This window comes from Streptomyces sp. WG5 (assembly GCF_049974565.1).
Lineage (GTDB): Bacteria > Actinomycetota > Actinomycetes > Streptomycetales > Streptomycetaceae > Streptomyces.
Map to the genome: position 1 here is coordinate 1 of NZ_JBNGGC010000010.1, position 112,110 is coordinate 112,110.

102 protein-coding genes (1 of these 102 only partly in view) are annotated in these 112,110 nt (G+C 72.2%); 48 read left to right on the top strand and 54 right to left on the bottom strand.

Annotated elements, in window-relative coordinates; genetic code table 11:
* Window positions 1-77 precede the first annotated feature (77 nt).
* On the top strand, window positions 78-281 hold the full coding sequence (locus tag ACP4IX_RS12220) for a hypothetical protein (protein ID WP_426555489.1): 204 nt from the start codon (window positions 78-80) through the stop codon (window positions 279-281).
* Entirely contained in the window at window positions 281-583 is a 303-nt protein-coding gene (locus ACP4IX_RS12225) for an ATP-binding protein (RefSeq protein WP_426555490.1), read from the top strand. The genes ACP4IX_RS12220 and ACP4IX_RS12225 overlap by 1 nt, the downstream gene beginning before the upstream one ends.
* A 76-nt stretch (window positions 584-659) precedes the next feature.
* Here the strand turns inward: ACP4IX_RS12225 and ACP4IX_RS12230 are convergent, their stop codons facing one another.
* Entirely contained in the window at window positions 660-833 is a 174-nt protein-coding gene (locus ACP4IX_RS12230; protein WP_426555491.1) for a hypothetical protein, read from the bottom strand.
* A gap of 78 nt (window positions 834-911) precedes the next feature.
* Window positions 912-1,784, bottom strand: coding sequence for an oxidoreductase (locus ACP4IX_RS12235; protein WP_426555492.1), 873 nt, complete (start codon window positions 1,782-1,784; stop codon window positions 912-914).
* Between the two features lie 61 nt (window positions 1,785-1,845).
* Here ACP4IX_RS12235 and ACP4IX_RS12240 point away from each other — a divergent pair, with 61 nt between their 5' ends.
* The 5 genes from ACP4IX_RS12240 to ACP4IX_RS12260 all read left to right on the top strand — a co-directional run bounded on the left by ACP4IX_RS12240 (window position 1,846) and on the right by ACP4IX_RS12260 (window position 7,190).
* On the top strand, window positions 1,846-2,439 hold the full coding sequence (locus ACP4IX_RS12240; RefSeq protein WP_426555493.1) for a TetR/AcrR family transcriptional regulator: 594 nt from the start codon (window positions 1,846-1,848) through the stop codon (window positions 2,437-2,439).
* A gap of 349 nt (window positions 2,440-2,788) precedes the next feature.
* Window positions 2,789-3,865: a hypothetical protein gene (locus ACP4IX_RS12245; protein WP_426555494.1), complete on the top strand. Its 1,077-nt coding sequence runs from the start codon at window positions 2,789-2,791 to the stop codon at window positions 3,863-3,865.
* 16 nt (window positions 3,866-3,881) lie between these two features.
* Complete coding sequence (locus ACP4IX_RS12250) at window positions 3,882-5,060, top strand: toxic anion resistance protein (RefSeq protein WP_426555495.1); 1,179 nt, start codon at window positions 3,882-3,884, stop codon at window positions 5,058-5,060.
* Entirely contained in the window at window positions 5,057-6,601 is a 1,545-nt protein-coding gene (locus ACP4IX_RS12255) for a substrate-binding domain-containing protein (RefSeq protein ID WP_426555496.1), read from the top strand. The genes ACP4IX_RS12250 and ACP4IX_RS12255 overlap by 4 nt, the downstream gene beginning before the upstream one ends.
* Window positions 6,588-7,190 carry a hypothetical protein gene (locus ACP4IX_RS12260; RefSeq protein WP_426555497.1) on the top strand — a complete coding sequence of 201 codons (603 nt, stop codon included), beginning with the start codon at window positions 6,588-6,590 and terminating at the stop codon, window positions 7,188-7,190. Before ACP4IX_RS12255 ends, ACP4IX_RS12260 begins: the two co-directional genes overlap by 14 nt.
* 348 nt (window positions 7,191-7,538) lie before the next feature.
* Here the strand turns inward: ACP4IX_RS12260 and ACP4IX_RS12265 are convergent, their stop codons facing one another.
* Window positions 7,539-9,368 (bottom strand): phosphoenolpyruvate carboxykinase (GTP), encoded by a 1,830-nt coding sequence (locus ACP4IX_RS12265; RefSeq protein ID WP_426555498.1) that lies wholly within the window; start codon window positions 9,366-9,368, stop codon window positions 7,539-7,541.
* A gap of 295 nt (window positions 9,369-9,663) precedes the next feature.
* On the opposite strand from ACP4IX_RS12265, the gene trhA reads away from it, so the two are divergent.
* The 3 genes from trhA (at window position 9,664) to ACP4IX_RS12280 (ending at window position 11,728) form a co-directional block, all read left to right on the top strand.
* The gene (trhA, locus tag ACP4IX_RS12270) at window positions 9,664-10,368 is read left to right on the top strand and encodes a PAQR family membrane homeostasis protein TrhA (RefSeq protein ID WP_426526282.1); all 705 of its coding nucleotides are present in this window, start codon (window positions 9,664-9,666) and stop codon (window positions 10,366-10,368) included.
* Window positions 10,369-10,599: 231 nt separating this feature from the next.
* Window positions 10,600-11,331, top strand: coding sequence for a Mut7-C RNAse domain-containing protein (locus tag ACP4IX_RS12275; RefSeq protein WP_426555499.1), 732 nt, complete (start codon window positions 10,600-10,602; stop codon window positions 11,329-11,331).
* Between the two features lie 61 nt (window positions 11,332-11,392).
* Window positions 11,393-11,728: a hypothetical protein gene (locus ACP4IX_RS12280; protein ID WP_426555500.1), complete on the top strand. Its 336-nt coding sequence runs from the start codon at window positions 11,393-11,395 to the stop codon at window positions 11,726-11,728.
* Here ACP4IX_RS12280 and ACP4IX_RS12285 read toward each other — a convergent pair.
* From ACP4IX_RS12285 to ACP4IX_RS12305, 5 genes are all read right to left on the bottom strand, one after another.
* Window positions 11,715-14,126, bottom strand: coding sequence for a galactose oxidase-like domain-containing protein (locus ACP4IX_RS12285; RefSeq protein WP_426555501.1), 2,412 nt, complete (start codon window positions 14,124-14,126; stop codon window positions 11,715-11,717). The genes ACP4IX_RS12280 and ACP4IX_RS12285 overlap by 14 nt on opposite strands.
* On the bottom strand, window positions 14,123-15,310 hold the full coding sequence (locus tag ACP4IX_RS12290) for a glycosyltransferase (protein WP_426555502.1): 1,188 nt from the start codon (window positions 15,308-15,310) through the stop codon (window positions 14,123-14,125). The genes ACP4IX_RS12285 and ACP4IX_RS12290 overlap by 4 nt, the downstream gene beginning before the upstream one ends.
* Window positions 15,307-16,956 carry an ArnT family glycosyltransferase gene (locus tag ACP4IX_RS12295; RefSeq protein WP_426526292.1) on the bottom strand — a complete coding sequence of 550 codons (1,650 nt, stop codon included), beginning with the start codon at window positions 16,954-16,956 and terminating at the stop codon, window positions 15,307-15,309. Before ACP4IX_RS12295 ends, ACP4IX_RS12290 begins: the two co-directional genes overlap by 4 nt.
* The gene (locus ACP4IX_RS12300) at window positions 16,953-18,215 is read right to left on the bottom strand and encodes a glycosyltransferase (RefSeq protein WP_426526294.1); all 1,263 of its coding nucleotides are present in this window, start codon (window positions 18,213-18,215) and stop codon (window positions 16,953-16,955) included. The genes ACP4IX_RS12295 and ACP4IX_RS12300 overlap by 4 nt, the downstream gene beginning before the upstream one ends.
* A 216-nt stretch (window positions 18,216-18,431) precedes the next feature.
* Entirely contained in the window at window positions 18,432-20,465 is a 2,034-nt protein-coding gene (locus ACP4IX_RS12305) for a thioredoxin domain-containing protein (protein WP_426555503.1), read from the bottom strand.
* Between the two features lie 199 nt (window positions 20,466-20,664).
* On the opposite strand from ACP4IX_RS12305, the gene ACP4IX_RS12310 reads away from it, so the two are divergent.
* Window positions 20,665-23,919, top strand: a complete 3,255-nt coding sequence (locus ACP4IX_RS12310; protein ID WP_426526298.1) for a tetratricopeptide repeat protein — start codon at window positions 20,665-20,667, stop codon at window positions 23,917-23,919.
* 138 nt (window positions 23,920-24,057) lie between these two features.
* Here the strand turns inward: ACP4IX_RS12310 and ACP4IX_RS12315 are convergent, their stop codons facing one another.
* The gene (locus ACP4IX_RS12315) at window positions 24,058-24,294 is read right to left on the bottom strand and encodes a hypothetical protein (RefSeq protein WP_398134934.1); all 237 of its coding nucleotides are present in this window, start codon (window positions 24,292-24,294) and stop codon (window positions 24,058-24,060) included.
* Entirely contained in the window at window positions 24,287-25,147 is an 861-nt protein-coding gene (mca, locus tag ACP4IX_RS12320; RefSeq protein WP_426526317.1) for a mycothiol conjugate amidase Mca, read from the bottom strand. Before mca ends, ACP4IX_RS12315 begins: the two co-directional genes overlap by 8 nt.
* A 203-nt stretch (window positions 25,148-25,350) precedes the next feature.
* Between mca and ACP4IX_RS12325 the strand changes: the two genes are divergently transcribed.
* Window positions 25,351-25,749: a DUF4307 domain-containing protein gene (locus ACP4IX_RS12325; protein ID WP_426526300.1), complete on the top strand. Its 399-nt coding sequence runs from the start codon at window positions 25,351-25,353 to the stop codon at window positions 25,747-25,749.
* Between the two features lie 181 nt (window positions 25,750-25,930).
* Window positions 25,931-26,428 carry a transcription elongation factor GreA gene (greA, locus tag ACP4IX_RS12330; RefSeq protein WP_055418146.1) on the top strand — a complete coding sequence of 166 codons (498 nt, stop codon included), beginning with the start codon at window positions 25,931-25,933 and terminating at the stop codon, window positions 26,426-26,428.
* 97 nt (window positions 26,429-26,525) lie between these two features.
* On the opposite strand, the gene ACP4IX_RS12335 is transcribed toward greA, so the two are convergent.
* The 3 genes from ACP4IX_RS12335 to ilvA form a co-directional block, all read right to left on the bottom strand.
* Window positions 26,526-27,386, bottom strand: a complete 861-nt coding sequence (locus tag ACP4IX_RS12335; protein WP_426526303.1) for an ABC transporter permease — start codon at window positions 27,384-27,386, stop codon at window positions 26,526-26,528.
* Window positions 27,383-28,390, bottom strand: coding sequence for an ATP-binding cassette domain-containing protein (locus ACP4IX_RS12340; RefSeq protein WP_426526305.1), 1,008 nt, complete (start codon window positions 28,388-28,390; stop codon window positions 27,383-27,385). Before ACP4IX_RS12340 ends, ACP4IX_RS12335 begins: the two co-directional genes overlap by 4 nt.
* A gap of 334 nt (window positions 28,391-28,724) precedes the next feature.
* Complete coding sequence (gene ilvA, locus ACP4IX_RS12345; RefSeq protein ID WP_426526307.1) at window positions 28,725-29,954, bottom strand: threonine ammonia-lyase; 1,230 nt, start codon at window positions 29,952-29,954, stop codon at window positions 28,725-28,727.
* A gap of 166 nt (window positions 29,955-30,120) precedes the next feature.
* Here ilvA and ACP4IX_RS12350 point away from each other — a divergent pair, with 166 nt between their 5' ends.
* The 3 genes from ACP4IX_RS12350 to ACP4IX_RS12360 all read left to right on the top strand — a co-directional run bounded on the left by ACP4IX_RS12350 (window position 30,121) and on the right by ACP4IX_RS12360 (window position 31,605).
* A complete protein-coding gene (locus ACP4IX_RS12350) occupies window positions 30,121-30,627 on the top strand; it encodes a MarR family winged helix-turn-helix transcriptional regulator (protein ID WP_426526319.1) in 507 nt (168 codons plus the stop codon).
* A 110-nt stretch (window positions 30,628-30,737) separates the two neighbouring features.
* Window positions 30,738-31,265: a sigma factor-like helix-turn-helix DNA-binding protein gene (locus tag ACP4IX_RS12355; RefSeq protein WP_426526309.1), complete on the top strand. Its 528-nt coding sequence runs from the start codon at window positions 30,738-30,740 to the stop codon at window positions 31,263-31,265.
* Window positions 31,266-31,347: 82 nt separating this feature from the next.
* A complete protein-coding gene (locus ACP4IX_RS12360) occupies window positions 31,348-31,605 on the top strand; it encodes a hypothetical protein (protein ID WP_426526311.1) in 258 nt (85 codons plus the stop codon).
* Between the two features lie 10 nt (window positions 31,606-31,615).
* On the opposite strand, the gene ACP4IX_RS12365 is transcribed toward ACP4IX_RS12360, so the two are convergent.
* Complete coding sequence (locus ACP4IX_RS12365) at window positions 31,616-32,770, bottom strand: cystathionine gamma-synthase (protein ID WP_426555504.1); 1,155 nt, start codon at window positions 32,768-32,770, stop codon at window positions 31,616-31,618.
* Window positions 32,771-32,867: 97 nt separating this feature from the next.
* Here ACP4IX_RS12365 and ACP4IX_RS12370 point away from each other — a divergent pair, with 97 nt between their 5' ends.
* Window positions 32,868-33,986, top strand: coding sequence for a hypothetical protein (locus ACP4IX_RS12370; protein ID WP_426526315.1), 1,119 nt, complete (start codon window positions 32,868-32,870; stop codon window positions 33,984-33,986).
* Window positions 33,987-34,035: 49 nt separating this feature from the next.
* Here ACP4IX_RS12370 and msrA read toward each other — a convergent pair whose 3' ends face one another.
* The 5 genes from msrA to ACP4IX_RS12395 form a co-directional block, all read right to left on the bottom strand.
* A complete protein-coding gene (msrA, locus tag ACP4IX_RS12375) occupies window positions 34,036-34,548 on the bottom strand; it encodes a peptide-methionine (S)-S-oxide reductase MsrA (RefSeq protein ID WP_426526515.1) in 513 nt (170 codons plus the stop codon).
* Window positions 34,549-34,972: 424 nt separating this feature from the next.
* Window positions 34,973-35,881 (bottom strand): NAD-dependent epimerase/dehydratase family protein, encoded by a 909-nt coding sequence (locus ACP4IX_RS12380; protein WP_426555505.1) that lies wholly within the window; start codon window positions 35,879-35,881, stop codon window positions 34,973-34,975.
* Between the two features lie 34 nt (window positions 35,882-35,915).
* Complete coding sequence (locus tag ACP4IX_RS12385) at window positions 35,916-36,413, bottom strand: hypothetical protein (RefSeq protein ID WP_426526512.1); 498 nt, start codon at window positions 36,411-36,413, stop codon at window positions 35,916-35,918.
* Window positions 36,414-36,754: 341 nt separating this feature from the next.
* Complete coding sequence (locus ACP4IX_RS12390; protein ID WP_426526510.1) at window positions 36,755-37,417, bottom strand: hypothetical protein; 663 nt, start codon at window positions 37,415-37,417, stop codon at window positions 36,755-36,757.
* Between the two features lie 209 nt (window positions 37,418-37,626).
* Window positions 37,627-38,226 (bottom strand): TetR/AcrR family transcriptional regulator, encoded by a 600-nt coding sequence (locus ACP4IX_RS12395; protein ID WP_426526508.1) that lies wholly within the window; start codon window positions 38,224-38,226, stop codon window positions 37,627-37,629.
* Window positions 38,227-38,453: 227 nt separating this feature from the next.
* Here ACP4IX_RS12395 and ACP4IX_RS12400 point away from each other — a divergent pair, with 227 nt between their 5' ends.
* Window positions 38,454-39,473: an aldo/keto reductase gene (locus ACP4IX_RS12400; protein WP_426555506.1), complete on the top strand. Its 1,020-nt coding sequence runs from the start codon at window positions 38,454-38,456 to the stop codon at window positions 39,471-39,473.
* Between the two features lie 250 nt (window positions 39,474-39,723).
* Here ACP4IX_RS12400 and ACP4IX_RS12405 read toward each other — a convergent pair whose 3' ends face one another.
* Window positions 39,724-40,764 (bottom strand): NAD(P)-dependent alcohol dehydrogenase, encoded by a 1,041-nt coding sequence (locus tag ACP4IX_RS12405; protein WP_426526505.1) that lies wholly within the window; start codon window positions 40,762-40,764, stop codon window positions 39,724-39,726.
* 170 nt (window positions 40,765-40,934) lie between these two features.
* Here ACP4IX_RS12405 and ACP4IX_RS12410 point away from each other — a divergent pair, with 170 nt between their 5' ends.
* Window positions 40,935-41,810 carry a helix-turn-helix domain-containing protein gene (locus tag ACP4IX_RS12410; RefSeq protein ID WP_426526504.1) on the top strand — a complete coding sequence of 292 codons (876 nt, stop codon included), beginning with the start codon at window positions 40,935-40,937 and terminating at the stop codon, window positions 41,808-41,810.
* A gap of 228 nt (window positions 41,811-42,038) precedes the next feature.
* On the opposite strand, the gene ACP4IX_RS12415 is transcribed toward ACP4IX_RS12410, so the two are convergent.
* The 3 genes from ACP4IX_RS12415 to ACP4IX_RS12425 form a co-directional block, all read right to left on the bottom strand.
* Window positions 42,039-45,344: a S8 family peptidase gene (locus ACP4IX_RS12415; protein ID WP_426555584.1), complete on the bottom strand. Its 3,306-nt coding sequence runs from the start codon at window positions 45,342-45,344 to the stop codon at window positions 42,039-42,041.
* 370 nt (window positions 45,345-45,714) lie between these two features.
* Complete coding sequence (locus ACP4IX_RS12420) at window positions 45,715-46,962, bottom strand: L,D-transpeptidase (RefSeq protein WP_426526503.1); 1,248 nt, start codon at window positions 46,960-46,962, stop codon at window positions 45,715-45,717.
* Window positions 46,963-47,185: 223 nt separating this feature from the next.
* On the bottom strand, window positions 47,186-47,539 hold the full coding sequence (locus ACP4IX_RS12425; RefSeq protein WP_426526501.1) for a hypothetical protein: 354 nt from the start codon (window positions 47,537-47,539) through the stop codon (window positions 47,186-47,188).
* A 109-nt stretch (window positions 47,540-47,648) separates the two neighbouring features.
* Between ACP4IX_RS12425 and ACP4IX_RS12430 the strand changes: the two genes are divergently transcribed.
* On the top strand, window positions 47,649-47,966 hold the full coding sequence (locus ACP4IX_RS12430; protein WP_426526500.1) for a hypothetical protein: 318 nt from the start codon (window positions 47,649-47,651) through the stop codon (window positions 47,964-47,966).
* A gap of 263 nt (window positions 47,967-48,229) precedes the next feature.
* On the opposite strand, the gene hutH is transcribed toward ACP4IX_RS12430, so the two are convergent.
* From hutH to ACP4IX_RS12445, 3 genes are all read right to left on the bottom strand, one after another.
* Window positions 48,230-49,798 carry a histidine ammonia-lyase gene (gene hutH, locus ACP4IX_RS12435; RefSeq protein WP_426526517.1) on the bottom strand — a complete coding sequence of 523 codons (1,569 nt, stop codon included), beginning with the start codon at window positions 49,796-49,798 and terminating at the stop codon, window positions 48,230-48,232.
* A 146-nt stretch (window positions 49,799-49,944) separates the two neighbouring features.
* Entirely contained in the window at window positions 49,945-51,093 is a 1,149-nt protein-coding gene (locus ACP4IX_RS12440) for a diguanylate cyclase domain-containing protein (RefSeq protein ID WP_426555507.1), read from the bottom strand.
* A gap of 164 nt (window positions 51,094-51,257) precedes the next feature.
* Window positions 51,258-52,058 (bottom strand): enoyl-CoA hydratase/isomerase family protein, encoded by an 801-nt coding sequence (locus ACP4IX_RS12445; protein WP_426555508.1) that lies wholly within the window; start codon window positions 52,056-52,058, stop codon window positions 51,258-51,260.
* Window positions 52,059-52,282: 224 nt separating this feature from the next.
* On the opposite strand from ACP4IX_RS12445, the gene ACP4IX_RS12450 reads away from it, so the two are divergent.
* A complete protein-coding gene (locus ACP4IX_RS12450; RefSeq protein WP_426555509.1) occupies window positions 52,283-52,954 on the top strand; it encodes a hypothetical protein in 672 nt (223 codons plus the stop codon).
* 139 nt (window positions 52,955-53,093) lie between these two features.
* Here ACP4IX_RS12450 and ACP4IX_RS12455 read toward each other — a convergent pair whose 3' ends face one another.
* Entirely contained in the window at window positions 53,094-54,245 is a 1,152-nt protein-coding gene (locus ACP4IX_RS12455) for an adenylate/guanylate cyclase domain-containing protein (RefSeq protein ID WP_426526492.1), read from the bottom strand.
* 140 nt (window positions 54,246-54,385) lie between these two features.
* Complete coding sequence (locus ACP4IX_RS12460; RefSeq protein WP_426526490.1) at window positions 54,386-55,252, bottom strand: biotin--[acetyl-CoA-carboxylase] ligase; 867 nt, start codon at window positions 55,250-55,252, stop codon at window positions 54,386-54,388.
* A 112-nt stretch (window positions 55,253-55,364) separates the two neighbouring features.
* Between ACP4IX_RS12460 and ACP4IX_RS12465 the strand changes: the two genes are divergently transcribed.
* From ACP4IX_RS12465 to ACP4IX_RS12480, 4 genes are all read left to right on the top strand, one after another.
* Window positions 55,365-56,954: an acyl-CoA carboxylase subunit beta gene (locus ACP4IX_RS12465; protein WP_426526488.1), complete on the top strand. Its 1,590-nt coding sequence runs from the start codon at window positions 55,365-55,367 to the stop codon at window positions 56,952-56,954.
* A 10-nt stretch (window positions 56,955-56,964) separates the two neighbouring features.
* Window positions 56,965-57,171 (top strand): acyl-CoA carboxylase subunit epsilon, encoded by a 207-nt coding sequence (locus ACP4IX_RS12470; RefSeq protein WP_426526486.1) that lies wholly within the window; start codon window positions 56,965-56,967, stop codon window positions 57,169-57,171.
* Window positions 57,172-57,307: 136 nt separating this feature from the next.
* The gene (gene mmpB, locus ACP4IX_RS12475) at window positions 57,308-57,436 is read left to right on the top strand and encodes a morphogenic membrane protein MmpB (RefSeq protein WP_426526485.1); all 129 of its coding nucleotides are present in this window, start codon (window positions 57,308-57,310) and stop codon (window positions 57,434-57,436) included.
* Window positions 57,437-57,483: 47 nt separating this feature from the next.
* Complete coding sequence (locus ACP4IX_RS12480; RefSeq protein ID WP_426526483.1) at window positions 57,484-58,107, top strand: Maf family protein; 624 nt, start codon at window positions 57,484-57,486, stop codon at window positions 58,105-58,107.
* Here the strand turns inward: ACP4IX_RS12480 and ACP4IX_RS12485 are convergent.
* On the bottom strand, window positions 58,076-58,555 hold the full coding sequence (locus tag ACP4IX_RS12485) for a hypothetical protein (protein ID WP_426555510.1): 480 nt from the start codon (window positions 58,553-58,555) through the stop codon (window positions 58,076-58,078). The two genes, ACP4IX_RS12480 and ACP4IX_RS12485, sit on opposite strands and share 32 nt — an antisense overlap.
* Window positions 58,556-58,986: 431 nt before the next feature.
* On the opposite strand from ACP4IX_RS12485, the gene ACP4IX_RS12490 reads away from it, so the two are divergent.
* Window positions 58,987-60,759 carry an acetyl/propionyl/methylcrotonyl-CoA carboxylase subunit alpha gene (locus tag ACP4IX_RS12490; protein ID WP_426555511.1) on the top strand — a complete coding sequence of 591 codons (1,773 nt, stop codon included), beginning with the start codon at window positions 58,987-58,989 and terminating at the stop codon, window positions 60,757-60,759.
* Between the two features lie 255 nt (window positions 60,760-61,014).
* On the opposite strand, the gene ACP4IX_RS12495 is transcribed toward ACP4IX_RS12490, so the two are convergent.
* Entirely contained in the window at window positions 61,015-62,019 is a 1,005-nt protein-coding gene (locus tag ACP4IX_RS12495) for a DeoR/GlpR family DNA-binding transcription regulator (RefSeq protein ID WP_426526477.1), read from the bottom strand.
* 179 nt (window positions 62,020-62,198) lie between these two features.
* On the bottom strand, window positions 62,199-63,647 hold the full coding sequence (locus tag ACP4IX_RS12500) for an NAD(P)H-quinone dehydrogenase (protein ID WP_426526475.1): 1,449 nt from the start codon (window positions 63,645-63,647) through the stop codon (window positions 62,199-62,201).
* An 85-nt stretch (window positions 63,648-63,732) separates the two neighbouring features.
* Between ACP4IX_RS12500 and ACP4IX_RS12505 the strand changes: the two genes are divergently transcribed.
* From ACP4IX_RS12505 to ACP4IX_RS12515, 3 genes are all read left to right on the top strand, one after another.
* The gene (locus tag ACP4IX_RS12505; RefSeq protein ID WP_426526473.1) at window positions 63,733-64,170 is read left to right on the top strand and encodes a gamma-glutamylcyclotransferase; all 438 of its coding nucleotides are present in this window, start codon (window positions 63,733-63,735) and stop codon (window positions 64,168-64,170) included.
* 141 nt (window positions 64,171-64,311) lie between these two features.
* The gene (locus tag ACP4IX_RS12510; RefSeq protein ID WP_426526471.1) at window positions 64,312-65,148 is read left to right on the top strand and encodes a purine-nucleoside phosphorylase; all 837 of its coding nucleotides are present in this window, start codon (window positions 64,312-64,314) and stop codon (window positions 65,146-65,148) included.
* A 512-nt stretch (window positions 65,149-65,660) separates the two neighbouring features.
* Complete coding sequence (locus ACP4IX_RS12515) at window positions 65,661-67,319, top strand: phospho-sugar mutase (RefSeq protein ID WP_426555585.1); 1,659 nt, start codon at window positions 65,661-65,663, stop codon at window positions 67,317-67,319.
* Between the two features lie 147 nt (window positions 67,320-67,466).
* On the opposite strand, the gene ACP4IX_RS12520 is transcribed toward ACP4IX_RS12515, so the two are convergent.
* Window positions 67,467-68,156 (bottom strand): PH domain-containing protein, encoded by a 690-nt coding sequence (locus ACP4IX_RS12520; protein ID WP_426525615.1) that lies wholly within the window; start codon window positions 68,154-68,156, stop codon window positions 67,467-67,469.
* Between the two features lie 113 nt (window positions 68,157-68,269).
* Here ACP4IX_RS12520 and deoC point away from each other — a divergent pair, with 113 nt between their 5' ends.
* From deoC to ACP4IX_RS12535, 3 genes are read left to right on the top strand one after another with little or no spacing between them, the layout of a single operon-like run.
* Window positions 68,270-69,235 (top strand): deoxyribose-phosphate aldolase, encoded by a 966-nt coding sequence (gene deoC / locus ACP4IX_RS12525; RefSeq protein ID WP_426555512.1) that lies wholly within the window; start codon window positions 68,270-68,272, stop codon window positions 69,233-69,235.
* 5 nt (window positions 69,236-69,240) lie between these two features.
* A complete protein-coding gene (locus tag ACP4IX_RS12530) occupies window positions 69,241-70,677 on the top strand; it encodes an aldehyde dehydrogenase family protein (RefSeq protein WP_426555513.1) in 1,437 nt (478 codons plus the stop codon).
* Entirely contained in the window at window positions 70,670-71,590 is a 921-nt protein-coding gene (locus tag ACP4IX_RS12535; protein WP_426555514.1) for an aldehyde dehydrogenase family protein, read from the top strand. Before ACP4IX_RS12530 ends, ACP4IX_RS12535 begins: the two co-directional genes overlap by 8 nt.
* 234 nt (window positions 71,591-71,824) lie before the next feature.
* Here the strand turns inward: ACP4IX_RS12535 and ACP4IX_RS12540 are convergent, their stop codons facing one another.
* A complete protein-coding gene (locus ACP4IX_RS12540; protein WP_426555515.1) occupies window positions 71,825-72,142 on the bottom strand; it encodes a hypothetical protein in 318 nt (105 codons plus the stop codon).
* Window positions 72,143-72,323: 181 nt separating this feature from the next.
* Between ACP4IX_RS12540 and ACP4IX_RS12545 the strand changes: the two genes are divergently transcribed.
* Complete coding sequence (locus ACP4IX_RS12545) at window positions 72,324-72,926, top strand: uridine kinase (protein WP_426555586.1); 603 nt, start codon at window positions 72,324-72,326, stop codon at window positions 72,924-72,926.
* Between the two features lie 213 nt (window positions 72,927-73,139).
* On the opposite strand, the gene ACP4IX_RS12550 is transcribed toward ACP4IX_RS12545, so the two are convergent.
* Entirely contained in the window at window positions 73,140-73,919 is a 780-nt protein-coding gene (locus tag ACP4IX_RS12550; protein ID WP_426555516.1) for a SigE family RNA polymerase sigma factor, read from the bottom strand.
* A 224-nt stretch (window positions 73,920-74,143) separates the two neighbouring features.
* Between ACP4IX_RS12550 and afsQ1 the strand changes: the two genes are divergently transcribed.
* The 5 genes from afsQ1 (at window position 74,144) to ACP4IX_RS12575 (ending at window position 78,021) form a co-directional block, all read left to right on the top strand.
* Complete coding sequence (gene afsQ1 / locus ACP4IX_RS12555; protein WP_426525625.1) at window positions 74,144-74,821, top strand: two-component system response regulator AfsQ1; 678 nt, start codon at window positions 74,144-74,146, stop codon at window positions 74,819-74,821.
* A complete protein-coding gene (locus ACP4IX_RS12560) occupies window positions 74,818-76,443 on the top strand; it encodes an ATP-binding protein (protein ID WP_426555517.1) in 1,626 nt (541 codons plus the stop codon). The genes afsQ1 and ACP4IX_RS12560 overlap by 4 nt, the downstream gene beginning before the upstream one ends.
* Complete coding sequence (locus ACP4IX_RS12565; protein WP_426525629.1) at window positions 76,443-77,063, top strand: hypothetical protein; 621 nt, start codon at window positions 76,443-76,445, stop codon at window positions 77,061-77,063. The genes ACP4IX_RS12560 and ACP4IX_RS12565 overlap by 1 nt, the downstream gene beginning before the upstream one ends.
* 107 nt (window positions 77,064-77,170) lie before the next feature.
* Window positions 77,171-77,722, top strand: coding sequence for a VanZ family protein (locus tag ACP4IX_RS12570; protein ID WP_426555518.1), 552 nt, complete (start codon window positions 77,171-77,173; stop codon window positions 77,720-77,722).
* Window positions 77,723-77,817: 95 nt separating this feature from the next.
* Entirely contained in the window at window positions 77,818-78,021 is a 204-nt protein-coding gene (locus ACP4IX_RS12575) for a PspC domain-containing protein (protein WP_426525633.1), read from the top strand.
* A gap of 187 nt (window positions 78,022-78,208) precedes the next feature.
* Here the strand turns inward: ACP4IX_RS12575 and ACP4IX_RS12580 are convergent, their stop codons facing one another.
* Both ACP4IX_RS12580 and ACP4IX_RS12585 read right to left on the bottom strand, forming a co-directional pair.
* Entirely contained in the window at window positions 78,209-78,535 is a 327-nt protein-coding gene (locus ACP4IX_RS12580; RefSeq protein ID WP_426525635.1) for an ATP-binding protein, read from the bottom strand.
* A gap of 178 nt (window positions 78,536-78,713) precedes the next feature.
* Window positions 78,714-79,880 (bottom strand): adenosine deaminase, encoded by a 1,167-nt coding sequence (locus ACP4IX_RS12585; RefSeq protein WP_426555519.1) that lies wholly within the window; start codon window positions 79,878-79,880, stop codon window positions 78,714-78,716.
* Between the two features lie 145 nt (window positions 79,881-80,025).
* Between ACP4IX_RS12585 and ACP4IX_RS12590 the strand changes: the two genes are divergently transcribed.
* Window positions 80,026-80,787: an alpha/beta hydrolase gene (locus ACP4IX_RS12590; protein WP_426555520.1), complete on the top strand. Its 762-nt coding sequence runs from the start codon at window positions 80,026-80,028 to the stop codon at window positions 80,785-80,787.
* A gap of 26 nt (window positions 80,788-80,813) precedes the next feature.
* Here ACP4IX_RS12590 and ACP4IX_RS12595 read toward each other — a convergent pair whose 3' ends face one another.
* A complete protein-coding gene (locus ACP4IX_RS12595) occupies window positions 80,814-81,767 on the bottom strand; it encodes a LysR family transcriptional regulator (RefSeq protein WP_426525641.1) in 954 nt (317 codons plus the stop codon).
* Window positions 81,768-81,830: 63 nt separating this feature from the next.
* On the opposite strand from ACP4IX_RS12595, the gene ACP4IX_RS12600 reads away from it, so the two are divergent.
* Both ACP4IX_RS12600 and ACP4IX_RS12605 read left to right on the top strand, forming a co-directional pair.
* A complete protein-coding gene (locus ACP4IX_RS12600) occupies window positions 81,831-83,132 on the top strand; it encodes an MFS transporter (RefSeq protein WP_426555521.1) in 1,302 nt (433 codons plus the stop codon).
* Window positions 83,133-83,239: 107 nt separating this feature from the next.
* Window positions 83,240-84,244, top strand: coding sequence for a sigma-70 family RNA polymerase sigma factor (locus tag ACP4IX_RS12605; protein WP_426555522.1), 1,005 nt, complete (start codon window positions 83,240-83,242; stop codon window positions 84,242-84,244).
* On the opposite strand, the gene ACP4IX_RS12610 is transcribed toward ACP4IX_RS12605, so the two are convergent.
* A complete protein-coding gene (locus ACP4IX_RS12610; protein WP_426555523.1) occupies window positions 84,137-84,523 on the bottom strand; it encodes an STAS domain-containing protein in 387 nt (128 codons plus the stop codon). The genes ACP4IX_RS12605 and ACP4IX_RS12610 overlap by 108 nt on opposite strands.
* 126 nt (window positions 84,524-84,649) lie before the next feature.
* Here ACP4IX_RS12610 and ACP4IX_RS12615 point away from each other — a divergent pair, with 126 nt between their 5' ends.
* Complete coding sequence (locus ACP4IX_RS12615; RefSeq protein ID WP_426555524.1) at window positions 84,650-85,570, top strand: AEC family transporter; 921 nt, start codon at window positions 84,650-84,652, stop codon at window positions 85,568-85,570.
* A gap of 1 nt (window position 85,571) precedes the next feature.
* On the opposite strand, the gene ACP4IX_RS12620 is transcribed toward ACP4IX_RS12615, so the two are convergent.
* From ACP4IX_RS12620 to ACP4IX_RS12660, 9 genes are all read right to left on the bottom strand, one after another.
* Complete coding sequence (locus ACP4IX_RS12620) at window positions 85,572-86,156, bottom strand: Uma2 family endonuclease (RefSeq protein WP_426555525.1); 585 nt, start codon at window positions 86,154-86,156, stop codon at window positions 85,572-85,574.
* A gap of 96 nt (window positions 86,157-86,252) precedes the next feature.
* Entirely contained in the window at window positions 86,253-87,530 is a 1,278-nt protein-coding gene (locus ACP4IX_RS12625) for a thymidine phosphorylase (RefSeq protein WP_426525703.1), read from the bottom strand.
* Window positions 87,531-87,566: 36 nt separating this feature from the next.
* Window positions 87,567-87,959, bottom strand: coding sequence for a cytidine deaminase (locus ACP4IX_RS12630; RefSeq protein WP_019330083.1), 393 nt, complete (start codon window positions 87,957-87,959; stop codon window positions 87,567-87,569).
* The gene (locus ACP4IX_RS12635) at window positions 87,956-89,221 is read right to left on the bottom strand and encodes an ABC transporter permease (RefSeq protein ID WP_426555526.1); all 1,266 of its coding nucleotides are present in this window, start codon (window positions 89,219-89,221) and stop codon (window positions 87,956-87,958) included. Before ACP4IX_RS12635 ends, ACP4IX_RS12630 begins: the two co-directional genes overlap by 4 nt.
* Window positions 89,218-90,342 carry an ABC transporter permease gene (locus tag ACP4IX_RS12640; protein ID WP_426525656.1) on the bottom strand — a complete coding sequence of 375 codons (1,125 nt, stop codon included), beginning with the start codon at window positions 90,340-90,342 and terminating at the stop codon, window positions 89,218-89,220. Before ACP4IX_RS12640 ends, ACP4IX_RS12635 begins: the two co-directional genes overlap by 4 nt.
* Entirely contained in the window at window positions 90,342-91,901 is a 1,560-nt protein-coding gene (locus tag ACP4IX_RS12645; RefSeq protein ID WP_426525659.1) for an ABC transporter ATP-binding protein, read from the bottom strand. Before ACP4IX_RS12645 ends, ACP4IX_RS12640 begins: the two co-directional genes overlap by 1 nt.
* 219 nt (window positions 91,902-92,120) lie before the next feature.
* The gene (locus ACP4IX_RS12650; RefSeq protein ID WP_426525661.1) at window positions 92,121-93,167 is read right to left on the bottom strand and encodes a BMP family lipoprotein; all 1,047 of its coding nucleotides are present in this window, start codon (window positions 93,165-93,167) and stop codon (window positions 92,121-92,123) included.
* A gap of 521 nt (window positions 93,168-93,688) precedes the next feature.
* Entirely contained in the window at window positions 93,689-94,732 is a 1,044-nt protein-coding gene (locus ACP4IX_RS12655) for a BMP family lipoprotein (protein ID WP_426555527.1), read from the bottom strand.
* 322 nt (window positions 94,733-95,054) lie between these two features.
* Window positions 95,055-96,293 carry a M20 family metallopeptidase gene (locus tag ACP4IX_RS12660; RefSeq protein ID WP_426525665.1) on the bottom strand — a complete coding sequence of 413 codons (1,239 nt, stop codon included), beginning with the start codon at window positions 96,291-96,293 and terminating at the stop codon, window positions 95,055-95,057.
* Window positions 96,294-96,808: 515 nt separating this feature from the next.
* On the opposite strand from ACP4IX_RS12660, the gene ACP4IX_RS12665 reads away from it, so the two are divergent.
* Window positions 96,809-97,549, top strand: coding sequence for an ALF repeat-containing protein (locus ACP4IX_RS12665; protein WP_426555528.1), 741 nt, complete (start codon window positions 96,809-96,811; stop codon window positions 97,547-97,549).
* Between the two features lie 82 nt (window positions 97,550-97,631).
* Here ACP4IX_RS12665 and ACP4IX_RS12670 read toward each other — a convergent pair whose 3' ends face one another.
* Genes ACP4IX_RS12670 through ACP4IX_RS12685 form a run of 4 tightly spaced genes read right to left on the bottom strand, consistent with a single transcriptional unit; the run spans window position 97,632 to window position 102,355 of the window.
* Window positions 97,632-98,699 (bottom strand): hypothetical protein, encoded by a 1,068-nt coding sequence (locus ACP4IX_RS12670; protein WP_426525671.1) that lies wholly within the window; start codon window positions 98,697-98,699, stop codon window positions 97,632-97,634.
* Between the two features lie 52 nt (window positions 98,700-98,751).
* Window positions 98,752-99,690 carry an N-acetylneuraminate synthase family protein gene (locus ACP4IX_RS12675; protein WP_426525673.1) on the bottom strand — a complete coding sequence of 313 codons (939 nt, stop codon included), beginning with the start codon at window positions 99,688-99,690 and terminating at the stop codon, window positions 98,752-98,754.
* Between the two features lie 14 nt (window positions 99,691-99,704).
* The gene (locus tag ACP4IX_RS12680; RefSeq protein ID WP_426555529.1) at window positions 99,705-100,976 is read right to left on the bottom strand and encodes a cytidylyltransferase domain-containing protein; all 1,272 of its coding nucleotides are present in this window, start codon (window positions 100,974-100,976) and stop codon (window positions 99,705-99,707) included.
* Window positions 100,977-101,008: 32 nt separating this feature from the next.
* The gene (locus tag ACP4IX_RS12685; RefSeq protein ID WP_426525678.1) at window positions 101,009-102,355 is read right to left on the bottom strand and encodes a DUF6716 putative glycosyltransferase; all 1,347 of its coding nucleotides are present in this window, start codon (window positions 102,353-102,355) and stop codon (window positions 101,009-101,011) included.
* Between the two features lie 198 nt (window positions 102,356-102,553).
* Here ACP4IX_RS12685 and ACP4IX_RS12690 point away from each other — a divergent pair, with 198 nt between their 5' ends.
* The 3 genes from ACP4IX_RS12690 to ACP4IX_RS12700 all read left to right on the top strand — a co-directional run bounded on the left by ACP4IX_RS12690 (window position 102,554) and on the right by ACP4IX_RS12700 (window position 106,523).
* Complete coding sequence (locus tag ACP4IX_RS12690; RefSeq protein ID WP_426525679.1) at window positions 102,554-103,534, top strand: glycosyltransferase family 2 protein; 981 nt, start codon at window positions 102,554-102,556, stop codon at window positions 103,532-103,534.
* Window positions 103,531-104,865, top strand: a complete 1,335-nt coding sequence (locus ACP4IX_RS12695) for a polysialyltransferase family glycosyltransferase (protein WP_426525681.1) — start codon at window positions 103,531-103,533, stop codon at window positions 104,863-104,865. Before ACP4IX_RS12690 ends, ACP4IX_RS12695 begins: the two co-directional genes overlap by 4 nt.
* Before the next feature lie 506 nt (window positions 104,866-105,371).
* Window positions 105,372-106,523: an acyltransferase family protein gene (locus ACP4IX_RS12700; RefSeq protein ID WP_426525683.1), complete on the top strand. Its 1,152-nt coding sequence runs from the start codon at window positions 105,372-105,374 to the stop codon at window positions 106,521-106,523.
* An 88-nt stretch (window positions 106,524-106,611) separates the two neighbouring features.
* On the opposite strand, the gene ACP4IX_RS12705 is transcribed toward ACP4IX_RS12700, so the two are convergent.
* Window positions 106,612-107,844, bottom strand: coding sequence for a trypsin-like serine protease (locus ACP4IX_RS12705; RefSeq protein ID WP_426555530.1), 1,233 nt, complete (start codon window positions 107,842-107,844; stop codon window positions 106,612-106,614).
* A 253-nt stretch (window positions 107,845-108,097) separates the two neighbouring features.
* On the opposite strand from ACP4IX_RS12705, the gene ACP4IX_RS12710 reads away from it, so the two are divergent.
* Entirely contained in the window at window positions 108,098-109,147 is a 1,050-nt protein-coding gene (locus ACP4IX_RS12710; protein ID WP_426555531.1) for a class I SAM-dependent methyltransferase, read from the top strand.
* On the opposite strand, the gene ACP4IX_RS12715 is transcribed toward ACP4IX_RS12710, so the two are convergent.
* Complete coding sequence (locus tag ACP4IX_RS12715) at window positions 109,132-109,782, bottom strand: TetR/AcrR family transcriptional regulator C-terminal domain-containing protein (protein WP_426525689.1); 651 nt, start codon at window positions 109,780-109,782, stop codon at window positions 109,132-109,134. The two genes, ACP4IX_RS12710 and ACP4IX_RS12715, sit on opposite strands and share 16 nt — an antisense overlap.
* A gap of 72 nt (window positions 109,783-109,854) precedes the next feature.
* Here ACP4IX_RS12715 and ACP4IX_RS12720 point away from each other — a divergent pair, with 72 nt between their 5' ends.
* Complete coding sequence (locus tag ACP4IX_RS12720; protein WP_426555532.1) at window positions 109,855-111,273, top strand: FAD-dependent oxidoreductase; 1,419 nt, start codon at window positions 109,855-109,857, stop codon at window positions 111,271-111,273.
* 207 nt (window positions 111,274-111,480) lie between these two features.
* On the opposite strand, the gene ACP4IX_RS12725 is transcribed toward ACP4IX_RS12720, so the two are convergent.
* Window positions 111,481-112,110 carry the 3' end of an acyl-CoA mutase large subunit family protein gene (locus ACP4IX_RS12725; protein ID WP_426525693.1) on the bottom strand. It continues 951 nt past the right edge of the window, so 630 of the gene's 1,581 nt are visible here — the last part of the coding sequence; the start codon falls outside the window, past its right edge — the gene reads right to left on this strand; it ends in the stop codon at window positions 111,481-111,483.

Consider the following 112,110-nt stretch of genomic DNA (forward strand, 5'->3'; position numbering starts at 1 on the left):
CCCACGGACCACACCCACTCACTCACACACGCCAGAACACACTCATACGCACTCAGAGACGAGCAGTTCCACCCCCCATGCACAGCCCCACCGAAGCCGACGCCTGCGCCGAGGAGTTGCGGGCGGCGCTCGCCTCGCACGGCATCACCCTGCCGTCCCTCGGCGTCAACCTGCCGACCTTCGCGGCCCGCTGCCCCACCCGGCCGCTGATCGCGCTCGGCAACTGCAACCTCCTCACCGCCCAGGCCCTGACCGCCGCCCTCCGCAAGGGGGCCGTGTGATGCGACCGGTCACCACCCTGGAGCTGCTCGCGGCACCGGCCGAGCTGTCCGCCGTACGCCGTGCCCTGCGCGACTACGGCGCCGACGTCCAGCTCTGCGCCAGCGAGCTGGTCACGAACGTGATCCAGCACCTCGGCGAGGGCATTCCCGTCACCGTCCGGGTGTGGTGCGACGGCGGCGGGCCTACGCGCCTGGAGGTCACCGATCCCGACCCGCGTGCGCTGCCCGTCCTGGGACGGCGGCGTTGTCCCCGGCCGGGGCGCGGTGTCAGTGGCGTCCGTTTCCACCGGGCGCCGCCCTGAGCCGGAGAGCGTTGCAGGGACGACTACCGCGGGCCGCGGCCCGCGGTAGTCGTCCCTCAGTCCGCGTCGCGGGGCGTCAGCCGCCCAGGACCGAGCCGAACTCGGTGTTCGGGTGGGTGAGGCCGAACTCCTGCACGCTGAACGAGGTCGCGCCGGTCGTCGTCAGCCCGGCCGCCGAGCCGCGCAGCACCCCGTCGGCGCCGTCGCGCACCGACCCGGCCGGTGAGGTCCGGATCTCCAGGACGGACACGGAGCCGGGTGCACGCGGTGCGCCCGCGACACCGCTACGGCCTCGTCGAGCCGCACGACCCGTCGGGGCGGTGAGACCTCAGTCGCGCACCGACACCTTGGTGAGCTGCTCGGAGACCTCCCAGAGACGGCGCGCCAGCTCGGGGTCGCGGGCCGCTTTCGGGGCCTGCACCGGTTTGGGCGCGCCGTACATCTGCAGGACACCGGGCCCCACATAGGTACCGCCGGGGATGTCGGCCGTGGCGGCGTACAGGGTCGGCCGCGCGCCGGCCGCCGCCGACGACGCGAACAGGGGAGTGCTCAGCCGCATCAGCGTATGCGCGAAGCCGCGCGCGTCCGACAGGGCGCCGGTCGCCGCCCAGCCCGGGTGCGCGGCGGTGGCGAGGACCTCCGAGCCCGCCGCCGTGAGCCGTCGCTGCAGTTCGAAGGTGAACAGCATGACGGCGAGCTTCGACTCGTTGTAGGCGCGGGAAGCGTGGTAGCTCCTGCGCTCCCAGTTCGGGTCGTCGAGGTCGAGACGGGCCGCCTGGGCGACGGACGAGATCGAGACGACGCGGCCGGTGAGGTGCTCACGCAGAAGCTGCGTCAGGGCGAAGTGACCGAGGTGGTTGACGCCGAACTGCGCCTCGAACCCGTCCTTGGTGCGGGTCAGCTCAGGCGGGTAGATGGTGGCGGCGTTGTTGACCAGCAAGGAGATTTCGCCCTGCCAGTCATCGGCGAAGCGCCGGATGGAAGCGAGGTCGGCGAGATCGAGCGCGCGGACCTCGGTCCGTCCGGACAGCTCCGCGGCGACGGCTCGCCCTTTGTCGACATGGCGCACCGCGAGCACGACGCGGGCCCCGGCGGCGGCGAACGCTCGCGCGGTCTCGCGCCCGAGGCCGCCGCTCGCACCGGTGACGATCACCGTTCCGCCGGAGAAATCAGGAAGGTGAGTGGCGTGGGATTCGCTCATGGCGCCAATCTAGACACTGTCAAGAAACTTGGCAACGACAAGATGCGGGTAATATCTGCCTGTGCCCAACGAAGCCCGCCCGTACCACCACGGCAACCTGCGCGCCGCGCTGCTCGACGCGGCCGAGCGCAACGTCGAGAGGTCCGGGACGGAGCAGCTGTCGCTGCGGGAGCTGGCGCGGGTCGTCGGGGTCAGTCACGCGGCGCCGCGCGCCCACTTCGCCGACCGTCAGGCGTTGCTGGCCGCGTTGGCGGAGCGGGGTTTCGGCCGCCTGGGCGCGCAGTTGAAGGCTGCACGCGACGGTGCCGGTCCGGATTTCGGTGAGCGGCTGCGGGCGGTGATAGCCGGGTTCATCACCTTCGCGAACAGCAGGCCCGTGCTGCTGGACCTGATGTTCTCCGCGAAGCCGTACGGGGACAAGGCGCGGCTGCCGGCGGCGGCCGAAGCCCTGGCGGTGGTGTACGACCTGATCGGCGACGGCGTGGCCGAGGGCGCGCTCGCCCCGGGTGACCCCGAGCGTTACGGGCTGCTGCTGTACTCGTGGGCCCAGGGCCTCGCGAACCTGATCGCCGGCGGCGGCCTCGAACCCGAGGTGACGGACTCACTCGTGTCCGACGCGGTGTCGACGTTCATCCGCGGCAACGCCGCCGGCTGAACGCGCCCGGCCGGCACCCCGATGCGAGGCGTGTACCGCTTGCCCCGCGCGCTTGCGCTCCGGCGACCGGCCGCCCCCGGAGCGGTACCGGCAGAGGGACGTCGCAGGACGCCCCGTGAACCAGCACGGCGGAACCACGACTACTCGATCAACGGGATCGTCGGGGACGGCGCCGAGGACGCCTTCAAGAGGTTCGCCGACCGGGCGTGGAGCGCCTGCTGATCCGAGCCGCGGAGCCGCTGGCCGGAGGGCGGAGTGGCTGGCTCCTGTTGCATACCGGTATGACCCGGACACCGTCCGTTCACCCGGGCCGCCGGGGAACGTTGGGTTCCGCGGGGATGCTCCGGGGGTGAGACGAATTATGGGAATCGTCCTCGCGGTGCTGCTGATCGGTGGCGTGGTGGCCGCCGTCGTCGCGGGCCGGGACAGCGAGGAGACGGGCACGGCAACGAAGACCGTGCGCATGGTGATCGGATCGGAGAAGGCCGAGTTCTTCGCCGATCCGGACGTGGTGGAGGCCCTCGCCGCCAAGGGCTACACCGTCGAGGCCGAGACCTCCGGGTCCTGGGCCATGGAAGGGCTGGACCTCGAGGGGTACGACCTCGCCTTCCCGTCCAGCCGGGCGCCCGCCGTCGAACTGGCCGAGAAGTACAAGGTCCGGGGGATGCTCCCGCGCCCGTTCTACTCGCCCCTCGTCGTCGTGTCCCGCCGCGGGGCCGCCGAGGTGCTGGCCGCGAACGGGCTGGCCGAGCTCGACGAGGAGAACCCGGGCACGCTGAAGATGGAGGCCTACCTCGACGCGGCCGAGCGCGACCGCACCTGGCAGCAGCTCGAGGGGGCCGGGAAGTACGGGGAGCTGACCGGCACCCTCTACATCTCCAGCACCGACCCGGAGAGCTCGAACTCCGGCGCGCTGTACCTCGCCGCCGCCTCCTACGTCGCAGGCGGCGGCAAGGTGGTCGCGAGCGACGCCGACGTCGAGCGCACCGCTCCCCTGCTGCGCAAGCTGGTCAGCGTCCAGGGTGCCCAGCAGACCGGCACGGACGCCGCGTTCCGGGACTTCGTCAGCGGCGCCGGCAACCCGCTCGTCCTCGTCTACGAGTCCCAGGTGGCCACGCTCCTCGACGAGCAGCAGAACGCGGACGACCTCGTCGTCCTCTACCCGGACACCACGGTCAACAGCGACCACACCGTCGTCCCGCTCACCGAGAACGGCCGGGGGCTCGCCGAGCTCCTCGGCGACGACCCGACGTTGCGCAAGCTGGCCGTCCGGCACGGCTTCCGCCCGCAGGGCGACGTGGCCGAGTTCGCGGCGGCCGCCGTGGGCCGCACCGCCTACCTCAAGCAGCGACTGACCGGCGTCCGCCAGGCGCCCGTGCCCACCTCCGCGGTGCTGCGCGAACTGGCGCGACGGGCGCGCGGATAAGGGGGAACAGCAACCGATGAACAGCAGCGCAGACGGCGACTTCGTCCTCACACCGCCCGAGGCCGTCACGCCCGTGCCGCGGGAGAAGGCCGGCGGGCTCGTGCCCGTCGACGACGGCGTGCGCGCCGGCATGGCGGCCAAGGCCGCCGCGTACGTCGAGGGGCTGGCCGCCCTGGACGCCCGCTCCCCCGAGTTCGCGGGCAAGGTCGGTGAGATCACCGCACTGGGCGCCGGCGAGATGCGTACCGCCACCGCGCAGTCCAACCGCATGCTGGAACGCACGGTCCGCAGCCTGCCCGACAAGGGCGGCGACGCCCAGTCCAAGGTCGCCGGGTCGCTCGTGGAACTGCGGCGCGTGGTCGAGGACCTGGACCCGCGGGACCTGCCCGCGGGCAAGGGCCGCAAGTTCCTCTCCCGGCTGCCGGGCGGCAACAAGCTGCGCGACCACGTCGCCACGTACGCCTCCGCGCAGGGCACCCTGAACCAGATCGTGGGCTCCCTGCGGGGCGGACAGGACGAACTGCGCCGCGACAACGCAGCGTTGCAGACGGAGCGGGTCCGGCTGTGGGAGACCATGGGCAAGCTCCAGGAGTACGTCGTCCTGACGGAGGCCCTGGACACGGCCGTCGGGCAGCACATCGCCGGCGTCGAGACGGCCGACCCCGCGCAGGCCGACTCGCTCCGCGCCGACGTCCTCTTCCCCGTCCGGCAGAAGCACCAGGACCTGCTCACCCAGCTCGCGGTGTGCGCGCAGGGCTACCTCGCCATGGACGTCGTACGCCGCAACAACGACGAGCTGATCAAGGGCGTGGACCGGGCGGCCACCACCACGGTGTCGGCGCTGCGGATCTCCGTGATGCTGGCGTCCGCGCTGGACCACCAGAAGAAGGTGGTCGAGCAGGTCAACGCGCTGCGCGGCACCACCGAGGAGCTGATCCGGGGCAACGCGGAGATGCTGGCGACGCAGAGCGGGGAGATCCAGCGCATCGCCGCCGACCCGGCGGTCGGGGCGGAGACCCTGCGGACCGCGTTCCAGCAGATCTACCGCACCCTCGACACCATCGACACCTACAAGGTGCGGGCGACCGAGGCGATGGCGGTGACGGTGGAGAACCTGACCTCCGAACTCCAGCACGCAAGCAGCTACTTGGAGCGCAGCCGGTCGCAGGGCGCGCTGGAAGGGGGGCTCGGATGAGACGACGGTCCCTGGCCGCGCTGCTCGCCGCCACCGCGGCCCTGCTGGGCGCGTGCACCGCCGCACCGGAGAAGGAGAAGGAGAAGGACCCGCACTCCGCCGAGCCGGGCACCCTGCGGGTCCTGGCCTCCAGCGAGCTCAGCGACATGACGGCGGTGCTGGAGCAGGTCGAGAAGGACACGGGCGTCACCGTCCGGCCGACCTGGATCGGCACCCTCGACGCCGTGGACATGCTGGCCACGGGGAAGGCGGACGGCAGGTACGACGCGGTGTGGCTGTCCTCCAACGACTATCTGCGGCTGCGCCCGGAGGCGGCGGAGAAGGTCGTCTCGGAGACACCCGTGATGTCCAGCCCGGTCGCCATCGGCGTCAAGCCGGCCACCGTGCGGCGGCTGGGCTGGAAGCCGGAGGACGTCACCTGGTCCCAGGTCGACCGGGCCGTGCGGGAGGGGGAGCTCACCTACGGCATGACCGACCCGGCCCGTTCCAACTCCGGTTTCGCCACGCTGGTCTCGGTCGCCTCGGCGCTCTCCGGAGCCCAGTCCGCGCTCACCGACGCCGACGTGACGAAGGCGCGCCCGCGGCTGAAGGAGTTCTTCCAGGGGCAGAAGCTGACCTCGGGCTCGTCGGGCTGGCTGGCCGGCGCCTACTCCCGCCGCGGTGACATCGACGCGCTCCTCAACTACGAGTCCGTCCTGAAGGGGTTCAAGGACCTGACGGTGATCCGCCCGAAGGACGGTGTCGTCACCGCCGACTACCCCCTGTCGTCGCTCGCCGCCACGGACCAGGAGACCCGCGACGACGTGCGCCGGGTGGCCGAGGCGCTGCGCACGGACGGCGTGCAGCGGCTGATCACCGACCGTACGTTCCGCCGGCCGGTCGTCGCCTCCGTGCCGCCGGCGGCCGGCCTCGACACGAGCAGGCGGCGCGAGCTGCCCTTCCCCGGCGACCTCTCGGTCGCCGACGGCCTGCTCGACGCCTACGAGAACGAACTGCGCCGCCCCTCGCGGACCGTGTACGTCCTCGACACCTCCGGCTCGATGGAGGGCGAGCGCCTCAGCCGGCTGAAGCAGGCGCTGACCCGGCTCACCGGGGACTTCCGCGACCGGGAGGAGGTCACCCTGATGCCGTTCGGGTCGGCGGTGAAGAGCGTGCGCACCCATGTCGTCGAGCCGGACGCCCCGGAGCAGGGGCTGGAGGCGATCCGCCGGGACACCGCGGCACTGCGGGCCGAGGGCGACACGGCGATCTACACGTCCCTGGAGAAGGCCTACGACCACCTCGGCACCGGTGAGGACACGTTCACCTCGATCGTGCTGATGACGGACGGCGAGAACACGGCCGGCGCCGAGGCGGGCGACTTCGACTCCTTCTACCGGGGGCTGTCCGGCGACCGCCGGAACACCCCCGTCTTCCCCATCCTGTTCGGCGACTCCGACCGCGCGGAGCTGGAGCACATCGCCGAGCTGACCGGCGGCCGGCTGTTCGACGGGCAGGGCTCGCTCGACGGGGCGTTCGAGGAGATCCGTGGCTACCAGTAGGGCGATGGCGTATCTGGAGTCCCGCAAGAACCTGGCCGGGGGCGCGGGCGGGCTGGCGGGGCTGGTGCTGACGTTCACGGGCGTGGCGGGCCCGTACTGGCCGGCCGTGGTGGTGGGGCTGTACGGGGCCGGGGCGCTGATCGCCCCGCCCGAGCGGCCCGCGCCGCCCGAGTTCCCCGACCCGTCCGCGCAGCTGGACGAGGTGCGGGCGGACTTCGAACGGCTGCGGGACTATCTCGCGGACGTCGATCTGCCGCCCACCGCGCGGGGTCGGCTCACCGAACTGACGGAGCTACTGGCCGCGTTGCTGGATCCCGGGTGGGCGACCGAGATCCTCGCCCAGGACCCGGAGGCCGTCCACATGCTGTCGCGAGCCGTGCGGCAGGACGTGCCGGAAGCCGTCGACGCCTACGTCCGCACCCGCTGGTGGACGCGGCTGACGCCGGGGCAGATGCCTCCGGAGCCGCACCTGGTGCGTCAGCTGGAGCTGCTGCACGCGGAGGCGGAGCGGCTGGCGCAGGGCCTGCGGGAGACGGAGGCGCGGCGGCAGGAGTCCCACACGCGGTACCTGGAGGACCGCTCGGGCTGACCGGCGCCGGGCGAGTCCGGACACGCCGAGGGCCGGGCACGCCGAAGTCCGGACCCGCCGAAGGCCGGACACACCGAAAGTCCGGACCCGCCGAAGGCCGGACACACCGAGGGCCCGGACCCGCCGAAGGCAGGCACACCGAGGGCCCGGGCACGCCGAAGTCCGGGCACGTCGAAGGGCCGGGTCCTCCGCACGCCGTTGTGCGGCGACCCGGCCCGAGCGGGACCTCCCCCGCGCTCCGGGGTACTACGAGCTACTGGAGCGGAGGGAGACCCCCTCGCGGCCGGCCTTCGTGACGACTTCGCGGGTCAGGGCTAGTCGGACCGGCCGCGGAGACTGCGGGGGACGTCAGCCCAGGCGCTGCACCAGGGCCCGGTACTGGTCCCACAGCTCGGCGGGGGTGTGGTCGCCGAAGGTGTTCAGGTGCTCGGGGACGAGCGCCGCCTCCTCCCGCCACACCTCCTTGTCGACGCTGAGCAGGAAGTCCAGGTCGGTGTCGGCGAGGTCGAGGCCGTCGGTGTCCAGGGACTCCTTGGTCGGCAGGACACCGATCGGGGTCTCGACGCCGTCGGCCTTGCCCTCCAGGCGCTCCACGATCCACTTCAGGACGCGGCCGTTCTCACCGAAGCCGGGCCAGACGAACCTGCCCTCGTCGTCCTTGCGGAACCAGTTGACGTAGTAGATCTTGGGCAGCTTGGACTGGTCCTTGTCCTTGGCCACGTCGATCCAGTGCCCCATGTAGTCGCCCATGTTGTAGCCGCAGAACGGCAGCATGGCGAACGGGTCGCGGCGCAGCTCGCCGACCTTGCCCTCGGCGGCGGCGGTCTTCTCGGAGGCCACGTTGGCGCCGAGGAAGACGCCGTGGTTCCAGTCGAAGGACTCGGTGACCAGCGGTACGGCGGTGGCGCGGCGCCCGCCGAAGAGGATCGCCGAGATCGGCACGCCCTTGGGGTCCTCCCACTCCGGCGCGATGATCGGGCACTGCGCGGCGGGGGTGGTGAAGCGGGCGTTGGGGTGGGCGGCGGGGGTGCCCGACTCGGGCGTCCAGTCGTTGCCCTTCCAGTCCGTGAGGTGGGCCGGGGTCTCCTCGGTCATGCCCTCCCACCACACGTCGCCGTCGTCGGTGAGGGCGACGTTGGTGAAGACGGAGTTGCCCCACAGGGTCTTCATCGCGTTGGCGTTGGTGTGCTCGCCGGTGCCGGGCGCGACGCCGAAGAAGCCGGCCTCGGGGTTGATCGCGTACAGGCGGCCGTCCTCGCCGAAGCGCATCCAGGCGATGTCGTCGCCGATGGTCTCCACGGTCCAGCCGGAGATGGTGGGCTCCAGCATGGCGAGGTTGGTCTTGCCGCAGGCCGACGGGAAGGCGGCGGCGACGTACTGGGGTTCGCCGGTGGGCGGGGTCAGCTTCAGCACGAGCATGTGCTCGGCGAGCCAGCCCTCGTCGCGGGCCATGACGGAGGCGATGCGCAGGGCGTAGCACTTCTTGCCGAGCAGGGCGTTGCCGCCGTAGCCGGAGCCGTAGGACCAGATCTCGCGGTCCTCGGGGAAGTGCGAGATGTACTTGGTGCTGTTGCAGGGCCACGGAACGTCCTCCTGGCCCTCCTCCAGCGGGGCGCCGAGGGTGTGCACGGCCTTGACGAAGAAGCCCTCGTCGCCCAGCTCGTCCAGGACCGGCTGTCCCATGCGGGTCATGGTGCGCATGGAGACGGCGACGTACGCGGAGTCGGTGATCTCGACGCCCAGCGCGGACAGCGGGGAGCCGAGGGGGCCCATGCAGAAGGGCACGACGTACATGGTCCGGCCGCGCATGGAGCCGCGGAACAGGCCGCCCTCGCCCTTCTCACCGGTGAAGATCTCCCGCATCTCGGCGGGGTCCTTCCAGTGGTTGGTCGGGCCGGCGTCCTCCTCCTTCGCGGAGCAGATGAAGGTCCGGTCCTCGACGCGCGCGACGTCGGAGGGGTCGGAGGCCGCGTAGTACGAGTTGGGGCGCTTGATCGGGTCGAGCTTGCGGAAGGTGCCCTTCTCGACGAGCTCCCCGCACAGGCGCTCGTACTCGGCCTCGGATCCGTCACACCAGACCACTTCGTCCGGCTGGGTCAGTTCGGCGATCTCGTTCACCCACGAGATCAGCTCCTGGTGGTCGGTGGGGACGGGGGGAGCAGCGATGTCGCGCGCCACGATTGCTCCTAAATGAGGGTGTTTGGTTGGGAGGCCCCGTGGGGGCTGCGACCCGGATGCGTGACGATGACCTCTTGGGCGCTCATCCGGTGTCGACCGCACTCATTTGATCATCCGACGAGAGCGCCCATCTGTCCAGAGGGCGTCACACCTGAGCGGAGTGAGGATCGCCACGTGCCCGCGCCGGAGATTTTCGGGGGTGCACGGCCGGGTACCCCATGAGACGATGACCACTCAGCGACCACGAATGTCCGTACTGATGCGTAACTTACGGTCCCGTAGGTACGATGCGCCCATGACTGCGTCCGCTCCCGACGCGCCCAGGGACACGCCGGCCGCCGGCCGCGGTCCCGTAGCGCTCTCCCTGCCGCATCCGGTCAAGCCGAAGCTGCGCGGCTGGCTGCATCTCGGCATGTTTCCGGCCGTCCTCGTCGCGGGTCTGGTCCTCACCGCCCTCGCCGAGTCGACCGAAGCACGCATCGCCTGCGGGATCTACGTCCTCACGGCCTGTCTGCTCTTCGGCGTCAGCGCGCTCTACCACCGGGGCGACTGGAGCCCGCGGATGGACGGCGTACTGCGCCGCCTCGACCACGCCAACATCTTCCTGATCATCGCGGGCACCTACACCCCCCTCACGATGCTCCTGCTGCCCGACGCCAAGGGCCAGTGGCTGCTGTGGGGCATCTGGGCCGCCGCCGCCGCGGGCATCGTCTTCCGCGTCTTCTGGGTCGGGGCCCCGCGCTGGCTGTACACCCCGTGCTACCTCGCCATGGGCTGGGCGGCCGTCTTCTACCTCCCCGAGTTCATGCGGGCCGGCGGCATCGCCGTCCTCGTCCTGGTGATCGTGGGCGGACTGCTCTACAGCGCGGGCGGCGTGATCTACGGCCTCAAGCGGCCCAATCCGTCACCGCGCTGGTTCGGCTTCCACGAGGTCTTCCACTCCTTCACGCTGGCGGCCTTCATCGCGCACTACGTGGGAATCTCGCTGGTCGCCTACTAGACGCGCCGCCGCAGGCCCGGTGCGCCCCGTGCGGGCGCGTCGTGGCCGGCCGCGCCCGCACGGGCCGAGCCGCGGACGGCAGAGCCCGCGGCCCGGTGGTGCCGGGCCGAGCACCGCCACGAGGAGGACCGGGCCGACCCGGCCGCACGCGCCCCGGACGTCCTGGAGCACGGGCCCCCGACTCCCCGAAAAGGCCGAGGCCGTCCCCCTGCCCCATGGCATCCTGACCCGGTGAACGGTCCCGAGATCCGCGTCGAATTCGCCCCCGAACTGCACCTGTTCGTCCCGCGGGCCCGCCCCACCGGCGCCGCCCGCGCCACCACCGACGGCGTCTCCACGCTCGGCCACGTCGTCGAGTCCCTCGGCGTCCCGCTGACCGAGGTGGGCACGCTCCTCGTGGACGGCCGCGAAGTGCCACGCGGACACGTTCCCAGCGGCGGCGAGTCGGTCAGCGTCCGGGCCGTCGAACGCCCGCAGCGGGTCCCGGGCGCGCCCCTGCGCTTCCTGCTCGACGTGCATCTCGGCACCCTCGCCCGCCGGCTGCGGCTCCTCGGCGTGGACACGGCGTACGAGTCGACGGACCTCGGCGACCCGGCGCTCGCCGCGCTGTCGGCCGCCGAGAAACGGGTCATGCTCAGCCGCGACCGCGGCCTGCTGCGCCGCCGCGAACTGTGGGCCGGCGCCTACGTCTACAGCAACCGCCCCGACGACCAGCTCCGCGAGGTCCTGGACCGGTTCCGGCCCGAACTGCACCCCTGGACCAGGTGCACCGCCTGCAACGGGCTGCTGAAGCAGGCCACCAAGGAGGAGGTGGCGGACCAGCTCAAGGGCGGGACCGAACGGTCGTACGACGTGTTCGCGCAGTGCCGCGCGTGCGGGCGCGCGTACTGGAAGGGCGCGCACCACGAGCAGCTGGAGGCCATCGTGGAGGCGGCGGTGCGCGGGAGTACTCAGGGCGGCTGAGCACGCGGATCGAGTACGCGGACCGATCACACGGGGCGGCCGGCGCGGTGTGATGGGCGGCATGACCCCTCCGCCCGCGCCCGTCCCGCCGCTGCCCACCGCCCGCATCGTGACCGGGTGCTCCGTGGCCGGGCTCGTCCTGCTGCTGCCGACCGTCGTCCTCGCGTGGCTGGCCGTGTTCGCCTCCGAACGCGGCGGCCGGTGTCCGACGTACGGCGAGCGGTGCTCGACCGTGCCGGGCGAGGCGCTGTGGGCCTGCTTCTGGGCGGCGGCCCTCCTGGGCGTGCTGGCGCTCGCGTGGCCCCGTACCCGGTGGAGGCCGGTCAGGTACGGGGCCGTCGCCCTGCAGTGGGGTGCTCAGCTCACGCTGGGCGGGCTGATCCTCAGCGGCGCCTGACGTCCCCCTTCCCGCAGGCGGTGCCGTCCCCGTTGGCGTCCAGGCGCAGCGGGTCGTCCTTGCCGTTGACCTTCAGAGGGCCGTAGTCGTGCTCCTTCAGCCAGGTGCAGCGCTCCGCCGTCGTCGCCTTCACCTCGGCGGGGAAGGCGGTCGGCACGCAGACGTTGGCGGAGCCGTAGTGCCGGTCGCAGCCGGAGACGGTGGGGCCGACCGGCTGCGCGGCCCGCTTCCTGCCCGCCTCGGTCACCTTGCCCCGCGGGGCGTCGGCGAAGGAGTGGACGTGCGCGGAGGCGTCCTTGGTGCTGAGCGCCTGCGGGCCGTCGAGGTGCACCCACTTCGCCACCGACGGCACGCCGCCCGCGTCGACCGCGAAGAGCATGTACCAGCCGGGCGGGGCCAGGTTGGGGTTGCTGGTGACGTTGAGGTCGACGTTGTTCCCGTCGACGGACAGCGGCAGGTCGACGAACCGCTGGTTCGGGTCGGAGGAGTGGGTGACGGCGGCCGGGCGGATCAGCTCGGCCCTGGCGATGGGCCGGTCGACGGTGATCCGCTGGGTGTCGCCGTAGTTCCACTCGGTGTCGATGACCGAGGTGATCGCCGGCCGCTCGCCCTTCAGCAGGTAGGGCGGGGTGTAGACCGACACGTCGTGGTTCCAGGAGCCGTTGCCCGGGTTGTCGCCGGTCGTCATCACCCGGCCGTCGGGCAGCAGGAACGCCGAGGAGTGGTAGCCGCGGGCCTCCGGGTCGGTGGCGACCGGGTCGAAGGTCTCCGTCTCCGGGTCGAAGATCGACGTCTCGAACACCGGGTCGGCCCGGTTGTGCAGCGCGCCACCGGTCTCCAGCACCGTGCCGTCGGGCAGCAGGACGGTGGAGACGTACATCTTGCCCTGGTCGCCGGTCTGCGGGACCGGTCCGTCGCCCAGGTCGACGGTGCCCTGCGGGAGCGGCGGCCCGGCGACGTACGCGGGGTCGGGCTGCTTGAGGTCGATGATGTCGGTGAGGCGGTTGGCGTCCGGGTTGGAGTCGATGTTGCCTCCGCCGACGGTCAGCACCTTCTGGTCCTGCGCCGGGGGCAGCAGGACGCTCATCGACTGGTCCCGCTCGTCCTTGCGCTGGAGGCCGGGCACCTCGGTGATCGTGTTGGCCCCGTAGTCGTAGATCGCCGAGCCGGTGCCGGGGATGTTGTTGCCGAAGACGTGGCTGCCGGAGTAGAAGAGGCGGCCGTCCTGCATGAGGATCATCGACGGGTACAGGCCCCAGTACGACCAGGTCTGGTTGACCTGCCAGGTCGGCAGCCACTTCTGCTGCTCGTCGGACCACAGCTCGGCCGTCACCGAACCGGTGGAGTCCTCGCGCAGGCCGCCGAAGGAGATCACGTCTCCGTTGCCGAGGACCGTCGCCGACGGGTACCAGTGGCCGTCGTTCATGTCGTTGGTCTTGGTGTAGGTCTCGGTCTCCGGGTCGAAGACGTACGAGTCCTTGTAGCCCTGGTAGCCGATGGTGCCGTCCGCCGACGGGTAGCCCAGGTTGCCGCTCATGACGAGGACGCGGCCGTCCTTGAGCTGCACGTGCCCGGCGCAGAACATGTCCTTGGGCGTCGGGATCGTCTTGTAGTCGCCGGTCTGCGGGTCGTACACGGCCGAGGTGAAGGTGCCCGCCTCGAACATCTCCGGGTCGTTGCCGGAGCCCGCGATCAGCAGCACCTTGCCGTTGTGGAGCACGACGGAGTGCATGGAGCGGACCGGGTTCTGGGTGGGCAGCACGTCCCAGCGGCCGTTGGCGCACTCCTCGGCGGTGCCCGTGCAGTCCGGGTCCGGGACCGGGACGGCGACCTGCTCCATCGTGTAGTCGTCGGTGGTCACCGAGCCGGTGCCGTAGACGGAGACGCCCCAGCTGATGCGGTCGGTGCCCGCCGGGACCTCGGGGGTGCGGACGCTCGCCTCGGTCCAGCCGGCCGCCAGGTCCAGCGTCTTCAGGTCGGTCCAGTACTGCCAGCCCGCGGTGGCGTCGTGCCGGAAGAGCGTGAGGGAGGCGTCCGGGGTCGTCGACTTGTACCAGAGGGACAGGTCGTACTGCCTGCCCTCCGTCACCACCGGCGCGCACTCGGCGGACTCGGTGATCAGGGCCTTGCGGTCGCCGTCGGTCCGGCGGGTCAGCTCGACCTTCATCGCCCTGTCGCCGGAGTGGGCGTCGGCGACCGTCTCGAAGCTGAAGTCGTTGTCGCCCCAGCCGGACTTCTCCCAGCAGTACGGCATGTCGCCGGTGCCGGCGGTCTCGAAGCCGGGGTTCGTGATGAGGTTGGCGGCCGACGCGGGCTGCGGTGCGGTGAGGAGGAGCCCGCCGGTGAGGGCGGACACCGCCAGGAGGGCGGAGGTTCTCCTTCGGGGTCTTCTTCTCATGCCTCACTCCTTGCTGTGCCGGCCTTGCGGCGGCGCGGGAGGTACACGAGCGCTTCGGTCCCGGCGAAGCGCAGGACGAAGGTGATGACGAGGGCCAGGGCGGTGGCCGGCAGCACGGCCAGCCCGAACTCCCCGACGAGCAGGGCGATCAGCGGGATGCGCAGCACCAGGTCGGCGTTGGCGATCAGCGCGAACCGCAGCGTCCGGTCGGCCCAGTGCCGGTGCCTGCGCCGGTCGCGGAAGAGCAGCCGCTCCAGCAGCAGGAAGTTCCAGGCCACGCCGAACTGGTTGGCGGCGATCTCGGCGGGCAGGTAGTGCACGCCCGCCTCGGTGAGCGCCCACAGCGCGGCCAGGTTCGGCACGAAGCCGCTCAGCCCGATCAGCCCGAAGACGACCATGCGGGCCAGCGGCGAGGCGGTGCGCAGCCCGGCCAGGTGCCGCAGGAAGCGCAGCCCCTCCCGCGCCGTGGACTTGGACTCCCCCGCGAACCGCTCCTCGAAGACGAACGGCACCTCGGTGACCGTCTGCGGGCGGCTGCGGACGGCGAGTTCGAGGAGGATCTTGTAGCCGAGGGGCCTCAGCACGTCGGCGGTGACCTCGCTGCGGCGGATGGCGAAGAAGCCGCTCATCGGGTCGCTGACGCCGTGCAGGCGGCGCGGGAAGAGCGCCTTGGTCAGCCAGGTCGCCGCGCGCGAGACGGCGATCCGGTAGCTGTCCGCGAGCCCGGCACGGCTGCCGCCCTTGACGTAGCGGGAGGCGACGACGAGTCCGGCGTTCGCCCGCTCGCCGGTGGCGACCAGCTCCGGCACCAGGGACGGCGGGTGCTGGCAGTCGCCGTCCATGACGACGATCCAGTCCGAGCCGGCCGCCTTCATGCCCTCGACGACCGCGCCTCCGAGCCCGCCGGCCGGCTCCTCGCGGTGCAGGACGGTGACCGGGAAGGGGCAGTCCCGGGCCACCGCGCGGATGACGTCCGGGGTGTCGTCGGTGGAGTCGTCCACGAAGACGACCTCGCAGGGCAGCCGGGCCGGCACGGACTCGGTGATCAGCCGCAGCAGCCGCCGTACGTTCGCCGACTCGTTGAAGGTCGGTACGACGATGGTGACGGCGCCCGGCTCGGGCACCTCCGAGGCGTGTACGGCCGGATGTCCCAGCTCGTCGGGGACGGTCGACTCGTGGCTCATCGGGCGGCTCCGGAGGGCTGGACACGGCGGATCTCGATACGGTCCGCACCGGTGCCGAAGACGGCTACCGGAGCCGAGTGGTTCATGGCCGCCTTGACGTTGGGCAGGTCGACCGCGTCGCGCCGCACCGTCGGAGAGGCGACCACGTAGTCGATGTCGCGCCAGCCGCCCGGCATGGTCTTCGTCACCGCCGGGTCGAGATCCGCCTTGTAGAACCAGATGACGCCGAGCCCGGGCTCGTACCCGGCGTGCACCAGGTCCAGCCAGAGCGCGTCGTCGACGAGGACGCGGGTGTCCTCCGGGTCGGGCACCTCGCTCGCCAGCCAGTCGGCGGCGGCCTCGTAGGGGGCGTTGGCGTCGGCGGTGACGGCGGTGCGGTCGCCGTCGTACCAGCGGGGCACGACGTAGGCGCCGGCGGCGAGCACCAGGACGCCGGCGAGCGCGTACCGGCCGAGGGTGACCCCCCGTTTCTCGGCCTCCGTGCGCCACCTGCGCAGCACGGCGTGGGCGACGCTCGCGGCGCCGCCGGCCAGCACCAGGGCGAGGAAGGGCAGGGCCTGGATGACGTACATCGCGGGCAGGTAGCCGCTCGGACGCAGGGCGAGGACGGCGAGGATCCCCACCGTCAGGGCCGGTCCGGCCAGCGCCCGCGCGGTGACCGACCAGCGCCAGGTGGCCAGCAGGAGCAGCGCCCCGGCGAGGCCGCCGAGCGGCAGGACCCGGTCGTAGTACAGCCAGGACTGGAGGACGCCCCACGAGCCGGAGCCCTCGTCGAGGATGAAGCCGGAGCCGGGCCGGGTCAGCTGGTACTCGACGCCCTCCCACAGCGAGACGTGCCCGCCGCCCGGCAGCAGCTCGCCCTTGAGCAGGGCGAACAGGGGATAGGAGAAGCCGATCAGCGCGCAGGCCGTGACGGCGCCGGTCACCGCGAACTTGCGGGTGTCCCGGTGGCTGTGCCGCCACATGGTGACCAGCACGGCGGGCAGGACGAGGAGCATCGTCTCCTTGGTGAGCACGGCCGTGGCGGCGGCGATGCCCGCGCCGAAGTGGTGCCACAGGTGACGGCTCGGGGAGGCGGCGAGCGCGAACGCCAGCAGGGTCCACATCACCGCCAGGTTGTCGAGGAAGATCTCCCGCTGGAGCACCACCGACAGCGGGGAGAGCCCGAAGAGGGCCATGGCGAGTCCGGCCGCCCAGCGCGGCAGGGACAGCCGGCGGGCGATGACGTAGACGAGGACGGCGGAGACGGCGGAGACGATCAGCATCACGCCGCGCATGGCGCCGACGGTCATCGACTCGGGGCTGACCAGCGCGGGTATCCAGGTCAGCACGGCTATCTGGATCCAGCCGAGCGGCGGGTGGTCGTACCAGTAGGTGTAGTGGGCGAGGCCCTCGCCCTGCTGGACGGCCCAGGCCTGGGCGAGGTAGGTGCCCTCGTCGTCGCTGAGGGTCGGGTAGTCGGAGATGTTCCAGCCCTGCACGAGCATGATCGCCACGAGCAGCGTGCCGCACAGCAGCAGGTCGGGGCGCGAGGAGCGCAGGCGGCCCGGTGGTGCCTGCGGGCCGGTGGCCGGGCCGGTGTCGTGGGCAGGCTGCCGCTGCGCGGGGACCGTGGTGCCGGCCGCCGCGGGAAGGGTGGAGGTCACGCGGGAACGTCCTCTCGGTCCGCGGGTGCGAGGTGGGCGCCCACGTGGCTGGTCAGCTCCCAGTCGTTGCGGCCGCGCTGCTCACGCCATACGGCGCGGACGGCGGCCCCGGCGAGGAGGACCTGGTAGAAGGGGCCGCCGGCGATCAGCTTCAGGTAGTGCGTGAAGCGGATCCGCAGGCCGTACTGCTTGCCGAAGTCGTGCAGGCCGACGACCTCGAAGACGAAGGTGACCAGCGCGGTGACGGCCGGCAGGAAGGTGACGAAGGCGATGCCGACGGGCACGTCGAGGAAGAGCGCGACGGCCGCGTTGAGCGGGATGATCACGCCGGTGAAGGCCTGCAGGAAGGGCGTCATCAGGGTGTAGCGGGCCAGCAGCCGCTGGCTGAAGGTGGGCAGCTGGGTCCAGTCCCTCTTCCGGTACACCTGGAGGAAGCCCTGGTTCCAGCGGGTGCGCTGCTTCAGCAGGGACACCAGCGTGCCCGGCGTCTCCTCCCGGGTGACCATGTCGGAGTCGTAGGCGACGACGACCTTCTTGCCGGTGCTGGAGAGCCGGACGCCGAGGTCGCAGTCCTCCGCCAGGCAGTCCGGGTCCCAGCCGCCGGCCGCCCGCAGCACGTCGGTGCGCACGAAGACGGTGTTGCCGCCGAGCGGGATGAACCCCTTCTGCGCGTGCAGGTGCAGCCGGGAGCGGAACCAGAAGAAGTACTCCAGGCAGTTGCGCAGGCTGTACCAGCTGGAGTGGAAGTTGATCAGCTGGACGCCGCCCTGCACGACGTCGGCGCCGGTGGTGCGGAAGGCGTGGTCGACGTGGGCAAGCAGTTCGGGATGGACCTGGTCCTCGGCGTCGAAGACCCCGACGACGTCACCGCGGCAGTGCGGCAGCGCCGTGTTCATCGCCCTCGGCTTGTTCTTCTTCTCGTGGGTGTCGACGACGACCCGCACCCGCGGATCGCGGCCGGCGGCCCGTTCGGCGACCGCGGTGGTCTCCGGATCGTCGTGTCCGACGATCACGATGATCTCGAAGTCGGTGTGCGAGGAGGTCAGCAGCCGCTGGATGGTGTGGTCGAGCACGGCCTGCTCGTGCCGCGCGGGCACGAGCAGCGAGAACGAGACGTGCTCGTCGCCGTCGGGCCGGCTGAACCGGGTCGAGGCGAGTACCTCCGGCGTACGCCAGGCGTGCATCTGCCACCACAGCGTGAACGCCGCCATCCAGAAGAGCGCCAGTGAAACGGCAGCGATGAAGACGGACGTAAGCAAGAAAGATCCCCCCAGATCTCCGAACTCCCCCTGACGCGGCGGAGCGCCCGCACGGGGCGCCCGCTCCGCCGAGTCACGGTGAAGAGACTAGGGGTAACCTGTGAAACCCATAAGGTGTTTGAGTGAAGAGCATGTTTCCTCACGACGAGGACCGGGTCTGAGCGGTTCGCCCGCCGATCACCTTCCGAATACGTGCGGTTCTGCCGTTCCAGCTGTTCAGGCGGTACGCAGCGCGGTCCGCAGACGTTCCGGGTCGGTGGCCGGCGCGTCGCAGGTGAAGTTCCGGCAGACGTACGCGGCCGGTGCCCCGTCCACCAGCGGCCGGCCGGCGAGCAGGGGGAACTCGTCGCTCCCCTCGGCGCCGACGGCGACGACCGCACCGGGCGCCGTCCCGAGGAGCGCCGTACGGTGCAGGCCCTGCGTGGCGCTGTCACCCGGCGCGGGCCCGACGACGGCGACTTCGCGCGGCCCGTCGAGCAGCGCCTCGGCGGCGGCCAGCCCCCAGCCGACGAAACGCGGAACCCGCGGGCCGAGCGCCTTCACCACGCCGAGCGCGTGCTCGGCGGCGGTGCGGTGCGGCGCGGAGCCGGTGTGGGCGGCGTAGGACAGCAGGGCGCTCGCGGCGGCGGTCCAGCCGGACGGGGTGGCGTTGTCGGTGGGGTCCTGCGGGCGGCGGATCAGCCGCTCGGCGTCGGCCGCGGTGTCGTAGAGGGAGCCGGAGTCGTCGGTGAAGCGGGTGAGGACGTGGTCGAGGAGCAGCCCGGCGAAGTCCAGCCAGACACCCTCCCCGGTGACCGACGCGAGCGCGAGGAAGCCCTCCGCCACGTCGGCGTAGTCCTCCAGCACCCCGGCGTGGGCGCCCGCCCGGCCGTCCTTGCTGGTGCGGAAGAGCCGGGCCTGCTCGTCGAGGTGCAGCCGCACGAGCAGGTCGGCGGCGGCGACGGCGGCCTCCACCAGGTCGGGGCGCTCGAAGTAGGCTCCCGTCTCGGCGAGCGCGGCGATCGCGAGCCCGTTCCAGGCGGCGACCACCTTGTCGTCCCGGCCCGGGGCGGGACGCCCGTCGCGGGCGGCCAGCAGCCGTTCCCTGACCGAGGCGATCCGCTCGGCGTCCCACACGCCTTCCTGCTGCGGGAGCTGCAGCACGGAGGAACCGTGCTCGAAGGTGCCCTCCTCGGTCACCCCGAAGTACTGGGCGGCGAGTGCCGCGTCGTCGGCCCCGAGGACCTCGGTGAGCTGCGCGGGCGTCCACACGTAGTACGCGCCCTCGACGTGCTTCCCCATGCCGTCGTCACTGTCCGCGTCCAGCGCGGAGGCGAAGCCGCCCTCCGCGGTGCGCAGTTCGCGCACCATGAAGTCCGCCGTCTCCAGCGCGACCCGGCGGGCGAGGTCCGAGCCGGTGGAACGCCACAGGTGGGCGTAGACGCGGCACAGCAGGGCGTTGTCGTAGAGCATCTTCTCGAAGTGCGGCACGACCCACTCGCGGTCGACGGAGTAGCGGGCGAAGCCGCCGCCCAGCTGGTCGTAGATGCCGCCGCGGGCCATCCGCTCGCAGGTGTCGCGCGCCATCTCCAGCGCGCCGTCGGCGCCGGTGCGGGCGTGGTGGCGCAGCAGGAACTCGATCACCATCGACGGCGGGAACTTCGGCGCCCCGCCGAACCCGCCGCGCTGCGGGTCGTACTCCCGGGTGAGCCCGAGCAGCGCCTGTCCGAGCTCCGCCTCCCCGGGCGGCCGCGCGTCCCCGTAGGAGATCTCCCGCCCGGCGAGGTCCCGCACGATCTTCCCCGCGACCTCGGTGACCTCGTCCCGCCGCTCCGCCCACGCCTGGTGGACGCCCTGGAGCACCTGGCGGAAGGACGGCATGCCGTGCCGGGGCTCGGGCGGGTAGTAGGTGCCGAAGTAGAAGGGCTCCGCGTCCGGCGTCAGGAACACGGTCATGGGCCAGCCGCCCTGCCCGGTCGCCGCCTGCACGGCCTCCATGTAGACGGCGTCGACGTCGGGGCGCTCCTCGCGGTCGACCTTGACGCTCACGAAGTGCGAGTTCAGGAACTCGGCCGTGGGCCCGTCCTCGAACGACTCGTGCGCCATCACGTGGCACCAGTGGCAGCTGCTGTAGCCGACGCTGAGCAGCACCGGCACGTCCCGCCGCCGTGCCTCCTCGAAGGCCTCGTCCGACCAGGGCCACCAGTCGACGGGGTTGTCGGCGTGCTGAAGGAGATAGGGGGACGTCTCGTGCGCCAGTCGGTTCGGCATGGTGTCCATCCTGCCCCAGTACCCGCGCGTCCCCGGACGGCACACCGTCTCAGCGCTCGCCGACCCCTCCCCAGGGTCTCCCCGCCGCAGGACACTTGACCGGCGGACAACCGGGGAAGGACCCGGGGAGGGCCGGGGGAGTCCCAGCGAGGTCGGGGGGACACCCGGGCGACACCGATGCCGCCGGAGGGGGCGCGACATGCGGGACAGTCATCGGTCGGAGGCCGAGCGGTTACTGAGGCGGGCCGTGGAGGAGGAGGTACGGCGTTCGGGCGGGCGCACGGACGGGAACGTGCTGCTGTCCCGGGCGCGCGGGTCGCTGGACGCGATGGCCGGGACGGCCGCCGAGGAGTACGAGGCCTACACCCGCGCCCTCGACGAGGCGGCGGCCGGACAGCTCACCTTCCGGCAGCGCTACGCCCGGGAGGGCGCCGGCACTCCCCTGCTGGTGGCGGTCGTGGCGGCGGTCGCCGCGGTGGTGGCCGACATGGCGCTCGGCACCGGCGCGGGTACGGCCGTGCAGGCGGGAGTGACCGTCGGGGTCGTCGGCGCCGCGGCGACCGTGGTGAAGGTGGCCGGCTCCCATGTGCCGGCCGCCCATCACCGGGCCGGGGCGGTGAGCCAGCCCGGCGGGCCCGAGCAGCTGCGGTTGCAGTGGCTGACGGCGCTGGAGGTGCGCGGCATCCGGCCGTTCCTGGACCAGCAGCGGATGCTCGCCGCGTCCACCGGGCCGAAGAAGGCGGCGACCGGGCCGAAGCTGCGGGGCGCCGACAAGAGCGCCGCGGCCCGGGGGCGCAGCGCCCTGGAGCAGTCGTTCGCGCAGCTCCCCGAGCCGGCGGGCACCTTCACGGGCCGGCGGCAGGAGATGGCACGGCTGCGGCAGTGGGTGCAGGCGGCCCGCGCGAGCACGGAGACGAAGCCGACGGTGGTGGTGCTGCACGGGGCGCCCGGCAGCGGCCGTACGACGCTCGCGGTCCGGGCCGCCCACGAGCTGCGGGACTACTTCCGCGGGGCGTGCGTGGTCGACCTGCGCGGGGACGGTGCCGGTGCGCACGGGGACGGTACCGGTGCGCGCGAGGGCGGCCCCGCGTCGGGCGGCGAGGCTCCGCTGAGTACCCGGGAAGCCCTGCTGCATCTGCTGAACCGGCTCGGGGCGCCCCGCGAGCAGTTGCTGTTCCGCGAGCGGTCCTCGGCGGACCAGCAGGTCAAGCGGCTCAGCGAGCTGTACCGCCAGCATCTGGCGGACGTGCCCGTCACCGTCGTACTGGACGACGCCGCGGACGCCGACCAGGTGCGCGCGCTGCTGCCGGAGCGGTCGGACAGCCTGGTGCTGATCACCGCGCGGAAACCGCTGGAACTGCCGGCCGACCTGCCCGCGCGGGTGTACGACCTGCCGGTCGAGGCGCTGGACGCGGCGGGCGCGGAGGAGCTGCTCGGCGCCGCCGCGCAGGACGCGTCGGGGCCGTACGACGCCGAGTCCGCCGACCGGATCCGGCAGCTGTGCGGCGGGCTGCCGCTGGCGCTGCGCATCGCGGGGTCGTCGCTGGGCCCGCGCTCGCCGCGCACCCTGGCGACCGACCTGGCCGCGTACGGGCCGGTGGACCCCGTCGAACGGGCGCTGTGGCTGCGCTACACCGACCAGCCGGAGCCGGCCCGGCGGCTGCTGCGCCGGCTGGCGCTCGCGGGCCGCACCTCGCTGGGCGCCCCGGCCGCGGCCGCGCTGCTGGCCACGGACGAGACCGAGGCGGCGCGGCAGTTGGCGGCCCTGTCGCGGGCGGGTCTGCTCGACCACGTCCGGGGCAGCCGCTACCGGCTGCACGACGTGGTGCGTGCCTTCGCCCGGTCCCGGCTCGCCGACGAGGAGGATCCGGGCGAGCGGACGGCGGCGCAGGAACGGCTGATCGCGAACTACGCCGAGCTGGCCGACTCGGTGCTGCGCCTGGTCGACGGCAACATGTCGACCCGCTCGGACCGCTTCGGGCAGTACGGCTTCACCTCCCTGGACGAGGCGCTGCGCTGGCTGGACGACGAGTCGAGCTTCATCACGGCGACGCTCAGACACGCGGAGGGCGTCGACCAGGGCGCGGTGCTGAACCTGCTGGGCGCGCTGTGCGACTACTGCCTGCTGCGCGGCGACCTGTACCGGCTGGGTGAGATCAGCGAGCTGGCGCAGTCCGTGGACCAGGGGCTGCTGGCGCGCTCCGTGCAGTGGCGTACCGGTATCGCGGCCCGGCAGCTGGGCGAGCTGGACAAGGCGCGGACGACGCTCACCTCCGTCGTCGACCTGTACAGGGAGGCCCACCACGACGCGGGGGCGGCCCGTGCCCTGTGCTCGCTGGGCATCACACTGCACCACCAGGGCAATCTGACGGAGGCGGCGTCGAAGCTGCGGGAGGCGCTGGACCTCCAGGCCCCGCCGGAGCTGGCCACGGACCGGGCGTGGACGCTGCACGCGCTGGCGGCGGTGCAGCGGGACCGGGCCCGGCTGGCGGAGGCCCTGGAGCTGCTCACCGAGTCACTGGTGCTGCACCGCGCGGGCGAGTCCGTGCACGGCCAGGCGTGGGCTCACTTCCAGCTCGGCCAGCTGCACCTGCGCATGGGCGACGTACCGCGTGCGGAGACGGACCTGCGCACCGCCCTGGAGCTGTACGGCCGTACCCAGGACGCCCGTGGCGAGGCCTGGGCGCTGACCCAGCTGGCGCGGGCCCGGCTGGTGGACGGGGACGTGGCCGTGGCGGTGGAGGAGCTGCGGCGGGCGGCGGCCCGGCACCGGGAGAACGAGGACGCGCGCGGCAAGGCGTGGAGCTTCTACTACCTGGGCCAGGCGCTGGAGGAGACGGGGGCCCTGGACCAGTCGGTGCGTGCGCTGGAACGCTCCCGCACGATGTTCTCGCGGATGCGGGACGCGTACGGCCTGGCCTGCGCCCGGCACCATTCGGCGCGCGTGACCCGCGACCAGCGTGCCGCCCAGACGGGCTCGCTGCGGAACTCCGGCTTCGCCCGGCAGCTCCTGGTCGACGCCCGCGCCGACTTCCAGCGGATCGGCGTCGGCCACGGCGAGGCGTGGACCTGCCTGGAACTGGCGGTCGTCGACGCGGGCAACGCCCGTACGCCGCAGGCGCTGGCGCTGTGCGACGAGGCGGCGGCGCTGTTCGCGGCGTACGGCGACCGGCGGGGCGAGGACTGGGCCCGCTTCCTGCGCTGCACGCTGCTGCCGTACGCGGCCCCCGGGGGCGTGGAGGTCGGTACGGCGGTGGCCCAGGAGGAACTGACCCAGCTGTCCCGCGCCCGCCATCCGGCACGGGACGCCAAGCTGGACGACTACGTGCGGGCCTACCGGCTGCTCCTGGAACGGGGCGTCCAGCTGGAGTCCGGCTGGCAGGCCTGGCGCCTGGGCATGGTCCCGGACCGTCAGGCCCGGGAGGTCATGGGGGTGGCGGTGACTACGGCGTAGGACACCGCGGGGCGGCACGGGCCGGCGGTGGGGGTCCCGCGGGTCCGCCCCCGAGCACGGCGGAGAGTGGGGGCGTGCGACCGCACCGGGGTCGCACACCCCCGTACCCGGGCCACTGCCGGCGCCGAGGGCCCGGCGTCACCCCTTCTGCGGCTCCACCCGGCCGGAGGCCTCCGCCTCCGGCTCCGGGGCCTCCTTGAAGTCGACCTTGCCCATGTGCCGGCTCATGGACCGCATCAGGCCCCACACCGCCAGGGCCATCACCGCGAAGACGATGAACCCGAGGACACCGGGGGTGACCTTGTCCTCGTCGAGCTCGGCGAGAGTGACGAGGTGCGTCATTGCCAGGCTTGCGCTTGCACTCATGTCAGGCATTGTCCCGGATGCCCGCGAAGAGGTCGTCCTCGGGGAGGGAGGTGTCCACGAGGGACTTGGCGAGCTCGTACTCCTCGGTGGGCCAGACCTCCTTCTGGACGTCCATCGGAACGCGGAACCAGCCGCCGTCGGGGTCGATCTGCGTGGCGTGGGCGATCAGCGCCTTGTCGCGGATCTCGAAGAAGTCGGCGCAGGGCACGTGCGTGGTGAGGACGCGCTCCTTGCGCTCGAACTCCGACCAGCGCTTGAGCCAGTCCTCGTAGGGCGACTCCAGGCCGCGCTCCAGCAGCGCGTTGTGCAGCGCCTCGGTGCGGGGGCGGTTGAAGCCCTGGTTGTAGTACACCTTCAGCGGCTGGTACGCCGCTCCGTACTCGGCCTCCGGGTACTTCTCGGTGTCGGCCGCGCCCTCGAAGGCCACCATCGTGATCTTGTGGGTCATGATGTGGTCGGGGTGCGGGTACCCGCCGTTCTCGTCGTAGGTGGTGATCACCTGGGGGCGGAAGGAGCGGATCTTCCGCACCAGCTCGCCGGCCGCCTTGTCGACGTCCTCCAGGGCGAAGCAGCCCTCGGGCAGCGGGGGCAGCGGGTCGCCCTCGGGCAGGCCGGAGTCGACGAAGCCGAGCCACTCCTGCCCGACGCCCAGGATCTCCCGGGCCTCGTCCATCTCCTTCTTGCGCACCTCGTGGATGTTCTCCTCGATGTACGCGTCGCCCTGGAGCTTCGGGTTGAGGATGGAACCGCGTTCCCCGCCCGTGCAGGTCACCACCAGCACGTCCACCCCCTCGGACACGTACTTCGCCATGGTGGCCGCGCCCTTGCTCGACTCGTCGTCGGGGTGGGCGTGGACGGCCATCAGTCGCAACTGGTCAGTCAAGACTCAATCCTCAAGTCGGTCGGCGCCCTGTGTGCATCGGCGCAATCCAATAGGTGCCGCCCCGCAGGGGCGTCGTCGAGGGGCGGCGGTCGGGTGACGGGTGGGAGGCTTCTATAGTGACCGAATCGGGGGGCGAATAATTCCGGAGCCCGGGAAGACCGGCTCCTGCCGGGAGGACGATCATGAGTACGGCGAGCACGCAGACGCCCGAGAGCCGGTACGGCCGCTCGTCGGACGAACGGGCCGACCGCACGCTCAAGATCGTCGGCGCGGTGCTCGGCGCCGTCCTGCTCGCGGTGATCGGCTGGTTCGGCTACCACTACGTCGGCCAGAACAAGATCAGCGGCGAGTTGATCGGGTTCGAACTCGCCGAGGACTCGGTGCAGGTGCACCTGGAGGTCCGCAAGGACGCCGGTGCCGTCGGCTACTGCACGGTGCGCTCCCAGGCGGAGGACGGCGACGAGGTGGGCCGGGCGGACTTCCGCTTCGACGGCGACTCCACGCGCATCGACGAGGTCGTCACCCTGCGCACGAAGGCCGCGGGGACGACGGCCGAGCTGCTCGGCTGCCACGCCGACTGACGTCGCGGAGCCCCGCCGGCGCGAAAACGTCCGTGCTGACCTGCGGGGACAGGAATCTGGTGGCTTATGTCCTCCCCCTTTGGCCACTGAATTGTTAGGCTCGTGGTTTCGCCCTTCCGTGAAGGAACATCCTTCTGGGTAGGGCGTTGATTTGTATTCCCAGTACCAACGAGGAGCACCCGTGACCCAGACCAGCGAGAACGTCACCTGGCTGACCCAGGAGGCGTACAACAAGCTCAAGGAGGAGCTTGAATACCTTACTGGTCCTGCGCGCACCGAGATCTCTGCCAAGATCGCCGCGGCCCGTGAGGAGGGGGACCTGCGCGAGAACGGCGGGTACCACGCGGCGAAGGAGGAGCAGGGCAAGCAGGAGCTTCGCGTGCGCCAGCTGACCCAGCTGCTCGAGAGTGCCAAGGTCGGTGAGGCTCCGGCCGCGGACGGCGCGGTGGCGCCCGGCATGGTGGTCACGATCGCCTTCGACGGTGACGAGGACGACACGCTGACCTTCCTGCTCGCCTCGCGCGAGTACGCGAGCTCGGACATCGAGACGTACTCTCCGCAGTCCCCGCTGGGCTCGGGCGTCATGGGCCACAAGGTCGGCGAGGACGCGCAGTACGAGCTGCCCAACGGCAAGCCGGCTTCCGTGAAGATCCTCAAGGCCGAGCCCTACAACGGCTGATCAGGTTCCCTCCCCCGGCCGGTGGTGCACCCGGCCGTCTGCTGCCGACGAGCCCCCGGCGTCCCGGTGAATTCCGGTGACGCCGGGGGCCGCGTCGTCATGTGGCGGCCGAGCGGTACTTGCGCACCGCCAGGGTCCGGAAGACCACGATGATCAGGACGGACCAGATCAGCGAGGCCCAGACGGGATGCTGCATGGGCCAGGCGTCGGACTGCACGACTCCCGGGTTGCCGAACAGCTCGCGACAGGCCTGCACCGTGGCGCTGAACGGGTTCCACTCGGCGATGTGCCGGAGCCACGGGGTCATCTGGCTGGAGTCCACGAAGGCGTTCGAGACGAACGTCACCGGGAACAGCCAGATGATCCCGCCGGAGGTCGCCGCCTCCGGGGTGCGTACGGAAAGGCCGATCAGCGCACCGATCCAGGTGAAGGCGTATCCCAGGAGGAGGAGCAGGGCGAAGCCGGCCAGGATCTTCCCGGTGCCGGTCGGTTCCGCGGAGCCGGTGCGCCAGCCCACGATCAGCGCGACGATCGCGAGGACGAGCAGCGTGACGGCCGTCTGCGCGAGATCGGCGACGGTACGGCCGGTCAGCACCGCACCGCGGGCCATCGGCAGGGAACGGAACCGGTCGACGAGTCCCTTCTGCATGTCGTCGGCGATACCGGCCGCCGATCCCGCGGTGGCGAACGTGACGGTCTGCGCGAAGATGCCCGCCATCAGGAAGTCCTTGTAGACGTCCGGATCCGTGGTGTTCCCGATCTTCATCGAGCCACCGAAGACGTAGGTGAAGAGGACCACGAACATCACCGGCTGAATGACCCCGAACAGGACCATCTCGGGGATCCTGGTCATCCGGATCAGGTTCCTGCGGGCGATGACCAGGGAATCGCGGAGGGACTGGCCCACGGGGTTGGCGGGCGCCGCCGCGACCCGCGTGGCATCGGTGCCTGCGCTCACTTGGCCTCCTCCTTCTCCTGCTGGTGACCGGCGCCCGCCGCCCGGCCGTCCGCCTCCACCTCGGCCTCGGCCATGCGGCCGGTGAGGGAGAGGAAGACGTCGTCGAGAGTGGGGCGGCGCAGGCCGATGTCGTCGATCTCGATGCCGCGGGTGTCGAGTTCGCGGATGACCTCGGCGAGCAGCTTCGCGCCGCCGGTGACGGGGACGATGAGCTTGCGGGTGTGTTCCTCCACGGCGGTCGGGCCCTTGCCGAACCCGGCGAGCACCTCGGCGGCCTCCGTCATGTGGTCGCGTTCGTGGACCACGACCTCGACGCGTTCTCCACCGGTGCGGGCCTTGAGCTGGTCGGAGCTGCCTCGGGCGATGACGCGGCCGTGGTCGACGACGGCGATGTCGTGCGCGAGGTGGTCGGCCTCCTCCAGGTACTGCGTGGTCAGCAGCAGGGTGGTGCCGCCGGCGACCAGCTGTTTGATGACCCCCCACAGCTCCTGCCGGTTGCGTGGGTCGAGGCCGGTCGTCGGTTCGTCCATGAACATGACGGGCGGGGAGACGACCAGGGCGGCCGCCAGGTCGAGCCGGCGGCGCATGCCTCCCGAGTAGGTCTTCGTCGGGCGGTCGGCGGCGTCCGCGAGGTGGAACTGTTCGAGCAGCTCGCCGGCCCGGGCCTTCGCGGCCCTGGCCCTCATCTGGTAGAGCTGGCCGACCATCTGGAGGTTCTCCCGGCCGGTCAGGTATTCGTCGACGGCGGCGAACTGGCCGGAGAGGCCGATCGACCGCCGCACCTCGTTGGGCTGCCTGAGCACGTCGATGCCCGCGACGACCGCTCTGCCGCTGTCGGGGCGCAGCAGGGTCGTGAGGCAGCGGACGGCGGTCGTCTTGCCCGCGCCGTTCGGCCCGAGCAGGCCCAGGACCGTGCCCTCGGGAACGTCGAGGTCGACGCCGTCCAGAGCCCTTACGTCACCGAAGGTTTTCACCAGGCCTTCGGCATAGATGGCGCCTGGCATATGAGTCTCCACGTCTTCGGGGATACTTCGGAAAGCCTAGGTTTGTACGTTTCACTCCGCTCAGCGAGCGATTCGAGACACACAGTAACGCGATGTATCGCGTTGCACAATGCGGTGACACGGACGAGTGACCCCGACGATGACGGGCCAGCACCTGACCCGGGCGATGGCGGGCCAGGTGCCGACAGCCGGCCGGCAACGGTCAGGTGATGCCGGTCAGACGGCAACGGTCAGCTGGTGCCGGTCAGACGGCGGCGGTGAGCCGGACGGCGGTCGACCGGACGGCGGTCGACCAGCGGCGGCCAGCGGGACGGCGGTCCGCGCGGGACGCCGCTCAGCCGATGACGGGGTACCCCGCCTCCCGCAGCGCCCGGCCGACCTCGGCACAGTGCTCCGGACCCTTCGTCTCCAGGTGCAGCTCGACCTCGGCCTCCGTGAGCCCGAGCCGTGGATCGGTCCGGACGTGGCTCACGTCGAGGACGTTGGCGTCCACCACCGACAGCACCCCGAGCAGTGTGGCGAGGGCGCCGGGCCGGTCCGTCAGACGCAGCCGGACCGCCAGGTAGCGGCCCTGCGCGGCCATGCCGTGCCGCAGCACGCCCTGCATCAGCACCGGGTCCACGTTGCCGCCGGACAGCACCGCCACCACCGGCCCCGCGAAGGCGCCCGGCTCGCTCAGCAGCGCCGCCACCGGACTCGCCCCGGCCGGCTCGACGACCAGCTTGGCCCGCTCCAGGCACAGCAGCAGCGCGGTGGACAGCTCGTCCTCGGAGACCGTGCGGACCTCGTCCACCAGGTCGCCGACGATCCCGAACGGCACGTCACCGGGCCGTCCCACCTTGATGCCGTCGGCCATCGTCGACGGATTCTCCACGGCCACCGGGCGGCCGGCGGCCAGCGAGGGCGGGTACGCCGCCGCGCCCTCGGCCTGCACGCCCACGATGCGCACGTCCGGCCGCAGCGCCTTCACCGCGACCGCGATCCCCGCCACCAGCCCTCCCCCGCCGATGCCGACCACGACGGTCCGCACCTCGGGGCACTGCTCCAGGATCTCCAGCCCGACCGTGCCCTGCCCCGCGATGATGTCGGGGTGGTCGAAGGGGTGGATGAACACCGCGCCCGTCCGCTCCGCGTACTCCTGCGCAGCGGCCAGCGTCTCGTCGACCACCTGGCCGTGCAGCCGCACCTCCGCGCCGTAGTCGCGGGTCGCGCTGATCTTGGGCAGCGGGGCGCCCTTGGGCATGAACACCGTCGAACGCACCCCGAGCAGCGACGACGCCAGCGCCACGCCCTGGGCGTGGTTGCCCGCGCTGGCCGCGACCACACCGGCGGCCCGCTGCTCGGGCAGCAGCCCGGCGATACGGACGTAGGCGCCGCGCAGCTTGAACGAACCCGTCCGCTGGAGATTCTCGCACTTGAGGTGCACCGGCGCGCCGACCAGCTGGGACAGGTGCCTGCTGCCCTCCATCGCCGTCACCCGCGCCACACCCGAGAGCATCTTCTGGGCTCCGCGCACGTCGTCGAGAGTGACGGGTCCGACAAGGGCGGCCGTGCTGTAGCTCATGTCTCCAGCATCGCAGTTCGCGGGCGCCGGGGGCCGTTGTGACCAGCCTCCGAGACCCGCCCGCTTTGCGCAGCGCCGGCACGCCCCGCCGCCCGGCCGCGTACCCTGTCCCCCAATCAGCAGCCCTCCACGAAGTGAGCCCCCGGCCATGCCCACAGCACCTGAAATGTCGATGGACATGACGACTGCCGGTGACACCGGTCTTCTCGAGACGCTCCAGCACGAGGTGGCGCTCTTCGCCCGTCGTGCCGAACAGACCCGGCTCGGAGGTGTCGGGCAGGTGCGCAACTCCATGGACCGCGCCGCCTACCTGCTCCTCAACCGCCTCGACAAAGAGGGCCCGATGGGCGTGAAGGCGCTCGCCGCGAGCATGGGCATCGATTCCTCGACGGTCACCCGGCAGGTGGCCCCGCTCGTCGACACCGGACTCGTCAAGCGGACCTCGCACCCCGAGGACGGCCGCGCGGTCGTGCTCCAGCTCTCCCCGCGCGGCGAGTCTCGGCTGGAGGAGGTCCGGTCCTCCCGGCGTCAGCTCATGGCCGAACTGACCCACGACTGGGCACCGGAGGAGCGCGAGGCGTTCTGCACGCTCCTCACGCGCTTCAACGGGGCCCTGTCCGCCCGTATGGCCCCGCCGGGCGCGGCGGGGCCGGAGTCGCCGTCGGCCTCCTGAGCCGCCTTCCACCGGCTTTCCCGGGCGGTTCGCACCGCACTCTTGACCGGCGGGCCGCCCCTGGCCTGATATGAGACCTCAGGGTCGTCGCCGTCCGGTCGGGAGGCGCGGTGCGAGAACGGCAAGCGTCCCAGAGTGCCCGCCGGGACCGGGAGTTCGAGGCGTTCGTCGCGGGCGCGGCAGGCCGGCTGCTGCATGCCGCCACCCTGCTCACCGCCGAACCGGCGGGCGACAACCCGCGCGCGCGGCGCCTGCTGGGCCTGTCCCTCGCCCACACGTACGCGTACTGGGACCGGCTGCGCGGGGAGGACCCGTACGACCGTGCCCGGCAGTACCTGGCCACCCGCTTCGCCCGTGAGGCCTGGCACCGGTACGGCGGCGGCCTCGGCCGGGCCCGCCGGCGCCCCGTCGGCACCCTGGGCGGGCTCGCCCCGCAGGAACGCCTGATCCTGGTGCTCAGGCTGTACGAGGGGGTCGCCGAGGAACAGGCCGCCGCCCTGCTGGGCCTGCCCGTGGAACGCGTACGGACGATCTGCGACCGGGCGGCGGCCACCCTCCTGCACCCGCCCTCGGGGTCGGCCGGCCCGGCGGCGGCTGCGAAGGCAAAGGCGGCGAAGACGAAGGCGGCGACGCCATGACGGGCGCGACGGCCGGCGCGACGACCCGCGCGGCGGCCGGCGCGGCGGCCGGCGCGCGCGCGTGGCGCACCGGAGGACGCCGGTGAACCGCCCCCAGCGGGAGGCCGCCGTACGGCGGATCATGGAGCAGTCGGCGCCCCGGGTGCCGCCCGGGATGTACGCGGACGCGGTGCGCCGCGGCGGTCGCATGCTGCGGCGCAGGACCGCCGCCCGCCGCCTGATGTGGCTGGTGCTGTGCGCCGCGGCCGTGGCGTTCACGGTGTGGGCGGTGACCGTCCAGCCCTGGGTGGAGCCGCCGTCGGAGACGACCCCACCCGTGACGGGCTGGGAGGGCTGGTGAGCCCGTCGGACTAGCCGAGGGCCTGCTGGAGGTCCGCGAGCAGGTCGTCGACGTTCTCGATGCCGACCGACAGACGCACCAGGTCGGCGGGCACCTCCAGGGCCGAACCGGCGGCGGAGGCGTGCGTCATCCGGCCGGGGTGCTCGATCAGCGACTCGACGCCGCCCAGGGACTCACCGAGCGTGAACACCTTCGCGCGGTTGCAGACCTCGACGGCGGCCTCCTCGCCGCCCGCGACGCGGAACGACACCATGCCGCCGAAGGCCTTCATCTGCTTGGCGGCGACCTCGTGCCCCGGGTGCTCCGGCAGGCCCGGGTACAGCACGCCCGTCACGCGCGCGTGCCGGGAGAGCATCTCGGCGACCTTGCCGGCGTTCTCGCTGTGCCGGTCCATGCGCACGGCGAGCGTCTTGGTGCCGCGCAGCACCAGCCAGGAGTCGAAGGGCCCGGCGACCGCGCCCATCGCGTTCTGGTGGAACGCCAGCTCCTCCCCCAGCTCCTGGTCGTTCACGATCAGCGCGCCGCCGACGACGTCCGAGTGACCGCCCATGTACTTGGTCAGGGAGTGCACGACGACGTCGGCGCCGAGCGCCAGCGGCTGCTGGAGGTACGGCGTGGCGAAGGTGTTGTCGACGACGAGCCGGGCGCCGGCGTCCCGGGCGACCTGGGCGACGGCGGCGATGTCGGTGATGCCGAGCAGCGGGTTGGAGGGCGTCTCCACCCACACGGCCTTGGTCTTCGGCGTCAGCGCGGCCCGCACGGCGGCGGGGTCGCTGGTGTCGGCCACGGACCACTCCACGCCCCACCGGGTGGCGACCCTGGCGAAGAGCCGGAAGGTGCCGCCGTACGCGTCGTTGGGGATCACCACGTGATCGCCGGGGCTCAGCAGCGTACGCAACAGGCAGTCCTCGGCCGCCAGTCCGGACGCGAACGCGAGGCCGCGACGGCCGCCCTCCAGGGCGGCGAGGTTCTCCTCCAGGGCGGTACGGGTCGGGTTGGCGCTGCGGCTGTACTCGTAGCCGCCGCGCAGTCCGCCGACGCCGTCCTGCTTGTACGTCGACACCTGGTAGATCGGCGGGACCACCGCGCCCGTCAGGGGGTCGGCGGTGTTGCCCGCGTGAATCGCGAGCGTCTCGAAGTGCTGACTGATGTGCCTGTCGCTCATGAGCACCGAGGGTAGCGGCGCGGACGACTCCGCGCGTTTTCCACAGGACCACGGCACAGGTTGGCCAATTGTCGGCGCCGTCTGGTTCGCTTGAGACATGGAGATTCTCTGGGTCCTGATAGCACTGGTCATGCTGGCCTTCGTGCTGCTCCCCGTTCTGCGGCGCCGACGGAGCGCGGTCGGCCTGGTACCCGCCGGCCACCCGGACGCGGCGGACCCCGCGCACTACGGCTTCGCCCGTGAGGAGGAGCTGGACATCCGCATGCCCGGCCCCGACCAGGACCTGCTGGACGTCCTCGACCTGGTGCAGCGCACGCAGGACTACCGGGGGGCCCAGCAGCTCCTGGCCGGCACGGAGGCGGCGGGCGAGCGGCGCTGGCAGCGCGTGCAGGCCTTCGCGGGCGCCGCGTCGCTGGAGCTGGCGCAGCGGCCCGGCGGTGTCGGGGAAGCGCCGGGCGGGCAGTGGCTGCGGGTGTGGCGGGCGGAGGCGCCCAAGGACGCGGGCGGCGCGGCCGTGCACGCGGAGTTCCTGGTGCAGCAGGCGTGGCGGACGGCGACGCCGGGCACGGACGACTTCCGGATCATCATGGAGGAGGCGAAGGCGGCCTGCGCGGAGGCGGCGCTGCTCGCCCCCGGTGACCCGGTCCCGTACATCGTCGAGCTCTCGGTCGCCCGCGGTCTCGGCTACCCGCGTGAGGACTTCGAACAGCTCTGGCTGAAGATCCTCGACCGCGCCCCGAACCACATGGGCGCGCACCTGGCGGCCCTGCACTACTGGTGCGAGAAGTGGCACGGCTCCCGCGACCTGGCGTACTCCTTCGCGGAGGCGGCGGCGGCCCGCGCCCCGCAGGGTTCCCTCCTCGCGGCGATGCCGCTCTTCGCGGTCTTCGAGCACCTGCCCGAGGTCAACCTGGTCAGCGGTTTCTACCAGAGCGAGGTCGTCACCAAGGCGGTGCACGGCGCCCTGCACGCGGTCCACTCGGCCCGCCCCGACGACCCGATGCAGGCGCACGTCCGCCACCTGCTGGTCTTCTTCCTGGTCCGCGGCGAGCGCTGGGCCGAGGCCATGAACCAGCTGATACTCATCGACGGCCACGTCGGCGCCCTGCCCTGGACCCTGTCCACCGACCCGGCGGCGGAGTTCGCCGTCTACCGCGCCCTGGCCGTGGCGGGGTACGAGGCGAACGGCGGCAGCCCGGCGACGCTGCCGCGCTGACGGCCCTCCGCCCGGCGGCCCGGCGGGATTCCCGCCGGGCCGCCGGCGGTCAGCCCTCGGTGCGGGCGGGCAGTCGCCATCCCGGGCGCGGGAAGTGGCAGGTGTAGCCCTCCGGGTAGCGCTGCAGGTAGTCCTGGTGCTCGGGCTCGGCCTCCCAGAAGGGGCCGACCGGCTCCACCTCGGTGACGACCTTGCCCGGCCACAGCCCGGAGGCGTCCACGTCCGCGATCGTGTCCTCGGCGATCCGCTTCTGCTCGTCGTCCACGTAGTAGATCGCGGAGCGGTAGCTGAGGCCGATGTCGTTGCCCTGGCGGTTCTTGGTGCTCGGGTCGTGGATCTGGAAGAAGAACTCCAGGATCGCGCGGAAGTCGGTCTCCTCGGGGTCGAAGAGGATCTCGATGGCCTCCGCGTGCGTGCCGTGGTCCCGGTACGTCGCGTTCGGCACGTCTCCCCCGGTGTATCCGACCCGGGTCGCCGTCACACCCGGGAGCCGGCGGATCAGCTCCTCCATCCCCCAGAAGCATCCGCCCGCCAGTACGGCCCTCTGCGTCTGCGCGGCCATCACGGCCCTCCCATATCTCTCAGCCAGGTCATTCGGGCTGCTCGGCGCGCACACCGCCGACATTCACTGCCCGTTCCCTGCAACGTGCGCGGGTCCCGAGCCATTCCGTCGCTCCAGGACGAACCTCGTCGCCGCCGGAACAAGGGTCGCGGGTTCCTCGCCCCCCGCGGCCGTTCGGAACCTGCTCGACGGGTGACCCGACCGGACGTGCCGCTTCGGCCGTCGAGCGCGGCGTCCACAGCTCGCACCGGTGGGGATCCCCGGAGCTCAGTGTCCCGTGTCGCCGAACTTGACCGCGTGCCATCGAACCTTGACAGAAGCGAGTTCGTGTCATCGAGGATTGATCGCGCTGGTCAAAGCCCTGACAGCGATCACCCGGCCCCATACTTGACCGCGCCACCACGCCACCGACGCGCCGACCGCCTCACGGCAAGGGCATTTCCTGCTCAATCCAGTGCGTGATCGATGGGCGCGAGGGGCGCCAGCCAAGGTCGTGAGCCCGGGTGGCACGTACGCGACTGTTGGCGCCGAGGGCGTACCGGGAGAAACCCTCCCCCCACGCGGCTGCGGCGGAACCCAGATCCCACGGCTCCACCGGCCCCAGGCCCAGCCGACGGGCGATCGCCTCACCGATATCGGCGAACGAGGCGTCCTCGCCGCCCTCCACGAAGTAGAGGCCCGTGGCCGCGGGGTCGGTGAGCGCTAGGTGATACAGATCGGCCATGTCATCGAGGTGCACCGTCGACCAGCGGTTCAGGCCGCGTCCGACGACGCGGACGGTCCTGCCGGCCTGGGCCTGTGTGACCAGCGGCGGGATCAGCACGGTCTGCGGGCGCGGTCCCATGCCGTTGCCGTAGATCAGTGAGTTGCACAGCACCACCGAACGCACTCCCTCCGCAGCGGCATCGACGACGGAGCGGTCGATGGCGTACCGGGCCCGCCGGATCTCGTGGTCCCCCGGGCTGAAAGGCTGCGCGTCGTCGAAGACCACTTCAGCTTCGTACTGGCCCTGGGCGTCATCACCGATGACGCTGGTCCCGCTGGTGTGGATCAACACCTTGCCCGAACCCCGCAGGGCGTCGACGAAGGCGGCCACAGCGCCGCGGTGATCGCTGTGCGCGGCATTGATGACCGCGTCGGCGCGGTCGGCCTCTCGCTTGAGCAGCGCCGCGTCGTCGAGGTCCCCGACGACCGGTGCGATGCCGGCGGCGGCGAGAGCATCGACCACGCCGGGCGTGCGGGTCAAGCCGCGCACCGTGTGCCCCTCGCGGATCAGACGGCGGGCTACGGCTCCGCCGATATAGCCGCTGGCCCCTGTGAGAAAGACGTCCATGATGACTCCTGACGATGTTGGGGCGGTGGGGGTGTCAGCTGCGGAAGCGGCCTGCGGCACGCAGGGCTTCATCCAGCGGCAGGCGCTGCTGTTGGTCGCCGAACTCGCAGATGCGAGTGATGCGCCCCTCGTGGACCGTCACCTGGAGGCAACGTGAAATGCGCACCGGGGTGCCGTTATCCAATTCGCCCGAAGCGGTGGCGGCCAGAGCGAAGCCGTGGTGGTCGACGTGGAGGGACCAGATGCGGTCGGCGTGGTTTCTCATGAGGTCGGCGGTCGCACGGAGCATCCGCAGCATCGCACCCGCGAACTCCTTGCCGGGAAGTGACACGGTCTCGTGATCGAAGCTGTGCCAGACCTCCACGGTCTCGGCGAAGAGCAGATCGAACTCGGGGTCGACCTGCGTCAGGCTGTATGTCCCGGTGAACCGATTGGCGACTTGGCGCACAGCGGCCAAGCAGGCGGACGACTCGGAGTCCTGCTCCTCGGGCCGGCTCGCAACGGCTGCGGCTATGTCACTGCTGGTCATCATTGCCCTCTCGTACCTACCCCGATGCAGTAGGGGCGCTCGAGAACCAGCGTCCGCGTAACCGCGCCAATGCGCGAAGGCGCCTTGCTGTTATGGCAAAAATTGCCGCTCGGGTGGTCTCAGGTAGCGCGGGGGCACAGGTCCCTGGGCCGAACATGGGGCCCTGACCTGCCCATCCCCGCCGGTCCATTCCCACAAGGCCAGAGGAAGCACACTCGACACTGCCCTCAACGTGGCACAGGACACTCAGGCGCCTGACTGGCGACACGGGGCCTCCGCACGCCGACGGGGCACGTCGTCCGGGTGCTCGGGCCACTGCCTCGGCCCGCCCTGCTCACTACTGGCTAGTCGCGTACCCGCTTGTAGGGCCTGTTTCCCTTCGCCACGGAGCGGAATTCCTTGTGCACCCACTGCGCGCAGTTCTTGCACGGCGGGGCGACCTTCTCATCCGCGCCGTAGGTGGCGAGGTCGAACGATCTGGGGTTCTTGTTCCGGGCCAGCAGCGTGACGTAGAGCTGGGCTTCCGCGCAGTTCTCGAACGCCCGGTTCTCGGCCCGCTGCAGTCCGCTCCAAGGCCTTTTGTCCTCGGGAAGTCGGGCGTACATGTCCTGGACGTCCAGCGGAGCGTTGCCCAGCCCGCTCCTTGCCTCCACCGCGTACCCGTTCGAGGTGGCGATCGCGAGCTTCTGGTTGGCGTCGCGCGGTTCGTTCAGCTGCTTCCGCTGGTTCTCGGCCTTCCTCGCCCGCTTCTTCTCCTCTCGCTGGGACTTCGCGGGCTTCCGCTGCACGACCGAGGTGGGCGGGTGGTGCGCCAACGCCATGGAAACGGCCGCGTTCCCGGCAGTGCCCTGCAGCCTCTGGACCGCCGCGGGAGAGAACCGGTCGGCGGAGCCGGAGTACCGGTGTCCATGGGCGTCACCGGTACGGGCTTCGCCGCCCCGGACCAGTGGGCTGGTGCGTGTCTCCGCCTCCGGAGCCCGCGCGGAACCATCGCGCCTGTCCCTCATACCCGCTTCCCCGTTCCTGCGCCCACCCGGCCTGACGCCCGACACACCAGGATTCGAGCCACCGGAGCAGAAGGGAAGGCACACGGGGGCAGCCCCCGGGGCAACAGGTGTTGCACACCCGTGGTTCCCCCTCGCCATGGCGGCGGCCCCGGAAGCCCGCTCATGGCCCTCCGGCGGTGCACTGCACCTCTGTACGGTCCTTCCCCCGGTCAGTCCTGCCGGCGCAGCCCCGCGACGAGGAGTTCGACCAGGCGGCGCGCGTCGTAGCGGGGGTCGTTCTCCGCGCCGATGCAGAGGTTGCCGACGCCGCGCATGAGTTCGAGGGCGGACAGGTCGGACCGGATCTCGCCGGAGGCGGTCGCGGCGTCGAGGAGCTGGGCGCACACGGGTACGAGGCGGTCGAGGAAGTACGCGTGCAGCGTCTCGAAGCCGGCGTTGTCGGACTGCAGGACGGCGGCGAGTCCGTGTTTGGTGACCAGGAAGTCGACGAAGAGGTCGATCCACCCGCCCAGTGCGGCGTACGGGGTCGGGCTGCTCGCCAGGAGCGCCGGGCCGGCCTCGGCGCAGGACTCCACCTGGTGCCGGTAGACGCCGATGATGAGGTCCGCCCGCGTCGGGAAGTGGCGGTAGATCGTGGCCGTTCCGACGCCGGCCCGGGCCGCGATGTCCCGTACCGGCGCTTCCACGCCGGACGCGACGAAGACCGCGGCGGCCGCGTCGAGCAGGGTCTTCTGGTTGCGCCGGGCGTCCGCCCGTTTGGCCCGGCCCGCGTGCTCCGTGGCCCTGTCGCCGGCCTGCTCCTGCACCACGTCGTTTCCTCCGCCATCCGGGATTGCTAAACGGAACACCGTTCCGTATGGTTGTCACCACCAAACGGGACAGGGTCCCATTTGGTCATGATGCCAGAGCGCGGCACCGGCCACCAAGCGCGCCTATTGGCATGCCCCTGACATAAATCTCGGAAGCTCCGACGCGCCTCGTCATGCCCTCGCGTCGTTGTCCGCACGCCCCTTCACCACACCGGAGGAACACCGTCATGCAGTACCGCGCCCTCGGCCGCACCGGCGTACAGGTCAGCTCCCTCGCGCTCGGCGCCATGAACTTCGGCAGCATCGGACGCACCACCCAGGACGAGGCCACCGCCCTCGTCGACGCGGCCCTGGAGGCCGGGGTCAACCTCATCGACACGGCCGACATGTACGGCGCCGGTGAGTCGGAGGAGATGGTCGGCAAGGCCATCGCCGGCCGCCGCGACGACATCGTGCTGGCCACCAAGGCGGGCATGCCGATGGGCGAGGAGCGCAACCACCGGGGCGCCTCGCGCCGCTGGCTGGTCACCGAGCTGGACAACAGCCTGCGCCGCCTCGGTGTCGACCACGTCGACCTCTACCAGATCCACCGCTGGGACCCGGCCACCAGCGACGAGGAGACGCTCTCGGCGCTGACCGACCTGCAACGCGCCGGAAAGATCCGCTACTTCGGCTCCTCGACCTTCCCCGCGTACCGCGTCGTGGAGGCCCAGTGGGCCGCCCGCGAGCACCGCCTCGGCCGTTACGTCACCGAACAGCCCAGCTACTCCATCCTCCAGCGCGGCATCGAGACCGACGTCCTGCCCGTGACCGAGCGGTACGGGCTCGGTGTGCTGGTGTGGAGCCCGCTGGCCTCGGGCTGGCTGTCCGGGGCGGTCCGCGCGGGCCGGGAGATCGCCACCCACCGCTCGGCGTTCATGCCGGAGCGCTTCGACACCTCCCTGCCCGCCAACCGGGCCAGGCTCGACGCCGTCGAGCGGCTGGCCGAGGTCGCCGACGGGGCCGGCCTGACCATGATCCAGCTGGCGCTCGGCTTCGTGACCGCGCACCCGGGCGTGACCAGCGCGCTCATCGGCCCCCGCACGCCGGCCCACCTGCGGTCGCAGCTCGCCGCCGCCGACACCGTGCTGTCCGCCGACGTCCTCGACGCGATCGACGCGATCGTCGCTCCCGGGACCGACCTGGCCGCGCACGAGAAGTTCGACACCCCGCCCGCGCTGCTGGACGCGTCGCTGCGGCGCCGCTGAACGCCGGGCTCACGCGCGGCGCGCGGCAGCCGTCACCGTCCGGCGCCCGGCCCGCTCCGTCAGGAACTCCTCCCACGTCCGCCGGCCCGTCCGCGCCGCCTCCCGCGTGAGGCGGGGTGAGGCACGGGCGGGCCAGGGCGGCCAGGTTCCTGCTTCCTGCCCGCCCGGGCGTCCGCCGTGTGTGTCTACGGCGGTACGACCCGGGGCGGCGCGGACGTGTGACAGGGCGGGAGAGGAGGTTCCGCGAGGATCAGATCGTCGCCGTGTCGATCACGAAGCGGTACCGCACGTCGCTCGCCAGGACCCGCTCGTACGCCTTGTTGACCTCGGACGCGGCGATCAGCTCGATCTCGGCGCCGATGCCGTGCTCGGCGCAGAAGTCCAGCATCTCCTGGGTCTCCCGGATGCCGCCGATCATGGACCCGGCGAGGGTCTTGCGGCCGCCGAGCAGCGTGAAGAGGTTGAGGGAGACCGGCTCCTCGGGGGCGCCGACGTTCACCAGGGCGCCGTCCGTCTTCAGCAGGCCCAGGTAGGCGCCGAAGTCGAGCGGGGCCGAGACCGTCGAGACGATCAGGTCGAAGGTGCCCGCCAGCTGCTCGAAGGTGGCCGGGTCGCTGGTGGCGTAGTAGTGGTCGGCGCCCAGCTTCAGGCCGTCCTCCTGCTTGCGCAGCGACTGCGACAGCACGGTCACCTCGGCGCCCATGGCGTGCGCGAGCTTGACGCCCATGTGGCCGAGGCCGCCCATGCCGACGACGGCGACCTTCTTGCCGGGGCCGGCGTTCCAGTGCCGGAGCGGGGAGTACGTGGTGATGCCGGCGCACAGCAGGGGCGCGGCCTCGTCCAGCGCGATGCCCTCGGGGATGCCGAGGACGAAGTTCTCGTCGACGACGATCTTCTCGGAGTAGCCGCCGTAGGTCGGCTCGCCGTCCTTGCCCACGGCGTTGTAGGTCCCGATGTTGCCGCTGGCGCAGTACTGCTCCTGCCCGGCCTTGCAGTTGTCGCACTCTCCGCAGGAGTCGACCATGCAGCCGACGCCCACCCGGTCGCCGACGGCGTACTTGGTGACGCCGGGGCCGACCTCGGAGACGATGCCCGCGATCTCGTGGCCGGGGACCATCGGGAAGATGGCCTCGCCCCAGCCTTCCTGTACCTGGTGGATGTCCGAGTGGCAGATGCCGGCGAACTTGATGTCGATCAGGACGTCGTGCTCGCGCACCTCGCGCCGCTCGATGGTGGTCCGCTCCAGCGGGGCCTTGGCGGCGGGTGCGGCGTATGCGGCGACAGTGGTCATGCCGGGGTCTCCGGAATTCTCGTGGCAGCGGTCTGGGTACGGCCTCCAGCCTGCCTCCGTTCCGGACACTCACCCAGACCACGGTTCTGCCTACGACCAGCGTGCGTACCACCGACGGGGACAGGCTTCCGTACGTACGACCGGGAATACGACCGGCCATACTGGAGGACATGGATGGACAGCTGGACCGGCGTGCCGAACTGAGCGAGTTCCTTCGCACCCGGCGGGCCCGGCTGAAGCCGGAGGACGTGGGGCTGCCGTCGTTCGGACGGCACCGTCGCGTGCCGGGGCTGCGCCGGGAGGAGCTGGCGCAGCTGGCCGGGGTGTCGGTGGCGTACTACACACGCCTGGAACAGGGCAACGGCCGGAACGTCTCGGCGGAGGTCCTGGACGCGATCGCCCGCGCGCTCCGGCTGACCGACGCCGAGCAGGCGCACCTGACGCATCTCGCCAAGCCGAAGCAGCAGCGCCGGCGGGCGGCGGGTGCGCGGGCTCAGCAGCCGGTCCGGGTGGCCCTGCTCCAGTTGCTGGACTCGATCGAGACCGTGCCGGCGTACGTGTCGGGCCGTCGCTCGGAGATCCTCGCCTGGAACCGGATGGCGGCGGCCCTCTTCGGCGACTGGGGCAAGCTGCCGGCCGAGGAGCGGAACTGGGCGCGGCTGGTCTTCCTGAACCCGGACTACCGCGACCTGTTCGTGGACTGGGACCAGAAGGCGTCCGACATGGTCAGTTTCCTGCGCATGGACGCGGGCCGGCACCCGGACGATCCCCGGCTGTCCGCGCTGGTCGGCGAACTCTCCGTGAAGAGCGAGGAGTTCCGGCGGCTGTGGGCCACGCACGACGTCAAGGAGAAGAGCTACGGCGTCAAGCGGATGCGGCACCCGCTGGTCGGTGACCTGACGCTGTCCTTCGAGACGTTCCGCCTGGTCGACGACGACGAGCAGGCTTTCGTCACGTACCACGCCGAGCCGGGATCCCCGTCGGCGGAGGCGCTGCGGCTGCTGGCGAGCTGGGGGACGGACGCGGCGGCCTCGCTCACGCCGTGAGCTCCGCGGCACGGTCCGCGGAGTGATCCGACGCCGCTCGGCGAGCCCCACGATCCGGTCGGGCTGTCCGGCCGTCCCACCCGGCGGCATGCCCGGGGCGAGCGGCGGCGACCCGTGCGGGATCGCCCAGGAGGCCGGCGAGGGACACCCGGCGCTGTGCCGCACGCGGGCGGCGCAGCGGCCTGGCCGGGGCCGTCGGCTCCGGCCAGGCCGTTCACGGGGTGCGGCCTACCTGCCGTAGTACGCGTCGTAGATCGTGATCACCGACTCGTTCTTCTTCTTGTCGGTGATCGTGGCGCGGAAGGAGACGGACTTCCCCTTCGCCGGGTTCCTGAGGGTGACCTTGCCCTTCTTGACCGTGGTCTTCTTCCAGGTCTTGCCGTGGTCGTAGGACAGATGCACGGTGAGGGACGTGAGGTTGCGGCCCGCGGCGGCGCCCTCGACGGTGACCGGGACGGTGACCCGCTTGCCTGCCGTGGCCTTGCTGTCCAGACCGGTGGCCGCCGCGAAGCGGGCGGTGGAGGCGGGCAGCTTGGTGAGGCCGGCCGTCTGCTCGGAGCGGAACGTCCAGCTCGCGTCGATGCGGCTGGAGGCCGCGGCGACCTCGGCGGACCGCTTGACCGACGTCGTCAGCCGGTACCGGGCGTCACCGGAGGGGACCTGGAACCCGTCCTCGCCGAACAGCGGGTCCTGGTGGGAGCCGACCTCGGTGCCGTTCCGGTAGAGCGTGGTGGCGACCGAGGTGAAGGCCGAGGAGCCCTCGTGCCCCTTGCCGTCGGCGAAGAGCGGGAGGAGGCCGGTGATGGTGTCGCCGTCACGGTAGAGGCCGACGTCCGGGGTGAGGCGCGGACCGAAAACGGCCGTGTTGAAGGTCTCCCTGTAGCTCTTGCCCGCCTTGTAGCGCTGGGGCGTGCCGAGCGTGTAGCGGGCCTCGATGGCCGGGAAGCCCTCGGCGTCCTGGCCGCCGTACTGCTCGAAGCCGAGGCGCCACGTCACGCCGCCCCCGGTGGACAGGTGCAGGGTGCGGATGCCGGGCAGGGACTGCTCGATGCCGATCGAGGAGCCGCCGACGCCGCCGGGCAGCCAGCCGATCGCGGAGACCGCGCCCTTCTTCCCGCTCGCGGAGGCGCCGAGGCCGGCCTTGAGGGTGGCCAGCTCGCCCGCCTTGTGGTGCCGGGTGTAGCCGGTGGCGAGCTGTTCGGTCGTGCCGCCGGCGATCACGTCGTACTGCTCCGTGGCGCCCTTGCTCCAGTGGCCGTCCCACTGCTGGCTGAGCGAGCCGTCGGTGATCCGCGGGCCGAGGTGCCTGGTGCGCAGGCCCTCGTAGGAATCCAGCCACAGGCCGTAGCCGTAGGTGTTGCCGTCCGCCTCCACCGTGAATTCGACGGCGGCGAGCTCGGGCTTCGCGGCCTTGTCCGGGACGGTGATGTTCACCGGCTTCGCGGTGCGCGCGTCCAGGGTGACGGTGGTGTTCCCGGTGACGTCCAGTCTCGGCTGGGCGATCCAGTCGGCGCCCTTCCAGGTCTCCGGGTCGTCGCTCACGCGGATCGAGGAGTTGAGGATGTAACCGCCCTTGGGCAAGCGGACGGTGACGGTGCCGTCGGCCTCGTACGGAGTGACCCAGATGTCCTTGCCGAGGCCGGAGGTGCCGGCCAGGTCGGCCTCGTAGTTCGGGGTCGGTTCTCCGTCGCGGCCGATGACCTTCAGCGTGACCTCGTACGTCTCCACCTCTCGGTGTACGGCGACGGCGGTGCGGACGGTCTGCCCGCCGCCGTCCGCCGTGACGTACGCGGAGTAGGTGCCGTCGACGGTGCCGCCGAGCCTGGTGTCGGCGGTGAGGGCCACGGAGGCCTTGCCGCCCGCCGGGACGGTGACCGAGGTGGCGCCCAGCGTGAAGAAGTCCGCGGGGGCCGCCTCGCCCCTGGGGTCGGTCGCGGTCGACGTCAGCTTGAGCGTGACGTCCTCGGTGCCGAGGTTGCGGTAGGTCAGCTGCCTGGTGACCGGCTCGTCGTCGGTGTGCGGCCACTGCTGGGTGCCGAAGCCGGCCGACACCGGGTCGGCGATCACGGTCTGCCCGATCGCCCTGTCGACCTGGACGCGGCCCGAACCCTGCTGGAAGGGCGTGTACGCGCCGCCCTTCGCCGATCCCGTCAGCGCGCCCTTCAGCTCGGCGTACGTCCAGTCGGGGTGCTGCTGCTTGAGGAGGGCCGCGGCGCCCGCGACGTGCGGGGTCGCCATCGACGTACCGGAGATGGTGACGTATCCGGCGGGCTGCTCGCCCTCCTCCCCGGCGAGGACGCTGCCCTTGGCGGAGGCGGCGGTGATGTCGACGCCGGGGGCGGTCACATCGGGCTTGATCGCGCCGTCGAGGCCGGGGCCGGTGCTGGAGAAGGACGCGAGCTCGTCCCCGTCGTCGACCGCGCCGACGGTGAGGGCGGCGGCGGCGCTGCCCGGGGAGCCGACGGTGCGGTCGCCGAACTCGCCGTCGTTGCCGGCGGCGATGGCGAAGAGGATGCCCTTCTCCTCGGAGAGCCGGTTGACCTCGGCCTCCAGCGGGTCGGTCTCCGGGGTGTCGGCGCCGCCGAGGCTGAGGTTGATGACGTCGGCGCCCTGCGCGGCCGCCCACTCCATGCCGGCGAGGATGCCGGAGTCGTCACCGAAGCCGTCGTCGTCGAGCACCTTGCCGTTGAGCAGCTCGGCGCCGGGGGCCACGCCCTTGTACGCGGCGCCCGCCTTCGCGCCGGTGCCGGCGGCGGTGGAGGCGACGTGGGTGCCGTGGCCGTGCCTGTCGGTGGCGTCGGGCGAGAGGGAGAAGTTCTTGGACGCGACGACCTGGTTCTTCAGGTCGGGGTGGGTGGCGTCGACGCCGGTGTCCAGTACGGCGATCTTCACCCCCTTGCCGTCGTAGCCGGCGGCCCATGCCGTGGGGGTGCCGATCTGCGGGACGGACCGGTCGAGGCTGGCCCTGCGGACGCCGTCGAGCCAGACGTGCGCGATGCCGGAGGCGGTCCTCCCGCCGTCGGTGACCGCGTCCCACAGCTCGGGCGCGTCCTCGTGCGGGGTCTGTACGGCGTCGGCGTTCAGGGAGGTCAGGGAGCGGCGGAGGGTGCCCGCGTCGCGGACGTCGGCCTTGGTGGCCTTGGCGCCGCCCCGGTAGCCGACGATGACCTTCAGGCCGTTCCGCTGGGCCTTGCGGGTCGTCGCCTTGTTCAGCTCGGTGATGTCGAAGAGGCGCTGGTCCAGTCTGCCGGTGGCGACCAGGCGGGCGGCGTCGGCCGGGACCACGAAGGTGTGTCCGCCGGCTCTGCGGATCTGGACGGGTATGTGCTCACGGCCCTCGGCCCGCTCCAGGCCGACGACGCGGCCCTTGGCGTCGACCGCGACCCGGTCGCCGGTGATCAGTGTGACGCGGTGCCGGGCGGTGCCGGTGGCGGCCTGCGCGGCACCGGCCGGTACCGCCGCGGCGCGTGCGGGAGCCGCCGTGCCGTCCCCGTCCGCCGTCCGTGCCCCGTCCGCCGCGGCCGGGCCGGTCATGCCCGCCGCGAGGGCCACGGCGGCCGCCGTGGCCGTGACGGCCCTTTTCACTTGTCTGTGCAACGTTCCCCCTTGCGGAAGTACCGGGAGAATTCCCCGTTCACCCGGCCGGGGGTGGTCTCGCACGTGCGCGCCCCCCGGAGCTCGGAGTATGTCGAGGGGAGATCAACCGCTCAAGGGCGGAAGCGGCGGTGGCGGGGACGGTCGGGAAACCGCCTGCCCACTGTTACGAGACCGCCGTCCGGCGTTACGTGTCCGCGCGAACTCCGTGATGTACCGGGGGAGTTGAACGCCGGACGCCCGCCACCCCGGTGCGGGGCGACGGGCGTCGGACGGTGCGAAGTCGCTGTGCGGCGTGGTGCGTTCGGCGTCAGACCGCCGAACCCGCCTTCCACTGGGCCCAGTCCATGTTCCAGCCGTTGAGGCCGTTGTCCGGGGCGATGGTCTTGTCGCCGGTGTTCTGGACGACGACCACGTCACCGACGATGGAGTTGGTGTAGAACCAGGAGCCCGGCGTGTTCGGGTCGTCGGCGCCCTGGGTGTCGGCCAGACCCACGCAGCCGTGGCTGGTGTTGGCCTTGCCGAAGATGCCCTTGCCCCAGTAGTTGCCGTGGATGAAGGTGCCGGAGGTGCTCAGGCGCATGGCGTGGGGCACGTCCTTGATGTCGTACTCGCCCTCGCCGTCGTCGTCGGTGAAGCCGACGGTCGCGCCGTTCATCCGGGTCTCCTTGAACTTCTCGGAGATCACCATCTGGCCTTCGTAGGTCTTGTTCTCGGGGGAGCCGGCGGAGATCGGGATGGTCTTGACGGTCTTGCCGTCCTGCGTGACCTTCATCTGCTTGGTCTTCGCGTCGACGTACGAGACCTGGTTGCGGCCGATCTTGAAGGTGACCGACTTCTGCTGGACGCCGTAGACGCCCTCGGCGCCCTCGACCCCGTCGAGCGCCAGCTTGAGGGTGACGGTCGAGCCCTCCTGCCAGTAGTCCTGGGGGCGGCAGTCCATGCGCTGGGTGCTGAACCAGTGGCAGGAGACTTCCTGACCGCTGGTGGTGTTGACCGTGATGCCCTTCTGGACGGCGGCCTTGTCGGTGATCTCCTTGTCGAAGTTGATCGACACGGGCATGCCGACGCCGACGGTGGTGCCGTCGTCGGGGGTGAAGGTGCCGATGAAGCTGTTCTTCTGGGAGACCGTGGTGAACGAGGCGTTCTCGTGGGCGGCGCGGCCCTCCGAGTCCGTCGCGGTCGCCGTCACCTTGTAGGTGGTGGCCCGCTCCAGCTGGCCGCTGGGCTTCCAGCTGGTCTTGTCGGCGGATATCTCACCGCTGACCACGGTGCCGTCGTTGGCGGTCATCTTCACCTCGGTGAGCGTGCCCTTGCTCACCGTGACGCCCGCGGAGTTGTTGATGGAGGCGTTGTCCGAGTTGTCCTTGGGCGTGATCTCGATCTGGGCCTCGGACGCCTTCTTGGCCGCCGCCTTGTCGGCCTCGGCCTGCGAGGTCTTGCCGTCCCCACCCCCGGAGGTGTCGGCGTCGCTACTGGAACATGCCGTGAGTACCAGCACACCGCCGAGCAGTGCGGACGCGGCCACCAGGCCCTTGCGCCGCTTACCGTCCGTCATCACACGTTTCTCCATCGTTGCCGATTCCGGAAACCCCGAGATTCCCCGTCAAGAACTTCCAACGCTACGACCGCTTCGTCCCGTTCCACATCGCTCGCAGATGTGGGGCATACCACGTTCGCCGAGAAGAGGGGCGATGCGGGGGCCGGTCGGCGCGCCCCGTGAGACGACGAAACCCCGGGCGGTGGTTGCCGCCCGGGGTCACGTATTTCCCCACACTGCGTCAGCCGACCGTCATTTCATCGTCTTCCGGGTCGTTCTCGTCGCCATCTTCGTCGCCGAGGTCCCATTCGGGCGAATCGGGGTCGTAGTCGATCAGCTCGCTGCTCCAGGAGGCCTGCTGGAGGTCGACTCCGGGCACCTGGCTGACCAGGTCGAACGGGTCCACGAGATGGGCCAGCGCCTCGGCGGTGTCTTCCGTCACAGCGCGCTCGGCGTGGGCCCGTTCCGCGTCGGACAGATCGGCGTCGTCGGCGAGCGACTGCAGCGCGGCCCCGGTGACGGCCTCCTCGTCGTCGACCTCGAGAACGAGTTCGACGCGAATCCGTACAAATCGTGATGTCTCTGGAGTGCTCATGCCCGGAGCGTAAGGCCGGCCACTCCCGTGACTTTCGTGTGACCCGCGACTTTCACTAACATCTGCCCACACGGCCAATTCGCCAGCGCCACAAGGGGATCGATATTCCGTGTCATCCGCTCGCCGCCCGTTGCTGACCGCCGCCGCCGCAGGCGGCCTGCTGTGCGCCATGTGGTTCGTCCCGTCCGCGAACGCGACCCCCGACACACCCGTGCTCAATTCCGCGTTCACGAGCCCGTCCCCGCAGGTCACCGAGCAGGCCAGAGCCGCGTCCACGGGCACGGAGGTCACCGGTGAGGGCACGACCCGCCTGGCCGACACCGGAAGCTTCGACAGCACGCCGTACGTCGTCGGCGGCGCCCTCTGCCTCGGTCTCGGCGTCGGCTTCGTCGGGTATTCGGTGCGCCGGGAACGCCTCGGTCTTTGAGGGCGCTTGACGTTCTTTTGGATTCCTTGACCTGGCGGGTGCGTCGACCGCGCCGAGGTACCGACCGCGCCGAGGTAACGGCCATCCGGAGGTACCGACCGCGCCGAGGTAACGGCCATCCGGAGGTACCGACCGCGCGGAGGTAACGGCCATCCGGGGGCAACGCCCGTTCAGGGGCCGTGCCCGTTCGGAGGCGGCGCCGGGCAGCGCAGCGGGGCCCCGTCAGTCGTCCCGACGGGGCCCCGCGCGCTTCGCCGGTTCCGCTAGCGCAGCGGCCCGGTGACCGTCTCCGCCGCCGCGACCAGGTGCCCGGCGCGCACGAACGCGTCCGCCGCGGCGAGGTCGGGCGCCAGGTAGCGGTCCGGCCCGGGACCTTCGACACCGGCCGCCCGTACGGCGTCGATGACGGCCTGCGAGGCCGGGGCGGGGGTGAGGCCCTCGCGGAGCTCGATCGCGCGCGTGGCGGCGTACAGCTCGACGGCGATCACGCGCGTGAGGTTGTCGACGGCCGTGCGCAGCTTGCGCGCCGCCGACCAGCCCATCGACACGTGGTCCTCCTGCATCGCGGAGGACGGGATCGAGTCCGCCGAGGCGGGTACGGCCAGCCGCTTCAGCTCGCTGACCAGGGCGGCCTGCGTGTACTGGGCGATCATGAGGCCGGAGTCGACACCGGCGTCGTCGGCGAGGAACGGCGGCAGGCCGTGGCTGCGGTTCTTGTCGAGGAGCCGGTCGGTGCGCCGCTCGGTGATGGAGCCGAGGTCCGCGACGGCGACGGCGAGGAAGTCGAGGACGTAGGCGACCGGGGCGCCGTGGAAGTTGCCGTTCGACTCCACCCGCCCTCCCCCAGTGCCGAAAGCCTGGGAGGTACCCCCGGGCAGGACGACCGGATTGTCCACCGCCGACGCCAGTTCGCGCTCGGCGACCAGGCGCGCGTGGGCCATGGTGTCGCGTCCGGCGCCGGCGACCTGCGGGGCGCAGCGCACCGAGTAGGCGTCCTGGACGCGGGGAGCGTCGTCCTGGTGGTGCCCGGTCAGGCCGGAGCCCTTGAGCACGGCGAGCATGTTGGCGGCGCTGGCGGCCTGCCCGGGGTGCGGGCGGATGGCGTGCAGCTCGGGGGCGAGTACACGGTCGGTGCCGAGCAGGGCCTCCATGGTCAGCGCGGCGGTGATGTCGGCGGACCGGTAGAGGGTGTCGAGGTCGGCGAGGGCCATGACCAGCATGCCGAGCATGCCGTCGGTGCCGTTGAGGAGGGCGAGTCCCTCCTTCTCGCGCAGTTCGACCGGGGTGATCCCGTGTTCGGCGAGCAGCTCGCCGGCCGGCCGCACGGTGCCGTCGGGGCCCTCCGCGTCCCCCTCGCCCATGAGGGCGAGCGCGCAGTGCGAGAGCGGGGCGAGGTCGCCGGAGCAGCCGAGGGAGCCGTACTCGTGCACGACCGGGGTGATCCCGGCGTTCAGCACGTCCGCCATGGTCTGCGCGACCTCGGGGCGGACTCCGGTGTGCCCGGAGCAGACGGTCTTCAGCCGCAGGAACATCAGCGCGCGGACCACCTCGCGCTCGACGCGCGGCCCCATCCCGGCGGCGTGCGAGCGGACGATGTTGCGCTGCAACTGGGCCCGCAGGTCCGGGCTGATGTGCCGGGTCGCCAGGGCGCCGAAACCGGTGCTCACGCCGTACACGGGGTCCGGCTTCGCGGCCAGCGCGTCCACGATCCCGCGGGCCGCGGCCAGGGCGGCCACCGCGTCGTCGGAGAGCTCGACCCGGGCGCCGGCGCGCGCCACGGCGAGGACGTCGGACACCGTGACCCCGGAGGTCCCCACCACCACACTGTGCATATCCATATTCAGGAGCGTACGCACTGAATTCGATGATGTCACGAGGAGATACGTCACCAGCGGCCGCCCGGTTCACCCCTTACGGGTCCACCCCTTGCCGGGTCATCCCTTGCCGGATGCGCCCGTACCCCTTGCCCGCGCCGGCGCTACGGTGAGTGCCGCCCCCGGAAGCGCCTGCGCTCCCCGTCCTCCTCCCGGGACGGCTCGTCCGCGAGCCGCACGACGGGGTCGTCGGGTCCCTCGCGGCCGGCGACGACCGGGCCGGCCGACCGTTCGGCCTTGGCGCGGTACTGGGCGGCGTCGGCGAGCCGGAACAGCCGGCGGGCGGAGCGAACGGGCCCCACCGGGTCCTCCGTGGACGCGACCCCGCAGGCCACGCCGTCGCCGAGCTCCAGTTCGGCCGCCCGGCGGCACAGCTCCTCGGCCGCCTTGACCACCTCGTCGGCGGGCGGTCCGACCGCGAGGAGGCAGAACTCGTCACCGCCGAGCCGCGCCGCGAGCGCCCCCGGCAGCATCGCCCCGCACAGCGACAGCACCGAGCCGAAACGCTCCAGGAGCCGGTCGCCGACAGCGTGCCCGTGCGTGTCGTTCACCCGCTTGAGTCCGTTCAGATCGCATACGGCGAGACTGACGACGACGTCCTCCTCGCGGTGCCGCTCGACGGCCTCGTCCAACGCGGAGTCGACGGCACGGCGGTTGGCCAGCCCCGTGAGGGCGTCGGTGAACGCGAGGCGCCGGACCTCCTCCAGCCGTTCGGTCTGCGCGATCCCGGCGGCGACGACCGAGGCCAGCACGGTGGCGAAGTCGGCGTCGGAGCGCTCGAAGACCCGCTCCCCCACCGGACGGGCCACGTACAGCTCGCCCCAGGCGCGGCCGTGCAGCACGATCGGCGCGACCACACAGCAGCCGCGCCCCCGGCGGCGCAGCGCGGCGACGCGCTGATGGACGTATCCGGGACGCCCGGCGGCGGGCCCCTCGGCCGTCTCCACCCAGGCGTCGGGCTCACCGCCGCCGGCCCACCGCTCGTGCAGGAACTCGGTGATCTCCGCGAACTGGTGCACCGGGTAGGACTCGTCCTCCGGGAACTCCTCCTCGCCCTCGGCCAGCCGGCCGACGTTCACCAGGACGCGGAGGCGGCCCAGCTCGCGCTCCCACACCGACAGCGCGGCGAAGCTGCCGCCCAGCGCCAGGCACGTGCCGAGGGCCGCCGCCCGCCACGCGTCACGCGAGCTGTGCGCGGCGGCCATGCCCTGCGCCAACGCCACGACGGCCGCGAGCCGCCTGTCCTCACCCATCACTCCAGGCTAGGGAGATTCACGCCCGAACGGGACTCAAGCAGGGCGAACGGGGACGATCACCCTGCCGACACCGACACGGACACCCACACCGGCACGGGTACCCACACCCGATACGGACACGGGCACCGGCAGGGGCACGGACGCCCGGCCGCGGAGTGCCCTCACTCCCCCGGCCACCGCGGCGCCCGCTTCTCGTTGAACGCCGCCACCCCCTCCGCCCGGTCCCCCGAGAACGCCACCGAACGCCACGCCGCGTCCTCGACCTCCAGACCGGCCCGCAGATCCAGCCCGTGCCCGAGCCGCAGCGCCCGCTTGGCCGCCCGCAGCCCCACGGGCGAGTTCGCGGCCATCCGGGACGCCAGGTCCAGCGCCTCCGCCCGGTCCCGCCCCTCGTCGACCAGCTGGTCCACGAGCCCCAGCTCACGCGCTTCCCGGGCCTCCACCCGCCGCGCCGTGAAGACCAGCTCGGCGGCGCGCGCCGCCCCCACCCGCCTCGGCAGCAGCTGCGTACCGCCGCCGCCGGGAATCACCCCGACGGACACCTCGGGCAGCCCCACCACCGCCGTGGAGTCGGCCACGATCACGTCGCACGACAGCGCCAGCTCGAACCCGCCCCCCAGCGCGAACCCGTGCACGGCCGCGACCGTCGGCACCGGCAGCTCCAGCACCGCGGTGTACGCCGCCCGCGCCACCGGCCGCTGCCGCAGCAGATCGGCGTCGGAGAAGGAGTTGCGCTCCTTCAGGTCGGCCCCGACGCAGAACGCCCGCTCGTGGGTCGAGGTCAGCACCACCACCCGTACGCCCCGGTCCTCGCCCAGCGCCGCGCACGCCGCCCCGACGGACCGGGCCATCACGGTGGAGACGGCGTTCATGGCCTTCGGCCGGTCGAGCGCGAGCTCCGCGACATGCCCGTCCCCGTGCCGCCGCACCAGGACGAACTCTCCGAACCTCTCCTCGCTCATGGCACCCTCCGGTTAACGCGTGTTAACAATCGACCACCCGATCATCGCAGGCGGGCCCGCACGGCGGAAGGCCGGACGCGTCCGCGTGCCACCCCGCTCCGCCGCCCCGCGCCGCCCACCCGTTCGAGTGACATCCCGGCCGACCGCCGTACCCCGGCACGCGGGAGCGCCTAGCCTCGCTCCGCCACGGCGCGGCGGGGGCGCGTGCGCACCGGGGAGGAAACATGACGACGACCGGCACGTCCGGAACGACCGGTACGACAGGTACGACCGGCACACCGGCGGATCCGCAGCACCCGCGGGGACGCCGCGGCCGGCACCGCAGGCCCCGCCCCCGCAAGGCGGTCCTCGCCCTCGGCGGCCTCGCCCTGGCGGCCGGCACCCTGAGCGTCGTACACCTGGTGTCCGGGTCCGGCGGCGACGTGGGCGGGGTCGGCACCGAGGCCGGGCCGCGCGGGGAGGCGGGCGGGAGGCAGGGCGCCGCGTCGGACCGGACGACGACACCGGCAGCGGCGGGCACCACCGGTTCGCCCGGGGCGGGTCCGTCGGCGACTTCGGCCATGGGCGGCCCGAGCGGTCCCCCGGGGCCGGGACCGTCCGCGAACGGCCCGTCGGCCGCGCTCCCCTCCGCGACGACCGTCCCGGACACTCCGGACCCGGGCCGAGGAGCTCGGCCCCCTCTCACTCCGCAGCCGCCCCAGCGGCCACAGCCCGGACAGCCGCCCCGGTCCTCGCCGCCACCGCGGCCCGGTACCTCCGCGCCGCACCCCGCACCGGCCCCGTCACCGACCCGCGGCACGCCACCCGCGCCCGCCCCGGAACCCGGCAGCCCGGACCTGTGCGTGCCGGTCATCGGCCTGTGCGTGGACCGGGACCTGCTCGACGGCGACGACTGACGGCTGACGCTGACGGCTGCCCTCCGACGTCCGGCGCCCGACCCCGACGCCCGGCTACCGGCTGCTGACGGCTGCCGACGGGCTGATGAACAGCCGAGGCCGACAGCTCCGGCGACCCCCCACGACTCCCGGCGGCGCCCTACGGCTCCCCGCCGCCGCCCCGCCGCGTGAGCAGCCAGGGCTCGACCACGCCGAGGCCGCGCACCGGCCGCTGCCACATCGGCTGGAGCGCGAAGCGGTACGCGGGCGGCTCCTCACCCTCCTTCTCCGCCGCGGCGGCCTCCTCGGCCGCCGCCGCCTCCGAGGCCGGGGCGTCCCGGGTACGGATCAGCTCCTCCGCGAAGGCGGCGTCGACGAGGACGGCGTCCCGGGGGGCTATCGAGGTCAGCCGGGAGGCCAGGTTGACGGTCGTGCCGAAGACATCGCCCATCCGGGTGGTTACCGTGCCGAAGGCTATGCCGACGCGCAGCTCCGGCATGGTCTCGTCGTTCGCCATCGTCTCGATGAGGCGCAGCGCGATCTCGGCCGCCGTGCCGGCGTCGTCGGCGGCGTAGAGCACCTCGTCGCCGAGGGTCTTGATCAGCCGTCCGCCGCGGGCGGCCACCAGGTCGGCGGCGGTGGTCTCGAAGGCCTCGACCAGCTCGCCGAGCTCCTCCTCCTCCATCCGGCGGGTCAGCCGGGTGAAGCCGACCAGGTCCGCGAAGCCGACCGCGAGACGCCGGTCCACCATCTCCTCGTCGTCACCGGCCTGGACGACCCGGCCGGCCGAGGCGGCGAGCTGGCGCCGCCAGACGTAGACGAGGAACTCCTGCAGCTCGGGCAGGAGCAGCTCGACGATGGGGTACGTCACCTCGGTGCGGGTCATCCCGGGCTCCGGAGGCTCGGTCAGGCCCTCCAGGAAGGAGTCGATCTGCCACTCGGCCAACCGGGCCGTGGTCTGCCCGGTGGACCGGGCCACCTGCACCGCCATGGCCTCGCTGAGCAGCCCCGCCTCCACCAGGCCGGCCAGGCGCCGCAGGGCGAGGACGTCGGCCTCCGTGAGCGCCTTCACCTGGTTGATGTCGGCGAAGCCCATGGCCCGCCAGAACCGGGTGGCCAGTTCCATGGAGACGCCCGCGCTGCGGGCGGCCTGGAAGGGGGTGTAGCGGCGCTCGGCGCCCAGGATGAGCCCTTCGAGGCGCAGCGCGAGCGGATCCTCGCCGGAGTCGCCGGAGTCGGCGGACCCCGGGCCGGGCTCGGGGTCCACCCGGCCGTCCCCGTCCGCGCCGGAGCCCGTGTCGTCGACGGTCACGCCTGCTGCCCTTCCGATCTGCTGCGGTCAGGTTCGACCGGCCCCAACTTTACGTCAGGTGTGCCCCAGCTCACTCCCGACGAGCCTCCGGCCGCAGCCTGCGGGCACCCGGGCGACGGGGGCCGCACGGGCGGGCGTGCTCACGCCGGCCGCAGGTGCACGATGTCCCCCGCCCCCACCGGCTCCTGCACCCCCGCCTCCGTGGCCAGGACCAGCCTGCCGTCGCCGTCCACGGCCACCGCCTCCCCCACGAGCGACCGCTCCCCCGGGAGCTCCGCGCGCACCGTCCGCCCGAGCGTCGCGCACCCCGCCGCGTATGTCTCCTGCAGTCCACTGGCCGCCGGGTCGCCCCCCGCCGCCCGCCACCGTCCGTACCAGTCCTCCAGCGACCGCAGCACCCCGCGCAGCAGGGGGTCCCGGTCGGTGCTCACGGCCCCGGCCAGCGCCAGCGACCCGGCCCGGGCCACCGGGAGTTCGTCCGCCCGCAGGCTGACGTTGATGCCGACGCCGACGACGACCCCGTCGTCACCGGCCCGTTCGGCGAGGATGCCGCCCGCCTTGCGTTCCTCGTCGCCGACCGTCACCAGCAGGTCGTTGGGCCACTTCAGGGCCGTGTCGACGCCGGCGGCCCGGGACAGCGCGGTCGCGACGGCGACACCGGTGAGCAGCGGCAGCCAGCCCCAGCGGGCCACGGGCACCTCGGCGGGCCGCAGCAGTACGGAGAAGAAGAGTCCGGAGCGGGCCGGTGCCGTCCACTGCCGGTCCAGGCGGCCCCGCGCGGCGGTCTGCTCCTCGGCGACGAGGACGATGCCCTCCGCCTGCTTCCCCTCGGCGGCGCGGGCCACGAGGTCGGAGTTGGTGGAGCCGGTGCGCTGCACCACGTCCACCTGCCGCCACAGTCCGCCCTCCCGTACCAGCCCGCGGCGCAGGGCCGTGGTGTTGAGGGGCGGCCGGTCCAGGTCGGACCACCGGTCGCGGGAGGAGTCAGAGGCATCTCGGGGCGTCATGCAAGCCACGATAGGTGTGGGAAACACCGCACTGCCGATCGGAAGGCCCCCCACTACTCTACGGATGAGTAACCGTCCGCACCCGTTTGAGCAGGCAGGGAGCCGCATCCCGATGTCCGAGCCGGAAGAGCAGCAGCCCGACATCCACACGACCGCGGGCAAGCTCGCGGATCTCAGGCGCCGTATCGAGGAAGCGACACACGCCGGTTCGGAACGCGCCGTCGAGAAGCAGCACGCCAAGGGCAAGCTGACGGCCCGTGAGCGCATCGCCCTCCTGCTCGACGAGGGATCCTTCGTCGAGCTGGACGAGTTCGCCCGGCACCGCTCCACCAGCTTCGGCCTCGACGCCAACCGCCCCTACGGTGACGGGGTCGTCACCGGGTACGGCACCGTCGACGGCCGTCCCGTCGCCGTCTTCTCGCAGGACTTCACGGTCTTCGGCGGGGCGCTGGGCGAGGTCTACGGCCAGAAGATCGTCAAGGTGATGGACTTCGCGCTGAAGACCGGCTGCCCGGTCATCGGCATCAACGACTCCGGCGGCGCCCGTATCCAGGAGGGCGTGGCCTCGCTCGGGGCGTACGGCGAGATCTTCCGCCGCAACACCCACGCCTCGGGCGTGATCCCGCAGATCAGCCTGGTCGTCGGCCCGTGCGCGGGCGGCGCGGTCTACTCCCCCGCGATCACCGACTTCACGGTCATGGTCGACCAGACCTCGCACATGTTCATCACCGGCCCGGACGTCATCAAGACGGTCACCGGCGAGGACGTCGGCTTCGAGGAGCTGGGCGGCGCCCGCACCCACAACACCGCCTCCGGCGTGGCCCACCACATGGCGGGCGACGAGAAGGACGCCGTCGAGTACGTCAAGCAGCTGCTGTCGTACCTGCCGTCCAACAACCTCTCCGACCCGCCCGCCTTCCCCGAGGAGGCCGACCTCGCCGTCACCGACGAGGACGCCGAGCTGGACGTGCTCGTCCCGGACTCGGCGAACCAGCCGTACGACATGCACACCGTCATCGAGCACGTCCTCGACGACGCCGAGTTCCTCGAGACGCAGCCGCTGTTCGCGCCGAACATCCTCACCGGCTTCGGCCGCGTCGAGGGCCGTCCGGTCGGTGTCGTCGCCAACCAGCCGATGCAGTTCGCCGGGTGCCTGGACATCACCGCGTCCGAGAAGGCGGCCCGCTTCGTGCGCACCTGCGACGCCTTCAACGTGCCCGTCCTGACCTTCGTGGACGTCCCCGGCTTCCTGCCGGGCGTCGACCAGGAGCACGACGGCATCATCCGCCGCGGCGCCAAGCTGATCTTCGCCTACGCCGAGGCCACCGTCCCGCTCATCACGGTCATCACCCGCAAGGCCTTCGGCGGCGCCTACGACGTCATGGGCTCCAAGCACCTGGGCGCCGACCTCAACCTGGCCTGGCCCACCGCCCAGATCGCCGTCATGGGCGCCCAGGGCGCGGTCAACATCCTGCACCGCCGCACCATCACCGAGGCGGACGACGCCGAGGCCACCCGGGCGCGGCTGGTGCAGGAGTACGAGGACGCCCTCCTCAACCCCTACACGGCAGCCGAACGCGGCTACGTCGACGCGGTGATCATGCCGTCCGACACCCGCCGCCACATCGTCCGGGGCCTGCGTCAGCTGCGGACGAAGCGGGAATCCCTCCCCCCGAAGAAGCACGGCAACATCCCCCTGTAAGGAGCCTGACGTGATCAAGGTCGTACGGGGCAACCCCACCCCGGAGGAGCTGGCCGCCGCTCTGGCGGTGGTCCGCGCCCGCGCCGCGACGGCAGCCGCCGAGCCGTCCGGCGCGGAGGGCCCGCGCGACGCGTGGTCCGACCCGTCCCGCATCGCGGGCCGCCGTCTGCCCCACCCGGGCCCGGTGTCCTGGGGCCGCACCTACTGGCCGAGCTGAGGAACAGGCCCCAGGGGGGCGCGAGGCCCTGTCGCCAGGTGGCCCCGCCGCGTGAGCGCACGGCACGGCAGCCCCGCGCCCCGAATGAGTACCCGTACTCAAGCGCCGCCCCCTGCCCGGGCCCCACGCTGGTGACATGCTGTGGTCCGACCCCGAGAACGAGCCGCCCGAGGAACTGCGCGACATGCAGAACATGCTGCGGCGGCTGAGTGTCTTCCTGGCGGTGGCCATGGTCCTCGCGATGATCGTCATCGGCCCGAGCTGAGGCGCCGGCGTCCCGGGCGCCCCCGGCTCCGCCGATACCCTGGTCCCATGACAGACCAGCAGCCGCGCCGCCGACTCGTCCTCGCCTCCCAGTCCCCGGCCCGGCTCGGCCTGCTCCGCCAGGCCGGGCTCGCCCCCGAGGTGCTCGTGAGCGGCGTCGACGAGGACGCCGTCACCGCGCCCACCCCCGCCGAGCTGGCCCTCGCCCTCGCCGAGGCCAAGGCCTCCGTCGTGGCCGCGAAGCCCGAGGTGCACGGCGCCCTGGTGATCGGCTGCGACTCGGTGCTCGACCTGGACGGCCAGGCCCTGGGCAAGCCGGCGGACGCCGAGGAGGCCACCGCCCGCTGGAAGGCGATGCGCGGACGGGCGGGCACGCTCCAGACCGGGCACTGCGTCTGGGACACCGCCTCCGGCCGCCACGTCTCGGCCACCGCCTCCACCGTCGTCCGCTTCGGTGAGCCGACCGACGAGGAGATCGCGGCCTACGTGGCCTCCGGCGAGCCCCTGTACGTCGCCGGGGCCTTCACCCTGGACGGCCGCTCGGCCCCGTTCGTCGACGGCATCGAGGGCGACCACGGGAACGTGATCGGCATCAGCCTGCCCCTCGTACGGCGGCTGCTCGCCGAGCTCGGGGTCGGCATCACGGAGTTGTGGGCGCCGACGGCGGGCTGACCGGGGAGCCGTCGTCGCCCCCGCGGTCCGCGGGGCGCCCGGCCGCGGGCTCCCGGCCCGCGTCGGAGGCCGTCAGCAGCAGCACGATCAGGGCGAGCACGACGACCATGAACAGGAAGACCCGCGGGCCAGCCAGTCCCCAGGTGACGGCACCGAGCAGTCCGTGCACCACGGCGGCGCTGACCAGCAGGATCCGGCCGGGGCCCGCGGGCGGACGGTCGCGCAGTGCCACGAGCAGGGCGACCAGCCCGCACAGGGCGAAGTAGAGCCCGAAGACGACACCGCCGACCTTCGACGACACGGACATCGCGTCCGGGTCGAGACCGGCCAGGGACATGTTCTGCCGGTCGACGACGACCCCGAGGAACCAGTTCAGCGCCGCGACACCGGCCGCCTCCGCGAAGAGCACGACCGCCACGGTCCACGCCACCGGTTTGCGCACTGTCACCGGTCCCCGCCCCCTTTCGGCCGCTGCCGCACAGCACGGCCGGTCGCGCCGGGCACGCCCGCCCGCCGCCCGGCCCGCCACCCCCACGAGGAGGTTCTCCGGACCGTGCGTCTTCTTCGGCATCCGGAACGCTACTAACGGGTAAACCTCGCGACAAGAGGTCTGCGCCGGGCAAAGAATCATTGGGCCATTCGTAGGGACTCCACAAAGAAACCCGGTGGCACGCAGCACCCTCTTACAGAGACCTTGCCCACACCGGGGGGCTAGGGTTTCTCCGAGGAGTCCTGCGTATCGCGGTACGACAAGGGATTTCGCGGGTCGAGCGAGCCTCGAATCACGCTCCGTGTGGGCAAGCTCACCATTGGGGACGGGTCGAAGTGTCGTGTCGGCAGTCCCTAAACTCGGCTTGTTTCAAGGAGGGAGCCTCAATCGTGCGCAAGGTGCTCATCGCCAACCGTGGCGAAATCGCTGTCCGCGTGGCCCGGGCCTGCCGGGACGCCGGGATCGCGAGCGTGGCCGTCTACGCGGACCCGGACCGGGACGCTCTGCATGTCCGCGCCGCTGATGAGGCGTTCGCCCTGGGTGGTGACACCCCCGCCACCAGCTACCTGGACATCAAGAAGGTACTGAAGGCGGCGCGCGAGTCGGGCGCGGACGCCATCCACCCCGGCTACGGATTCCTGTCGGAGAACGCCGAATTCGCCCAGGCCGTCCTGGACGCCGGCCTGATCTGGATCGGCCCGCCCCCGCAGGCCATCCGCGACCTGGGCGACAAGGTCGCCGCCCGCCACATCGCCCAGCGGGCCGGCGCCCCGCTGGTCGCGGGCACCCCGGACCCGGTCTCGGGCGCGGACGAGGTCGTCGCCTTCGCCGAGGAGCACGGTCTGCCGATCGCGATCAAGGCGGCGTTCGGCGGCGGCGGCCGCGGCCTGAAGGTCGCCCGCACCCTCGAAGAGGTCCCCGAGCTGTACGACTCCGCCGTCCGTGAGGCGGTGGCCGCGTTCGGCCGCGGGGAGTGCTTCGTCGAGCGCTACCTGGACAAGCCCCGCCACGTGGAGACCCAGTGCCTGGCCGACCAGCACGGCAACGTGGTCGTCGTCTCCACCCGTGACTGCTCGCTCCAGCGCCGCCACCAGAAGCTGGTGGAGGAGGCCCCGGCCCCCTTCCTGTCCGACGCGCAGATGAAGGAGCTGTACGCGGCCTCCAAGGCGATCCTGAAGGAGGCCGGGTACGTCGGTGCCGGCACCGTGGAGTTCCTGGTCGGCGTGGACGGCACGATCTCCTTCCTGGAGGTCAACACCCGGCTCCAGGTCGAGCACCCGGTCACCGAGGAGGTCGCCGGTATCGACCTGGTCCGCGAGATGTTCCGCATCGCCGACGGCGAGGAACTCGGCTACGGCGACCCCGCCCTGCGCGGTCACTCCTTCGAGTTCCGCATCAACGGCGAGGACCCCGGCCGGGGCTTCCTCCCCGCCCCCGGCACCGTCACCGCCTTCAACCCGCCGACCGGCCCCGGTGTCCGCCTGGACGCGGGCGTGGAGTCCGGGTCGGTGATCGGCCCGGCGTGGGACTCCCTGCTCGCGAAGCTGATCGTGACGGGCCGCACCCGCGCCGAGGCCCTCCAGCGTGCCGCCCGCGCCCTGGAGGAGTTCCAGGTCGAGGGCATGGCGACGGCGATCCCGTTCCACCGTGCGGTGGTCCGGGACCCGGCCTTCGCCCCGGAGCTGACCGGCTCCACCGATCCGTTCACGGTCCACACCCGCTGGATCGAGACGGAGTTCGTCAACGAGATCAAGCCCTTCACCGCGCCGGCCGGCACCGAGGCCGACGAGGAGTCCGGTCGGGAGACGGTGGTCGTCGAGGTCGGCGGCAAGCGTCTGGAGGTCTCCCTCCCCTCGTCCCTCGGCATGAGCCTGGCCCGCACCGGTCTGGCGGCCGGCGCCAAGACCAAGCGGCGCGCGGCGAGGAAGTCCGGCCCGGCGGCCTCGGGCGACACCCTCGCCTCCCCGATGCAGGGCACCATCGTGAAGATCGCGGTGGAGGAGGGCCAGGAAGTCCAGGAAGGCGACCTGATCGTCGTTCTGGAGGCCATGAAGATGGAACAGCCTCTCAACGCCCACAAGTCCGGCACCGTCAAGGGCCTGGGCGCCGAGGTCGGCGCGTCCGTCACGTCGGGCGCGGCGATCTGCGAGATCAAGGACTGAGCGAAGGGCCGAGCGTCGGGCCCGGTGTGGGCCCGGCGGAGGCCTGCCGAAGGCCCGACGAGGGTCTGGCGAAGGCCCGACGAGGGTCTGGCGAAGGCCCGGCGAGGGTCTGGCGAAGGCCCGGCGAAGGCCCGGCGAAGGCCCGACGAGGGCCGACGACCGTACGCACGTCCGGGGCGGCGCCCGGTGGACCACAGCGGTCCGCCGGGCGCCCTCGCCGTTGGTGCCGGAGGACGCGACGGACCGTGCGGTGGCTCAGCGTCGGCGCATGTCCGCGACGCGTGCCCGTTCCGCCCCGGCGTTCTGCTCACCCAGGGCCGTTGCCGACCGCAGGCCGGCCGCGGCGCCCGGGACCTGACGGCGCGGCCCCGGAAGCGGCACGTCCCGGCGCTGCTGACGTGGTGGGACGGCATCGCTTCCGGAGGTCCCCGAGACCCCCTGGGCCGCGGGGCCTCCCGAGCCGTTCGCCGCTCCCGCCGACGCCCCGGTCACGGCGATCTGCACGCCCTGGTCGGCCAGGGCCTGGAGCTCGGTGGCGGCGCGGTCGTCGTGGGCGGCCGGCTCGTCCGTGACCAGGCGGGTGATGAGGTCCGTGGGCACGGTCTGGAACATGGTGTCCGTGCCCAGCTTGGAGTGGTCGGCGAGGACGACGACCTCGGCGGCGGCCTGCACCAGCGCGCGGTCGACGGACGCCGACAGCATGTTGGACGTGGACAGCCCCCGCTCCGCCGTCAGTCCGCTCCCGGACAGGAAGGCCTTGGACACCCGCAAACCTTGCAGGGACTGCTCGGCGCCCGAACCGACCAGGGCGTAGTTGGACCCCCGCAGGGTGCCGCCGGTCATCACGACCTCGACCCGGTTGGCGTGGGCGAGGGCCTGGGCGACGAGCAGCGAGTTGGTGACGACGGTCAGGCCGGGCACCCGCGCGAGCCGGCGGGCCAGCTCCTGCGTGGTGGTGCCGGCCCCCACCACGATGGCCTCGCCCTCTTCGACGAAGCCCGCGGCGAGGTCGGCGATGGCCGTCTTCTCGGCGGTCGCGAGATGGGACTTCTGCGGGAAGCCGGACTCTCGCGTGAAGCCACCCGGCAGTACCGCACCACCGTGCCGGCGGTCGAGGAGTCCTTCTGCCTCCAGTGCGCGCACGTCCCGCCGTACGGTCACTTCGGAGGTCTGGACGACGCGGGCGAGCTCACGGAGCGACACGGCCCCGTTCGCTCGCACCATTTCGAGGATCAATTGGCGACGTTCTGCAGCGAACACGAAACTGACAGTAACCCCAACGACCGTCTGCTTTCAGCAGTATGCGCCGAATAACAGAAGTTGTTCGCAGGGCAGGGCGGGAAGTGGTATATGCGCCTACACCGGCCGCCTATGCCGTCCACACACGCGGCAACTCCCCGTGACCAGCGGGGATCCGGTTCCGGCCGTGCGCTCCCGCCCTAGCCCTCCCCGCCGGCCTTCCGCGTGTGCAGCTGCCGTGCCACCTCGGCGATCGACCCCGAAAGAGAGGGGTACACGGTGAAGGCGTTCGCGATCTGTTCGACCGTCAGGTTGTTGTCGACCGCGATCGAGATGGGATGGATGAGTTCCGAGGCGCGCGGCGCCACCACGACGCCGCCCACCACGATCTCGGTGCCCGGCCGGCAGAAGATCTTGACGAAGCCGTCCCGGATGCCCTGCATCTTGGCCCGGGGGTTGCGCAGCAGCGGCAGCTTGACGACGCGGGCGTCGATCCGGCCGGCGTCGACGTCCGCCTGCGAGTACCCGACCGTGGCGATCTCGGGGTCGGTGAAGACGTTGGACGAGACGGTCTTCAGGTTGAGCGGGGTCACGGCGTCGCCCAGGAAGTGGTACATGGCGATACGCCCCTGCATGGCGGCGACCGAGGCGAGCGCGAAGACGCCGGTCACGTCGCCGGCGGCGTACACGCCGGGAGCGGAGGTCCGCGACACCCGGTCGGTCCGGATGTGTCCGGAGTCCTTGAGCTTGACCCCGGCCTCCTCCAGTCCCATCCCCTCGGTGTTGGGAATGGCGCCCACGGCCACCAGGCAGTGCGATCCGGTGATCACGCGCCCGTCGGCGAGCGTCACCTCCACCCGGTCCCCGACGCGCTTCGCGGACTGGGCCCGCGACCGCGACATGACGTTCATGCCGCGCCGCCGGAACACGTCCTCCAGCACGGCGGCGGCGTCCGGGTCCTCGCCGGGCAGCACCCGGTCCCGCGACGACACGAGCGTCACGCGCGACCCGAGGGCCTGATAGGCGCCGGCGAACTCGGCACCGGTCACACCGGACCCGATGACGATGAGCTCCTCGGGCAGCTCCTCGAGGTCGTACACCTGGGTCCAGTTCAGGATCCGCTCGCCGTCGGGCCGGGCGTCGGGCAGCTCACGGGGATGCCCGCCGGTCGCGATGAGCACCGCGTCCGCGGTGAGCGTCTCCTCGCTCCCGTCGGCGGCGCGCACCACGACCTTCCGCGACCCGTCGAGCGCCTGCATGCCCTCCAGCCGCCCGCGCCCGCGCACGACCCGCGCCCCGGCACGCGTCACGGAGGCGGTGATGTCGTGCGACTGCGCCAGCGCGAGCCGCTTCACACGCCGGTTGACCTTCCCCAGGTCCACGCCGACCACCCGGGCGGTCTGCTCCATGGGCGGGGTGTCGTCGGCGACGATGATCCCCAGCTCTTCGTACGACGAGTCGAAGGTGGTCATCACCTCGGCCGTGGCGATCAGGGTCTTGGACGGCACGCAGTCGGTCAGCACCGACGCCCCGCCCAGACCGTCGCAGTCGACGACGGTCACCTCCGCGCCGAGCTGCGCGGCCACCAGCGCCGCTTCGTATCCGCCGGGTCCGCCGCCAATGATCACGATCCGAGTCACGTACTCCATTGTCCCGCACCCTTCAACGTGGGGCCGCCCGGGGGCACGTCTGTTGCGAGAGCGGCGCCCGGGAGGCCTGCCGTACCCTCTCCCCATGTCGCTCTACGCCGCTTACGCCGGCAACCTCGACGCGCGGTTGATGACCCGCCGCGCCCCGCACTCGCCGCTGCGCGCCACCGGCTGGCTGAACGGGTGGCGGCTGACCTTCGGGGGCGAGCACATGGGCTGGGAGGGCGCGCTCGCGACCCTCGTCGAGGACCCGATCTCCCAGGTCTTCGTGGCCCTCTACGACATCGCCCCGATGGACGAGGAGTCGATGGACCGCTGGGAGGGCGTGGGGCTGGACATATACCGCCGTACGCGCGTACGCGTCCACACCCTGGAGGGTGAAGAGGGCGCCTGGACCTACGTCCTGAACGCCTACGAGGGCGGCCTGCCCTCCGCCCGCTACCTGGGTGAGGTCGCGGACGCCGCGGAATCGGCCGGCGCGCCGCACGACTACGTCATGGAGCTCCGCAAGCGCCCCTGCTGAACGCCGGCCCCCGCCCGGTCCCCGATCCGCGTCGGTCCTCCGGTCCGCCCGGTCCTTCGTCGGAAACGACAGGACAACGATCGGAATCCCGTGAGCTCTGTCATCTACGCGCGTAGCCGCAAACCGGCTACCCTCTTCGGCGTGAACGCATCTCTTCTTCCGGACGACATCCAGGGCGCCACTCCAGTAGACCCGAGGGCCGCCGCCGACGCCGCCGCGGCCCGTCTGCGCGAACTCACCGGCGCCGAGACCCACGACGTCGCCCTCGTGATGGGCTCCGGCTGGGCACCGGCCGTGGACGCCCTGGGCGATCCCGAGGCCGATCTCCAGGTCACCGACCTCCCCGGCTTCCCGAAGCCGGCGGTGGAGGGACACGGCGGCAGGGTCCGCTCGTACTCCATCGGTGACAAGCGCGCGCTGGTCTTCCTGGGCCGCACCCACTACTACGAGGGTCACGGGGTGGCCGCCGTCGCCCACGGCGTCCGCACGGCCGTCGCCGCCGGCGCCAAGACGATCATCCTGACCAACGGCTGCGGCGGCCTGCGCGAGGGCATGCGCCCCGGCCAGCCGGTCCTGATCGGCGACCACATCAACCTCACCGCCACCTCCCCGATCGTCGGCGCGAACTTCGTCGACCTGACGGACCTCTACTCCCCCCGCCTGCGCGCCCTCTGCAAGGAGGTCGACCCCACGCTGGAGGAGGGCGTCTACGCCCAGTTCCCCGGCCCGCACTACGAGACGCCGGCCGAGATCCGCATGGCCCGCGTCATCGGGGCCGACCTGGTGGGCATGTCGACCGTCCTGGAGGCGATCGCCGCCCGCGAGGCCGGCGCGGAGGTGCTGGGCATCTCGCTGGTGACCAACCTCGCGGCGGGCATGACCGGGGAGCCCCTCAACCACGAGGAGGTCCTGCAGGCGGGCCGCGACTCCGCCGCCCGGATGGGGTCGCTGCTGGCGCAGGTGCTGGGACGGCTGTAGGCCGGGCTCGCTTCCCCTGCGCGTACGGCGCCGGTGACGTCGCCCGGTTTCCCCGTCGTACCGGCGTGGGTGCGGGCGCCGGGGACGGGTCGCGCGGCCCGGCGCCGCGGGGTGCCGCCGCGCCCGCCCGTGCCGCCCCAGCGGCACGACTGCCCGCAGCCGCGCGGGACAGCGGCCCGCCTCCGGCCGGCGCGGCGGGACGGCCCGCGGGCGGGCGGGACGGCGCGGGCCCACCCGGGTGCGCACCCCGCGTGGACGGGCAGCCGCGTACGGCGGGCAGGGGCCGTGCCGGGGGCTGTCCGCCCGCAGCGGCCGGCGCGTCGGCACGGTCCCCTTCTGCGGCGCACGGCCCACCGATGTCCGCGCCGTTCCGAGGACGGACACCCCCGGCGCGGCCCCGGGCCCCAGGACCACGCACCGCGCAACGCGCGCCCCCACCGGAGCGGCACCGGCCGCCGCAGGCCCCCCACCGCACCGCACCGCATCCTCACCACCTACCGACACACGAGAGGCTGACCGACGTGCACGACGACGACCTCCTCGCCCGGGCCAGGGCATGGCTGGCCGAGGACCCCGACGCGGACACCCGCGCGGAACTCGCCGAGCTCATCGACGCCGAGGACCACGCCGAGCTCACCGCACGCTTCTCCGGCACCCTCCAGTTCGGCACCGCGGGCCTGCGGGGCGAGCTCGGCGCCGGTCCGATGCGCATGAACCGCGCCGTCGTCGTCCGGGCCGCCGCCGGCCTCGCCGCGTACCTGAAGAAGCAGGGCGCCGCCCAGGGGGACGACGACGCCGGCCTGGTCGTCGTCGGCTACGACGCCCGCCACAAGTCCGAGGACTTCGCCCGGGACACCGCCGCGGTGATCACCGGCGCCGGCCTCCGGGCGGCCGTCCTCCCCCGCCCCCTCCCCACCCCCGTCCTCGCCTTCGCCGTCCGGCACCTCGGCGCGGTCGCCGGCGTGGAGGTCACCGCCAGCCACAACCCGCCCCGCGACAACGGCTACAAGGTCTACCTCGGCGACGGCTCGCAGATCGTGCCCCCCGCCGACGCCGAGATCGCCGCGGAGATCGACGCCGTACGCTCCCTGGACGACGTGCCCCGCCCCGAGGCCGGCTGGCAGATCCTCGACGACTCCGTCCTGGACGCCTACCTCGCCCGCACGGACGCGGTCCTCTCCGAGGGCTCCCCGCGCACCGCCCGCACCGTCTACACCGCGATGCACGGCGTCGGCAAGGACACCCTCCTCGCGGCCTTCGCCCGCGCCGGCTTCCCGGAGCCCGTCCTCGTCGCCGAGCAGGCCGAGCCCGACCCGGACTTCCCCACCGTCGCCTTCCCCAACCCGGAAGAGCCCGGCGCGATGGACCTCGCCTTCGCGAAGGCCCGTGAGACCGGCCCCGACCTGGTCATCGCCAACGACCCGGACGCCGACCGCCTCGCCGTCGCCGTCAAGGACGGCGCCGACTGGCGCATGCTCCGCGGTGACGAGGTCGGCGCCCTCCTCGCCGCCCACCTGGTCGGCCGCGGAGCGCGCGGCACCTTCGCGGAGTCGATCGTCTCCTCCTCCCTCCTCGGCCGCATCGCCGGGAAGGCGGGCCTCCCGTACGAGGAGACCCTCACCGGCTTCAAGTGGATCGCCCGCGTCGAGGGCCTGCGCTACGGCTACGAGGAGGCCCTCGGCTACTGCGTCGACCCCGAGGGCGTACGCGACAAGGACGGCATCAGCGCGGCCCTCCTGATCACGGAACTCGCCTCCGCCCTCAAGGAGACCGGCCGTACCCTCCCGGGCCTCCTCGACGACCTCGCCGTCGAGCACGGCCTGCACGCCACCGACCAGCTCTCGGTCCGCGTCGAGGACCTCTCCGTCATCGCCGCCGCGATGCGGCGCCTGCGCGAACAGCCCCCCGCCCTCCTCGCGGGCCTCCCCGTCACGAAGGCCGAGGACCTCTCCCGGGGCACGGACACGCTGCCGCCCACGGACGGCCTGCGTTACACCCTCGACGGCGCCCGGGTGATCGTCCGCCCGAGCGGCACGGAGCCCAAGCTGAAGTGCTACCTGGAGGTGGTCGTCCCGGTCACGGCGCACGCCGACCTCCCCGGAGCCCGCGCGACGGCGGCGGACCTGCTGGCCGCCCTCAAGCGGGACCTGTCGGCGGCGGCGGGCATCTGACCGCGCGAGCCTGATCACCCGGCCCTGACGGGGTGCTCCCACCCGGAGGCACCCCGTCAGGTGATGTCGCGGTTTCCCTTCTCCTCCTGCCCGTCGCCCCGGCCCCTCCAGAGCGGTGCCGGCCGCGCCCGGGCCGGCACGCGATCGTCAGCCCGTCCCCAGCAGCACCGCGAGCAGCACCGCCCCGGCCGCCGCCGGCGCGACGACCTCGTAGGCCCAGCGCACCGTCACCTCGCCCTGGGAGGTGTCGGCCGGCTTCCGCGCCTCCAGCGTCTCGCGCAGGTCGTCCATGACCTTGTCGGTCTCCGCCCGCACCGGCCCGTCCGCCGCGGCGGGCCCGGCGCCGCCCCGCGCACCGCCCCCGCCGAGACCGCCGAGCATCCCAGCGCGTCCCTGGCCGCCCCCGGAGGTCCGCCGCGTCTCCCGTCGCGCGGCCTTCTTCCGGGCGCGCAGCGAGACGGGAATGGACCACAGCTGGTACTTGTCGCCGGACTCGGTGAAGACCTCGTTGGAGTAGCCGGACCGGAAGGAGGCGACCTGCCCCCAGGGCAGCACGATCACCCGGAAGGGATTGCGCACGCGCAGCCGGTCGTCGCCCGCGAAGACGGCGGGCCGCACGGTGTAGGCGGCGATGAGCGGCACGAGGAAGAGCAGCGCCGCGAGGGCCAGCCAGGGCGTGCGCCCCTCGCCCGCGACCAGGGCGTCGATGCCGAGCCACAGGGCGAGGGCGAGCAGCAGGACTCCGCCGGCGAGGCCCGCGGGCGAGCGGTAGATCCGGTCCTTCGACACGGGTACCGGCGGCTGCGGCGGTGGTGACTGGGACTCCGGGGTCGTCATGGTGCCGATTGTGCCCGACGGTCCCGGCGGCGCTCATCGGTGGTGCCGGTCCACGGAACGAGCGCGCGGGGCTGTACAGCCGCTACGCGCGTAGATATGCTCGCCTGGTGACCATGCCCACCACTGCATCCGCTGCTCCCGCACACGGACTCGCCGACGTCACCGCGTCCGACAGCACGCTGCGCCGCTTCCTCCACGGACTGCCCGGCGTCGACACGGTCGGCCTGGAGGCGCGCGCCGCCTCGCTCGGCACCCGTTCGATCAAGACCACCGCGAAGGCGTACGCCATCGACCTCGCCATCTCGATGGTCGACCTGACGACGCTGGAAGGCGCGGACACCCCGGGCAAGGTCCGGGCGCTCGGCGCGAAGGCGGTCCGCCCCGACCCGACCGACCGCACGGCCCCGGCGACGGCGGCCGTCTGCGTCTACCCGGACATGGTGCCCGCCGCCAAGGAGGCCGTCGCCGGCTCCGGCGTGAAGGTCGCCTCGGTCGCCACGGCGTTCCCGGCGGGCCGCGCCTCGCTCGCCGTCAAGCTGGCCGACGTGCGCGAGGCCGTGACGGCGGGCGCGGACGAGGTCGACATGGTCATCGACCGCGGCGCGTTCCTCGCGGGGAACTACCTGAAGGTGTACGACGAGATCGCCGCCGTACGCGAGGCCTGCGGCACGTCCGCCCGCCTGAAGGTCATCTTCGAGACCGGCGAGCTGTCGACGTACGACAACATCCGCCGCGCGAGCTGGCTCGGCATGCTGGCCGGGGCCGACTTCATCAAGACCTCCACCGGCAAGGTCGCGGTCAACGCCACGCCCGCCAACACCCTCCTGATGCTGGAGGCGGTCCGCGACTTCCGCGCGCAGACCGGCGTCCAGGTCGGCGTGAAGCCGGCCGGCGGCATCCGCACCACCAAGGACGCGATCAAGTTCCTGGTCCTGGTCAACGAGACCGCGGGCGAGGACTGGCTGGACAACCACTGGTTCCGCTTCGGCGCCTCCTCGCTGCTGAACGACCTGCTGATGCAGCGTCAGAAGCTGGCCACCGGCCGCTACTCCGGTCCCGACTACGTGACGGTGGACTGATCACCATGGCACCTGTTTTCGAGTACGCACCGGCGCCCGAGTCGCGCGCGGTCGTCGACATCGCGCCCTCGTACGGCCTGTTCATCGACGGCGAGTTCGCCGAGGCCGCCGACGGCAAGGTCTTCAAGACCGTCTCCCCCGCCACGGAGGAGGTCCTCTCCGAGGTCGCCGAGGCCGGCGAGGCGGACGTCGACCGCGCCGTGAAGGCCGCCCGCAAGGCCTTCGAGAAGTGGTCGGCGCTCCCCGGCTCCGAGCGCGCCAAGTACCTCTTCCGGATCGCCCGGATCATCCAGGAGCGCAGCCGCGAGCTCGCCGTCCTGGAGACCCTGGACAACGGCAAGCCGATCAGGGAGACCCGCGACGCGGACCTCCCCCTGGTCGCCGCGCACTTCTTCTACTACGCGGGCTGGGCCGACAAGCTCGACCACGCCGGCTACGGCGCGAACCCGCGCCCGCTCGGCGTCGCCGGCCAGGTCATCCCGTGGAACTTCCCGCTCCTGATGCTGGCGTGGAAGATCGCCCCGGCGCTCGCGACGGGCAACACGGTGGTCCTCAAGCCCGCCGAGACGACCCCCCTGTCCGCCCTGTTCTTCGCGGACATCTGCCGTCAGGCGGGCCTGCCCAGGGGCGTCGTCAACATCGTCACCGGCGACGGCCGCACCGGCGCCGCGCTGATCGCCCACCCCGACGTGAACAAGGTCGCCTTCACGGGCTCCACGGCCGTCGGCAAGGAGATCGCGCGCACGGTCGCGGGCACCCGCAAGAAGCTGACGCTCGAACTGGGCGGCAAGGGCGCCAACATCGTCTTCGACGACGCCCCGATCGACCAGGCCGTCGAGGGCATCGTCAACGGCATCTTCTTCAACCAGGGCCAGGTCTGCTGCGCGGGCTCCCGCCTCCTCGTCCAGGAGTCGATCCACGACGAGCTGCTGGACTCCCTCAAGCGCCGGCTCTCCACCCTCCGCCTCGGCGACCCGCTGGACAAGAACACCGACATCGGCGCGATCAACTCCGCCGAGCAGCTGGCCCGGATCACCGCGCTCGCCGACCGGGGCGAGGCGGAGGGCGCCGAGCGCTGGTCCCCGGCCTGCGCGCTCCCCGCGACCGGCTACTGGTTCGCCCCGACGCTCTTCACCAACGTCACCCAGGCGCACACGGTCGCCCGCGACGAGATCTTCGGCCCGGTGCTGTCCGTCCTCACCTTCCGCACGCCGGACGAGGCGGTCGCCAAGGCCAACAACACGCCGTACGGCCTGTCGGCTGGCATCTGGACGGAGAAGGGCTCGCGCATTCTGGCGGTCGCGAACAAGCTGCGCGCGGGCGTGATCTGGTCCAACACGTTCAACAAGTTCGACCCGACCTCGCCGTTCGGCGGCTACAAGGAGTCGGGCTTCGGCCGCGAGGGCGGCCGCCACGGCCTGGAGGCGTACCTCGATGTCTGACCAGAACCGACTGAGCGTCTTCAAGACCTACAAGCTGTACGTGGGCGGGAAGTTCCCGCGTTCCGAGAGCGGCCGGGTGTACGAGGTGAGCACGAGGACGTCAGCCGCTGACGCGGGCAAGGGCAAGTGGCTGGCGAACGCGCCCCTCTCCTCCCGCAAGGACGCCCGTGACGCGGTGGTGGCCGCGCGCAAGGCGTTCGGCGGCTGGTCCGGCGCGACGGCCTACAACCGCGGCCAGGTCCTCTACCGCGTCGCCGAGATGCTGGAGGGCCGCCGCGGCCAGTACGTCGCGGAGGTCGCCGACGCCGAGGGCCTGTCGAAGTCGAAGGCGGCGGCGCAGGTCGACGCCGCGATCGACCGCTGGGTCTGGTACGCGGGCTGGACCGACAAGATCGCCCAGGTGGTGGGCGGCGGCAACCCGGTCGCGGGCCCCTTCTTCAACCTCTCCTCACCGGAGCCGACGGGCGTGGTCGCCGTCCTGGCCCCGCAGGAGTCGTCGCTCCTGGGCCTGGTCTCGGTGGTCGCCCCGGTGATCGCGACCGGCAACACGGCGGTCGTGGTGGCGTCGGAGAAGTCCCCGCTCCCCGCCCTCTCCCTCGGCGAGGTACTGGCCACCTCCGACGTCCCCGGCGGCGTGGTCAACATCCTCTCCGGCCGCACCGCGGAGATCGCCGCCCCGCTCGCAGCCCACCAGGACGTCAACGCGATCGACCTCGCGGGCGCCGACGAGGCGCTGGCGAAGGAGCTGGAGATCGCGGCGGCCGACAACCTCAAGCGCGTCCTGCGTCCACAGCCTGTGGACGACGCGGACTGGTCGACGACTCCCGGCACCGACCGCATGACGGCGTTCCTGGAGACGAAGACGGTCTGGCACCCGACGGGCGCACTGGGCGCGTCCGGCTCGTCGTACTGACGCACCCGCGAACAGGGCCGCGGCGCCTCTCCGTCCGGAGGAGCCGCGGCCTTCCGCGTCCATGAGGGACGACCCGAACGGCCTGGCACTGGTACCGGCACGGGTACCAGTACTGGTATCGGTACTGGACACCGTCGACGAGCTGGCGGACGATCCTCGCCCCGCAGGGCCGGTTCCGTACGGATCGCCCGGCCTCCGCCGGCCGTGGGGACGGCACAGCCCTTCCAACGGGCGTCAGCGCAGCGACTCCGCGGCCTGTCCCACCACCGGCACGCCGCCGACCGACCGCGCCTGCGCGACCGGCCCCGTCAGCGCCGTCGAGGTGAGCGGCCGGAAGTCGGCCACCTGTGTGCCGACGCCGTTGTCCAGCGGGTCGACGCCGGTGCCGGCCAGCGGGTTGGGCCTGAGGTCGGCGGCCGGACCGGCGACGTGGCCGACCGCGCCGGTCACCGCCTGGAGGCCCGCCCCCTGCTCCGTGCCGCCCGGCGGCGCGGGGACGGCCAGGGCGCGCCGGACGGCCGGGGTGCGGGAGGAGGACGCGTGTCGGGCCATCGGTGAGCCACCTCGTGCTTCGGAGTACCTCGGAGGCACCGCGGAGAGTAATCGGCGCCGTGCGCAGCGTAGTTGAGATGTGACGCCTGCTTCAAAGCCGGTCCGCGGGGTCGTACGGCGGCCGTTCGATGCCTCACACTGGTGTCCCGTGAGCTCCCATCCGCCCATACCGACGCGAGTCGTGCTGCTCTGCGGCCCCTCCGGCTCCGGCAAGTCCCTCCTCGCCGCCCGCTCCGGACTTCCGGTGCTGCGCCTCGACGACTTCTACAAGGAGGGCACGGACCCGTCGCTGCCGCTGGTGCCCCAGGGCTCCGACATCGACTGGGACCACCCCGCCTCGTGGGACGCTGACGCGGCCGTCGCCGCCATCACGGAGTTGTGCCGCACGGGCCGTGCGCCCGTGCCCGTCTACGACATCGCGCTGAGCGCCCGCACCGGCGAGGAGACGGCCGACATCGGGCGGACCCCGCTGTTCCTCGCGGAGGGCGTGTTCGCCGCCGAACTCGTGTCCCGCTGCCGCGACCTGGGCGTCCTGGCCGACGCGCTGTGCCTGAGCCGGGGCCCGCTGACGACCTTCCGCCGCCGCTTCCTGCGGGACCTGCGGGAGGGCCGCAAGTCCGTGCCGTTCCTGCTGCGCCGCGGCTGGCGGCTGATGCGGCAGGAACGGTCGGTCATCGCACGGCAGACGGCCCTGGGCGCCCACGTCTGCGACCGGGACGAGGCGATGGGCCGGCTGGCCGCCGCGGCGGCGGGGCGGTGCGCCACGGCGCGTACGGCGGTGTGACGCGGCCCCTGACGCACAAGAGCGGGACTGGACGGACCCCCCGGCCCTCCAGCCCCGCTCTCTTTGTGCTCCCCCGTGCTTCCCCCCCGGGTTCCCCCGTATCCCCCCCGGGTTGTTCCCCCGTGTCCCCCGTGGTGCTTCCCCGTGAGTAAGAGCCGGGTGTCCTCCCCCTGATACACCCCGGCCCCGACTTTTTTTCACGGGGACCGTCCTTCAGGCGACCAACTCGCCGAAGGCGTCCTCCCGGTCGCGGCCGAAGCTGAGGACCTCGTCCTCGCGCAGCCGGCGGAGCGACCGCCAGATGCTGGACTTCACCGTGCCGACGCTGATGCCGAGGATGTCCGCGATCTCCGGGTCCGTGCGGCCCTCGTAGTAGCGCAGGACCAGCATGGTGCGCTGGAGCTCGGGCAGCCGGGCCAGCGCCTGCCACAGGACCGTGCGCAGCTCGGTGCCGCGCATGGCGTCCGTGTCGCCCGCCGTCTCCGGCAGTTCCTCGGTCGGGTACTCGTTGAGCTTGCGGCGCCGCCAGGCGCTGATGTGCAGGTTGGTCATGGTGCGGCGGAGGTATCCGCCGACCGCCGCCTTGTCGGTGATCCGGTCCCACGCCCGGTACGTCGAGAACAGCGCGCTCTGCAGCAGGTCCTCGGCCTCGAAGCGGTCGCCGGTGAGGTGGTAGGCGGTGGCGTACAGGGAGGCGCGGCGCTCCTGGACGTAGGCGGTGAACTCCGCCTCCGACAGCGAACGGCGCTCCCCCGGGCCCTCCCCGTACGCCGGTCCCCCGTGCGTCTCCCCCTGACGCGTGTCGACCACCGCCATGTAGGCGGTGTGCTGACGCCCGGCGCCGCGAGCGCACCCCCGTCCTCCCCCACGCTCGAACACGCTCGTGCGGGAGGGACCCCCGTCGGCACCGGACTTCTCGGAACCCCGGTGCACGTGCACGTCGTGCAGACGCGTGACCACTGCGCTGGTGCTGTTGCCCTTCAGCGTGTTCATCTCGCGCCCCCCGTCGTGGACTTCCGGTGTTCGGCCTGCCGTGTTGCCTGTACCGACAAGCTTGCCCCCGTGACTTCATGGCCGTGTCCGCCGACTGTCACAGACCTGTCACAGGGGGCCGACACGGTTGCGCCACCGTTCCTTCACAGGGTCCGGCGGCGTGTCGGGGTCCCATCCGGACCCACAGGTCGAACCGCACCCCCTCCATGGGCCAGAATGAGCCCGTGCCTTCCCTGTTGCTGATCGAGGACGACGACGCCATCCGTACGGCCCTGGAGATCTCCCTGAGCCGCCAGGGCCACCGGGTGACCACCGCTGCCAGCGGTGAGGACGGTCTGAAGCTGCTGCGCGAGCAGCGGCCGGACCTGATCGTGCTGGACGTGATGCTGCCCGGCATCGACGGTTTCGAGGTGTGCCGTCGCATCCGGCGCACCGACCAGCTGCCGATCATCCTGCTGACCGCGCGCAACGACGACATCGACGTGGTCGTCGGTCTCGAGTCGGGCGCCGACGACTATGTCGTCAAGCCCGTCCAGGGCCGGGTGCTGGACGCCCGGATCCGGGCCGTGCTGCGGCGCGGGGAGCGGGAGTCGACCGACTCGGCGAGCTTCGGCAGCCTGGTCATCGACCGGTCGGCGATGACCGTGACGAAGAACGGCGAGGACCTCCAGCTCACGCCGACCGAGCTGCGGCTGCTCCTCGAACTGAGCCGGCGGCCGGGGCAGGCGCTGTCCCGGCAGCAGCTGCTGCAGCTGGTGTGGGAGCACGACTACCTCGGCGACTCCCGGCTGGTGGACGCCTGCGTGCAGCGGCTGCGCGCCAAGGTCGAGGACGTGCCGTCGTCCCCGACCCTGATCCGTACCGTGCGCGGTGTCGGCTACCGGCTGGATCCGCCTCAGTGACACAGGAACACCAGGGGGGGCCACGCGGCTGGGTCGCGGCTCGCAAGGGAGTCTGGTCCTGGCTGCGCTTCACCAGCCTGCGCCTGCGGCTGGTGCTGGTCTTCGGGCTGGTCGCGCTCACCGCCGCCGTGTCCGCGTCCGGCATCGCCTACTGGCTGAACCGGGAGGCGGTACTCACCCGCACCCAGGACGCCGTGCTGCGCGACTTCGAACGGGAGATGCAGAACCGGGCGGGCGCGCTGCCCGAGCACCCCACCCAGGACGAGTTGCAGCACGCCGCGGGTCAGATGGCGGGCAGCAGCCAGCGGTTCAGCGTGCTGCTGGTCGCCGAGAACGCCGACGGCACGACCGTGTACGGCAGCTCCGGCGGCCTGGGCGGCTTCTCGCTGTCCGACGTGCCCGAGTCGCTGCGCACCGCGGTGAACAAGGAGCAGCGGGTCACCAACGCCAACAAGCACCCGTACCACCTGTACTGGCAGCGGATCACCGAGGACGACACCCCCCAGCTCGTGGCCGGCACGAAGGTGATCGGCGGCGGGCCGACCGGCTACATGCTCAAGTCGCTGGAGCCGGAGGCCAAGGACCTGAACTCGCTCGCCTGGTCGCTGGGGATCGCGACCGCGCTCGCCCTGCTCGGCTCCGCGCTGCTCGCGCAGGCCCTCGCGACGACCGTGCTGAAGCCGGTGCACCGGCTCGGGGTCGCGGCACGGCGGCTGGGCGAGGGAAAGCTGGACACCCGGCTGCGCGTGTCCGGCACCGACGAACTGGCCGATCTGTCACGGACGTTCAACAGCGCCGCCGAGGCACTGGAGAAGCGGGTCGCGGACATGGCCGGCCGGGAGCAGGCGTCGCGGCGCTTCGTGGCGGACATGAGCCACGAGCTGCGCACACCGCTGACGGCGATCACCGCCGTCACGGAAGTACTGGAGGAGGAGCTGGAGTTCGAGGGCGGCGGCTTCGACCCGATGATCGAGCCGGCCGTACGACTGGTGGTCAGCGAGACCCGGCGGCTGAACGACCTCGTGGAGAACCTGATGGAGGTCACCCGCTTCGACGCGGGCACCGCCCGGCTGGTCCTGGACGACGTCGACGTCGCCGACCAGATCACCGCCTGCATCGACGCCCGCGCCTGGCTGGACGCCGTCGACCTGAACGCCGAGCGCGGCATCCACGCCCGGCTCGACCCGCGCCGCCTCGACGTCATCCTGGCCAACCTGATCGGCAACGCGCTCAAGCACGGCGGGTCGCCGGTGCGGGTCTCGGTGACGCGGGCGGACGACGAGGTGGTCATCCGGGTGCGGGACCACGGGCCCGGCATCCCCGAGGACGTCCTGCCGCACGTCTTCGACCGCTTCTACAAGGCGAGCGCCTCCCGGCCGCGCTCCGAGGGCAGCGGGCTCGGCCTGTCCATCGCCCTGGAGAACGCGCACATCCACGGCGGGGAGATCACCGCCTCCAACCTGCCCGACGGGGGTGCGGTGTTCACGCTGCGGCTGCCGCAGGACCCGTCTCCGCCCGCGGAAGAGGACGCCGAGGACACGGGAGGCTCCGGTGGTTCCGGTGGTTCCGGGGGCGCCTCGGGTGACGAGAGCACGGGCAAGGACGCGAAGGGACAGGTCTGATGACCGCACGCCGTCTGCCGGCACTCCCCGGGCTGGCCGGTCTGGCCGCGCTGGCCGCGCTGCTCGCCGGGTGCGGCATCCGCGCCACGGAGGTGCCCACGGACTACGGTCCCGCGCCCTCGCGGGTGCGCTGCTCGCTCGCCGAGCCGGACGTGTCGACGCGGACGGCGCCCGGCGTGCCCGTGCAGGTGTTCCTGCTCTGCGGCTCGTCACTGGTGGCCGTGGACCGGACGGTGCGGGCGCCGGACGGCGCGGCGGACTCCGGGCGGCGCGTGCGGGTGGCCCAGGCGCTGCTGGACCAGCTCACGGCGCCGCCGTCGGCCGCGGAGAAGGAGGCCGGCTACACCACGGACGTGAGCCGCGGGATCACCGTGACCGGCCCGCGCCCCGGCGACCCCGAGGACACGCTGCGCCTCGGCACCGACCCCGGCGACCTCACCTCGTACGCCCTCGCCCAGGTCGTCTGCACCTTCTCCGACTCGGCCGCGGCCGAGGGCGACGGTTCCGTCGTCCTGGCCGGTCCCTCCGACCGGCCCGCACGCCGCTACGTCTGCACGGACGAGGTCCGCGCCCGGCCGGGCAGCAACGAACCGCCGACCGGCGAGGCCGCGGGCGGCTGACGGCTGACGGCCGCCCCGGGGACGGATGGCGGGCCATGTGGCGCAAGCCTCACCCTTGCGAGGGAGGGACCGGAACCGAGTACGGCGGCGGCCGCGTCTAGGGGTGCGTGCAGCGTCATGGGTTCCTCGGCGGCAGCGCCGCGCTCCGCATCCGTGTGACAGGAAGCGTCCTCCTGGTCACGCATTTCGCGTTCGTCGCCTGGTACACGCTGCGGCCACTCGACGTCCCCTGGGTGCTGCCTCCCAACCTCCGGCCGCTCGCCGGGATCCGCGCCGATCTGGCGCTCGGCTGGCCCGCGGCGGCCCGCTCCCTCGGCGGGGCGCTCGCGCTGCTGGCGCCCCTGGGGGTGCTGCTGCCGATGGCGGGCGGCCGGCTGGCCGTCTCGCCGCTCGCCTCCCTGCTGCGCACCACGGCAGCGGGGGCCCTGCTGTCGCTGGGCATCGAACTGCTGCAGACGGGGGTGCCCGGTCAGGTCGTCGACGTCGACTCGCTGCTGCTGAACACGGCGGGCGTGGCCCTCGCGCACCTCGCCGTGGTCCCCGCGGGCCGCGCCCGGCTCCGTCGCAGGTCCCGGCGGGGCGGCCAGGAGGACGTCCGCCGGGAGGAGCCCACTCAGGGTCGGACCCCGACGATTCCCAGGGTCGGAATCGCCCCGTAGAGCGACGCTTTGCTCCGTTCGTCTCCGTAGCGTGGAAGGCAGATGAAGGGGAAGCCGAACGGCAGCCCCCACCACACGCTCACGAAGGAGCCGCGATGTCCCGCCTCGCCCGCCCCACCAACGGCCGCATGATCGGCGGAGTGTGCGCCGCGCTGGCCCGGCGCTTCGGCACCTCCACCACCACGATGCGGGTGATCTTCCTGGTCTCCTGCCTGCTGCCCGGCCCGCAGTTCCTGCTCTACGTCGCCCTGTGGTTCCTGCTGCCCTCCGAGGAGAAGGCCGCCCGCACGGCCTGGTGACGGGCCGGGACGGATCCCTGGCCCGGTGACGGACCCATGGGCCTGAGGAAGGCCCGTACGGGGCTGCGCCGGCGGACTGACGGACGCACCTCCCCTCTGGTACGCCGATGGGGCGCACCCGGTGACACCGGGTGCGCCCCATCGGCGCGTGGGAGGAGGCGGGCTCAGCCGCCGGCCGGGAGGCTGCTCAGGCCCGGCCCTTGGCCGGCATGCCGCCGAGCAGGCCGGCGACCGACTGGACCGGGAGGTCGGAGAGCTGCTCGGCGACCACCTGGTCGGCGAGCGGCGGCGCGGCGGTCAGACCCTCACCGGCGATGTGGCGGGTCTGCTCCAGCCCGTTGGCCGTGAGGGGCGCCACGTCGGAGACGGTCTCCGCGGGCAGCGTCCGGGCCACGGAGTCCACCGCCTGGGTGACGTCCGGGAGCTGGGGGGCCGCGCCGGCCGTGCCCGCACCGACGGCGGCGAAGGCGGCACCGAGGGCGGCGACACCGAGGGTCTTGACAGACTGCTTCATGAAATGCTTCCTCGAAATGGGATGACGGGGATACGAGCGGTACTCGACCGTAAACATGCGACACCCCTCGCGGCAAACATCGAAATGCGGACGGATTGTGAAAGCCCGCCCCCATTTCCGTATTACCGTAGCCCCCCTCCCAGCCATCACCGTCCGGGAAATCGCTGGTGGAAGCCTTCTACTGGAACAGCCATTCGGATTTCAGCTCCGCATAACCGGGCTTGATCACGTCATTGATCATGGCCAGTCGTTCATCGAAAGGAATGAACGCTGATTTCATCGCATTGACGGAGAACCACTGCATGTCGTCGAGCGTGTAACCGAACGCGTCGACAAGGTGCTCGAATTCCCGGCTCATGCCGGTGTGGGACATCAACCGGTTGTCGGTGTTGACGGTGGCGCGAAACTGCAGCCGGCGCAGCAGCCCGATGGGGTGCTCGGCGTAGGAGTCGGCCGCCCCGGTCTGCAGGTTGGAGCTGGGGCACAGTTCCAGCGGGATGCGCTTGTCCCGGACGTACGAGGCGAGCCGCCCGAGTTCGACCCTGCCGTCCTCGTGGACCTGGATGTCGTCGATGATGCGCACGCCGTGCCCGAGCCGGTCGGCGCCGCACCACTGCAGGGCCTGCCAGATCGACGGCAGCCCGAAGGCCTCGCCGGCGTGGATGGTGAAGTGGTTGTTCTCGCGCTTGAGGTACTCGAAGGCGTCCAGGTGCCGGGTGGGCGGGTACCCGGCCTCGGCCCCCGCGATGTCGAAGCCGACGACGCCCCGGTCCCGGTACCGGTTGGCGAGTTCGGCGATCTCCAGGGCGCGGGCGGCGTGCCGCATGGCGGTGAGCAGGGCGCCGACACGGATCCGGTGGCCGTTGCCCCGCGCCCGGCGCTCGCCCTCCCGGAACCCCTCGTCGACGGCCTCGACGACCTCTTCCAGGGTCAGCCCCCCTTCGAGGTGCTGCTCGGGGGCGTACCGCACCTCGGCGTAGACGACGCCGTCCTCGGCGAGGTCCTCGGCGCACTCGGCGGCGACCCGGACCAGGGCGTCGCGGGTCTGCATGACGCCCACGGTGTGCGAGAAGGTCTCCAGGTACCGCTCCAGCGATCCGGAGTCGGCGGCCTGCCGGAACCAGGCGCCGAGCCGGCCGGCATCGGTCTCGGGGAGATTCCCGTAGCCGGTCGCCCGGGCGAGCTCGACGACCGTGGCGGGACGCAGTCCGCCGTCGAGGTGGTCGTGCAGCAGGACCTTCGGCGCCCGGCGGATCTGGTCCGGCGCCGGAGTCCTCGCGATGTTCTTCGCGGTGGTCGTCGCGGCGGCCTTCGCGGTGGTCTTCGCGCTGCTCTGGCTCGTCATTTCGGCACCCTAACTCCTACGCGCGTAGAACGCGGGGCGAACGCGCGGACCCGAGGAGACCGGCCGCGGTATACGGATCCGACGATATGTAACGGTGACTGTGAGGACGGGTGGCGTACACCTGGACTTCTGAGAATCTTCTGCCATGGCACAGCAAGCGACGCCGGTCCGTCGGGCCCGGCTGGGGCGAACACTCGGTCCGGACGGAACGGCGGTGAGCGGTGTGGTGCTGCTGCTCCCCGGTGGCGACGAGGTCTCCAGCCGCAGACCGTCCCCGTTGCTGGCGGCCTCCTCCGTGCGCGCGCTGGGGCGCCGGCTGGCACGTGCGGGCCGGGAGGAGGGACTGGCGACGCATGTCGTGCACTACCGCTACCGCGGCTGGAACGGCACGGAGGCCCACCTCGCCCGGGACGCCGACTGGGCCGCGGACGAGGCCGTACGGCGCTACGGCGACGTTCCCGTCTGCCTGGCCGGCGTCGGCATGGGCGGACGGGCGGCCCTGCGCGCGGGGGGACACGAGGCCGTCAACTCGGTGCTGGCGATCGCACCCTGGCTGCCCGACGAGGACATGGCCGCGCCACCCGAACCGGTGAAGCAGCTCGCCGGGCGCCAGGTGCTGATCGTGCACGGCACGAACGACGAACGCTGCGACCCCGAGCTCTCGTTCCGGCTGGCTGCCCGGGCGAAGAAGGCGAACCGTTCCGTGTGCCGGTTCGAAGTGCACTCCGACGGCCACGGCCTGCGGCACTACCGGGAGGAAGTCGCCGCGCTGGCGGAGGACTTCGTGATGGGCGTGCTGTTCGGGCAGCCGTTCTCCCGGCCGGTGGAGGACGCGCTGGCCGCTCCCCCGCCACTGGGGCTGCGGATGCCGCTGGCGGTGGGGTTCGGGAAGTCGTTGCGGCGTTAGGAGGCTCGCGTTCGGGCCGGCCGGGGTCAGGAGGGGAGCAGGTGACCCCTCCTCGACAGCAGGAACTTCTTGAACGCCGCCACCGGGGGCGTGTCCGTACGCCCCGCCAGCCAGGCCACGCCGATCTCACGGGCCGCGCGGGGGGCGGTGACCGTCAGCTCGACCACGCCGGGGCGGGGCACCGCGGGCGGCGGCAGCAGGGCGACGCCGAGACCCGCCGCGACCAGGCCGCGGAGCGTCTCCGCCTCCTCCCCCTCGAAAGCCACCCTGGGCCGGAAACCGGCCTCCTTGCACAGGGCGTCGGTGATGCGGCGCAGGCCGTAGCCGGGCTCCAGGGTCACGAAGGCCTCGTCGGCGGCCTCGGCGAGGCGGACGCGCCTGCGCCCGGCCAGAAGGTGGTCGGCGGGCACGACCAGGCGCAGCTTCTGCTCGTCCAGGCGGCGGGCGACCAGGTCGGGGGCGTCCGGGACCGGGGAGGTGAGGCAGAGGTCGAGTTCGCCGGCGCGCAACCGCTCCAGCATGGCCTCGCCGTAGTTCTGGACGAGGCTGAAGCGGACGCGGGGGTGGTCGGCGCGGAAGGCGTGCAGCAGGCCGGGGACGGTCTCGGCGCCCATCGTGTGCAGGAAGCCGAAGGCGACCTTGCCGGTGGCCGGGTCGGCGTCCGCGCGGACCTCGTCGGCGGCGCGCTCCACCTCGGCGAGGGCGCGTTCCACGGAGCCGAGGAAGGTGCGTCCGGCGACGGTCAGCGCCAGGGTGCGGCCGCGGCGCACGAACAGGTCGACGCCCAGGTCCGCTTCGAGGCGGACGAGGGCGCGGGAGAGCGTCGACTGAGGGACGTTCATCTCCTGGGCGGCCCGGGTGACGTGCTCGGTGCGGGCGACGCCGGCGAAGTGCGCGAGGCGGGGCGCGAGCAGCGCGACGATGTCTTCTGTGTCACCGGAAGGTGACAGGCGGGCCTGTGAGCTTTGCTGATGCACCATGGGAACGATTATGGCCATTCCATGCATTGGACGGATGAGTCGCGGGCTTCGTACGGTCCCGGTATGACTCCCGCCGATACCGGGGCGTCCACCACCGTGGGCGCCGCTGCATCCGTCTCCGACGCCCCCGAGACCCGCGACTCGCGCATGGCCCCGGGCGGCCCCGGCTACCGCCGGATGAGTTTCGCCCTCTTCCTCGCGGGCGTCGCGACCTTCGCTCTCCTCTACTCCACCCAGGCCCTGCTGCCGCTGATCTCGGGCGACCTGGGCGTCACCGCGGGCGATGCGAGCTGGACGGTGGCCGCCGCGACCGGCGGCCTCGCGCTGTTCGTCCTGCCGATGAGCGCGCTGTCGGAGCGCTTCGGGCGGCGCACGGTCATGACGGCGTCGCTGGCGGTCGCGGTGACCGTCGGGCTGCTGGTGCCCTTCGCCCCGTCGCTGCCGGCGCTCGTCGCGCTGCGCGCGGTGCAGGGCGCGGCGCTGGCCGGACTGCCGGCCTCGGCGACGGCGTACCTGGCGGAGGAGGTCACCCCGCGTGCGCTGGTCACCGCCATCGGCCTGTTCGTCGCGGGCAACAGCGTGGGCGGGATGAGCGGCCGGGTCATCACCGGCTGGGTCGCCCAGGAGTGGGGCTGGCGGATCGCCGTCGGCGTGATCGGCGTGGTGGCGGTGGCGTGCGCGGTGGCCTTCCGGATGCTGCTGCCCGCGCCGAAGCACTTCACGCCGGGCTCGCTGCGCCCGCGCGTCCTGGCCCGCACGGTCCGCGGCCACCTCGCCGACCCGCTGCTGCGCCGCCTGTACGCGATCGGCGCGCTGTTCATGACGGTGTTCGGCGGTGTCTACACGGTGATCGGCTACCGCCTGGCGGAAGCGCCGTTCTCGCTCCCGCAGGGCCTCATCGGCTCGATCTTCCTGGTCTACCTGGTCGGTACGGTGTCGGCGTCCACGGCGGGCCGGCTGGTGGGCCGCCTCGGCCGCCGCGGCGCGCTGTACCTGGGCGGCTCCACGACCGCGGCGGGGCTGCTGCTCACCCTCGCCCCGTCCCTGCCGCTGGTCCTGCTGGGCCTGGTGCTGATCACGGCGGGCTTCTTCGCCGGGCACGCGGTGGCCTCCTCGGCGGTCGGCAAGACGGCCACGCACGGCCGCGCCCAGGCCTCGGCGCTGTACCAGTCCGCCTACTACGTCGGCTCCAGCGCGGGCAGCACGGTCGGCGCGATGGCGTTCCACTCCGGAGGCTGGGCCGGGACGGTCGGGGTCGGGCTGCTGGCGGTGCTGGGCGTCGTGGCGATCACGGCGCTCGGTTCGCTCGCGGCGCGGCGGCAGGCCGGGGGCACGCCGGTGCGCGCCTTGAGCATGCCTCGCTGACCTGCGCGTTTCCTGACTGCACAGGCCATTGTCAGTCCGCTGCGGTAGCTTCCGAAGTGCGAGGCGCGAAGACGCGCACGAAGGGACGCCACAGGGGTGGGTGGACGATGACCAACGGCACCGTGACGACGGAGCTGGATTCCGCGCTGGAGAAGCACCGGGTCGAGCTGACGGGGTACTGCTACCGGATGCTCGGCTCCTCCTTCGAGGCCGAGGACGCGGTCCAGGACACCCTGGTCCGCGCCTGGCGGAGCTACGACAAGTTCGAGGGCCGCTCCAGCCTCCGTTCCTGGCTCTACCGGATCGCGACCAACGTCTGCCTGGACATGCTGACCGCGGGCAACAAACGGGCCCGCCCGATGGACCTGACGGACTCGACGCCCCTCGCCCGGGCCGCCCTGTCCCCCCGCCCGGACAGCACCTGGCTGGAGCCGATGCCGGACGCCCGCGTACTGCCCTCGACCGCCGACCCGGCCGAGGCCGCCGTCGCCAAGGAGTCGGTGCGGCTCGCCTTCATGGCCGCCCTGCAGCAGCTGCCGCCCAAGCAGCGGGCGGTGCTGATCCTGCGCGAGGTGCTGGCGTGGAGGGCGAGCGAGGTCGCCGAGCTGCTCGGCACCTCGGTCGCGTCGGTCAACAGTGCCCTGCAGCGCGCCCGCGCGACCCTCGCCGAGCGGGAGGAGCGGGGCGACGACGCGGCGGTGTCCGACCCGCTGGACGAGGAGCAGCAGAAGCTGCTGGAGCGCTATGTCGCGGCCTTCGAGGGCTACGACATGACGGCGCTGACGGCGCTGCTGCACGAGGACGCCGTGATGACGATGCCGCCGTTCGACCTGTGGCTGGCCGGTCCCGCGGACATCACCGGTTTCATGACGACGCTCGGCGCGGCGTGCGCGAACTCGCGGCTGGTGCCGGTCCAGGCCAACGGGCTGCCGGCCTTCGCGCACTACAAGCCGGACGAGGAAGCGGGCGGCTACGCCCCCTGGGCGGTCCAGGTGCTGGAGATCTCAGACGGCCGCATCACCGGGTTCCACTGCTTCCTCGACACCAAGAGGTGGTTCCCGCTGTTCGACCTGCCGCTCCGTCTCGAAGCGGAGGCCGACGAGGTCCAGTAGGGCGTGCAGGGCGGGGTCGGGGTCGCGCAGCCGGATCCGGCCCCCGGCCCGCCGGGCCGTGAGCTCCAGGCGGGCCAGCAGATCGACGGCGGCGAGCCCCGGCGGTCCCAGCCCGCCGACGTCGCAGACGACCACCCCGGCCGGGGTGGTTTCCAGCAGGGCGCGCACCTCGTCACAGAGCCGGGGTGTCTCCCCTCGGGAGACGGGCCCCGGCAGCACGAGTACGGCGGGTGTCACGGCGTCCACGTGCGGTAGACCCGGGGCGGGCGGGGAACTCATCGGTGCCCACCATCAGAGATCACATTGACCTGGGCACGCCCCTGCCCGGAGGGTTTGCTGTATGCCCCACGCATCCCCTCCCCCCGCCATGCCCCACCAGGTCCGTCCGCTCGGCGGGGAGGTGCCGTGCAGGGGGTACTGACCGGCTTCGCGGTCATCGCGGTCGTCATCGCCGCCGGTTACGTGCTCGGTCTTCGGGGCCACCTCGGGCCCCAGGGGCGCGAGGTCCTGACGAAGCTCGCCTTCCATGTGGCCTCACCGGCCCTGCTGTTCACCACGCTGGCGACGGCCGACCTGTCGGTGGTCTTCTCCAGCCGGCTGCTGGTGACGGCGCTGTCCACGGCCGCGGTGGCCGGGGTCTTCGTCGCGGTGGGCGTGGTACGGGGCTGGGGCGTGGGCCGGACGACGATCGGCGCGCTGTGCTCCGGTTACGTCAACTCCGGCAACCTCGGTATCCCGATCGCCGTGTACGTGCTGGGCGACGCCTCGCTGGTGGCTCCGGTCCTGCTGTTCCAGCTGGTGCTGGTGACGCCGGTGGCGGTGACGGTGCTGGACCTGTCGGGCGGGGGCGGGAAGGGTCCGTTGTGGCGGCGGCTGCTGACGCCGCTGCGCAATCCGATAGCGCTGGGCTCGCTGGCGGGCGTCGCGGTGGCGGCGAGCGGCCTGCGGGTGCCGGATCCCGTGATGGACCCGCTGACCCTGATCGGCAACATGTCCGTGCCGGCGGTCCTGCTGGCCTTCGGCATCGGCCTGTGCGGCTCCACGATGCCGCTGCGGGGGGTGGAACGGCGGCCCGTGCTGCTGGCGGTGGCGCTGAAGACGGTGGGCCAGCCCGCGGTGGCCTGGGCGCTGGCGTCCGGGGTGTTCGGACTGCGGGGCGCGCAGCTGCTGGACGTGGTGGTGACGTCGGCGCTGCCCGCGGCGCAGAACCTGTACACGTACGCGTCGACGTACGGGGTGGGCGAGCGGCTGGCGCGGGACGCGATTCTGGTGTCGACGGTGGTTTCGGTGCCGGTGCTGGTGGGGGTGGCGGCGGTGCTGGGGTGAGTCAGGCCTCGGGGAACTCGCTGGTGTCGATGGTCAGGTCGAAGGGGGCGGGGAGGGTGAGGGGGTCGCCGAACTTGGCGGCGCTCAGTACCCGGTAGACGTCGCCCTTCGGTTCACCGTAGAGCGTCGCGGTGGGCCCGCCGGGGGCCCAGCGGTCGACGAGGAGGTAGAGCGGGATACCGGCTGTGGCGTAGGGGGCCGGCTTGCTGACGCGGTCGTGGCGGGCGTTGGACTTCGAGGTGACCTCGACGACGAGTTCCGCGAGGGTGGCGGGGATGTGGGTGTCGGACTCGGTGTGATCGGGCAACTGTGCCACCACGATGTCCGGGATCAACATCCCCAGGCGGGACGGCACCGCGAGTGCGAGCGTCTGGTATACCCCCCATTCACCAGGAATCACCGAATACAAGCGGCGCTGAATTCGTTCGGCGATGGCGTTGTGAGGCAGTCCCGGAGCTGGTGACACGGTGATGATGCCCTCGATGATCTCCACCTTGCTGCCCTCGGGCCATTCCATCTCCTCCCAGAACCGGACGAGGTCGTCCCAGTTCTGGTCGGGCTCCTGGCTCACGGTGAGTGCGCTCATGGCGGTTCTCCTTCGGTGCGTCACCGATGCCAGCATGCCGAACGGGACCGGCAGAGGTCTACCGATCCCGTTCACCCGAAGGGGGGAAGCGCCTGGTCAGGCGATACGTTCCCGCACCACTGGCGAGGCGGTGAAGTCCGTGCCCGCCGGAGCCACGTCGTAGGAACCCTCCACCGCCGCGAGCGCGTACTCGAAGCGGTCCGGGGTGTCGGTGTGGAGGGTCAGGAGGGGCTGGCCCTCGGTGACCGTGTCGCCGGGCTTGGCGTGGAGTTCGACGCCCGCGGCGGCCTGCACCGGGTCCTCCTTGCGGGCGCGGCCCGCGCCCAGGCGCCAGGCGGCGACGCCGATGTCGTAGGCGTCGAGGCGGGTCAGGACACCGGAGGCGCCCGCCTTGACCACGTGCTGTTCCTTCGACGTGGGCAGGGCCGCGTCCGGGTCGCCGCCCTGGGCCGCGATCATGCGGCGCCACACGTCCATCGCGGAGCCGTCGGCGAGGGCCTTCGCCGGGTCGGCGTCCGGCAGGCCTGCCGCAGCCAGCATCTCGCGGGCCAGGGCGAGGGTCAGCTCGACCACGTCGGAGGGGCCACCGCCGGCCAGGACCTCGACCGACTCGCGGACCTCGAGGGCGTTGCCCGCCGTGAGGCCGAGCGGGGTGGCCATGTCCGTGAGCAGGGCGACGGTCTTCACACCGTGGTCCGTGCCGAGGCCGACCATCGTGGAGGCCAGCTCGCGGGCGTCCTCGATCGTCTTCATGAAGGCGCCCGAGCCCACCTTCACGTCCAGGACCAGGGAGCCGGTGCCCTCGGCGATCTTCTTGGACATGATGGAGGAAGCGATCAGCGGGATCGCCTCGACCGTGCCCGTGACGTCCCGGAGGGCGTACAGCTTCTTGTCGGCGGGGGCGAGGCCGTCACCGGCCGCGCAGATCACCGCGCCCACCCCGTCCAGGACGTTCAGCATCTCCTCGTTGGAGAGGAGGGCGCGCCAGCCGGGGATGGACTCCAGCTTGTCCAGGGTGCCGCCGGTGTGGCCGAGGCCGCGGCCGGAGAGCTGCGGGACGGCCGCGCCACAGGCCGCGACCAGGGGCGCCAGCGGCAGGGTGATCTTGTCGCCGACGCCGCCCGTGGAGTGCTTGTCGGCGGTCGGGCGGGACAGGGACGAGAAGTCCATGCGCTCGCCGGAGGCGATCATCGCGGCGGTCCAGCGGGCGATCTCGCCGCGGTTCATGCCGTTGAGCAGGATCGCCATCGCGAGCGAGGACATCTGCTCGTCGGCCACCGCGCCGCGCGTGTAGGCGTCGATGACCCAGTCGATCTGCTCGTCGCTGAGTTCGCCGCGGTCACGCTTGGTGCGGATGACGGAGATGACGTCCATGGCCATACCTGGCTTTCCTTACGGGGGTGCGGGGGGTTACTTGGTGAGGTGGTCGGGGCCGAAGGCCTGCGGGAGCATCCGGGACAACGGGAGGATCCCCTCCGGCGTCTCCAGCAGCAGCTCCGGGCCGCCGAACTCGTACAGCAGCTGCCGGCAGCGGCCGCACGGGACGAGGACCGCCCCGTGGCCGTCGACGCAGACGAAGTGCGTCAGCCGGCCGCCTCCGGTGAGCTGGAGCTGGGAGACGAGCCCGCACTCGGCGCACAGGCCGATGCCGTAGCTGGCGTTCTCCACGTTGCAGCCGGTGACGGTGCGGCCGTCGTCGACCAGGGCGGCGGCGCCGACGGCGTACCCGGAGTACGGGGCGTAGGCCCGGGCCATCGCCTCGCGGGCCGCCGTGCGCAGCGCGCCCCAGTCGACGTCGGTCATTTGCCCTGCCCCTTCCGGTACTGCATGCCGTTCGCCTTGGGCATCCGCAGCCGCTGGGCGGAGAGGGCGAGGACGACGAGGGTGATGACGTACGGCGTGGCGGAGACGACCTGGTTGGGCACGTCGTCGGTGGTGGCGTACCAGGCGAAGACCAGGGCGCCGACGACCACGGTGATCGCGGCCTTGACGTACTTCTTGCGGATCGCGAGCCAGATGGCGCCGGCGACCAGCAGCAGCGCGCCGAGCAGCAGCAGGGCGTGCACGTTGGCGGAGCCGCCGCGCAGGTTGAGGCTGTCGGTGTAGCCGAAGAGGCCGGCGCCGATGGCGAGGCCGCCCGGCATCCAGTTGCCGAAGATCATGGCCGCGAGGCCGATGTAGCCGCGGCCGCTGGTCTGGCCCTCCAGGTAGAAGGGGTTGGCCACGATGGAGAGGAAGACGCCGCCGAGGCCGGCCAGTCCGCCGGAGATGATCACGGCGAGGTACTTGTACGTGTAGACGTTGACGCCGAGGGACTCGGCGGCGACCGGGTTCTCGCCGCAGGAGCGCAGGCGGAGGCCGAACGGGGTGCGCCACAGGATGTACCAGCTGGCGGGGATCAGCGCGACGGCGATCAGGGTGAGCCACGAGACGTCGGTGACCAGGCCGCCGAGCAGGCCGGCGATGTCGGAGACGAAGAACCAGTGCCGGTCGTTGAGGCTCTCCAGGGCGTCGGAGAGCCCCGGCACCGAGAAGTGGCCCAGCGAGTCGACCGGCGGGGACTGCTTGGCGGAGCCGCCCTGGTGGCCCTCGAAGGCGAGCGGGGCGAGGTAGCGGGTGGCGCCGAGGGCGAGGATGTTGATGGCCACGCCGGAGACGATGTGGTTGACGTTGAAGGTGATCGTCACGATGGCGTGCAGCAGGCCGCCGAGCGCGCCGCCGACGATGCCCATCAGGACGCCGGTCCACGGGCCCCACTGGAAGCCGGCCCAGGCACCGAACCAGGTGCCGAGGATCAGCATGCCCTCGAGGCCGATGTTGACAACGCCCGCGCGCTCGGCCCACAGGCCGCCGAGACCGGCGAGGCCGATCGGCACGGCGAGCTGGAGCGCGGTGGACATCTGGCTGACGTTGGTGATGCCGTTGGCGCCGGTGATCAGGCGGACGATGGAGGTCAGCGCCAGGGCACCGGCGATGATCAGCAGCAGGACGGGCAGCGAGATCCGGCGGCCGGCCGGGGCCCCGTGCTCCAGCGTGGGCTGGTTGAGGTCGGTCGCGGTGGTCATCGGCCGGCCACCTCCTTCTTGGTGTTGTCGGTGGCGCCGAGGACGTGACCGGCGGCCAGCTCCGCGCCGACGCGGCGCTGCTGGCGGCGCAGGCCCCACTCGCGGACGGCCTCGTAGGAGACGACGACCGAGAGCACGATCAAGCCCTGCATGATGACCGCGATCTCCTTGTCGTAGCCGTGGAAGTCCAGCTCGGGGCTGGCCTTGTCGAGCCAGGCCCACAGCAGGGCGGCGAAGGCGATGCCGACGGGGCTGTTGCGGCCGAGCAGGGCGATGCCGATGCCGAGGAAGCCGATGCCGGTGGGGAAGTTGAGGCTGTAGGTGTGGGTGTCGCCGAGGAGGATCGGCAGGCCCGCGAGACCGGCGAGGCCGCCGGAGAGCAGCATCGCGGTGAGCACCATGCGCTTGGGGTTGACCCCGCTGGCCGCGGCGGCGGACTCGGAGGCGCCGGAGGCGCGCAGGTCGAAGCCGAAGCGGGTGCGGTTGAGGACGACCCAGTAGCCGATGCCGAGGAGGACGGCGAGGATCACCAGGCCGTAGATCTCGCCGGCCGCGCCCATGTCGATGCCGGGGATCCAGCCGGACTCGTGCATCTCGCCGGTGGTGTTGTTGTTGCCGATCTTGACGCCGAAGACGTCGGGCAGCCACAGGTAGCCGATGACGGAGGTGGCGATGGCGTTCAGCATGATCGTCGCGACGACCTCGCTGACGCCGCGGGTGACCTTGAGGACACCGGCGATGCCGGACCAGAAGGCGCCGGTGAGGACGGCGGTCAGCAGGAGCAGCGGGATCTGGAGGGCGGCCGGGAGGTCGGCGTGGGCGCCGACGATCGCGGCCATCATGGCGGCGAGCTGGTACTGGCCGTCGACGCCGATGTTGAACAGGTTCATCCGGAAGCCGATGGCCACCGCGAGGGCCGCGATGTAGTACATCGACGCCTGGTTGATGATCAGGACCTGGATGTCGGAGAACCCGGCCTGCTCGAACATGAGGGCGAACGGTTCGACCGGGTTCTTGCCCGAGGCGATCAGGACGATCGCGCTGAGCACGAAGGCCACGGCGAGCGCGATGACCGGTCCGGCCACCGCGAGGAGCACGCGCTCCTTGTCGAACTTCTTCATCAGCGGGCCTCGTCTTCCGCGCCCGGGCCGCCGTCGGCCGGGGTCTCTTCGTGTTCGAGGTGTCCGGAGGCGGCGCCGGTCATCGCCGAGCCCAGCTCCTCGGGGGTGATGGTGGCCGGGTCGGCGTCCGCGACCAGCTTGCCGTCGTAGATCACCCGGAGGGTGTCGGACAGGCCGATCAGCTCGTCCAGGTCGGCGGAGATCAGCAGCACGGCCAGGCCCTCGCGGCGGGCCTCGCGGATGTGGTCCCAGATCGCGGCCTGCGCGCCGACGTCCACACCGCGGGTGGGGTGGGCGGCGATGAGGAAGCGCGGCTTGTGGCTCATCTCGCGGCCGACGATCAGCTTCTGCTGGTTGCCGCCGGACAGGGAGGCGGCGGTGACGTCGATGCCGGGGGTGCGGACGTCGTACGTCTCGACGATGCGGCGGGTGTCCTCCTGGGAGCCCTTGGGGTCCAGCCAGACGCCCTTGCTGTTGGGCTTCTCGGTGACGTGGCCGAGGATGCGGTTCTCCCAGAGGGGGGCCTCCAGGAGCAGGCCGTGGCGGTGGCGGTCCTCGGGGATGTAGCCGACGCCCTGCTCGCGGCGCTTGCGGGTGGGCAGCGCGGTGATGTCCTCGTCGAGGAAGCGGATGGTGCCGGAGTCGGCGTGGCGCAGGCCGATGAGCGCGTCCACCAGCTCGGTCTGGCCGTTGCCCTCGACGCCGGCGATGCCCAGCACCTCGCCGGCGTGGATGGTGAAGGAGATGTCGTCGAGCAGGGCCTTGCCGCCGGGGGCCGCGAGGCGCAGCGTGTCGACGGTGAGGACCGCGCGGTCGGTGACCGTGGACTCGGCGGTCTCGGGGGTGGGCAGCTCGCTGCCGACCATCAGCTCGGCGAGCTGGCGCGGGGTCGTCTCGGCGGGGACGGCCGTACCGACCGTGGTGCCGCGCCGGATGACGGTGATGTCGTCGGCGACGGAGAGGACCTCGCCCAGCTTGTGGGAGATGAAGATGACGGACAGGCCCTCCGCCTTCAGCTCGCGCAGGTTGTCGAAGAGCGCGTCGACCTCCTGGGGCACGAGGACGGCGGTCGGCTCGTCCAGGATCAGCGTGCGGGCGCCGCGGTAGAGGACCTTGAGGATCTCCACGCGCTGGCGGGCGGCGACGCCGAGTTCCTCGACGAGGACGTCGGGGCGCACGCCGAGGCCGTACCGCTCGGAGATCTCCTTGATCTTCCGGCGGGCCCTCGCGCCGATGCCGTACAGCTTCTCGCTGCCGAGGACCACGTTCTCCAGGACCGTGAGGTTGTCGGCGAGCATGAAGTGCTGGTGGACCATGCCGATGCCGCGGGCGATGGCGTCGGCGGGCGACGAGAAGGCGACCTGCTCGCCGTCGACCGCGATGGTGCCCTCGTCCGGCTTCTGCATGCCGTAGAGGATCTTCATCAGGGTCGACTTGCCGGCGCCGTTCTCGCCGACGAGGGCGTGGACGGTGCCCTTGCGGACGGTGAGGTGGATGTCGTGGTTGGCCACGACACCGGGGAACCGCTTGGTGATCCCGGCGAGCTCGACGGCGGTCACCGATTCGTTGACCGCCGCTCCGGCCGGAGGGCTGCTGGACGCGTTGATGGCGCACTCTCCTGGGGACGGGGGCCGTCTACGCGCGTAGCGCCCCTACGGCATCCAAAAGCGGCGGCACATCGACACGACGGGGTACGGGGAGGGGACCCGGAGGTTCCTCCCCGTACCCCGTCGAGCGGTGCGACCACCGCGGTTACACGCTGTTCGAGGTGTTGCTGCTCAGCTGCTCTTGACCTTGATCTCGCCGCTGATGATCTTCTGCTCGGCCGTCTTGATGGCTGCCTGGAGCTCGGCGTTGTCCGCGAACTTCGGGTTGGAGTCCGAGAGACCGACCTCGCCGGACTTCAGATCGCCCCGAACGATACCGGTCTCGGGCTTGCCGTCCTCGACCGACTTCGCGAGGTTGTACACCGCCTTCGCGACGTCCTTCGTGGCCGAAGTCAGGATGTAGTCCTTGTACTTCGCGAGGGCGTCCTGCTTGTACTGGTCGGAGTCGACGCCGATCGCCCAGACCTTGTTGGCGGCGGCGGCCTCGATCACACCCTGACCGGACAGACCGGCCGCGGCGAAGACGACGTCGGCCTTCTTCTCGATCTGGCCCTCGGCGGCGGTCTTGCCCTTGTCGGGGCTGGAGAAGCCGCCCTCCTCCGCGGTCTGCGTCAGGTACTGCGAGACGACCTTGACCTTCGGGTCGGTGTCCGTGACGCCCTGCTTGAAGCCGGCCTCGAACTTGTGGATCAGCGGGATGTCCACGCCGCCCACGAAGCCGACCGTCTTGGTCTTGGTGCTCTTGGCGGCGGCGACACCGGCGAGGTAGGAGGCCTGCTCCTCGTTGAAGACGAGGTCGGCGACGTTCTTCGCCTCGATCGTCGCGTCGTCCACGATGCCGAAGGTGACGTCCGGGTACTTCTCCGCGGCGCTCTTCAGGGCGGCGGCGTACGCGTAGCCGACGCCGATGACCGGGTTGTGACCCTGCTTGGCCAGGGAGACCAGGCGCTGCTCCTTGTCGGCGTCGGTCTCGCCGTCGGTGGGCTCGACGGCGGCCGTCTCGTAGCCGAACTCCTTCTCCGCCTGCTTGAGGCCCGCGTGGGCGGCGTCGTTGAAGGACTGGTCGCCCTCGCCGCCGACGTCGTACGCGATGGCGAGACCCTTGTCGCCCTTGGACTCCGACCCGGAGGAGGTCGAGGTGCCACCGCAGGCGGAGAGGGCGAGGGCCAGGGAGGCGGTCGCTGCGCCTGCGACCGTGATCCGGGAAATCCGGCGCATGTCTGGTGCTCCTGTCGTACAAAGCGCCGGACGGTTCGGCTACGGCGCTGGCTTCGCCGCAGATTAACGCGCGTAGACCTGCCTGAAAACCCCTTCTGTCCACCTTGTTATGCGCCCGTGAGCAAGGCGCCGCGGACGGGGGCCCGGCGGCGGTCGGAGGCTTGCCGGACGCAAACGGAAGGTGGCGGAGGGTGACGCCGGGGGGCTTGTGCGCGGGTGCCTCCGGCGGTGAGCGGCGGGGGCCGGCATGCGGGAGGTGTCCGGTGGTGAGCGGTGGGGGCCGGCATACGGGAGGTGTCCGGTGGTGAGCGGTGGGGGCCGGCATACGGGGTGGGGCCGGCGGTGAGCGGCACGCTTGGGGGCCGGTTGGGCGTGGGGAGTCGGCTGCGCTTGGGGGGCCCGGCTGGGCATGGGGAGGTCGGCTGCGCGTGGGGGGGGGGGGGCCGGCTGGGCGTGGCACGCCGGTGGGGGCGGGCGCCACGGGTGCCCGCCCGCTCCGTCCGGTTCCGTGTCGCGCCGGTCTACTCGGTCTTGACCTTGATGGAGCCGTCGATGATGCCCGCCTTGGCCTGGGCCACGGCGTCCGTCAGGCCCGGCACCGCGGCGTACTTCGGGTTGCTGTCGGACAGGCCCACGCCGTCGGACTCGAGGTCGAAGGTCTGGGTGCCGGTCAGCGGCTTGCCGTCCTCGACCGACTTGGCCAGGGTGTACACCGCGCCGTCGATGTCCTTCAGGGCCGAGGTCAGGATGTGGTCCTTGTACGCGGCGAGGGCTTCCTGCCGGTACTGGTCGGAGTCGACGCCGATCGCCCAGACCTCGGCCTTCGCGGCGGCCTCGATCACGCCCTGTCCGGACAGGCCGGCCGCCTGGTAGACGACGTCGGCCTTCTTCTCGATCTGGCCCTCGGCGGCGGCCCGGCCCTTGTCGGGGCTGGAGAAGCCGCCCTCCTCCGCGGTCTGCGTCAGGTACTGGGAGACCACCTTGACCTTGGGGTCGGTGTCCTGCACGCCCTGCTTGTAGCCGGCCTCGAACTTGTGGATCAGCGGTACGTCGACACCGCCCACGAAGCCGACCGTCTTGGTCTTGGTGGCCTTGGCCGCCGCGACGCCCGCGAGGTAGGAGGCCTCGTTCTCGGCGAAGACGAGGGACGCGACGTTCTCGCCCTCGACCACGGAGTCCACGATGCCGAAGGTGACGTCCGGGTGCTTCGACGCGACGGCCTCCATCGCCGGGCCGTAGGCGAAGCCGACGCCGATGACCGGGTTGTAGCCCTGTTTCGCGAGCGAGGCGAGGCGCTGCTCCTTGTCGGCGTCGGTCTCGCCCTCGGTGGGCTCGATGTCGGCGGTCGTGTAGCCGAACTCCTTCTTCGCCCGCTCCAGGCCCGCGTACGCGGCGTCGTTGAAGGACTGGTCGCCCTTGCCGCCGATGTCGTACGCGATGGCGAGGCCCTTGTCGTCCTTGCCGTCGCCGCCGCTCTCGCCGCTGGTACCGCCGCAGGCCGTGGCGGCGAGTGCGAGCGACGCGGCCCCCACCGCGGCGCGGGTCAGTCTCGATGTCCGACGCATCTGAAGCTCCCCATTCTCCAAAGCCCCGCAGCGGGCGCTCGGTTCGGCGCACATTAACGCGCGTAGAAACTCCTGGGAACGGGGTTCCGCGGGGCCGTTACCCATTCGTGCCGCGGGTTGTTGCCGGGGGTGTTCGAGGCGTGCCGCGTGACCTCGTGGCCCGTGCGTCAGGGTGGCCCCGGCCCGCCACGGCCGCAACCGCGACGGGCCGTTCTGCCCTGTGTGACTACTGCACGACGCGGCTACTGCCCTGCGTGGCTACTGCCCTGCGTGGCTACTGCCCTGTGTGGCTACTGCACGACGTGGCTACTCCCCTGCGTGGCTACTGCACGGCGTCGATCAGCGCGGCCGCGGTGAACATCTCCACGCCGACGGTGATGGCGTGCTCGTCCACGTCGAAGTCGCCCTGGTGCAGGTCACGGATGGTGCGCTCGCCGGGCGGGCGGACGCCGAGGCGGGCCATGGCGCCGGGCACCTGCTCCAGGTACCAGGAGAAGTCCTCGCCGCCGAGGCTCTGCTCGGTGTTCTCCACGGTCTCGGTGCCGCGCCGGGCGACCATGGCGGCCTGGAGCAGTTCGGTGCTGGTGACCTCGTTGACGACCGGGGGCACGCCGCGCACGTAGGTGATCTCAGACTTGGCCCGGTACAGGTTGGCGATCTCGTCGATGGCGCCGACCACGAGGTCGGGTGCCTGCCGCCAGGCGTCGAGGTCCAGGCAGCGCACGGTCCCGGCGAGTTCGGCGTGCTGCGGGATGACGTTCGGGGCGTGGCCGGACTCGACCCGCCCCCAGGTCAGGGCGAGCCCGCTGCGGCTGTCCACGCGCCGGGCGACGAGCGGGGGAACGTCGGTGACCACGCGGGCGGCGGCGGTGACCAGGTCGGTGGTGAGGTGCGGGCGGGCGGTGTGTCCGCCGGGCCCGTTCAGGGCGACCTCCAGCCGGTCGCAGGCGGAGGTGATGGGGCCGACCCGCAGTCCGATCCGCCCGGCGTCCACCCGGGGGTCGCAGTGCACGGCGAGGATGCGGCGCACCCCGTCGAGCGCGCCGCCCTCGATGGCGTCGGCGGCGCCGCCGGGCAGCACCTCCTCCGCCGGCTGGAAGACCAGTCGCACGGGCCGGGGCAGCAGGCCCTGTTCGTGCAGGGCGGCGAGCACCAGTCCGGCGCCGAGGACGACGGTGGTGTGCACGTCGTGTCCGCAGGCGTGCGCGCGGTCCGGTACGCGCGAGCGGTACGGGCACTCGCTCTTGGTGTCCGGGATGGGCAGGGCGTCGATGTCGGCCCGCAGGGCGAGCATGCGCGGTCCGCCGGACCACTGTCCCGTGTCGGTGCCGGTGCCGATGTCGCAGACGAGCCCGGTCCCGACGGGGAGTACGCGCGGCTTGAGGCCGGCCTTCTCCAGCCGTTCCTTGATCGCGGCGGTGGTGCGGAACTCCTGGTTGCCCAGCTCGGGGTGCATGTGCAGGTCGCGGCGGAAGGCCACGAGCTCCGCGCGCAGCGCCTCGGGCAGCGCGCCGGGCAGCGCGGACTCACCGGGAGTGTCGGCCTCGGACTCTGGGGACATCAACGCTTTCACCCTTTGCAGAGTAGGGCGCCCGAGCGACCGGTGGACCCACGATCAACAAAAATTCAGCCCGTTAGGGTAAGAAATCGCGGCTGCCCTACGCATAGCCATCGACTCGCTTGGGTAAACTCGCCCGCCTTTCCGACCGAGCCGATCCTGAGAGATTCACCGGGAGTGGTCCGAACCGCTCACCGGCACCCGCCTGGGACACGGGTACCACGCGACGACCGCCCCACGCGCGCCGTGACGGTGCCGGTCGCGGCCCTGCTCAGGGGGCCGGCACGGTCATCACGGCCCGGCCGGCGCGGAGACCACTCCCGGGGGCGCCCCGTGCCGGGTCACCCCCTACCGGTGTCGCTCCGCGCGGGTGTCACTCCGTACCGGGCCCGCCCCACGGCCCGTCGGCAACGAAGAGCCCGCGAAGACTGCATGATCCTCGCAGTCCCCCGGCCCGCCTCTCCTTGACACAATGCAACCGCCGTACAACATGCCTACGACTCAAGGTGGTTGACTCCATGAGACCGTCCCGCGTGGCTCTCGCCGTGGCCGCCGGTGCTCTCGCCCCGGCCCTGCTGCTCTCCACCCCCTCCTTCGCCGCCACCCCGATACCGTCGGCCGCGGCAGCGGCGGCGGACACGGGTTCCCCCTACGACGAGATGGACGCCGACGACCTGCGCGTCGCCATCGCCAGGACGCTCGCCGACCCCGACAGCGGCCGGCGCGTGATCCAGGAGGCCAACGAGCTCCTCGACGACGCCACCGTGGACGAGATGCGCGCCTGGCTCAAGACCGGGTACCGCCTCGCCCAGGCCGAGGACGACCGCGTCGCCATCTCCCGGCTCCTCGGCGACCCCGACAGCGGCCGGCGCGTGATCCAGGAGATCAACGGGCTCCTCGACGACAGCACCCCGGAAGAGATGCGCGCCTGGCTCGAGACCGGGTACCGCCTCGCCCAGGCCGAGGACGACCGCGTCGCCATCTCCCGGCTCCTCGGCGACCCCGACAGCGGCCGGGCCGTCATCCGTGAGGCCAACGAGGCCCTCGACGACGGCAGCCCGGAGGCGGTGCGCGCGTTCCTGGAGACCGGGCTCCGTCTCGCCCGGGCCGAGGACGACCGCGTGACGATCGCTCGCATGCTGGCCGACCCCGGCATCAGCGACGCCCTGCGCGCGGCGGCGAACGCCGCCATGGACGACGGCTCCCCGGAAGCGCTGCGCCACTTCATCGAGGTCGGCCAGTACGAGGCCGGCGCCTAGGCTTCGCCGGGACGGCACCGGCTGCGGCGCCGCGGGGCGGGCACCCCGGAAGCAGGTGTCCCGCCCGGCCGCGGCACGGGGACTACGCGGTGCCCGCCACCGCCGACAGCCGGTGCACGTCCCGCGCCGACCCCGTGACGCCGGACAGGAACCCCCGGGCCCGCGGCGAGGCGGACTCGGTGAGCCAGGCCGGGTCGATGTCGCAGACGGCGACGCGGACCTCGGTGCCGGCCAGGGCCAGGGGGAGGGTGTGGACGACCGTGGAGGGGAAGCTGAGGACGGTGCGGCCGATGGGGCCGCGGCGGGCGATCAGTTCCAGCGGCAGGTCGGGGCGGACGATCTCCAGGCCCGTCTCCACGGCCAGCCGGTGGAGTTTCTCGGTGCTCTCGCGCCGGTGGGCGAAGTAGCGGGCCGCCCCGTGGGCCTTCGCCAGGCCGCGTACGGCGTCCGTGTAGCGGTCGCCGTCGACCACGCCGGTCTCCACCAGCGAGGTGCCGACCATGTCGGCGCCCTTGGTGATGCGGGGCGGGCCGAAGCGGGACCGGGTCCAGGCGAAGTCGTTCGCGGTGACGGTGACGCCGTCGGGGGTCTCCTCGATGGGCATGGAGGAGAAGACCTCCACGCGGCGGCCCCGGGCGGGGGTCAGACGGCGCCGGGCGGCCCCGGACACGGGGGCGAAGAGCAGGTCGCGGGGGCCGGGGCGGCTGCCCTTGCGGTGCCAGCGGACCAGGCGTTCGCCGTGGGCGAGCTGGGTGACGAACTCCATCGTGGCCGTGCCGTCGTCGACGACGACCAGGTCACCGGCGCGGGTGATGGTGAGGAGCAGCTGTACGTAGCGGGAGAACGGGTCGCCCATGACGATCCGGTCCGCGTGGCGGAGGAGGGACGTCAGGCCGCCCACCGTGCGGAAGGGGGCCGCGGCGCCGCCCCTCGCCTCCTCCCAGCGGACCTCGTGGCCCTCCTTGCGGGCCAGTTCGGACATGCGGCGCAGCTGGCCGCGGGTCATCGGGTCGACGGGTGAGAGGACCACGAGGGTGAGCTCCGCGCCGGGTGCGCGGGTGTGCGCCCACTCCAGCACGTTCAGCAGTTGTACCGGGCTCTCGACGAAGGCGAGAGTGCGGGGGCCGGCATTCCCGGCGCGGGGGCTCATCGGCGTACGACCGTCCCGTGGTGAGGGCGTGGTGGGGGTGTCAGGCCGGGTGTCAGACCGTGACCGGCTCGCCCGCGGCGGCGGCGATCTCCGCCTCGGCGACGACGCCGGTGACGCGGCGCAGCTTCTTCATGGGGCCGAGCTCGGAGTCGTAGACCTTCTTGACGCCGTCGCCGAGGGAGGCCTCGATGGTGCGGATGTCGCGGACCAGGCGGGTCAGGCCCTGCGGCTCGACGGAGGCGGCCTGGTCGGAACCCCACATGGCGCGGTCGAGGGTGATGTGGCGCTCGACGAAGGTGGCGCCGAGGGCGACGGCGGCGAGGGTGGTCTGCAGGCCGGTCTCGTGGCCGGAGTAGCCGATCGGGACGTTCGGGTACTCCTGCTGGAGGGTGTTGATGACGCGGAGGTTGAGCTCCTCGGCCTGCGCCGGGTACGTCGACGTGGCGTGGCACATCAGGATGTTGTCGCTGCCCAGGACCTCGACCGCGTGGCGGATCTGCTTCGGGGTGGACATGCCGGTGGAGAGGATGACCGTGCGGCCGGTGGCGCGCAGGGCGCGGAGCAGCTCGTCGTCGGTCAGCGAGGCGGAGGCGACCTTGTGGGCGGGGACGTCGAACTTCTCCAGGAAGGCGACGGCCTCGGTGTCCCACGGGGAGGCGAACCAGTCGATGTTCTTGGTCTTGCAGTACTCGTCGATCTGGCGGTACTCGTCCTCGCCGAACTCCACACGGTGGCGGTAGTCGATGTACGTCATCCGGCCCCAGGGGGTGTCGCGCTCGATGTCCCACTGGTCGCGCGGGGTGCAGATCTCGGGGGTGCGCTTCTGGAACTTCACCGCGTCGCAGCCGGCCTCGGCGGCGGCGTCGATCAGCTTGAAGGCGTTCTCGAGCTCACCGTTGTGGTTGATGCCGATCTCGCCGGTGATGTAGACGGGGCGGCCGGGGCCGGCCTCGCGGGAACCGAAGGCGCGGATGCGGGAGTTGGTGCTCATGGCGGGGGGCTTCCTTACTTGGACTGGGTGAGCGTGGGGAGTTCGGGTGAGTCGGGGGAGTCGAGCGAGGGGCCGAGGATCCAGCCGGCGATCTCCCGGATCGCGCCGTCACCGCCGGGAGCGGTGGTGACCGCGCGGGCCGCGCCGCGTACGACGTCGTGGGCGCTGGCGACCGCCACGGGCCAGCCGACGAGGGCGAAGCACGGGAGGTCGTTGACGTCGTTGCCGACGTAGAGCACGCGCTCGGGCGCGATGCCCTGCTCCTCGCACCACTGCTTGAGCGCGAGGTCCTTGCGGTCGATGCCGTGCAGCACCGGGAGCTTCAGCTTCCGGGCGCGGGCGGCGACGACCGGGTTCACTTCCGTGGACAGGATCAGCATCGTCAGTCCGCTGCGGCGCAGGGCCGCGATGCCGAGGCCGTCGCCGCGGTGCACGGAGACGAACTCCCGTCCGTCGGAGTCGATCAGCACCCGGTCGTCGGTCTGGGTGCCGTCGAAGTCGAGGACGACCGCGTCGATGTCTTCGGCGGTCGGGAGGGCGCCGGGCCGTGCGGCGTCGAAGAGGGGCGCCAGGGCGCGGGCGCGGGCCAGGTCGTGCGGGTCGTCGATCTCCAGGACGCGGGCCGGGTCGGTGCGGACCAGTTCGGTGCGGCCGAAGAAGCGGTGCCGGTGCTCGCGGAAGCCGGGCGCGGCCATGGCGTAGGCGGCGCCGGTCTCCAGCAGGTCCTGGGGGCGGTCCTGGCGGCGGGGGCGGTACGACTTGTCGTGGTTGACGCCGAAGCCGCCTTCCGCTTCCCCGGTGGTCCGGTCCGTGCCGTCCCGCCACACGAAGCCGTGGAACGGTGCCACGGTCACCGCCGTGTCCGCGCCGCCCTCGGCGACCGCGCCGGCCACCCCGTCGATGTCCTCGCGGACGATGAACGGACTGGTGCACTGCACGAGCAGCACCACGTCCACGGCCGCGCCGTGCAGGGCCTCGTGGGTGTCCATGGCGTGCAGTACGGCGGCCTCGGAGGTGGCCAGGTCCCCGGCGATGGCGGCGGGCCGCAGCACGACCTCGGCGCCGGCCTCGCGGGCCGCGGCGGCGATGGCCTGGTCGTCGGTGGAGACCACGACGTCCGTGACGAGCCGGGCGGCCCGGCACTCGCGTACCGCCCGGGCCACCAGGGGTACGCCGCCGACGGGCGCGAGGTTCTTCGCGGGCACGCCCTTGGAGCCGCCGCGCGCGGGGATCACGGCGAGCACGCGGCGCACGTCGGCGCCCCGGCCCGCTTCCGGTGGGGACATGGGCTGTACTCCTTGGGAACGGTTCGGGGCGGTCACAGCTCCCCCATCCGCCGGATCACCGGGGCGACCCGCTGGACGCCGTGCCGGTAGGCGCCGCGGGCCGCGCGGCGCACCACCTGCCGGACCGGGCCGGGTGCCTTGTCGGCGGCGGGTGCGCCGGGCAGCGGGGTGCCGTCGGGGGCGAGGTGGTGGCGGGCGAGGATGCCGGGGAGGTAGCCCGGGGCGGTGACCGTGGTGTAGTACGGGGCGATCGGGGGCAGGCCGCCGGGGCGGCCGAGCAGGCCCGCGATGCGCTTCCGGGCCTCGTCGAAGGCGGTCTCGTAACCGCCGTCCGCCGCCACGCCCTGCCGGGCGACCCACTCGGGGTCCGGCGTCGGGCGGTGGCCCTCGTCGAGCTGGTCCCAGGAGGCGAGGCAGCCGGAGCCGACGAAGTGGTGGTTGCCGAGCGCCTCACGCACGCCCAGGTCGGTCAGGACGACCGTGGGGATGCGGCGGTGCAGGGATTCGAGGGCCGCCGTGGAGCTGACGGTGACCAGCAGGTCGGTGCGGTCGAGGACCTCGCCCATGTGCCCGTAGACCAGTCGGAAGTTGGGCGGCGGGTCGGCCCGCTGCACCAGCTTCTGGTAGGGCAGCTCCTCGATGTGCGTGGTGTGTTCGCCCGGCCTGGAGCGCAGCTTGAGCAGCACGTCCCGCTCGGGGTGCCGGCGGGCGTGCCGGATCAGCCGTTCGAGGAGGTACGTGCGGTCCTTGCGGCTGTCCGGCACGGAGGGCTGGGCGGCGAAGACGACCGTGTAGCGGCGCTCCCCGTCGTCGGGCTCCCCCCGGTAGGAGGCTCCGCCCAGGAAGGGCAGGGCGACCTCGGTCACCGCGGCGGCGTCGGCGCCGACACCCTCGTACACGCTCCGGAAGCGGTCCGCGTCCTGGCGTGAGTTGGCGAGGACGAGGTCGGCTCCGTGGCGCAGCAGCAGACCGTCGGCGAGCTTCTCGTAGACGACGCCGACGTAGCCGGTGACGACGACGGGCCGTTCGGCGCGGTTCTCCCAGACCCGGCCCAGGCCGTGCAGCATCGCCTGGACGCCGCCGCCGACCAGGGCGAGGACGATGATGTCGTAGGGCTCCTCGTCCGTCGCCCCGCCCATCGCCCGCAGGAACTCGGCGGCGGTCACCTCGCGGAGCGAGTCCGCGGTGACGCCGACTTCCCGCAGCTGGCGGGCGGTGGGGGTGGCTCGGCCGCGCAGGAGGTAGCCGTCCAGGCGGATGTCCGTGTTCTCGGGGGCCCCGGGTGAGATGCGGGTCGCGGTGAGCGCGCCCCATTTCCACCGGGTGTCGGAGTCCGCCAGGACGGCGACGCGCAGGGCCTTCGTTGCACTTGCTGGCACGTCGTAGACGCTAGGAAGCCATTTCTAGGAGCCGCCCAATTGGAATCCAACAAACGGTGAACAGCACATCGCCGAATGGAGAATCGGGCCGTCGGACGCCCGGAACAGCACGCGCTTCACGGCTTCGCCATGCCTCATTCACCCCGTGTCAAGGTTCAGGTAAAGCCGGGTGCCGGGCCGCCGCCTAACGTCGGTCATGTGCCAAAGCTCTCCGTCATCGTGCCGTTCTACAACGTGCGGCAATACGCACCCGACACCCTGCGGAGTCTGCGCGCGAACGCGCGGGACGACTTCGAATTCATTCTCGTCGACGACTGCTCGTCGGACGGGACCGTGGACCTCCTCGCGCGGGCCGAGTCCGAGCTGCCGGGGGCGGTGCTGGTCCGACACGAGCGGAACGGCGGCCTGGCCACCGCCCGCAACACCGGCATCGAGCGGGCGCGCGGCGAGTACGTGACCTTCCTGGACGGTGACGACTGGCTGGCCCCCGGCTACTACGACCGGCTCGTCGCCGCGATCGAGGAGCTGGGCTGCGACTTCGTGCGCACCGACCACGTCCAGTGCACGGCGCGGGCCCGCGTCGTGCACCGGGTGCCGCACGGCCGCCGGGGCGTGACGCTGCGCCCGCGCGACGCGATCCTGCCCGCGCACCGGTCCACCTCCGTCGACTACGCCTACGCGTGGGCCGGCATCTACCACCGCCGGCTGGTCGAGCGCGGTCTGCTGCACTTCACCGACGGGCTGCGCACGGCCGAGGACCGGCCGTGGATCTGGAAGCTGCACCGGGAGGCGGAGTCCTTCGCGGTCACCGGGCTGCTCGGCGTCTTCTACCGGCGCGGGGTGGCGTCCTCGCTCACCCAGATCGGGGACGTCCGCCAGCTCGACTTCATCCGCGCCTTCGACGAGGTCGTCGCCGGGGCGGCCGAGGACGCCGACGCCGCGAGTCTGCTGCCGAAGGCCGTACGCACGTACTGCGCGATCATTTCCCACCATCTCGGTTCCATCGAAAGGTTCGAACCCGCCGTGGCCCGCAAACTGAAGGTGATGAGCGCCGCCGCGCTGCGGCGGATGCCGCAGGACGCGCTCGACGAGGTGCTCGGCTCGATGGACGCCGAGCGCGCCACGCGGCTGCGCCGGCTGCGCCGGCGTGCGGTGCCGGCCGCGGAGGTGGCCGCGTGACCACGCAGATCTTCCTGGCGTCCACGCTGTACGGCACGGCCACCCTCGCCGCCGCCCTCGACTCCGGCTGCTTCGACGCGGCCGACCGGCGGATACTGCTGGTCTCGAACAACGCGGTGACGCCCGAGACGACGCCTTCCGTGGACGAGATGCCCGGGTTCGAACAGCTGCGGACGCGGTTCGACGACGTGGTGTCGTGGAACGAGGCGATCTTCCCCTTCCACCCCGGCGGCTGGTCCCCGCGGGTGGAGGACGCGCCCATGTGGGAGCGGTATCTGCGGCTGGCCTGGGGAATCGGCGACGACGACGTGGCACTCGCCGTGGAGTCGATCCAGGTGCACCCCGCGCTCGGCGTGGCGGAGATCTTCACCGACGCGCCCCTGACCGTCTACGCCGACGGCCTGATGAGTTACGGCCCCACCCGCAACAAGCTCGACCCGCTGGTCGGCACACGGGTGGAACGGCTGCTCCACCTCGACCTGGTACCCGGCCTCGCGCCACTGCTGCTGACGGAGTTCGGCGTCGGGGCGGAGATCGTGCCGACCGAGGCGTTCGTCAAGGTGCTGGCCGAGCTGGCGGACACCGGCGCCGGCCTGCCGGACGTGGAGCGGCCCGCGGTGCTGCTCGGCCAGTACCTGTCGGCGCTGGGCATCCTCTCCGCCGAGGAGGAGGAGAGCCTGCACGTGACCATGCTGACCGGCGCCGTCGGCCTCGGGCACACCCGCGTGGTCTTCAAACCGCACCCCACGGCCCCGGCCCGCTTCACCCGCACCCTGGAACAGGAGGCGGAGAAGCTCGGCGTCGACCTCACCGTGGTGGACACGCCGGTCCTCGCCGAGGTGCTGTACCGGCGGATGCATCCGGCCCTGGTCGTGGGCTGCTTCTCCACGGCCCTGCTGACCGCCTCCGCGCTGTACGGGCTGCCGGTCGCCCGGGTCGGCACGGAGACGCTGCTGGACCGGCTGACGCCGTACGAGAACAGCAACCGCGTCCCGGTCACCATCGTTGACGCGCTGCTGCCCGAGCCGGCCGAGGCGGCCGCCGTCGCGGAGGGGCGGCAGGGCCTGGACACCGAGGCCCTCGCCGCGCTGGTGCGGGCCGTCGGATTCGCGATGCAGCCCAAGATCCTGCCCGAGCTGCGGCCGGCGGCCGAGGAGTACCTGCGGGACAACCTGAACGCCCGCACCCGGCGGTACTTCAAGAAGCGCCGGCTGACCTCGCTCGGCCTGCCCGGCGGCATCCCGGAGCGGCTGGCGTTCCTGCCGCACAATTCCACGGCACGCAAGGTGGTGCGGCGGGCGAAAGCCATTCGGCGCTCGATCAAGAAGTGAGGTGATCACCGGTGTCGCGGAGATGAACCCGGGATGCCGCGATCGCCGAACCGCGCTCCGCTCGTGTTCCCTCCATCCGCTGCTTGCCGCTTCTCGGCCACCTACCTGACGGGAATTGCCCTCGGAAAAAACACGTCTCTGTGCATCCGTGCGTCACAGCCCTTTTCGGACCGGGCTGGTCGTCCGTGTTCATCGCCGTCCTCGCCGAGAACCGCCACCACCGACGAACACGCGGGTGAACTGGAGTGCGACGTCCGAAGGGGTTTTCCCGTACGCGCGCGTCACCGAGCACGTCATGGCGTACGAGGCCGCACACCGGAAGCCGGCCGGACACCGGGAGTTTCCCGGATGTTCTCGCGCCTGTCCGCTCGGTTGTTCATCTTCCGAACAGGCGATGCCCAGCCTGTGCCGCACCCGCCCCCGAGGAGGGCCGCCCGCGGCGCACCTCCGCGGGCGTCCTGGGAAACCGACATCGACCGGGCAGCGGTCAAAGGAGTAGGACGAGCGTGACCGAGACGGCCGTGAGCACCCCGACAGCGCGGCCCGGTCCGGCCGCTTCCCCCGCGGCAGCGGCCGGACCGGCACCGGAACCGCGGAAGCCCGCGCCGGGCCGGCTGCGCGCCCTGGACGGACTGCGCCTGGTGGCCGCGCTGATGGTGGCGGCGTACCACTACGGCGGACGCGGCGGCACCGTCACCGACGCCTGGGGCACTTCCCCCGCGCTCCAGTTCCCGTCCCTGCACACCCTGTTCGCCTACGGCTGTCTCGGTGTCCAGGTCTTCTTCGTGATCAGCGGGTTCGTGATCTGCATGAGCGGCTGGGGGCGGTCGCTGACGTCGTTCTTCGCGTCCCGCGTGTCCCGGCTGATGCCCGCCTACTGGGTGGCGGTCGTCCTGGTGACCGCGGTGTTCGCGCTGCCGGCGGTCGCCTACGAGGCGGTGTCGCCGAGCGACGCCCTGGTCAACCTGACGTTGCTGCAGCAGCCGCTGGGCGCGGACCGGGTGCTGGGCGTGTGCTGGACGCTGTGGGTGGAGGTGCGCTTCTACGCGCTGTTCGCGCTGTGCGTCGTCCTGCCCGGCGCCGACCGCCGCCGGGTCCTGATGTTCTGCGGCGGCTGGCTCCTCGCCGCGGTGCTCGCGCAGGCCGCGGACGAGCCGCTCCTCGACCTGGTGCTCATGCCGGAGTACGCCCCCTTCTTCGTGGGCGGCATCGGCCTGTACCTCGTCCACCGCGACCGGCAGGACGCCCACGGGTGGGGCATCACGGCCGTGAGCTTCCTGGTCGGGCAGCACTACGCGGTCAACGAGCTGTGGAACGCCGCCGACCCGGAGGCCTTCGCCCACCGCACGACCACTGGCATCGTCCTCGTCGTCGCCTTCGGCTTCCTGGCGGTGGCGGCGATCGCACTGGGGTGGCTGAGCCGGGCGAACTGGCGCTGGCTGACGGTGGCCGGGGCCCTGACGTACCCCTTCTACCTGGTGCACGAGCATCTGGGCTGGGTGGTGATCCGCGCCCTGCACCGCGGTCTGCACGTGCCGTCGGCGGCGACCTTCGTACTGACGACGGCCGCGATGCTGCTGCTGGCCTGGCTGTTGCACCGGTTCGTCGAGAAGCCGCTGACCCCGCGGCTGCGGGCGGCGCTCTCCCGGACGCGCTGAGCGGCACGTCCGGGCCGCCCCGGCGTGCGGAGGAGCGGCCTCCACCGCGCGCCGGGGCGTGCCGGGCCGCCCGTGACGCCGTACGGGGTCAGCTCAGGGGCAGCGGGGCCGGACCCGCCGGGGCACGGCCCGTGACGCGGAAGTTGTCGGCGTGCTCCAGCGTGAAGTGCTCCCAGCCGCCGACGACGGTCGTCGGGCGGGTGCGCAGCAGGTTCGCGTCGGCTCCGGTGAAGTTGGCCTCGGTGGTGACGTACTTGTCGTTCGCCTCCGACCGCAGGGCGTACTTCTGGCCTCCCTGCGGCACCAGCGTGAACCGCTCCCACCCGTTGAGGGACTCGCTGCGGGCGCGCAGCACGCCCTCGTAGGCGCCGGTCTCGTTCAGCTCGGTGGTGACGAAGAGACCGTTGGCCGCGGACCGGAGGCCCACCGTGGCTCCGCCGTCCCGGGTGTGGAGCGTGAACTGCTCCCAGCCCGCCACCTCGTCGCTGCTTGCCCGCAGCATGTCCTCGTGGATGCCGGAGGCGTTCAGGGCGGCGGACACGTACTTGCCGTTCGCCTGCGCCTTCAGGGACCAGCGGGCGACCTGGGTGCCGATCCAGTCGGTGATGTCGTCCAGCCTGGTCCCGACGGCACCGCGGCGGGTCTCCTCGGACCCGAAGCAGCCGCCCTGCCAGGAACGGCTGCTGATCGCGACCAGCTCGTCGCCGCCGGCGCCGGAACGGACCGCCGGGCCGCCCGCGTCGCCCTTGCAGATCGCGGCACCGTCCTGCCCCTCCACGTCCAGTTCCGCGCCGCGGGTCCCGGTGACGGTGAACGTTCCGGCGTGCGACCGCAGGGGCGCCCATGCGTCCGCGGTGCGTCCGTAGCCGGCGACGGTCAGTTCCTCGCCGTCGACGGGCGCCTCGGCGCCGAGGGGCACCGGAGTGATGTTGTACGCCGGCGCGGACAGCCGCGCCAGCACCAGGTCCCGGTCCGCCCGGGGGACCAGCTCCACGATGTCCCGGACCACTCCGGCCGTCGTGGTCAGGTCGGTGCGTCCCACGGTGGCCTTGGCCGGACGGGCCGGCGGGCCCGCGGGGACCGCGGTCGGCTGCGCCGGGTCCTCGGCGAAGCAGCTCGCCGCCGTGACGATCCACCGGGCCTCGACGAGCGCGCCGGAACAGGCGCGGTCCGTGTCCCCTATCTCGATCCTCGCGACGTAGGACTTCTCCGCGTCGCCGACCGGCTCGCCCACGGTCGCCCGGGCCGGGCCGGCGACGAGCGTGCCCGCCATGACCAGCACACCGGCGAGCCAGACGCCGGGTCTCGCATTCTTCATCATGTTTTCCGCATCCCTGTCACGTTTCACGGCATACGCTGTTCGGCGGTTCTCCGCCTGGGTACTTCCACGACTCTGAACGCGTCATGTAATCCCCGGCTCCTTACATCCGCCTGTACCGGAGGTGTCCGCGAGGTGCGCGGCACCGGCTCCGGAGGGTGCCTGCCCGGGTACGTTGGGCAATAAGTGTGATGTTCCGCTCATGAGATTGTGCGAGCCGTTCACGCGGCAGACGGTGAGGAGGCATCCTCGCCTCATGGCCACTGCGCAAGAGACGCACAAGCACCCCGGTGAGCTGAACGACGTCCCCGGCTGGTTCTGGCCGCTCGACCAGGTGCTGTTCTCCTGGTTCCTGGAGCGGCAGGAGCAGCAGGGCACCCGCGGCGACCTGCTCGAACTGGGCGCCTACCTGGGCAAGAGCGCGATCCTGCTGGGGCACCACCTGCGGGACGGCGAGAGGCTCACGGTCTGCGACCTGTTCGGGACCGAGCCGCCGGACGCGGCCAACCGGGCGGAGGCGGCGAAGTCGTACTCCTCGCTCACCCGGCAGGCCTTCGAGCAGAACTACCTCTCCTTCCACGACACCCTGCCGACGATCGTCCAGGCGCCCAGTTCCGCGATCGCCGACGAGGTCGCGCCCGGCACCTGCCGCTTCGCCCACATCGACGCCTCGCACCTGTACGAGCACGTCCACGGGGACATCGGCGCGGCCCGGGACCTGCTGCTGCCCGACGGCATCGTCGTCCTCGACGACTTCCGCAGCGAGCACACCCCGGGGGTCGCCGCCGCCGCCTGGGAGGCCGTGTTCAACCGGGGACTGCGTCCCGTCTGCCTGAGCAGCCAGAAGCTGTACGGCACCTGGGGCGACCCGGAGCCGGTGCGGGAGGAGCTGCTCGCCGCGCTGCGCGGGCGCGACGACTGCGCCGTGACCGTGGAGCAGGCCGCCGGGCACCGGCTGATCCGGGCCCGCGCCAAGGGCAAGCGGATGCATCTGCCCTCGCTGCCGTCCTCGCGGCACCCGGCGCCCGCGGCGACGCCGAGTCCGCCGGCGCCCGCCTCGCAGGCGTCCGGCTCGCCGGCGCCCGCCTCCTCGGCGCAGCGGGCGGATGCCGCGCCGGTCCCGGAGCGGACCGAGCAGGCCGGTCCGGCGGACCGCGCGGCACGGGCGACGCGGCCGCCGACCCCGCGCGACCGCACCCGCCGTCTCGCGCTGGACCTGCTGCCGCCGGCCGTCACCCGTGCCGTGCGCCGGTACCGGGCGGCGCAGCGGGCGAAGGCACCGGGTACGGGTCAGCCGAGGCGGTAGGCGGCCCCGATCCCTTCGACCACCAGGGCCAGGCCCTCCTCGAAGTTCCGCTCGTAGTCCGTGAAGATCTCCGCGCCCGCCTGAGCCGCCAAGGGGTACTCGGCCATCAGGCGGGCGCGTGCGTCCAGGTCGTAGCCCTCCCGGCGCTCTCCGGGCAGCGGGTGCACGCCCTGTTCCTCGGTGACGAAACCGATGGTGAACACGTACGCCGTCATGGTCGCCCGCACCGCCTGGGCGAGGGTGAGCCCGGCGGCGGTGAACAGGCGCAGGTTCTCCTCCATCTGCTCGGCGTGCACCACGCCAGTGAAGCGTGAGCCGCTGAACACCTTCGCGCCGTCGCGGTAGCCGAGCAGCGCCGCACGCAGGCCCCGGTTGACCTTGAACAGCCGCTCCCGCCAGGTGTCGGCCGCGTCGAGAGGGGTCCCGGCGGCCATCCGCCGGTACATCTCGGTGGCCATCTCGTCGAGCAGCGCCTGCTTGTCCTTGAAGTGCCAGTACAGGGCGGGCGCCTTGACGTCCAGCTCCCTGGCGATGGCGCGCAGGGTGAGGCCGTCCAGACCGACCTCGTTCAGCAGTTCCAGCGCCGTGTCCGCGACCCGTCGGCGGTCGAGGGGGGCTCGTCGTTCCGTTCCCACGCTTGACAGCTTAACGGTGTTAAGTCCATCCTCGCACCCAAGAGGCACTTAACACCGTTAAGGAGAGTGGTCATGGAGACGGACACGGACGTCCTGGTCGTCGGTGCGGGCCCCACCGGTCTCGCCCTCGGTGTCGATCTGGCCCGGCGCGGGGTGGACGCCCTGGTCGTGGAGCGTGCGGAGAAGCTGTTTCCCGGCTCCCGCGGCAAGGGCATGCAGCCCCGCACGATGGAGGTCTTCGACGACCTCGGCGTCCTGGACGCCATCCGCGCGGCGGGCGGGACCTACCCGGTCGGCATGATCTGGCGGAACGGGGAGCGGGTCGGCGAGCACCGGATGTCCGACCCGGCCGAGGCGAGCGAGGACTCGCCGTACAACGAGCCGTGGATGGTGCCCCAGTGGCGCACCCAGGAGATCCTCAGGGCCCGGCTGGAGGAGCTGGGCGGCGGGGTCTCCTTCGGCCGTGAGGTCACGGGGATCGAGCAGGACGCGCACACCGTCACCGCGCACCTCGCCTCCGGCGGCACCGTACGCGCCCGCTATCTGGTCGCCGCCGACGGCGGCCGGTCCGCGGTGCGCCGGGCCCTGGGCATCGGCATGACCGGCGAGACCGTGGACCCGAGCCCGACACTGGTGGCGGACGTCCGGATCAGCGGGCTGGACCGCGACCACTGGCACATCTTCCCGCCCGCCGGTGAAAGCGCTTCCCTCCTCGCCGTCTGCCCGCTGGCCGGCACCGACGACTTCCAGGTGGTCGCGCGGTTCCCGGAGGGAGCGGCCGTGGACCTCACCGCGGACGGCATCCGCAAGGTCGTCGCGGAGCGCTCGCACCTCGCCCCCGAGGACGTGACCGAGGTGCGCTGGGCCTCCGACTTCCGGCCGCGCGCCGCCCTGGCCGACCGGTTCGCCGCGGGCCGGGTCTTCCTCGCCGGGGACGCGGCGCACGTGCACTCACCGGCGGGCGGACAGGGTCTGAACACCAGCGTCCAGGACGCCTACAACCTGGGCTGGAAGCTGGGAGCGGTGCTGGCGGGCGGAGCTCCGGCCGCGCTCCTGGACACCTACGAGGAGGAGCGGCGCCCGGTCGCCGCGCAGGTGCTCGACCTGTCGACCGGCATCCACCGCGGGGAGGTGCGGCGCGGCGGGGCGACGCGGCAGCTGGGGCTGGGCTACCGGGACTCGTCCCTGACGAGTGAGACCCGGGCGGTGGTCGCGGAGGGCGCGCTCCGGGCCGGTGACCGGGCGCCGGACGGCACGGTGGGCGGGGTACGGCTCTTCGACGCCTTCCGGGGGCCGCACTGGACACTGCTGGCGCTGGGCGTCGACGTGCCCGACGGGACGGTGGGGGCGGCGGTGCGGGTGGTGTGCGGGACGGCGCACGGGGCGTACGGGGCGGGGGTGTTCCTGGTGCGGCCGGACGGGTACGTGGGGTGGGCGGGCGACACGCCCGCCGGTCTCGGCGACCACCTGCTGCGCTTCGGCCGCCCCTGACCGGCTGCTCCGTCAGCCGTCGCCGTCGCAGTCGCCGTCGCCGTCGTCCGCCCGGGCGTAGCACTCGGCCCGGGGACCGGGGTCGTCGGACCCGGTGGACGACGGCGACCGCGACAGCCAGGCGGAAGACGTCGGCGCGTGACAGTTCTCGGTGACATGGGCGTCGCGGAAGCCCTCGTCGACGACGGACAGGTCAGGAACCGCGGCTCAGAACGCGTCCGAGGGCACGTACGTCCCCCAGACCTCCCGCAACGCGTTGCACACCTCGCCCACGGTCGCCCGCGCCCGCAGCGCGTCCTTCATCGGGTACAGGACGTTGTCCTCACCCTCGGCCGCCTTCTTCAGGGCCGCGAGCGCGGTGTCCACCGCCTGCTGGTCGCGCTCGGCGCGGAGCTTGGCGAGGCGTTCGGCCTGCTGGGCCTCGATGGCCGGGTCGACGCGGAGGGGCTCGTACGGCTCCTCCTCGTCGAGCTGGAAGCGGTTGACGCCGACCACGACCCGCTCGCCGGAGTCGGTCTCCTGGGCGATGCGGTAGGCGGAGCGCTCGATCTCGCTCTTCTGGAAGCCGTGCTCGATCGCCGCGACCGCGCCGCCGAGGTCCTCGACCTTCCGCATCAGCTCCAGCGTCGCCGCCTCCACGTCGTCGGTCATCTTCTCGACGACGTAGGAGCCGGCGAACGGGTCGACGGTCGCCGTCACGTCCGTCTCGTAGGCGAGGACCTGCTGCGTGCGCAGGGCCAGCCGCGCCGACTTGTCCGTCGGCAGCGCGATCGCCTCGTCGAAGGAGTTGGTGTGCAGGGACTGCGTGCCGCCCAGCACCGCGCCGAGGCCCTGCAC

Bases quoted from the DNA above. Each gene is read 5' to 3' on its own strand.
- ACP4IX_RS12340 (WP_426526305.1), bottom strand. From the start codon at position 28,390: ATGCCAGGCGCCATCTATGCCGAAGGCCTGGTGAAAACCTTCGGTGAC.
- ACP4IX_RS12520 (WP_426525615.1), bottom strand. From the start codon at position 68,156: ATGACGACCCCGGAGTCCCAGTCACCACCGCCGCAGCCGCCGGTACCC.
- ACP4IX_RS12600 (WP_426555521.1), top strand. From the start codon at position 81,831: ATGACTCCCGCCGATACCGGGGCGTCCACCACCGTGGGCGCCGCTGCA.
- ACP4IX_RS12255 (WP_426555496.1), top strand. From the start codon at position 5,057: ATGAGACGACGGTCCCTGGCCGCGCTGCTCGCCGCCACCGCGGCCCTG.
- ACP4IX_RS12305 (WP_426555503.1), bottom strand. From the start codon at position 20,465: ATGCCGAACCGACTGGCGCACGAGACGTCCCCCTATCTCCTTCAGCAC.
- ACP4IX_RS12635 (WP_426555526.1), bottom strand. From the start codon at position 89,221: ATGACCACCGCGACCGACCTCAACCAGCCCACGCTGGAGCACGGGGCC.
- ACP4IX_RS12380 (WP_426555505.1), bottom strand. From the start codon at position 35,881: ATGGACGTCTTTCTCACAGGGGCCAGCGGCTATATCGGCGGAGCCGTA.
- ACP4IX_RS12280 (WP_426555500.1), top strand. From the start codon at position 11,393: ATGACCCCTCCGCCCGCGCCCGTCCCGCCGCTGCCCACCGCCCGCATC.
- ACP4IX_RS12535 (WP_426555514.1), top strand. From the start codon at position 70,670: ATGTCTGACCAGAACCGACTGAGCGTCTTCAAGACCTACAAGCTGTAC.
- ACP4IX_RS12665 (WP_426555528.1), top strand. From the start codon at position 96,809: ATGAGACCGTCCCGCGTGGCTCTCGCCGTGGCCGCCGGTGCTCTCGCC.
- ACP4IX_RS12235 (WP_426555492.1), bottom strand. From the start codon at position 1,784: ATGAGCGAATCCCACGCCACTCACCTTCCTGATTTCTCCGGCGGAACG.
- ACP4IX_RS12405 (WP_426526505.1), bottom strand. From the start codon at position 40,764: ATGACCACTGTCGCCGCATACGCCGCACCCGCCGCCAAGGCCCCGCTG.
- ACP4IX_RS12370 (WP_426526315.1), top strand. From the start codon at position 32,868: ATGGAGATTCTCTGGGTCCTGATAGCACTGGTCATGCTGGCCTTCGTG.
- msrA (WP_426526515.1), bottom strand. From the start codon at position 34,548: ATGGCCGCGCAGACGCAGAGGGCCGTACTGGCGGGCGGATGCTTCTGG.
- ACP4IX_RS12610 (WP_426555523.1), bottom strand. From the start codon at position 84,523: ATGAGTTCCCCGCCCGCCCCGGGTCTACCGCACGTGGACGCCGTGACA.
- ACP4IX_RS12310 (WP_426526298.1), top strand. From the start codon at position 20,665: ATGCGGGACAGTCATCGGTCGGAGGCCGAGCGGTTACTGAGGCGGGCC.
- ACP4IX_RS12680 (WP_426555529.1), bottom strand. From the start codon at position 100,976: ATGTCCCCACCGGAAGCGGGCCGGGGCGCCGACGTGCGCCGCGTGCTC.
- ilvA (WP_426526307.1), bottom strand. From the start codon at position 29,954: ATGAGCTACAGCACGGCCGCCCTTGTCGGACCCGTCACTCTCGACGAC.
- ACP4IX_RS12225 (WP_426555490.1), top strand. From the start codon at position 281: ATGCGACCGGTCACCACCCTGGAGCTGCTCGCGGCACCGGCCGAGCTG.
- ACP4IX_RS12595 (WP_426525641.1), bottom strand. From the start codon at position 81,767: ATGGTGCATCAGCAAAGCTCACAGGCCCGCCTGTCACCTTCCGGTGAC.
- ACP4IX_RS12675 (WP_426525673.1), bottom strand. From the start codon at position 99,690: ATGAGCACCAACTCCCGCATCCGCGCCTTCGGTTCCCGCGAGGCCGGC.
- ACP4IX_RS12325 (WP_426526300.1), top strand. From the start codon at position 25,351: ATGAGTACGGCGAGCACGCAGACGCCCGAGAGCCGGTACGGCCGCTCG.
- ACP4IX_RS12625 (WP_426525703.1), bottom strand. From the start codon at position 87,530: ATGGACGTCATCTCCGTCATCCGCACCAAGCGTGACCGCGGCGAACTC.
- ACP4IX_RS12285 (WP_426555501.1), bottom strand. From the start codon at position 14,126: ATGAGAAGAAGACCCCGAAGGAGAACCTCCGCCCTCCTGGCGGTGTCC.
- ACP4IX_RS12655 (WP_426555527.1), bottom strand. From the start codon at position 94,732: ATGCGTCGGACATCGAGACTGACCCGCGCCGCGGTGGGGGCCGCGTCG.
- ACP4IX_RS12705 (WP_426555530.1), bottom strand. From the start codon at position 107,844: ATGATGAAGAATGCGAGACCCGGCGTCTGGCTCGCCGGTGTGCTGGTC.
- ACP4IX_RS12415 (WP_426555584.1), bottom strand. From the start codon at position 45,344: ATGACCGGCCCGGCCGCGGCGGACGGGGCACGGACGGCGGACGGGGAC.
- ACP4IX_RS12660 (WP_426525665.1), bottom strand. From the start codon at position 96,293: ATGTCCCCAGAGTCCGAGGCCGACACTCCCGGTGAGTCCGCGCTGCCC.
- ACP4IX_RS12540 (WP_426555515.1), bottom strand. From the start codon at position 72,142: ATGGCCCGACACGCGTCCTCCTCCCGCACCCCGGCCGTCCGGCGCGCC.
- ACP4IX_RS12365 (WP_426555504.1), bottom strand. From the start codon at position 32,770: ATGAGCGACAGGCACATCAGTCAGCACTTCGAGACGCTCGCGATTCAC.
- ACP4IX_RS12445 (WP_426555508.1), bottom strand. From the start codon at position 52,058: ATGAGCGAGGAGAGGTTCGGAGAGTTCGTCCTGGTGCGGCGGCACGGG.
- ACP4IX_RS12460 (WP_426526490.1), bottom strand. From the start codon at position 55,252: ATGACGCCCCGAGATGCCTCTGACTCCTCCCGCGACCGGTGGTCCGAC.
- ACP4IX_RS12605 (WP_426555522.1), top strand. From the start codon at position 83,240: ATGACCAACGGCACCGTGACGACGGAGCTGGATTCCGCGCTGGAGAAG.
- ACP4IX_RS12450 (WP_426555509.1), top strand. From the start codon at position 52,283: ATGACGACGACCGGCACGTCCGGAACGACCGGTACGACAGGTACGACC.
- ACP4IX_RS12590 (WP_426555520.1), top strand. From the start codon at position 80,026: ATGGCACAGCAAGCGACGCCGGTCCGTCGGGCCCGGCTGGGGCGAACA.
- ACP4IX_RS12505 (WP_426526473.1), top strand. From the start codon at position 63,733: ATGTCGCTCTACGCCGCTTACGCCGGCAACCTCGACGCGCGGTTGATG.
- ACP4IX_RS12220 (WP_426555489.1), top strand. From the start codon at position 78: ATGCACAGCCCCACCGAAGCCGACGCCTGCGCCGAGGAGTTGCGGGCG.
- ACP4IX_RS12550 (WP_426555516.1), bottom strand. From the start codon at position 73,919: ATGAACACGCTGAAGGGCAACAGCACCAGCGCAGTGGTCACGCGTCTG.
- ACP4IX_RS12710 (WP_426555531.1), top strand. From the start codon at position 108,098: ATGGCCACTGCGCAAGAGACGCACAAGCACCCCGGTGAGCTGAACGAC.
- deoC (WP_426555512.1), top strand. From the start codon at position 68,270: ATGCCCACCACTGCATCCGCTGCTCCCGCACACGGACTCGCCGACGTC.
- ACP4IX_RS12350 (WP_426526319.1), top strand. From the start codon at position 30,121: ATGTCGATGGACATGACGACTGCCGGTGACACCGGTCTTCTCGAGACG.
- ACP4IX_RS12385 (WP_426526512.1), bottom strand. From the start codon at position 36,413: ATGATGACCAGCAGTGACATAGCCGCAGCCGTTGCGAGCCGGCCCGAG.
- ACP4IX_RS12315 (WP_398134934.1), bottom strand. From the start codon at position 24,294: ATGCCTGACATGAGTGCAAGCGCAAGCCTGGCAATGACGCACCTCGTC.
- ACP4IX_RS12425 (WP_426526501.1), bottom strand. From the start codon at position 47,539: ATGAGCACTCCAGAGACATCACGATTTGTACGGATTCGCGTCGAACTC.
- ACP4IX_RS12565 (WP_426525629.1), top strand. From the start codon at position 76,443: ATGACCGCACGCCGTCTGCCGGCACTCCCCGGGCTGGCCGGTCTGGCC.
- ACP4IX_RS12640 (WP_426525656.1), bottom strand. From the start codon at position 90,342: ATGAAGAAGTTCGACAAGGAGCGCGTGCTCCTCGCGGTGGCCGGACCG.
- ACP4IX_RS12630 (WP_019330083.1), bottom strand. From the start codon at position 87,959: ATGACCGACGTCGACTGGGGCGCGCTGCGCACGGCGGCCCGCGAGGCG.
- mmpB (WP_426526485.1), top strand. From the start codon at position 57,308: ATGCTGTGGTCCGACCCCGAGAACGAGCCGCCCGAGGAACTGCGCGAC.
- ACP4IX_RS12720 (WP_426555532.1), top strand. From the start codon at position 109,855: ATGGAGACGGACACGGACGTCCTGGTCGTCGGTGCGGGCCCCACCGGT.
- ACP4IX_RS12440 (WP_426555507.1), bottom strand. From the start codon at position 51,093: ATGGGTGAGGACAGGCGGCTCGCGGCCGTCGTGGCGTTGGCGCAGGGC.
- ACP4IX_RS12290 (WP_426555502.1), bottom strand. From the start codon at position 15,310: ATGAGCCACGAGTCGACCGTCCCCGACGAGCTGGGACATCCGGCCGTA.
- ACP4IX_RS12480 (WP_426526483.1), top strand. From the start codon at position 57,484: ATGACAGACCAGCAGCCGCGCCGCCGACTCGTCCTCGCCTCCCAGTCC.
- ACP4IX_RS12575 (WP_426525633.1), top strand. From the start codon at position 77,818: ATGTCCCGCCTCGCCCGCCCCACCAACGGCCGCATGATCGGCGGAGTG.
- trhA (WP_426526282.1), top strand. From the start codon at position 9,664: ATGACTGCGTCCGCTCCCGACGCGCCCAGGGACACGCCGGCCGCCGGC.
- ACP4IX_RS12580 (WP_426525635.1), bottom strand. From the start codon at position 78,535: ATGAAGCAGTCTGTCAAGACCCTCGGTGTCGCCGCCCTCGGTGCCGCC.
- ACP4IX_RS12465 (WP_426526488.1), top strand. From the start codon at position 55,365: ATGTCCGAGCCGGAAGAGCAGCAGCCCGACATCCACACGACCGCGGGC.
- ACP4IX_RS12620 (WP_426555525.1), bottom strand. From the start codon at position 86,156: ATGAGCGCACTCACCGTGAGCCAGGAGCCCGACCAGAACTGGGACGAC.
- ACP4IX_RS12585 (WP_426555519.1), bottom strand. From the start codon at position 79,880: ATGACGAGCCAGAGCAGCGCGAAGACCACCGCGAAGGCCGCCGCGACG.
- ACP4IX_RS12390 (WP_426526510.1), bottom strand. From the start codon at position 37,417: ATGAGGGACAGGCGCGATGGTTCCGCGCGGGCTCCGGAGGCGGAGACA.
- ACP4IX_RS12250 (WP_426555495.1), top strand. From the start codon at position 3,882: ATGAACAGCAGCGCAGACGGCGACTTCGTCCTCACACCGCCCGAGGCC.
- ACP4IX_RS12650 (WP_426525661.1), bottom strand. From the start codon at position 93,167: ATGCGCCGGATTTCCCGGATCACGGTCGCAGGCGCAGCGACCGCCTCC.
- hutH (WP_426526517.1), bottom strand. From the start codon at position 49,798: ATGCACAGTGTGGTGGTGGGGACCTCCGGGGTCACGGTGTCCGACGTC.
- ACP4IX_RS12400 (WP_426555506.1), top strand. From the start codon at position 38,454: ATGCAGTACCGCGCCCTCGGCCGCACCGGCGTACAGGTCAGCTCCCTC.
- ACP4IX_RS12420 (WP_426526503.1), bottom strand. From the start codon at position 46,962: ATGACGGACGGTAAGCGGCGCAAGGGCCTGGTGGCCGCGTCCGCACTG.
- ACP4IX_RS12410 (WP_426526504.1), top strand. From the start codon at position 40,935: ATGGATGGACAGCTGGACCGGCGTGCCGAACTGAGCGAGTTCCTTCGC.
- ACP4IX_RS12530 (WP_426555513.1), top strand. From the start codon at position 69,241: ATGGCACCTGTTTTCGAGTACGCACCGGCGCCCGAGTCGCGCGCGGTC.
- mca (WP_426526317.1), bottom strand. From the start codon at position 25,147: ATGGCCGTCCACGCCCACCCCGACGACGAGTCGAGCAAGGGCGCGGCC.
- ACP4IX_RS12500 (WP_426526475.1), bottom strand. From the start codon at position 63,647: ATGGAGTACGTGACTCGGATCGTGATCATTGGCGGCGGACCCGGCGGA.
- ACP4IX_RS12670 (WP_426525671.1), bottom strand. From the start codon at position 98,699: ATGAGCCCCCGCGCCGGGAATGCCGGCCCCCGCACTCTCGCCTTCGTC.